Annotated in this window: 96 protein-coding genes, 1 tRNA gene, 1 riboswitch and 1 other annotated feature (2 of these 99 cut by a window edge); of the genes, 46 read left to right on the top strand and 51 right to left on the bottom strand. The window is 55.9% G+C overall.

Annotated elements, in window-relative coordinates; genetic code table 11:
- Nucleotides 1-31: the beginning of an elongation factor G gene (gene fusA, locus AC6I7J_RS07290; protein ID WP_498007049.1), read on the bottom strand. The gene continues 2,069 nt to the left of window position 1, outside the view; 31 of the gene's 2,100 nt are visible here — the first part of the coding sequence; its start codon is at nucleotides 29-31; its stop codon lies off the left edge, out of view.
- 211 nt (nucleotides 32-242) lie between these two features.
- Here fusA and AC6I7J_RS07285 point away from each other — a divergent pair, with 211 nt between their 5' ends.
- Entirely contained in the window at nucleotides 243-1,154 is a 912-nt protein-coding gene (locus AC6I7J_RS07285; RefSeq protein ID WP_288421905.1) for a ketopantoate reductase family protein, read from the top strand.
- Nucleotides 1,155-1,653: 499 nt separating this feature from the next.
- Here the strand turns inward: AC6I7J_RS07285 and AC6I7J_RS07280 are convergent, their stop codons facing one another.
- On the bottom strand, nucleotides 1,654-2,424 hold the full coding sequence (locus tag AC6I7J_RS07280) for a YdcF family protein (protein ID WP_152390679.1): 771 nt from the start codon (nucleotides 2,422-2,424) through the stop codon (nucleotides 1,654-1,656).
- 99 nt (nucleotides 2,425-2,523) lie between these two features.
- On the opposite strand from AC6I7J_RS07280, the gene AC6I7J_RS07275 reads away from it, so the two are divergent.
- Nucleotides 2,524-3,591 (top strand): LacI family DNA-binding transcriptional regulator, encoded by a 1,068-nt coding sequence (locus AC6I7J_RS07275; protein ID WP_021509370.1) that lies wholly within the window; start codon nucleotides 2,524-2,526, stop codon nucleotides 3,589-3,591.
- Nucleotides 3,592-3,634: 43 nt separating this feature from the next.
- Here AC6I7J_RS07275 and tmaR read toward each other — a convergent pair whose 3' ends face one another.
- The 3 genes from tmaR to dacD all read right to left on the bottom strand — a co-directional run bounded on the left by tmaR (nucleotide 3,635) and on the right by dacD (nucleotide 6,514).
- A complete protein-coding gene (tmaR, locus tag AC6I7J_RS07270; RefSeq protein ID WP_021509369.1) occupies nucleotides 3,635-3,955 on the bottom strand; it encodes a PTS system regulator TmaR in 321 nt (106 codons plus the stop codon).
- Nucleotides 3,956-4,126: 171 nt separating this feature from the next.
- Entirely contained in the window at nucleotides 4,127-5,185 is a 1,059-nt protein-coding gene (locus AC6I7J_RS07265) for an FUSC family protein (RefSeq protein WP_058757324.1), read from the bottom strand.
- Nucleotides 5,186-5,347: 162 nt separating this feature from the next.
- The gene (gene dacD, locus AC6I7J_RS07260) at nucleotides 5,348-6,514 is read right to left on the bottom strand and encodes a serine-type D-Ala-D-Ala carboxypeptidase DacD (RefSeq protein ID WP_031280074.1); all 1,167 of its coding nucleotides are present in this window, start codon (nucleotides 6,512-6,514) and stop codon (nucleotides 5,348-5,350) included.
- Nucleotides 6,515-6,716: 202 nt separating this feature from the next.
- Between dacD and sbcB the strand changes: the two genes are divergently transcribed.
- Entirely contained in the window at nucleotides 6,717-8,138 is a 1,422-nt protein-coding gene (gene sbcB, locus AC6I7J_RS07255; protein ID WP_058757323.1) for an exodeoxyribonuclease I, read from the top strand.
- 269 nt (nucleotides 8,139-8,407) lie between these two features.
- Here sbcB and AC6I7J_RS07250 read toward each other — a convergent pair whose 3' ends face one another.
- Entirely contained in the window at nucleotides 8,408-9,766 is a 1,359-nt protein-coding gene (locus AC6I7J_RS07250; protein ID WP_058757322.1) for an APC family permease, read from the bottom strand.
- Nucleotides 9,767-10,132: 366 nt separating this feature from the next.
- On the bottom strand, nucleotides 10,133-11,548 hold the full coding sequence (locus AC6I7J_RS07245) for a glutamine synthetase family protein (RefSeq protein WP_498007048.1): 1,416 nt from the start codon (nucleotides 11,546-11,548) through the stop codon (nucleotides 10,133-10,135).
- Between the two features lie 211 nt (nucleotides 11,549-11,759).
- On the opposite strand from AC6I7J_RS07245, the gene puuD reads away from it, so the two are divergent.
- Genes puuD through AC6I7J_RS07230 form a run of 3 tightly spaced genes read left to right on the top strand, consistent with a single transcriptional unit; the run spans nucleotide 11,760 to nucleotide 14,380 of the window.
- Nucleotides 11,760-12,524, top strand: a complete 765-nt coding sequence (puuD, locus tag AC6I7J_RS07240; protein WP_498007047.1) for a gamma-glutamyl-gamma-aminobutyrate hydrolase — start codon at nucleotides 11,760-11,762, stop codon at nucleotides 12,522-12,524.
- Nucleotides 12,521-13,078, top strand: coding sequence for an HTH-type transcriptional regulator PuuR (gene puuR / locus AC6I7J_RS07235; protein ID WP_031280073.1), 558 nt, complete (start codon nucleotides 12,521-12,523; stop codon nucleotides 13,076-13,078). The genes puuD and puuR overlap by 4 nt, the downstream gene beginning before the upstream one ends.
- Before the next feature lie 21 nt (nucleotides 13,079-13,099).
- Nucleotides 13,100-14,380, top strand: a complete 1,281-nt coding sequence (locus tag AC6I7J_RS07230) for an NAD(P)/FAD-dependent oxidoreductase (protein WP_058771096.1) — start codon at nucleotides 13,100-13,102, stop codon at nucleotides 14,378-14,380.
- A gap of 262 nt (nucleotides 14,381-14,642) precedes the next feature.
- Here the strand turns inward: AC6I7J_RS07230 and AC6I7J_RS07225 are convergent, their stop codons facing one another.
- Complete coding sequence (locus AC6I7J_RS07225; RefSeq protein ID WP_058757317.1) at nucleotides 14,643-15,470, bottom strand: SDR family oxidoreductase; 828 nt, start codon at nucleotides 15,468-15,470, stop codon at nucleotides 14,643-14,645.
- Nucleotides 15,471-15,650: 180 nt separating this feature from the next.
- On the opposite strand from AC6I7J_RS07225, the gene hisL reads away from it, so the two are divergent.
- From hisL to AC6I7J_RS07160, 13 genes are all read left to right on the top strand, one after another.
- Nucleotides 15,651-15,698: a his operon leader peptide gene (gene hisL / locus AC6I7J_RS07220; protein ID WP_100396937.1), complete on the top strand. Its 48-nt coding sequence runs from the start codon at nucleotides 15,651-15,653 to the stop codon at nucleotides 15,696-15,698.
- Nucleotides 15,674-15,795, top strand: a sequence feature (His leader region). (Overlaps the previous gene by 25 nt.)
- A gap of 54 nt (nucleotides 15,796-15,849) precedes the next feature.
- Nucleotides 15,850-16,749 carry an ATP phosphoribosyltransferase gene (gene hisG / locus AC6I7J_RS07215; protein WP_031280070.1) on the top strand — a complete coding sequence of 300 codons (900 nt, stop codon included), beginning with the start codon at nucleotides 15,850-15,852 and terminating at the stop codon, nucleotides 16,747-16,749.
- A 3-nt stretch (nucleotides 16,750-16,752) separates the two neighbouring features.
- Nucleotides 16,753-18,060, top strand: a complete 1,308-nt coding sequence (gene hisD, locus AC6I7J_RS07210) for a histidinol dehydrogenase (protein WP_498007046.1) — start codon at nucleotides 16,753-16,755, stop codon at nucleotides 18,058-18,060.
- Nucleotides 18,057-19,133: a histidinol-phosphate transaminase gene (gene hisC / locus AC6I7J_RS07205; protein ID WP_021509355.1), complete on the top strand. Its 1,077-nt coding sequence runs from the start codon at nucleotides 18,057-18,059 to the stop codon at nucleotides 19,131-19,133. The genes hisD and hisC overlap by 4 nt, the downstream gene beginning before the upstream one ends.
- On the top strand, nucleotides 19,130-20,197 hold the full coding sequence (gene hisB / locus AC6I7J_RS07200; RefSeq protein WP_021509354.1) for a bifunctional histidinol-phosphatase/imidazoleglycerol-phosphate dehydratase HisB: 1,068 nt from the start codon (nucleotides 19,130-19,132) through the stop codon (nucleotides 20,195-20,197). Before hisC ends, hisB begins: the two co-directional genes overlap by 4 nt.
- Nucleotides 20,197-20,787: an imidazole glycerol phosphate synthase subunit HisH gene (hisH, locus tag AC6I7J_RS07195; protein ID WP_010617671.1), complete on the top strand. Its 591-nt coding sequence runs from the start codon at nucleotides 20,197-20,199 to the stop codon at nucleotides 20,785-20,787. The genes hisB and hisH overlap by 1 nt, the downstream gene beginning before the upstream one ends.
- Complete coding sequence (hisA, locus tag AC6I7J_RS07190; protein WP_498007045.1) at nucleotides 20,787-21,524, top strand: 1-(5-phosphoribosyl)-5-[(5-phosphoribosylamino)methylideneamino]imidazole-4-carboxamide isomerase; 738 nt, start codon at nucleotides 20,787-20,789, stop codon at nucleotides 21,522-21,524. The genes hisH and hisA overlap by 1 nt, the downstream gene beginning before the upstream one ends.
- A complete protein-coding gene (hisF, locus tag AC6I7J_RS07185) occupies nucleotides 21,506-22,282 on the top strand; it encodes an imidazole glycerol phosphate synthase subunit HisF (protein ID WP_498007044.1) in 777 nt (258 codons plus the stop codon). The genes hisA and hisF overlap by 19 nt, the downstream gene beginning before the upstream one ends.
- Nucleotides 22,276-22,887, top strand: coding sequence for a bifunctional phosphoribosyl-AMP cyclohydrolase/phosphoribosyl-ATP diphosphatase HisIE (gene hisIE, locus AC6I7J_RS07180; protein WP_021509350.1), 612 nt, complete (start codon nucleotides 22,276-22,278; stop codon nucleotides 22,885-22,887). Before hisF ends, hisIE begins: the two co-directional genes overlap by 7 nt.
- Nucleotides 22,888-22,992: 105 nt before the next feature.
- Nucleotides 22,993-23,469: a YbaK/prolyl-tRNA synthetase associated domain-containing protein gene (locus tag AC6I7J_RS07175; protein WP_498007043.1), complete on the top strand. Its 477-nt coding sequence runs from the start codon at nucleotides 22,993-22,995 to the stop codon at nucleotides 23,467-23,469.
- Nucleotides 23,470-23,535: 66 nt separating this feature from the next.
- Entirely contained in the window at nucleotides 23,536-24,333 is a 798-nt protein-coding gene (locus AC6I7J_RS07170; RefSeq protein ID WP_278706875.1) for an ABC transporter substrate-binding protein, read from the top strand.
- Nucleotides 24,334-24,445: 112 nt separating this feature from the next.
- A complete protein-coding gene (locus AC6I7J_RS07165; RefSeq protein WP_498007042.1) occupies nucleotides 24,446-25,561 on the top strand; it encodes a succinylglutamate desuccinylase/aspartoacylase family protein in 1,116 nt (371 codons plus the stop codon).
- A gap of 82 nt (nucleotides 25,562-25,643) precedes the next feature.
- Complete coding sequence (locus AC6I7J_RS07160; RefSeq protein WP_136548348.1) at nucleotides 25,644-26,714, top strand: acyltransferase family protein; 1,071 nt, start codon at nucleotides 25,644-25,646, stop codon at nucleotides 26,712-26,714.
- A gap of 165 nt (nucleotides 26,715-26,879) precedes the next feature.
- On the opposite strand, the gene gnd is transcribed toward AC6I7J_RS07160, so the two are convergent.
- On the bottom strand, nucleotides 26,880-28,292 hold the full coding sequence (gene gnd / locus AC6I7J_RS07155; protein ID WP_136548346.1) for an NADP-dependent phosphogluconate dehydrogenase: 1,413 nt from the start codon (nucleotides 28,290-28,292) through the stop codon (nucleotides 26,880-26,882).
- 203 nt (nucleotides 28,293-28,495) lie between these two features.
- Here gnd and AC6I7J_RS07150 point away from each other — a divergent pair, with 203 nt between their 5' ends.
- Nucleotides 28,496-29,554: a polysaccharide pyruvyl transferase family protein gene (locus tag AC6I7J_RS07150; protein WP_498007041.1), complete on the top strand. Its 1,059-nt coding sequence runs from the start codon at nucleotides 28,496-28,498 to the stop codon at nucleotides 29,552-29,554.
- Nucleotides 29,555-29,569: 15 nt separating this feature from the next.
- Here AC6I7J_RS07150 and AC6I7J_RS07145 read toward each other — a convergent pair whose 3' ends face one another.
- The 21 genes from AC6I7J_RS07145 to wbaP all read right to left on the bottom strand — a co-directional run bounded on the left by AC6I7J_RS07145 (nucleotide 29,570) and on the right by wbaP (nucleotide 56,272).
- Nucleotides 29,570-30,475, bottom strand: coding sequence for a polysialyltransferase family glycosyltransferase (locus tag AC6I7J_RS07145; protein WP_498007040.1), 906 nt, complete (start codon nucleotides 30,473-30,475; stop codon nucleotides 29,570-29,572).
- A complete protein-coding gene (locus AC6I7J_RS07140; protein WP_498007039.1) occupies nucleotides 30,472-31,398 on the bottom strand; it encodes a glycosyltransferase family A protein in 927 nt (308 codons plus the stop codon). The genes AC6I7J_RS07145 and AC6I7J_RS07140 overlap by 4 nt, the downstream gene beginning before the upstream one ends.
- Nucleotides 31,399-31,431: 33 nt before the next feature.
- On the bottom strand, nucleotides 31,432-33,261 hold the full coding sequence (locus AC6I7J_RS07135; protein ID WP_136548138.1) for a DUF4422 domain-containing protein: 1,830 nt from the start codon (nucleotides 33,259-33,261) through the stop codon (nucleotides 31,432-31,434).
- A gap of 20 nt (nucleotides 33,262-33,281) precedes the next feature.
- Nucleotides 33,282-34,409 (bottom strand): glycosyltransferase family 4 protein, encoded by a 1,128-nt coding sequence (locus tag AC6I7J_RS07130; RefSeq protein WP_264240008.1) that lies wholly within the window; start codon nucleotides 34,407-34,409, stop codon nucleotides 33,282-33,284.
- Nucleotides 34,410-34,419: 10 nt separating this feature from the next.
- On the bottom strand, nucleotides 34,420-35,313 hold the full coding sequence (locus tag AC6I7J_RS07125; protein WP_136548134.1) for a glycosyltransferase: 894 nt from the start codon (nucleotides 35,311-35,313) through the stop codon (nucleotides 34,420-34,422).
- The gene (gene glf / locus AC6I7J_RS07120; protein WP_136548132.1) at nucleotides 35,310-36,464 is read right to left on the bottom strand and encodes a UDP-galactopyranose mutase; all 1,155 of its coding nucleotides are present in this window, start codon (nucleotides 36,462-36,464) and stop codon (nucleotides 35,310-35,312) included. Before glf ends, AC6I7J_RS07125 begins: the two co-directional genes overlap by 4 nt.
- 15 nt (nucleotides 36,465-36,479) lie before the next feature.
- Nucleotides 36,480-37,223, bottom strand: a complete 744-nt coding sequence (locus AC6I7J_RS07115) for an ABC transporter ATP-binding protein (protein ID WP_150360811.1) — start codon at nucleotides 37,221-37,223, stop codon at nucleotides 36,480-36,482.
- Nucleotides 37,223-37,990, bottom strand: a complete 768-nt coding sequence (locus tag AC6I7J_RS07110; RefSeq protein WP_150360810.1) for an ABC transporter permease — start codon at nucleotides 37,988-37,990, stop codon at nucleotides 37,223-37,225. The genes AC6I7J_RS07115 and AC6I7J_RS07110 overlap by 1 nt, the downstream gene beginning before the upstream one ends.
- 408 nt (nucleotides 37,991-38,398) lie before the next feature.
- Complete coding sequence (galE, locus tag AC6I7J_RS07105; RefSeq protein WP_058780359.1) at nucleotides 38,399-39,412, bottom strand: UDP-glucose 4-epimerase GalE; 1,014 nt, start codon at nucleotides 39,410-39,412, stop codon at nucleotides 38,399-38,401.
- 45 nt (nucleotides 39,413-39,457) lie between these two features.
- The gene (gene galF / locus AC6I7J_RS07100) at nucleotides 39,458-40,354 is read right to left on the bottom strand and encodes a UTP--glucose-1-phosphate uridylyltransferase GalF (RefSeq protein WP_021509335.1); all 897 of its coding nucleotides are present in this window, start codon (nucleotides 40,352-40,354) and stop codon (nucleotides 39,458-39,460) included.
- A gap of 660 nt (nucleotides 40,355-41,014) precedes the next feature.
- Nucleotides 41,015-42,355: an MOP flippase family protein gene (locus AC6I7J_RS07095; protein ID WP_021509334.1), complete on the bottom strand. Its 1,341-nt coding sequence runs from the start codon at nucleotides 42,353-42,355 to the stop codon at nucleotides 41,015-41,017.
- Complete coding sequence (locus AC6I7J_RS07090) at nucleotides 42,352-43,575, bottom strand: glycosyltransferase (RefSeq protein ID WP_222951852.1); 1,224 nt, start codon at nucleotides 43,573-43,575, stop codon at nucleotides 42,352-42,354. The genes AC6I7J_RS07095 and AC6I7J_RS07090 overlap by 4 nt, the downstream gene beginning before the upstream one ends.
- Before the next feature lie 3 nt (nucleotides 43,576-43,578).
- The gene (gene wcaK, locus AC6I7J_RS07085; RefSeq protein ID WP_498007038.1) at nucleotides 43,579-44,841 is read right to left on the bottom strand and encodes a colanic acid biosynthesis pyruvyl transferase WcaK; all 1,263 of its coding nucleotides are present in this window, start codon (nucleotides 44,839-44,841) and stop codon (nucleotides 43,579-43,581) included.
- A 314-nt stretch (nucleotides 44,842-45,155) separates the two neighbouring features.
- Nucleotides 45,156-47,366, bottom strand: coding sequence for a phage tailspike protein (locus AC6I7J_RS07080; protein ID WP_058780357.1), 2,211 nt, complete (start codon nucleotides 47,364-47,366; stop codon nucleotides 45,156-45,158).
- Nucleotides 47,367-47,435: 69 nt separating this feature from the next.
- Nucleotides 47,436-48,470 (bottom strand): glycosyltransferase, encoded by a 1,035-nt coding sequence (locus tag AC6I7J_RS07075; RefSeq protein ID WP_021509330.1) that lies wholly within the window; start codon nucleotides 48,468-48,470, stop codon nucleotides 47,436-47,438.
- A 155-nt stretch (nucleotides 48,471-48,625) separates the two neighbouring features.
- Nucleotides 48,626-49,378 (bottom strand): glycosyltransferase family 2 protein, encoded by a 753-nt coding sequence (locus AC6I7J_RS07070; protein ID WP_058757293.1) that lies wholly within the window; start codon nucleotides 49,376-49,378, stop codon nucleotides 48,626-48,628.
- A 70-nt stretch (nucleotides 49,379-49,448) separates the two neighbouring features.
- Complete coding sequence (locus AC6I7J_RS07065; RefSeq protein ID WP_058757292.1) at nucleotides 49,449-50,366, bottom strand: glycosyltransferase family 2 protein; 918 nt, start codon at nucleotides 50,364-50,366, stop codon at nucleotides 49,449-49,451.
- Nucleotides 50,367-50,773: 407 nt separating this feature from the next.
- Nucleotides 50,774-52,951, bottom strand: coding sequence for a tyrosine-protein kinase Wzc (gene wzc, locus AC6I7J_RS07060; protein WP_021509327.1), 2,178 nt, complete (start codon nucleotides 52,949-52,951; stop codon nucleotides 50,774-50,776).
- 12 nt (nucleotides 52,952-52,963) lie between these two features.
- Entirely contained in the window at nucleotides 52,964-53,398 is a 435-nt protein-coding gene (locus tag AC6I7J_RS07055) for an arsenate reductase/protein-tyrosine-phosphatase family protein (RefSeq protein ID WP_021509326.1), read from the bottom strand.
- Between the two features lie 9 nt (nucleotides 53,399-53,407).
- A complete protein-coding gene (locus AC6I7J_RS07050; protein ID WP_031280061.1) occupies nucleotides 53,408-54,538 on the bottom strand; it encodes a polysaccharide export protein in 1,131 nt (376 codons plus the stop codon).
- A gap of 300 nt (nucleotides 54,539-54,838) precedes the next feature.
- Nucleotides 54,839-56,272 carry an undecaprenyl-phosphate galactose phosphotransferase WbaP gene (gene wbaP / locus AC6I7J_RS07045; protein ID WP_058757291.1) on the bottom strand — a complete coding sequence of 478 codons (1,434 nt, stop codon included), beginning with the start codon at nucleotides 56,270-56,272 and terminating at the stop codon, nucleotides 54,839-54,841.
- Nucleotides 56,273-57,061: 789 nt separating this feature from the next.
- On the opposite strand from wbaP, the gene AC6I7J_RS07040 reads away from it, so the two are divergent.
- The gene (locus tag AC6I7J_RS07040; RefSeq protein WP_498007037.1) at nucleotides 57,062-58,630 is read left to right on the top strand and encodes a TerC family protein; all 1,569 of its coding nucleotides are present in this window, start codon (nucleotides 57,062-57,064) and stop codon (nucleotides 58,628-58,630) included.
- Between the two features lie 118 nt (nucleotides 58,631-58,748).
- On the opposite strand, the gene asmA is transcribed toward AC6I7J_RS07040, so the two are convergent.
- The 3 genes from asmA to udk form a co-directional block, all read right to left on the bottom strand.
- The gene (asmA, locus tag AC6I7J_RS07035) at nucleotides 58,749-60,548 is read right to left on the bottom strand and encodes an outer membrane assembly protein AsmA (RefSeq protein ID WP_058780353.1); all 1,800 of its coding nucleotides are present in this window, start codon (nucleotides 60,546-60,548) and stop codon (nucleotides 58,749-58,751) included.
- Between the two features lie 59 nt (nucleotides 60,549-60,607).
- Nucleotides 60,608-61,189 (bottom strand): dCTP deaminase, encoded by a 582-nt coding sequence (gene dcd, locus AC6I7J_RS07030; protein ID WP_021509321.1) that lies wholly within the window; start codon nucleotides 61,187-61,189, stop codon nucleotides 60,608-60,610.
- Nucleotides 61,190-61,309: 120 nt separating this feature from the next.
- Nucleotides 61,310-61,948, bottom strand: a complete 639-nt coding sequence (gene udk, locus AC6I7J_RS07025; protein WP_010615887.1) for a uridine kinase — start codon at nucleotides 61,946-61,948, stop codon at nucleotides 61,310-61,312.
- 229 nt (nucleotides 61,949-62,177) lie between these two features.
- On the opposite strand from udk, the gene AC6I7J_RS07020 reads away from it, so the two are divergent.
- From AC6I7J_RS07020 to yegD, 3 genes are all read left to right on the top strand, one after another.
- Nucleotides 62,178-62,789 (top strand): phosphatase PAP2 family protein, encoded by a 612-nt coding sequence (locus tag AC6I7J_RS07020; protein ID WP_498007036.1) that lies wholly within the window; start codon nucleotides 62,178-62,180, stop codon nucleotides 62,787-62,789.
- A 343-nt stretch (nucleotides 62,790-63,132) separates the two neighbouring features.
- The gene (locus tag AC6I7J_RS07015; RefSeq protein WP_394521590.1) at nucleotides 63,133-65,697 is read left to right on the top strand and encodes a diguanylate cyclase; all 2,565 of its coding nucleotides are present in this window, start codon (nucleotides 63,133-63,135) and stop codon (nucleotides 65,695-65,697) included.
- A gap of 75 nt (nucleotides 65,698-65,772) precedes the next feature.
- A complete protein-coding gene (gene yegD, locus AC6I7J_RS07010; protein WP_021509318.1) occupies nucleotides 65,773-67,125 on the top strand; it encodes a molecular chaperone in 1,353 nt (450 codons plus the stop codon).
- 115 nt (nucleotides 67,126-67,240) lie between these two features.
- Here the strand turns inward: yegD and AC6I7J_RS07005 are convergent, their stop codons facing one another.
- The gene (locus tag AC6I7J_RS07005; protein WP_338670964.1) at nucleotides 67,241-68,575 is read right to left on the bottom strand and encodes a carbohydrate porin; all 1,335 of its coding nucleotides are present in this window, start codon (nucleotides 68,573-68,575) and stop codon (nucleotides 67,241-67,243) included.
- Nucleotides 68,576-68,796: 221 nt separating this feature from the next.
- On the bottom strand, nucleotides 68,797-69,759 hold the full coding sequence (locus AC6I7J_RS07000) for an aldo/keto reductase (protein ID WP_021509316.1): 963 nt from the start codon (nucleotides 69,757-69,759) through the stop codon (nucleotides 68,797-68,799).
- A gap of 240 nt (nucleotides 69,760-69,999) precedes the next feature.
- On the opposite strand from AC6I7J_RS07000, the gene AC6I7J_RS06995 reads away from it, so the two are divergent.
- From AC6I7J_RS06995 to yegS, 8 genes are all read left to right on the top strand, one after another.
- Nucleotides 70,000-71,229, top strand: coding sequence for an MdtA/MuxA family multidrug efflux RND transporter periplasmic adaptor subunit (locus AC6I7J_RS06995; RefSeq protein ID WP_058780348.1), 1,230 nt, complete (start codon nucleotides 70,000-70,002; stop codon nucleotides 71,227-71,229).
- Nucleotides 71,229-74,351 carry an MdtB/MuxB family multidrug efflux RND transporter permease subunit gene (locus tag AC6I7J_RS06990; RefSeq protein ID WP_088516601.1) on the top strand — a complete coding sequence of 1,041 codons (3,123 nt, stop codon included), beginning with the start codon at nucleotides 71,229-71,231 and terminating at the stop codon, nucleotides 74,349-74,351. The genes AC6I7J_RS06995 and AC6I7J_RS06990 overlap by 1 nt, the downstream gene beginning before the upstream one ends.
- Nucleotides 74,348-77,422, top strand: a complete 3,075-nt coding sequence (gene mdtC, locus AC6I7J_RS06985; protein ID WP_498007035.1) for a multidrug efflux RND transporter permease subunit MdtC — start codon at nucleotides 74,348-74,350, stop codon at nucleotides 77,420-77,422. Before AC6I7J_RS06990 ends, mdtC begins: the two co-directional genes overlap by 4 nt.
- Before the next feature lie 98 nt (nucleotides 77,423-77,520).
- Nucleotides 77,521-78,927 (top strand): multidrug transporter subunit MdtD, encoded by a 1,407-nt coding sequence (mdtD, locus tag AC6I7J_RS06980; RefSeq protein ID WP_031280060.1) that lies wholly within the window; start codon nucleotides 77,521-77,523, stop codon nucleotides 78,925-78,927.
- Nucleotides 78,924-80,309: an envelope stress sensor histidine kinase BaeS gene (baeS, locus tag AC6I7J_RS06975; protein WP_058757282.1), complete on the top strand. Its 1,386-nt coding sequence runs from the start codon at nucleotides 78,924-78,926 to the stop codon at nucleotides 80,307-80,309. Before mdtD ends, baeS begins: the two co-directional genes overlap by 4 nt.
- Before the next feature lie 9 nt (nucleotides 80,310-80,318).
- Nucleotides 80,319-81,026, top strand: a complete 708-nt coding sequence (gene baeR / locus AC6I7J_RS06970) for an envelope stress response regulator BaeR (RefSeq protein ID WP_031280058.1) — start codon at nucleotides 80,319-80,321, stop codon at nucleotides 81,024-81,026.
- A gap of 139 nt (nucleotides 81,027-81,165) precedes the next feature.
- Complete coding sequence (gene trhP / locus AC6I7J_RS06965; RefSeq protein WP_260640525.1) at nucleotides 81,166-82,536, top strand: prephenate-dependent tRNA uridine(34) hydroxylase TrhP; 1,371 nt, start codon at nucleotides 81,166-81,168, stop codon at nucleotides 82,534-82,536.
- A 229-nt stretch (nucleotides 82,537-82,765) separates the two neighbouring features.
- Nucleotides 82,766-83,665, top strand: a complete 900-nt coding sequence (gene yegS / locus AC6I7J_RS06960; RefSeq protein WP_058757280.1) for a lipid kinase YegS — start codon at nucleotides 82,766-82,768, stop codon at nucleotides 83,663-83,665.
- A 132-nt stretch (nucleotides 83,666-83,797) separates the two neighbouring features.
- Here the strand turns inward: yegS and AC6I7J_RS06955 are convergent, their stop codons facing one another.
- Nucleotides 83,798-84,919: a Gfo/Idh/MocA family protein gene (locus tag AC6I7J_RS06955; protein WP_058757279.1), complete on the bottom strand. Its 1,122-nt coding sequence runs from the start codon at nucleotides 84,917-84,919 to the stop codon at nucleotides 83,798-83,800.
- A gap of 308 nt (nucleotides 84,920-85,227) precedes the next feature.
- Between AC6I7J_RS06955 and AC6I7J_RS06950 the strand changes: the two genes are divergently transcribed.
- A tRNA-Asn gene (locus AC6I7J_RS06950) sits at nucleotides 85,228-85,303 on the top strand.
- A gap of 55 nt (nucleotides 85,304-85,358) precedes the next feature.
- Here the strand turns inward: AC6I7J_RS06950 and AC6I7J_RS06945 are convergent.
- Genes AC6I7J_RS06945 through AC6I7J_RS06935 form a run of 3 tightly spaced genes read right to left on the bottom strand, consistent with a single transcriptional unit; the run spans nucleotide 85,359 to nucleotide 87,636 of the window.
- The gene (locus AC6I7J_RS06945; RefSeq protein WP_021509306.1) at nucleotides 85,359-86,132 is read right to left on the bottom strand and encodes a molybdopterin-binding protein; all 774 of its coding nucleotides are present in this window, start codon (nucleotides 86,130-86,132) and stop codon (nucleotides 85,359-85,361) included.
- Nucleotides 86,129-86,959 carry a cytochrome b/b6 domain-containing protein gene (locus tag AC6I7J_RS06940; protein ID WP_498007034.1) on the bottom strand — a complete coding sequence of 277 codons (831 nt, stop codon included), beginning with the start codon at nucleotides 86,957-86,959 and terminating at the stop codon, nucleotides 86,129-86,131. Before AC6I7J_RS06940 ends, AC6I7J_RS06945 begins: the two co-directional genes overlap by 4 nt.
- A 41-nt stretch (nucleotides 86,960-87,000) precedes the next feature.
- Nucleotides 87,001-87,636 carry a hypothetical protein gene (locus tag AC6I7J_RS06935; RefSeq protein WP_498007033.1) on the bottom strand — a complete coding sequence of 212 codons (636 nt, stop codon included), beginning with the start codon at nucleotides 87,634-87,636 and terminating at the stop codon, nucleotides 87,001-87,003.
- A gap of 230 nt (nucleotides 87,637-87,866) precedes the next feature.
- On the opposite strand from AC6I7J_RS06935, the gene AC6I7J_RS06930 reads away from it, so the two are divergent.
- The 5 genes from AC6I7J_RS06930 (at nucleotide 87,867) to AC6I7J_RS06910 (ending at nucleotide 93,454) form a co-directional block, all read left to right on the top strand.
- Nucleotides 87,867-88,412, top strand: coding sequence for a chorismate mutase (locus AC6I7J_RS06930; protein ID WP_058757275.1), 546 nt, complete (start codon nucleotides 87,867-87,869; stop codon nucleotides 88,410-88,412).
- Between the two features lie 297 nt (nucleotides 88,413-88,709).
- Nucleotides 88,710-89,720: a Zn-dependent oxidoreductase gene (locus tag AC6I7J_RS06925; protein WP_104188481.1), complete on the top strand. Its 1,011-nt coding sequence runs from the start codon at nucleotides 88,710-88,712 to the stop codon at nucleotides 89,718-89,720.
- A 151-nt stretch (nucleotides 89,721-89,871) separates the two neighbouring features.
- Complete coding sequence (locus AC6I7J_RS06920; protein ID WP_498007032.1) at nucleotides 89,872-91,155, top strand: MFS transporter; 1,284 nt, start codon at nucleotides 89,872-89,874, stop codon at nucleotides 91,153-91,155.
- A 52-nt stretch (nucleotides 91,156-91,207) separates the two neighbouring features.
- Nucleotides 91,208-92,668: a mannitol dehydrogenase family protein gene (locus tag AC6I7J_RS06915; protein WP_498007031.1), complete on the top strand. Its 1,461-nt coding sequence runs from the start codon at nucleotides 91,208-91,210 to the stop codon at nucleotides 92,666-92,668.
- Nucleotides 92,669-92,767: 99 nt separating this feature from the next.
- Entirely contained in the window at nucleotides 92,768-93,454 is a 687-nt protein-coding gene (locus AC6I7J_RS06910) for a GntR family transcriptional regulator (protein WP_021509299.1), read from the top strand.
- A 212-nt stretch (nucleotides 93,455-93,666) separates the two neighbouring features.
- Here AC6I7J_RS06910 and fbaB read toward each other — a convergent pair whose 3' ends face one another.
- From fbaB to thiM, 3 genes are all read right to left on the bottom strand, one after another.
- On the bottom strand, nucleotides 93,667-94,719 hold the full coding sequence (gene fbaB, locus AC6I7J_RS06905; protein ID WP_058757271.1) for a class I fructose-bisphosphate aldolase: 1,053 nt from the start codon (nucleotides 94,717-94,719) through the stop codon (nucleotides 93,667-93,669).
- 147 nt (nucleotides 94,720-94,866) lie between these two features.
- A complete protein-coding gene (thiD, locus tag AC6I7J_RS06900; RefSeq protein ID WP_238561798.1) occupies nucleotides 94,867-95,667 on the bottom strand; it encodes a bifunctional hydroxymethylpyrimidine kinase/phosphomethylpyrimidine kinase in 801 nt (266 codons plus the stop codon).
- The gene (thiM, locus tag AC6I7J_RS06895) at nucleotides 95,664-96,449 is read right to left on the bottom strand and encodes a hydroxyethylthiazole kinase (RefSeq protein WP_238561797.1); all 786 of its coding nucleotides are present in this window, start codon (nucleotides 96,447-96,449) and stop codon (nucleotides 95,664-95,666) included. The genes thiD and thiM overlap by 4 nt, the downstream gene beginning before the upstream one ends.
- A 33-nt stretch (nucleotides 96,450-96,482) precedes the next feature.
- A riboswitch (TPP riboswitch) is annotated at nucleotides 96,483-96,579 on the bottom strand.
- 345 nt (nucleotides 96,580-96,924) lie between these two features.
- Between thiM and AC6I7J_RS06890 the strand changes: the two genes are divergently transcribed.
- On the top strand, nucleotides 96,925-97,122 hold the full coding sequence (locus AC6I7J_RS06890; protein ID WP_021509295.1) for a hypothetical protein: 198 nt from the start codon (nucleotides 96,925-96,927) through the stop codon (nucleotides 97,120-97,122).
- A 52-nt stretch (nucleotides 97,123-97,174) separates the two neighbouring features.
- Here AC6I7J_RS06890 and ahpF read toward each other — a convergent pair whose 3' ends face one another.
- Together ahpF and ahpC are read right to left on the bottom strand one after the other, a co-directional pair.
- Complete coding sequence (ahpF, locus tag AC6I7J_RS06885; protein ID WP_058769944.1) at nucleotides 97,175-98,743, bottom strand: alkyl hydroperoxide reductase subunit F; 1,569 nt, start codon at nucleotides 98,741-98,743, stop codon at nucleotides 97,175-97,177.
- Between the two features lie 70 nt (nucleotides 98,744-98,813).
- A complete protein-coding gene (gene ahpC, locus AC6I7J_RS06880; protein WP_010617942.1) occupies nucleotides 98,814-99,377 on the bottom strand; it encodes an alkyl hydroperoxide reductase subunit C in 564 nt (187 codons plus the stop codon).
- Nucleotides 99,378-99,667: 290 nt separating this feature from the next.
- On the opposite strand from ahpC, the gene AC6I7J_RS06875 reads away from it, so the two are divergent.
- Nucleotides 99,668-100,111, top strand: coding sequence for a GNAT family N-acetyltransferase (locus tag AC6I7J_RS06875; protein WP_211727180.1), 444 nt, complete (start codon nucleotides 99,668-99,670; stop codon nucleotides 100,109-100,111).
- A 3-nt stretch (nucleotides 100,112-100,114) separates the two neighbouring features.
- Here the strand turns inward: AC6I7J_RS06875 and apbC are convergent, their stop codons facing one another.
- Nucleotides 100,115-101,227 carry an iron-sulfur cluster carrier protein ApbC gene (gene apbC / locus AC6I7J_RS06870; protein ID WP_058757266.1) on the bottom strand — a complete coding sequence of 371 codons (1,113 nt, stop codon included), beginning with the start codon at nucleotides 101,225-101,227 and terminating at the stop codon, nucleotides 100,115-100,117.
- Nucleotides 101,228-101,389: 162 nt separating this feature from the next.
- On the opposite strand from apbC, the gene metG reads away from it, so the two are divergent.
- Nucleotides 101,390-103,423: a methionine--tRNA ligase gene (gene metG / locus AC6I7J_RS06865; protein WP_211727181.1), complete on the top strand. Its 2,034-nt coding sequence runs from the start codon at nucleotides 101,390-101,392 to the stop codon at nucleotides 103,421-103,423.
- Nucleotides 103,424-103,688: 265 nt separating this feature from the next.
- On the opposite strand, the gene AC6I7J_RS06860 is transcribed toward metG, so the two are convergent.
- Nucleotides 103,689-104,036 (bottom strand): endonuclease domain-containing protein, encoded by a 348-nt coding sequence (locus AC6I7J_RS06860; RefSeq protein ID WP_498007030.1) that lies wholly within the window; start codon nucleotides 104,034-104,036, stop codon nucleotides 103,689-103,691.
- 151 nt (nucleotides 104,037-104,187) lie between these two features.
- Between AC6I7J_RS06860 and AC6I7J_RS06855 the strand changes: the two genes are divergently transcribed.
- The 5 genes from AC6I7J_RS06855 (at nucleotide 104,188) to sanA (ending at nucleotide 108,992) form a co-directional block, all read left to right on the top strand.
- Nucleotides 104,188-104,571, top strand: a complete 384-nt coding sequence (locus tag AC6I7J_RS06855; protein ID WP_021509289.1) for a CidA/LrgA family protein — start codon at nucleotides 104,188-104,190, stop codon at nucleotides 104,569-104,571.
- Nucleotides 104,564-105,256, top strand: a complete 693-nt coding sequence (locus AC6I7J_RS06850) for a CidB/LrgB family autolysis modulator (protein WP_021509288.1) — start codon at nucleotides 104,564-104,566, stop codon at nucleotides 105,254-105,256. Before AC6I7J_RS06855 ends, AC6I7J_RS06850 begins: the two co-directional genes overlap by 8 nt.
- A 124-nt stretch (nucleotides 105,257-105,380) precedes the next feature.
- Nucleotides 105,381-106,277: a cytidine deaminase gene (cdd, locus tag AC6I7J_RS06845; protein ID WP_159378522.1), complete on the top strand. Its 897-nt coding sequence runs from the start codon at nucleotides 105,381-105,383 to the stop codon at nucleotides 106,275-106,277.
- A gap of 158 nt (nucleotides 106,278-106,435) precedes the next feature.
- Nucleotides 106,436-108,133, top strand: coding sequence for an NAD-dependent malic enzyme (locus AC6I7J_RS06840; protein ID WP_021509286.1), 1,698 nt, complete (start codon nucleotides 106,436-106,438; stop codon nucleotides 108,131-108,133).
- 139 nt (nucleotides 108,134-108,272) lie between these two features.
- Entirely contained in the window at nucleotides 108,273-108,992 is a 720-nt protein-coding gene (sanA, locus tag AC6I7J_RS06835; protein WP_104093252.1) for an outer membrane permeability protein SanA, read from the top strand.
- 190 nt (nucleotides 108,993-109,182) lie between these two features.
- Here sanA and mglC read toward each other — a convergent pair whose 3' ends face one another.
- From mglC to yeiB, 5 genes are all read right to left on the bottom strand, one after another.
- Nucleotides 109,183-110,193, bottom strand: coding sequence for a galactose/methyl galactoside ABC transporter permease MglC (mglC, locus tag AC6I7J_RS06830; protein ID WP_021509284.1), 1,011 nt, complete (start codon nucleotides 110,191-110,193; stop codon nucleotides 109,183-109,185).
- A gap of 18 nt (nucleotides 110,194-110,211) precedes the next feature.
- Nucleotides 110,212-111,732, bottom strand: a complete 1,521-nt coding sequence (mglA, locus tag AC6I7J_RS06825) for a galactose/methyl galactoside ABC transporter ATP-binding protein MglA (protein ID WP_021509283.1) — start codon at nucleotides 111,730-111,732, stop codon at nucleotides 110,212-110,214.
- A gap of 71 nt (nucleotides 111,733-111,803) precedes the next feature.
- Nucleotides 111,804-112,799: a galactose/glucose ABC transporter substrate-binding protein MglB gene (mglB, locus tag AC6I7J_RS06820; RefSeq protein ID WP_021509282.1), complete on the bottom strand. Its 996-nt coding sequence runs from the start codon at nucleotides 112,797-112,799 to the stop codon at nucleotides 111,804-111,806.
- A gap of 309 nt (nucleotides 112,800-113,108) precedes the next feature.
- Nucleotides 113,109-114,149 (bottom strand): HTH-type transcriptional regulator GalS, encoded by a 1,041-nt coding sequence (gene galS / locus AC6I7J_RS06815; protein ID WP_498007029.1) that lies wholly within the window; start codon nucleotides 114,147-114,149, stop codon nucleotides 113,109-113,111.
- A 141-nt stretch (nucleotides 114,150-114,290) separates the two neighbouring features.
- Nucleotides 114,291-115,343: the 3' portion of a DUF418 domain-containing protein YeiB gene (yeiB, locus tag AC6I7J_RS06810; protein WP_136547342.1), read on the bottom strand. The gene runs 108 nt beyond the window's last position; only the last 1,053 of its 1,161 coding nucleotides appear in the window; its start codon lies beyond the right edge, outside the window; the stop codon is at nucleotides 114,291-114,293.

Genomic DNA, 115,343 nt, shown 5'->3' with positions numbered 1-115,343 from the left:
GATAACGTTCGATGGGGAGGGGTCGGGGCATGATGCGTCCTTAGTCTGTTGACGAAAAAAACCGGCAGGCACCATTGCCCGCCGCTGTGCCCCAGCATAAACCCATTGTACGAATGAATACGAACAGTTTGAGCTTTTTTTGCTCATCGCTGAGATTGTCACGGATTTCCGCATTTGCGGTGTGGCGCAGTGACGCGCAGCGCTTTAAGGTAAGGCTTTCATGCTTAACGGGAAAACAGTCCATGCGTATTCTGATTGTGGGAGCCGGTGCCACCGGCGGGTACTTTGGCGCGCGCCTGGCGCAGGCCGGCCGCGATGTGACCTTTCTGGTGCGCGAGCGCCGCCAGCAGCAGCTGCAACAGACCGGACTGGTGCTGCAAACGCCGGAAGGCAGCACGGTGCTGCAACCGCAGCTGGCGCTGGCCTCGACACTGACCGGTGATTACGATCTGATTATCCTGACGGTGAAAAGCTTTGCGCTGGAACAGGCGATTGAGGACATCGCCCCGGCGGTCGGGCCGCAGACGCTGATCATGCCGATCCTCAATGGTATGCGTCACATTGATACGCTGCGCGCACGTTTCGGTGACAAGGTGATTGGCGGGCTGTGTAAGATTCACGCCACGCTGGGCGAGCACGGCGAAGTGATGCAGTTGTCGCCGCTGCACGTGCTTTACTACGGCGCGCTGGACGGCAACAACGATGCCCGTCTGGCGCGCGTGGATGCCGCGCTGCGTGATGCGCAATTTGATAGCGTGTTCGCCGATAACATTATCAGTGAGCTGTGGGAGAAGTGGTTGCTGCTGAGCACGCTGGGTGCCGTGTGTTGTGTGGCGCGCGGCAATACGCAGCACATCCTGCGTTCAGCCGGTGGTGAAGCGCTGTTACAGGGCATTTTCGCCGAGGTGCTGGCGGTGATCACCGCCGATGGCTACCAACAGCGTCCGGCCGTCACGGCGAAGATTTATGAGACGCTGAACAATCCTGATGCGGCGATGACCTCATCCATGTACCGCGATTTAACCCAGGGCTACGATATCGAAGCCGATCAGATCATCGGCGATTTGCTGGTGCGCGGCGCGCGCCATGCGGTGGCGACGCCGTTGCTGAACGCAGTGTATGTAAATTTGCAGGTGTATTTGCAGACGCGGTGATCAGTCCGGTGCGTGGCATGCCAGGTGCGCATGAATGCGCCCCTACGGCCCGGTACGCGGGAATAACCTGGTGCGCATGAATGCGCACCCTACGGCCCCGTACGCGGTAATAACCTGGTGCGCATGAAAGCGCACCCTACGGCCCCGTACGCGGTAATAACCTGGTGCGCATGAATGCGCATCCTACGGCCCGGTACGCGGGAATAACCGGGTGCGCATGAATGCGCACCCTACGGCCCCGTACGCGGTAATAACCTGGTGCGCATGAAAGCGCACCCTACGGCCCCGTACGCGGTAATAACCTGGTGCGCATAAATGCGCACCCTACGGCCCCGTACACGGTAATAACCTGGTGCGCATAAATGCGCACCCTACGGCCCCGTACGCGGTAATAACCTGGTGCGCATGAAAGCGCACCCTACGATACTGTAGGGTCGCCATTCATGGCGACCGATATCACGCCGGAACCACCGGATTCACCCTAATCTCGGGAACGGGTTCAACCCAACCGCGACTGCACGCCGGGCAGCTGCATCAGGCGCTGCCAGGCTGCTTCGACCGCGTCGGGTACATCAACGTGTCCGAAGAACCCCTTGCCGTTCGGGCCGTAGCCGCTGGCGTCGTCACGCAGGCGCTGCACCTCGCCCATCAGCAGCGACAGAAAACGCTCCACTGACCACAACCCCTGCGGCGGCGCGCCAACGATGCGCAGCATGCCCGCATCCATCATCACCTGCGGCACAAATACCGGCCAGCTGATGAACTCCGGCGCGTTTTCGCGATCGCGCCACTGCCAGCGGAAGGTTTCCCAGCTGCGGCGCTGCATCAACGGATCCTGCACCAGCAGCACGCGCTGCGGCTGCCACTGCTGCTCATCCAGCAGGCGCTGGCTTAAGGCGGCGTTTTCGCCACAGTTGCGCGAGGCGGTTTCCAGCAGCAGCTGATCGTCAGGCAGCTCAGCAAATACGCGCGCCATCTCGCCCAGCAGCTGTGCTTCGCCCTTGCCGGCGGTGTCGATCTGACGATAGAGCGGATGGCTGGCAATCATCGCGGCCAGCAGCGCGGTTGAGTGACCGATGCCGCCGCTGATTAGCAACGGCAGCTGATATTTCTTCGCCAGCGCAATCACCGCTTCGACGTTCGGCAGCACCGCATGTCCGGCAAGTATGGCTAAATCGACCTCCAGCGTACCGTCCTTTGGCAGCTGATCGAGCGCCAGCCAGGCGGCAATGGTGTTGATATCCTGAATTTGATGGTCATTGAGCTGCATCACTTTCTCCTTGCGTTATCACTGGCAGTGTAACGCCTTAATACCGCGACGGCAGGGAAAAATTTGCTACACTCGCCGCATTCTCATCAGGAGGGATCAATGACAGCGCGTTCCGTAACGCTTGACGATGTCGCCCGGCTGGCTGGCGTCTCCTATCAAACGGTTTCCCGGGTGCTGAACCATTCCGCGCAGGTGTCACCCCGCACCCGCGCGCGGGTGGAAGCCGCGATGCAGCAGCTCAGCTACGTGCCAAACCGGGTCGCGCAGCAGCTGGCCGGCAAGGCCACGCGCACGCTCGGGCTGGCGACCAGCGATCTGGCGCTGATGGCGCCAGCGCAGATTGCTTCGGCGATTCAGCAGCGCGCGGCGGCGCAGGGCTATCATCTGGTGATCGCCATGGCCAATGCCACCAGCCACGCGCAGGACACGGTGCATGAATTGCTGGCGCAGCGCGTCGATGCTCTGCTGATCAATCTGCCGCTGGATGCCGCGCAGGCGGCGCAGATTCAGCAGCAGTGCGGCAGCAAACCGACGCTGTTTCTGGATGTGGAGCGCAGCGCGGCCGTGGCGCAGTGTCAGTACCGGAGCACCAGCGGTGCGCAGCAGGCGGTGGATCATCTGGTGGCGCTCGGCCACCGGCAGATTGGCGTGCTGAACGGGCCTGCCAGCTCCGCGTCAGCGCGGGCGCGATTTAGCGCCTGGCAACAGGCGCTGGCGCGTCATCAACTGGTGCCGGACTGCGTACTGAGCGGCGACTGGAGCGCAGCGTCCGGCTACCAGGCGCTACTGACACTGCTGCCCGACCAGCTGCCGCAGGCGCTGCTGGTGGCTAACGATCAAATGGCGCTGGGGGCGATGCGCGCGCTGCATCAGCATGGCGTACGAATTCCGGCGGAGATGTCGATCATCGGTTACGATGATACGGCGGAGAGCGCGTGGTATCAGCCACCGCTGACCACGGTACGCCAGGATTTACAGCAGTTAGGCACAGTGAGCGTCGATCGTCTGCTGGCGCAGCTGGAGGGAGAGATGCCGGACAGTCAGCCGCTGGAGACCGAGCTGGTCCTGCGCGCCACCACGGCGGCGCCGTTGCAGCAGCAGGTGGATGTGGCGGAGATTGCGCAGCAGTTACAGCAGCTGGCGCGGGCATTAAAAAGGTCGCCGTAAAGGGCGACCCTGGAACAAAACGCGGCTATCGAGCCCGTGAAGCTTACTGCCCTTTCGGTTCGCCCATCGCTTTGAGCTTTTTCGACAGCTCGCGGCGCTCTTTCGACAGATCGGCGTTTTTGATGATGTACTCATCTACGCGATCTTCATAATCCACGCGCATGCTGGCGATGATTTCCTGAATCGCTTCCACGCTCATACCAGGTTTGATGTACTCGCTCAGGTTGTCCAGCAGCAACACACGTTTCTGGTTATCACGGATTTTCTTTTCGTTGTCCGTAATTTCGCGCTGCAGTTTGTTTTTACGACGAAACATACGCACAAACTCCAGTACGTCCTGAAATGATTGCTTGGCATTTTCCATGTTGGCACCTTTCTTGTGGCCTGCCGCGGCAGGCAAAATAGTCATAAACCGGGAAGACATTTAGCTTAGCGGCTTATAAGCCGGGTTCGCAATTTTCACCGCTAAATTCGGACTGGCACTTATCTTAGCGCAAAGAAAGGGCAATTCGCACTAAGTCATTGCCTGAGAAAACTATTTGCGCAGCGCCAGACGCACCAGGTCTGTCATGCGCTCCAGCTGACGCGCCTGCTCCAGACTCAGCCAGACGTAACCGTAAATCGCGGTGGTCTCCAGCCGCGCGCTGCCGTTGGCGATCAGCGCTTCCAGCTCCTGGGTGATGGCTTCCAGCTCGTGGCTGTTGGCAATCACCTGTTCAGTCTCGCCTTTCACCATCAACGCTGACAGCGCGTTCAGGGTGTTCTCGGTCATCTGCTGCGTGCGGCGCAGCGTCGGCGCGTTCAGCAAAATCAGATGGCTCTCACGCGACGCCCACCAGGCTTCAATCTGCATCTGCATGGTGTTAACCATATTACGGTTAATGGTCTGAATGGCTTCAAACACCGATTTAGGGATGCGCGTCTCTTTGCTCGCCGGCTCCAGCAGCGCGCGCATTTTGATCACGCTGGTAAGCAGCTTCTGGAAGCGCGGATTGAGGCGCGGCTTCTCCACCAGGTTGGCGGAAAAGCCAGCGTGATGAATCTTCGCCATATTGATAAAGGCGTCCGACAGCTGAATGCGCCAGTGAGTATAGGCGCGCTGCGCCCAGATGGCGCTGAACAGTAAAGCCATCAGCGAGCCGAGGATCACATCCCCGCCGCGCCACAGCGCCACGGTGAAATCGCCGGCCGGCGCGCCGACCACCACGCCGAGCGTGATGCCGATCAGCAGTGCCATATACGGGTGTTTGCCCAGCGTCAGATAGCCGCAGACGATCATCACGATAAAGCACCACACCAGCATCAGCGGCAGTGACAGCAGCTCCAGCTTCAGCGCGATCAGCCCTGATATCAGCCCGGCAAAGGTACCGCTGATACGCTGCACCACGCGCGGCAAAACATTGCCCCAGGTGGAGATCGGTCCCATCACCACCACCAGCGTGATCAGCGGCCAGGTGCCTTCCGGAATATCGGTGAGACGGACAAACAGAAAACACAGCACAAAGGCGATAGCGATGCGTACGCCGTGCACGGCGCGGTAGTGGCGGTAAAACCAGAACTCAATCGGAGAGATGGGCTTGTCAGCGCGTAACATGGTGGTCCGGGTGCGATAAAAATTTGCGCGCTATGTTACCCTGGCGCAGCACGAACATTGAGGGGCTGGCGCAACTTTTTGCGCAATAATACAACTGCGCTACATCTTGTTTTCTCAGTGCACACAAGGATGTAACGCAGCGTTTGCTTATCGCCCGACGGCTTACAGTTTCTGTTTCACGTAATCGCTGATGCGCGTGATGATGCCTGCTTCATCGACCGACTGCAGCGCGTACAGCGGATAGCTGGCCAGCTGCTTGTCTTTATCCAGCACCTGAATTTCGCCCACCTGCTCGCCGGCTTTGAGTGGCGCTTCGAGGTCTTTACGATTGATCACATACTTCGCCATCACGTTCGACACTTCGCTGCGCGGCAGTGACAGATAGATATCTTCGGTGGTACCGACGTCCACTTTGTGCGGGTTGCCGTACCAGACGTTTTCGCTGCCGATCTTTTTCCCGGCGTGGAACAGCTGCACGGTGTCGAAGTTGTTCTGTCCCCACACCAGCAGTTTACGCGCCTGCTCTTCACGTCCCTTTGAACTTTTCCCGCCCATGATCACCGCAATCAGACGATGGCGACCGACGATGTTCGAGGCGACGATGTTAAACCCGGCGCTCTCGGTGTGGCCGGTTTTCATGCCGTCGACGTGCAGATTCTGGTCCCACAGCAGGCCGTTACGGTTGTTCTGGGTAATGCCATTGAAGCTGAGGGTTTTCTCGCTATACATGGCATAGAAATCCTGCTCACCGTTGATGATCGCGCGCGACAGCACCGCCAGATCGCGCGCGGTGGTGTGCTGCCCCGGCGCATCAAGACCGTGCACGGTTTCGAAGTGGGTGTGCGTCAGACCGAGCTTCTGCACGTAGCTGTTCATCATGTTGACGAAGCTCTCCTGACTGCCGGCCACATAGTCGGCCAGCGCCACGCAGGCGTCGTTGCCGGAATCGATGATCACGCCGCGCATCAGGTCGCGCACGGTGACTTTATCGCCCGGCTTAAGAAACATCAGCGACGAGCCTTTAAACACCGGATTGCCGGCGGCCCACGCATCTTTGCCTACCGTGACCACATCGTCTCGGGTGATTTTCTTCTGATCGACCGCGCGGTCGACGACATAACCAGTCATCAGTTTGGTCAGGCTGGCCGGGTTGCGCTCCGCATCCGGGTTGCCCGCGGTGAGGATCTGCCCGGTGGTGGCGTCCATCAGCACCCAGGACGCGGCATCAATGGCCGGCGGCGTCAGGGGAAACGGCATGCTGTCATCCGCGTGCGCCAGCGATGCCCAAACAATCATTCCAGATACAGTTACCAACAGACGCCTTTTCAACACTTCTTCCTCAACATCAAATAAATGAATTTACCGCCGCACGTTTTACGGCAAATAGCGCTTTGATATCTGAATAAATTGAAAAAAAGTATGAACCGCGGACAAATGCTGCGCGCCCGCTCGCAGCGATGGCGATCGAGGTTGTGCTGTACCGGGCTGACGACTATTCTGTGCGTTGATTTTCCATAGCCAGGATAACGCCGTGCCCGCCTCTGAGTTCACTTTTCTGTTCCACGATTATGAAACCTTCGGCAAAAGCCCGTCGCTGGATCGTCCGGCGCAATTTGCAGGCCTGCGCACCGACAAAGCCTTTAACGCCGTAGGCGAACCGCAGGTGTTTTACTGCCAGCTCGCGGACGATTACCTGCCGCAGCCGGAAGCGGTAATGATCACCGGTATCACGCCGCAGGTGGCCAACGCGCGCGGCGTGCCAGAAGTGGAGTTTGCTCAGCGCATTCACGCGCTGTTCAGCGAACCGCAGACCTGTGTGATCGGTTACAACAACGTGCGCTTCGATGATGAAGTGACGCGCAATATCTTCTACCGCAACTTTATCGACCCGTATGGCTGGAGCTGGCAGAACGGCAATTCGCGCTGGGATCTGCTCGACGTGATGCGCGCCTGCTATGCGCTGCGCCCGGAGGGCATCGTCTGGCCGGAGAACGACGACGGTTTTCCGAGCTTTAAGCTGGAGCATCTCACCCAGGCTAACGGCGTGGCACACGAACAGGCGCACGATGCGATGTCCGATGTGTACGCCACGCTGGCGATGGCAAAGCTGGTGCAGGAGAAGCAGCCGAAGCTGTTTGAGTTTCTGTTTACCCATCGCAACAAGCAGAAACTGATGACGCTGATTGATATTCCGCAGATGAAGCCGCTGGTGCACGTTTCCGGCATGTTCGGCGCGGCGCGCGGCAATACCAGCTGGATTGTGCCGCTGGCGTGGCATCCGGATAACAAAAACGCGCTGATCGTGGCCGATCTGGCCGGCGACATGACGCCGCTGCTGACGCTGTCGCCGGATGAGCTGCGCGAGCGGCTGTATACGCGACACAGCGATCTGGGCGATTTGCCGGCGGTGCCGATCAAGCTGGTGCACATCAATAAGTGCCCGGTCCTGGCCCCGGCCAATACATTACGCCCGGAAGATGCCGAACGGCTGGGTATCGATCGTCAGCACTGTCTGGCGAATCTGGCCCTGCTGCGCCAGCATGCCGAGGTGCGGGAAAATGTGGTGACGCTGTTTGCCGAAGCGGAGCCGTTCACGCCGTCGGAGGATGTTGATGCGCAGCTGTATGACGGCTTCTTCAGCGACGCCGATCGCGCCGGTATGAACATCCTGCGCCAGACGCCGCCGCAGAACCTGCCGGCGCTGGATTTGACCTTTGAGGATAAACGTATCGCGAAGCTGCTGTTCCGCTATCGCGCCCGCAACTTCCCCGGCACGCTGGATGACAAAGAGCAGCAGCGCTGGCTGCAGCATCGCCGCGAGCAGCTTAATGCGGAGCGGGTACAGGCGTTTTTGCTGGAGCTGGAGTCGCTGGCCAGTTTGCATGAGGGCGATGCAGAGAAGATGGCGCAGCTGAAAGCGCTGTATTTGTATGCGCAGGAGCTGGTGTCGTAGCAGGGTTTCGTGCGGGCTGATGCCCTCACCCCGGCCCTCTCCCACGGGGAGAGGGGGAGGTATGGTGCGGGCTGATGCCCTCACCCCGGCCCTCTCCCACAGGGAGAGGGAGAGGTCTAGTGCGTTCTGGTGCCTTCACCCCGGTACTCTCCCACGGGGAGAGGGAGAGGTATAGTGCGTTCTGGTACAGCTACTGGGCTGATACCTGACACACGCTCGGGCGGTTCCCTCTCCCGCGGGCGGGAGAGGGTTAGGGTGAGGGAAAAGCCTTACACCTCTTCGCTAAACTGCGGTACCGGATTGCGGAACGTGCGGGTCACAAACGCCAGGTAAACAATACCAATCGCCGCCCACACCAGGCCGAGCACCATCGAGGTCTCTTCCAGGTTGATCCACAGCGCACCCACCGTCAGCGCACCCATAATGGGCAGCACCAGATAGTTGAGGTGGTCTTTCAGCGTCTTGTTACGCTTCTCACGAATCCAGAACTGGGCAATCACCGACAGGTTCACAAAGGTGAACGCCACCAGCGCACCGAAGTTAATCAGCGCCGTTGCGGTGACCAGGTCGAAGTTGATCGCCAGCAGCGCTACCGCACCAACCAGCAGCACGTTCAGCGACGGCGTGCGGAATTTTGGATGCACGAAGCCAAAGAAACGCTGCGGGAATACGCCGTCACGGCCCATCACGTACATCAGACGCGAAACGCCGGCGTGTGCCGCCATGCCGCTGGCCAGCACCGTCACCACCGAGAAAATCAGAATGCCGATCTGCAGCGCTTTACCCGCCACGAACAGCATGATTTCCGGCTGTGAAGAGTCCGGATTCTGGAAACGCGAGATATCCGGGAAGTACAGCTGCAGGAAGTACGAGACGCCAATAAAGATCACCCCACCAATCAGCGCGGTCAGGAAAATCGCGCGTGGAATGGTGCGCTCGGCATCTTTGGTCTCTTCCGACAGCGAACTGATACCGTCAAAGCCAAGGAACGAGAAGCACAGAATGGTCGCACCGGTAATCATCGGCACCACCTGCGCATTTTCAGACCAGAACGGCTTCGTACTGGTCAGCGTACCGGCGCCAATACCGTGTGCCACACCATACACCACCATACCGGTGATCACTGCCATCACCACTACCTGCAGCACCACAATGACGCTGTTGAAGTTGGCCACGGTTTTGATCCCACGCAGGTTGGAGATGGTCATAAACGCCACCAGCAGCACCACGAAAATCCACGACGGAATGCCCGGCACCAGCGACTCAAAGTAGCTTTTCGCCAGCAGGATGTTGATCATCGGCATGAACAGATAGTCCAGCAGTGATGACCAGCCTACCATAAAGCCGACGTGCGGACTGATTGCCTTCTGAGCATAGGTGTAAGCGGAGCCCGCAGATGGGAAGCGGCGTACCAGCTTGCCGTAGCTCACGGCAGTAAACAGTATCGCGATCAGCGCGAAAGCATAAGCGGTGGCGACGTGACCGTCGGTGAGGCCTGACACGATGCCGAAGGTATCAAACAGGGTCATTGGCTGCATATACGCCAGGCCCATCATGACGACCGGGATCAAAGTCAGAGATTTTTTCAGATGTGCACGCTGTGGTGCGGCAGAGGTATTAAGCGACATTGTTCAGGCCCCCTACAGCAACAACTGAGTTCAGTTGTACCACAGGGATACTGCGCAATGTGCTGCAGTGAGAAGTGATATTAGTGTTTGCGATTGTCGCCGCGCCATAATCATCACGGAAGCGAGAACCAGCATGCGCTGGTGCAATTGTAAACAGTCCCATCTTTGTTCCTCAAATCTCACGCACAAGCGTGTTTCAGTGTCTATCTATCCGGATGCGTGTCCGGCCTCGTTCATGTAGTGAAAGCACCATGCAAAAAAATAACCGACGTAATAAGCGTCGGTTATGTTTTGTCTTTTGCAGGGCGCGTATTTTGCCCCAACTTAGGCCATCGACACAAGACGTTGGATCAATTCTTCTGTCGGTCAGGCGTTCTTCAGCATCCAGTCAATTTCCGTGGCGGTGATCAGCCGTTCAAACTCGCGCAATTCATACTGTTTGCAGCTGTGCCACACGCCGCTGAAGCGTTCGCCGAGCAGCTTTTGCAGCGGATAGCTGTTTTCAAACTCGTACAGCGCATCGCTCTGGCGAATCGGCAGTTCCAGCCCTTCCGCCTCGTGACCGTTGCCCTTCACCGGATGCGGTAAGGGTAGCTGATTATCCAGACCGTGCAAGATACCGGCAATAATTGCTGACACCACCAGATACGGATTGGCATCGGCGCCCGCCACACGGTACTCGACGCGATGGTTTTCTACATCGCCGCAGGGAATGCGCAGCGCCACCGTGCGGTTGTTGTGCCCCCATGACGCCTGCAGCGGCACAAACGCCTCCGGCAGGAAGCGACGAAACGCATTGACGTTGGGCGCCAGCAGCGCCATTGATGCCGGCATCAGATCGATCATGCCAGCCAGCGCCCGCTTCAGCAGCGGCGAATCGCTGCCATCATCCAGCGCAAAGGCGTTGTGGTCGGCGGCATCCAGCATACTGATGTGTACGTGCATGCCGCTGCCCGCATACTCCTCATACGGCTTGGCCATAAAGGTGGCGGTCATGCCGTGGTTTTCTGCCACCTGACGCACCAGCCGCTTCAGCAGAATGGCGTCGTCGCAGGCTTTGAGGATATCGCGCGTATGGTGCAGGTTGATTTCGAACTGGCCCGGCGAGGCCTCCGCCAGCGCGCCGTCGGCGGGGATATTTTGCAGTTTCGCCAGCGCGTCGATGTCGCGCAGTACGTCGGCGAAATGGTCGAGATTATCCAGCGAATACACCTGACTCTGTATGTTGCGCTCTTCACTACCCGGCGCACACGGCGGCTGAATATAGCCTTCGGCATCGCGCTTTTTGTCCACCAGATAGAACTCCAGCTCTACCGCTACCACCGGAAACAGACCGCGATTGCGCAGCTGTTGCCACAGCCGGTTCAGCACGTTTCGGGGTTCAACGTCAAAGGGAGTGCCATCTTGGTCGCACATGGTCAGCAGCAGCTGGGCGATGCGTTGCGGGTCAGAGGCGGAAGGAATTAAGGTCCCAGGGACCGGTATGCAGAGGTTATCAGGTTCGCCGAGCGCCTGTCCGAGGCCGGCTTCCTCGACGGTGTTGCCGAGAATGTCCATGGCGAAAACCGAGGCCGGAAAGTAACACCCTTTTTCCAGCTTGGCTAACGCGGAGACGGGAATGCGTTTACCGCGAAATACCCCGTTGAGATCGTTTAACAGAATATCGACATACTGCGTTTCCGGATGGCGTTCCAGCCAGGTTTTCACCTCCAGCTGGAACGCGCTGGTTCGTTTTTCTTCACTGTGTCGCGTGAAGTCTTCTACTTCCACGAGGTTCGTCATCTTCCCACCCGCCCTATACCGTTTAAGATGGTTTGCACATGCTCAAAATAACAGCCACACCTCTAACATAGCTCTAACGCAAATGGTGTGCAAATGTAACAATTCTGTTTGAAGAACAACCAGACGGTTGCTAGATTGACAATATATTGCACACTTTTTCTACTTAGCGCGCAAAACCGGCGAAAATATTGAACAGCAGCGTGGAGACGTAATGGGCATTATTTTTGACAAGCCATTGATTGGCGTAGTGATGTGCCAGAACCCCATCGGCAACCACCTTGGGCAGACCGTGCATAACAAATACCTCGACGCCGTGGTGCTCGCCGGTGGCGTGCCGCTGCCTTTGCCGCATCAGCTGATGCACGCGCCGCAGCTATTAGAAAACAGTATGACGCTGCTGGACGGCATTTTGCTCACCGGCAGTCCAAGCAATATTGAACCCTGGCATTATGGTGAAGAGGGCCATGAGGCGCATGCCGATCCGTCGCGTGACCGCTTGTCCTTTGCGCTTGTCACCCACGCCAGCGGGAAAAAAATGCCGATGCTGGGCATCTGCCGCGGTTTGCAGGAGCTGGTGGTCGCCAACGGCGGCGCGCTGCATCGCCAGCTGCATCAGACGCACCTGTTTCAGGAGCACCGCGAAGATGACAGTCAGCCGCTGGAGCAGCAGTACGCGCCGGCGCATCTGGTGCAGCCCGAACCCGACGGCCTGCTGAGCCAGCTGCTGGGCAGTGCTGCTGCGTTCGCGGTCAATTCGCTGCACGGCCAGGGCATCCGCGAGCCGGGTCCGCAGTTACGCATTGAAGCCCGCGCGCCGGATGGCCTGATCGAAGCCGTCAGCCTGCGCCAGCATCCGTTTGCGCTGGCGGTGCAATGGCATCCGGAGTGGCAATCCGATCGCGATCCGGTCTCGCGCCGTTTATTCGAGGCCTTTATCCACGCCGCAGCACGTTATCACAAGGAAAAGCAGCCATGAATGATGCCACTCTGGCGCCCGGACGACGCTTATCGCAAATCCGGCAGGAGTTGGGATTGTCTCAGCGTCGCGTCGCTGAGTTGTCAGGTTTAACACACAGCGCCATCAGTACCATTGAGCAGGATAAAGTCAGCCCGGCAGTCAGCACGTTACAAAAGCTACTCAAAGTGTATGGGCTGTCGCTGTCGGAGTTTTTCTCGGAGCCGAAAGTGAATGCCACGCCGCGCATCATCGTGCGCCCGGATGATTGCGTTGAGATCGGCAGCCTCGGTGTTTCTTTACAGCTGATTGATAACGGTGCAGCGAAGCGCGCGCTGGCGATGCTGCTGGAGCGCTACGAGCCGGGGGCCAGCACCGGTGAAAAGCTGCGCCATCCCGGTGAAGAGACCGGCACGGTGCTGGAGGGGGAAATCACTCTGGTGGTGAACGGTCAGAGTTATCACCTTAACCGCGGCGAAAGCTACGTGATTGATACCGGTTTGCCGCACAGTTTTACCAATACATCAGATCAGCCGTGTCGCATTGTCAGCGCGCATACGCCCGCCAATTTCTGAGTTCACGCGCTACAGGAGGTTATGATGCACCACGTGCAAAGTTATTACGCCGCGACCGCCAACGCGCACGCGCCGTGGCCGCAGCTGCAGGAGAGCATTCAGTGTGACGTCTGCATCATCGGCGGCGGGTTTACCGGGCTCTCTTCCGCGCTGTTTCTCACCGAAGCCGGTTACGATGTGGTGGTGCTGGAAGCGGCCCGCGTCGGCTTCGGTGCCAGCGGCCGCAACGGCGGCCAGGTGGTGAATTCCTACAGCCGCGATGTCGATGTGATTGAGCAGCGCTACGGCAAACAGACTGCGCAGATGCTGGGCAGCATGATGTTTGAAGGGGCGGAGATTATCCGCGACCGCATCGATCGTTACGCCATTGCCTGCGACTACCGTCCCGGCGGCATTTTTGCTGCGCTCAATCAGCGCCAGATGGGGCATCTGCGCAGCCAGCAGGCCAGCTGGGCGCGTTACGGCAACAGCGATCTGGAGCTGCTGGACGAGCGCGGTATCCGCCGTGAAGTGGCCACCGACCGTTACGTCGGCGGCCTGCTGGACCGGCGTGGCGGCCATCTGCACCCGCTCAATCTGGCGTTAGGTGAAGCCGAGGCGATTCGCCGGCACGGCGGCCGTATATATGAGCAGTCGGCGGCGCTGGCAGTGACCTACGGCGCACCCAACCGGGTCAAAACCGCGCAGGGTGAAGTCAGCGCCACCTTTGTGATTTTTGCCGGCAACGCCTATCTGCCGTCGCAACTGGAACCGCGACTGGGGCGCAAAAGCATGCCGTGCGGCTCGCAGATCGTCACCACCGAGCCGCTGAGCCGCGATCAGGCGCTGGGGCTGATGCCCAATAACCACTGTGTGGAAGATTGTAATTACCTGCTGGATTACTTCCGCCTGACCGCCGACAACCGCCTGCTGTACGGCGGCGGCGTGGTGTATGGGGCGCGCGAACCGGAAGACATCGAGGCGTTGATCCGGCCCAAGCTGCTGCGCACCTTTCCGCAGTTGCGCGACGTGAAGATTAGCCATCGCTGGAGCGGTAACTTCCTGCTCACGCTGTCGCGTATGCCGCAGTTTGGTCAGCTGGAGAAGAATGTGTTCTTCATGCAGGGCGATAGCGGACATGGCGTGACCTGCACGCACCTCTCCGGCAAGCTGATCGCCGAAGTGCTGCGCGGCCATGCAGAGCGGTTTGATGCATTTGCGAAGCTGCCGCACCTGCCGTTTCCCGGCGGAAGACGCTTTAAGGTGCCACTGACGGCGATGGGCGCGGCCTGGTATGCGTTAAGGGATCGGCTGGGGGTTTAAGGTGGGTGCGGTTTGCTGCCCTCACCCCGGCCCTCTCCCACGGGGAGAGGGAGAAAGACGGTGCGTTCATCTGTATGGAGAGGGAGAAGGATGGTGCGTTCATCTGCATGGAGAGGGAGAAGGATGGTGCGTTCATCTTCAGGGAGAGGGAGAAGGACGGTGCCTTTATTTAAGCCGGGAGCAGTACCAGGAATGCGCGCTCGGGCGGTTCCCTCTCCCGCGGGCGGGAGAGGGTTAGGGTGAGGGCAACCCCGCACCGCCCCTACTCCAGCGGCATCTTCATCGGGTCATCGTAGCTGTACTCAAACCCCAGCTCGTGACAAATCTTCGAACCGTCAATCACCTTGCCGCTGGCGCGCACTGGCTCGGCAACAAACGTCGGTGGCACCAGGCCTAACTGCTTCGACACGCTCGGGTAAAAGCTGTCGCGTGACGGATGTTTCGGGGCGCACAGGTTGTAAACGTGCCCGCCCTTAGGCGTTTGCAGCAGCAGCACAATCGCGTCGACCACATCATCAAGATGCACCAGGTTCACCGCGTGCGCGCCGTTTTCCAGGTTGGTTTTACCGGCGAGGAAACGCCCCGGATGGCGGTTCGGGCCGACCAGGCCGGCGAGACGCACGATATCTACGCTGGTGCCCGGCAGGTCATGCAGCCAGTTTTCCAGCTCTACCAGCGTTTTGCCTGCCACCGTCTCCGGCTGCAGCGCGCTGCTCTCTTTTCTCACGCCGTCGCCGCTGCCGTATACCGAGGTAGAGCTGGTAAAGATGATGCGCGGCACTTTATTCGCCAGCGCGGTATCGACCACGTTCTGCACCGCCTGCATGTAATCTTCGCCGCCCTGCACGGTGCGGCTGGCAGGCAGCGTCACCACCAGCGCATCCACCGCCATCAGTGCGGCCAAATCATCTGCTTCACACTCCAGCTCCGGTGACAGCACCAGCTGAAACGCATCAATACCACAGCGGCGCGCCGCATCGACGCCATCCGGTGAGGTTTTGCTGCCGGTCACCTGCCAGCCGCGCGCTGACAGCGCCATCGCCAGCGGCATTCCCAGCCATCCCAGACCTACAATCGCCACCTTTTTCATATCGACTCCTGCTCTCCCGCGCTAAGACACCCCATCTTAGTGCCAGCGCGTCAGCCAGACCAGCGCAAACTGTTGCCGAAGGTTGCGAAAACTGACGTTAAAAAAGGGTTGCCAAGCGCCGCCATCTTCGTTAGGTTAATCAGCACGCAAATGAATACTCATTCAGCAACGGAATTTTTTATGACACGCGTTCAGTTCAACCACCATCATCACCATCACCCTGACTAGTCTTTCAGGCGATGTGTGCTGGAAGACGTTTAGGATCTTCCAGTGGTGCGAGCGCAAAGAGAGCCCCCGGAAGATCATCTTCCGGGGGTTTTTTTATGGGCTAACGCAACCCGATACGCTTCAGACAGGATTGAATAAGAGGACAGGAACCATGTTAGATAACACCCGTTTACGCATAGCTATGCAGAAATCCGGCCGTTTAAGTGATGAATCACGCGAACTGCTGGCACGCTGCGGTATTAAAATTAACCTTCAGCAGCAGCGTCTGATTGCGTTTGCGGAGAACATGCCGATCGACATCCTGCGCGTGCGCGATGACGATATCCCTGGCCTGGTGATGGATGGCGTGGTCGACCTCGGTATCGTTGGCGAAAACGTGCTGGAAGAGGAGCTGCTGACACGCCGCGCGCAGGGCGAAGACCCGCGCTACTTTACGCTGCGCCGCCTCGATTTCGGCGGCTGCCGCCTGTCGCTGGCAATGCCAGTCGATGCCGAGTACACCGGTCCGCAATGCCTGAATAATGCCCGTATCGCCACCTCTTACCCGCACCTGCTGAAGAAATACCTCGATAAACAAGGCATCGCGTTTAAATCCTGCCTGCTGAACGGCTCCGTTGAAGTGGCACCGCGCGCCGGTCTGGCCGATGCCATTTGTGACCTGGTGTCCACCGGCGCCACGCTGGAAGCTAACGGCCTGCGTGAAGTTGAAGTGATCTACCGCTCTAAAGCGGTGCTGATCCAGCGCGATGGCGAACTGCCAGCGGCGAAACAGCAACTGGTGGATACGCTGATGACGCGTATCCAGGGCGTGATTAAAGCGCGTGAATCCAAATACATCATGCTGCACGCGCCGAGCGAGCGGCTGGAAGAGGTTATCGCCCTGCTGCCGGGTGCCGAGCGCCCTACCGTGCTGCCGCTGGCCGGTGAAGTGAGCCGCGTGGCGATGCACATGGTGAGCAGCGAAACGCTGTTCTGGGAAACCATGGAAAAACTAAAGGCGCTGGGCGCCAGTTCGATCCTCGTGCTGCCAATTGAAAAAATGCTGGAGTAACCGATGAGCGCAATCATGCAACCTATCGACTGGCAGGCGTGCAGTGCCGAACAGCAGCAGGCGCTGCTGCAGCGTCCGGCAATCTCGGCATCGGCCAGCATCAGCGCCACCGTGCAGGACGTGCTGGTGCAGGTAAAACAGCAGGGCGACGCGGCACTGCGGGCGTTCAGCGCGCGCTTCGACAAAGCCCAGGTGGAGAATCTGCGCGTGTCCGCCGCTGAGATGCAGGCGGCCGGCGAGCGACTGAGCGACAGCTTAAAGCAGGCGATGGCAGACGCCATGGCGAATATCGAAACCTTCCACAACGCGCAGATTCTGCCGCCGGTGGACGTGGAAACCCAGCCGGGCGTGCGCTGCCAGCAGATCACCCGTCCGGTGAAATCGGTCGGCCTGTATATTCCTGGCGGCTCGGCGCCGCTGTTCTCTACCGTGCTGATGCTGGCAACGCCGGCGCGCATCGCTGGCTGTGGCCGCGTGGTGCTGTGCTCGCCGCCGCCAATTGCCGATGAAATTCTGTATGCGGCGCAGCTGTGCGGCGTGCAGGAAGTGTTTCAGGTCGGCGGCGCGCAGGCGATTGCCGCCCTCGCCTTCGGCACAGAAAGCGTGCCGAAAGTGGACAAGATTTTTGGCCCGGGCAACGCGTACGTGACCGAAGCAAAACGCCAGGTCAGCCAGCGTCTCGACGGCGCAGCGATCGACATGCCTGCCGGTCCGTCTGAAGTGCTGGTGATTGCGGACGAAGGCGCGACGCCGGCTTTTGTCGCTTCAGATTTGCTGTCGCAGGCCGAACACGGTCCGGATTCCCAGGTGATCCTGCTGACGCCTTCACGGCAGCTGGCAGAAGGCGTGGCGCTGGCGGTTGAACAACAGCTGGCGCAGCTGCCGCGTGCCGCTACGGCCCGTCAGGCGCTGGAGAGCAGCCGCCTGATTGTGGCGCAGGATCTGGCGCAGTGCGTGGAAATCTCCAATCAGTACGGTCCGGAGCACCTGATTATTCAGACGCGCCAGCCGCGCGCGCTGGTTGAGGAGATCACCAGCGCCGGTTCGGTGTTCCTCGGCGACTGGTCGCCGGAATCCGCCGGTGATTATGCCTCCGGCACTAACCACGTGCTGCCGACCTATGGCTACACCGCGACCTCCTCCAGCCTTGGGCTGGCCGATTTCCAGAAACGCATGACGGTCCAGGAGCTGACGCCGCAGGGCTTCCTCAACCTCGCCGCCACCATTGAAACCCTCGCCGCCGCGGAACAGCTGGACGCGCACAAAAATGCCGTGACCCTGCGCGTCGCCGCCCTGAAGGAGCAAGCATGAGCAACAACGTTGAAGATTTAGCCCGCGCCAACGTGCGTGCGCTGACGCCCTATCAGTCTGCTCGTCGCCTCGGTGGCAACGGTGACGTATGGCTGAATGCGAACGAATTTCCGCTGCCGGTGCCGTTTGAGCTGTCGCAGCAGACGCTGAACCGCTATCCGGAGTGCCAGCCCAAATTAGTCATTTCGCGCTACGCCGCCTATGCCGGCGTTCAGCCGGAGCAGGTGCTGGTGAGCCGCGGGGCGGATGAAGGGATTGAGCTGCTGATGCGCGCCTTCTGCGAACCGGGCAAAGACGCCATCCTGTTCTGCCCGCCGACCTACGGCATGTACAGCGTCAGCGCCGAAACCATCGGTATTGAGTACCGCACCGTGCCGGCACTGGACAACTGGCAGCTCAACCTGCCCGCCATCGCGGACCAGCTGGACGGCGTGAAAGTGGTGTACATGTGCAGCCCGAACAACCCGACCGGCAATCTGATTAATCAGGATGACATCCGCCAGCTGCTGGCGATGACCGCCGGCAAAGCGCTGGTGGTCGCCGACGAAGCCTACATCGAGTTCTGCCCGCAAGCAACGCTGGCCGGCTGGCTGCAGGAGTTCCCGCACCTGGTGATTCTGCGCACGCTGTCAAAAGCCTTTGCGCTGGCTGGCCTGCGCTGCGGCTTTACGCTGGCCAACAAGCCGGTGATCGATCTGCTGCTGAAGGTGATTGCACCTTACCCGCTGGCGACGCCGGTGGCCGACGTGGCGGCGCAGGCGCTGAGCGAGCAAGGCATCGCGCTGATGCGTCAGCACGCGCAGCAGCTTAACGACAACCGCGCCTGGCTGTGCGAACAGCTGCCGCAGCTGAGCGTAGTGCAGCAGGTCTTCCCGAGTGAAACCAACTATATTCTGGCGCGCTTCACCGACTCGCCAAAAGTGTTTAAAACGCTGTGGGATCAGGGCATTATTCTGCGCGACCAAAACAAAAACCCTGGCCTGGCGGGATGTCTGCGCATCTCCATCGGCACCCGTGAAGAGTGCGAGCGCCTGATCGCCGCGCTGCAAGCCTTATCTGTGGAGCAAGCATGAGTCAGAAGATCCTTTTTATCGACCGCGATGGCACCCTCATCTCTGAGCCGCCGACGGATTTTCAGGTAGACCGTATGGAGAAGCTGGCGTTTGAGAAGAACGCCATCCCGGCCCTGCTGGCGCTGCAGGAAGCGGGTTATCAGCTGGTGATGATCACCAACCAGGACGGCCTCGGCACTGAACGTTTCCCGCAGGCCGATTTTGACGGCCCGCACAACCTGATGATGCAGATCCTGCGCTCACAGGGCGTGAACTTCAGCGACATCCTGATCTGCCCGCATCTGCCGGAAGAGAACTGCGACTGCCGCAAGCCAAAGACCAAAATGGTCGAAGCCTGGCTGGCCGACGGCGCGCTGGATACCGCCAACAGCTATGTGATTGGCGACCGTCTGACCGACATCCAGCTGGCGCAGAACATGGGCATTCAGGGCCTGCGCTACGGTGCGGAAGGCGAAGACTGGGACGCGATTCAGGCGCGCCTGACCAAACGCGATCGTCACGCGCTGGTGAACCGCAACACCAAAGAGACGCAGATTAAAGTGGAAGTGTGGCTGGATCGCGAAGGCGGCAGCAAAATCAACACCGGCGTCGGCTTCTTTGATCACATGCTGGATCAGATCGCCGTGCACGGCGGCTTCCGCATGAACATTGAGGTGAAAGGCGACCTGTATATTGACGATCACCACACGGTGGAAGATACCGGCCTGGCGCTGGGCGAAGCACTGCTGAAGGCGCTGGGCGACAAGCGCGGCATCGGCCGCTTCGGCTTCGTGTTGCCGATGGATGAGTGCCTGGCGCGCTGCGCGCTGGATATCTCCGGCCGTCCGCACCTCGAATACAAAGCCGAGTTCAGCTACCAGCGCGTTGGCGACCTGAGCACCGAAATGGTCGAGCACTTCTTCCGCTCGCTGTCGTACGCCATGATGAGCACGCTGCACCTGAAAACCAAAGGCCGCAACGATCATCACCGCGTGGAAAGCCTGTTCAAAGCCTTTGGCCGCACGCTGCGTCAGGCGATTCGCGTTGAGGGCAACACCCTGCCGAGCTCGAAAGGAGTGCTGTAATGAACGTGGTGATTCTTGATACCGGCTGCGCCAACCTCTCTTCGGTTAAGTGGGCGATTGAGCGCCTTGGCTACACGCCCGCGGTGAGCCGCGATCCGGACGTGGTGCTGCGCGCCGACAAACTGTTTCTGCCCGGCGTCGGTACTGCGCGGGCGGCGATGGACCAGCTGCAGGAGCGCGAGCTGATCGAGCTGGTGAAAGCCTGCACCCAGCCGGTGCTCGGCATCTGTCTCGGCATGCAGCTGCTCGGACGCGGCAGCGATGAGAACGGCGGCGTCAGCACGCTCGGCATCGTTGACGAGCCGGTATCGCTGATGGATACCCAGGGTTTACCGCTGCCGCACATGGGCTGGAACCAGATCACCGCGCAGGCCGGCAATCACCTGTTCCGCAACATTCCGGACGGCAGCTACTTCTACTTTGTGCACAGCTACGCCATGCCGGTGAATGCCGCCACCATCGCCCAGTGCGACTATGGCCTGCCGTTCACCGCCGCCCTGCAGAAAGATAACTTCTTCGGCGTGCAGTTCCACCCGGAGCGCTCGGGTAAAGCCGGCGCGCAGCTGCTGAAAAACTTCCTGGAGATGTGATGATTATCCCCGCATTAGATTTGATCGACGGCAAAGTGGTGCGCCTGCATCAGGGCGACTACGGCCAGCAGCGCGATTACGGTAACGATCCCCTGCCGCGCCTGCAGGATTATGAACGCCAGGGCGCGGAAGTGTTACATCTGGTGGATTTGACCGGGGCGAAAGATCCGGCAAAACGCCAGATCCCGCTGCTGACCACGCTTTTACGCGGCGTCAGCGTGCCGGTACAGGTTGGCGGCGGTATTCGTCATCGTGACGATGTGGCCGCCCTGCTGGCAGCCGGTGCCACGCGCGTGGTGGTTGGCTCCACCGCAGTCAAGCAGCCGGAAGCAGTGAAAGGCTGGTTTAGCGAATTCGGTGCCGACGCCATTGTGCTGGCGCTTGACGTGCGCATTGACGCCAGCAATCGCAAAGAAGTGGCGATCAGCGGCTGGCAGGAAGCGGCAGGCGTGACGCTGGAAGAGGTGATTGGCTGGTACCAGCCGGTGGGCCTGAAACATGTGTTGTGCACCGATATTTCGCGCGACGGCACGCTGAGCGGTTCCAACGTGGCGCTGTATCAGGAAGTATCCCAGGCGTTTCCGGACATCGCGTTCCAGTCTTCCGGCGGCATCGGTTCACTGGACGATATCGCTGCCCTGCGCGGCAGCGGTGCACAGGGTGTGATTGTCGGTCGCGCCCTGCTGGAAGATAAATTTACGGTAGCGGAGGCAATTGCATGCTGGCAAAACGGATAATCCCCTGTCTGGATGTGCGTGACGGGCAAGTAGTGAAAGGCGTGCAGTTCCGCAACCACGAAATCATTGGCGACATCGTCCCGCTGGCGCAGCGCTATGCCCAGGAAGGCGCTGACGAACTGGTGTTTTACGATATCACCGCCTCTTCCGACGGCCGCGTGGTGGATAAAAGCTGGGTATCGCGCGTGGCGGAAGTGATCGACATTCCGTTCTGCGTCGCCGGGGGCATTAAAACCCCGGAAGATGCGGCACGCATTCTGCAGTTTGGCGCAGATAAGATCTCCATCAACTCGCCCGCGCTGGCCGATCCGACGCTGATTACCCGGCTGGCGGACCGCTTCGGCGTGCAGTGCATCGTGGTGGGCATCGATACCTGGTTTGATGAAGCCAGCGGCAAGTATCACGTCAATCAGTATACCGGCGACGAAGCGCGCACCCGCGTTACCCAGTGGGAAACGCTGGAATGGGTAGAGGAAGTGCAGAAGCTGGGCGCCGGCGAGATCGTACTGAATATGATGAATCAGGACGGCGTGCGTAACGGCTACGACCTGGTGCAGCTGAAGAAGGTGCGTGACGTGTGTAAGGTGCCGCTGATCGCCTCTGGCGGCGCAGGGACCATGGCGCACTTCCTCGAAGCCTTTGAGCAGGCAAACGTCGACGGCGCGCTGGCGGCTTCGGTGTTTCACAAACAAATTATCAATATCGGCGAGTTGAAAAACTTCCTGATCGACAACGGTGTGGAGATTCGCGCGTGTTAACTGCAGAACAACTGGCCAGACTGGACTGGGCCAAAACCGCGGGCATGATGCCCGTCATCGTCCAGCACAACGTCTCCGGCGAAGTGCTGATGCACGGTTATATGAACGAGGACGCGCTGCACAAGACGCTGGCCGACGGCAACGTCACCTTCTTCTCCCGCACCAAAAACCGTTTATGGACCAAAGGCGAAACGTCGGGCCACTTCCTCAAAGTGGTCAGCATAACGCCGGATTGCGATAACGACACACTGCTGGTGCTGGCCAATCCGATTGGCCCCACCTGCCATCTCGGTACCTCAAGCTGCTTTTCGCCTGCTGCACCGGACTGGACGTTCCTGTATCAGCTGGAGCAACTGCTGGCCTCGCGTAAAAGCGCCGATCCGGCCAGCTCCTATACGGCGAAGCTGTACGCCAGCGGCACCAAGCGCATCGCACAGAAGGTGGGAGAAGAAGGTGTTGAGACCGCGCTGGCCGCTACCGTCAATGACCGCCATGAACTGACTAACGAAGCCTCCGACCTGCTGTACCATCTGCTGGTGCTGCTGCAGGATCAGGAACTGGATCTCAGCACCATCATCAACAACCTGCGCGCACGCCATAAGTAACGATTGTGCGCCATGCTGCTCAAAACGGGCTTTCTGGCTCGATTTTGAGCAGCATACTTCGCAAAAGAGTGCGATCAATTGCGCTTCATCAGAATGGAAACCTCCATGACCACGCATGAAAAACTGCTCGCCCTGCTCGATCAGCATAACGCCCGTTACCGACTCATGGAGCATGAAGCGATCGGAAAGTGTGAAGCCGTGGCCGCGATTCGTGGCACGGAAGTGGGACAAGGCGCCAAAGCGCTGGTGTGTCACGTCAAGGGCAACGGCATCAAACAGCATGTGCTGGCGGTGCTACCGGCCGACCAGCAGGCCGACCTGAGTAAAGTGGCAGCCGCCGTGGGTGGCCGTCGCGCCTCGCTGGCCTCGCCGGCTGAAGTGGATGCGCTGACCGGCTGCGTGTTTGGCGCGATTCCGCCGTTTAGCTTTCACGCGGATTTACAGCTGGTGGTCGACCCGCTGCTGTTCGAGCGCTACGACGAAATTGCCTTTAACGCAGGGCTGCTGGAGAAGTCGGTGATGCTTCAGGTAGAGGATTACCGCGCACTGCATAATGGTAACGTGATGAAAATAATACTCTAATTGCCATACACCACGCTGAGCGGTACTCTCGATGACTTATCATCACGACAAAAGAAGACCGCAACTATGGCAAGTTCCCGTTTTACCGCCCGTCTGCGCCATACGCTGGCACTGGCAGTGCTGGCAGGCTGCGCGTTCGGCGCTCAGGCAAAAATCGATCAGGTGCGTTTCGCCGTTGATCCTACCTATCCCCCTTTTGAATCCAAAACACCGCAGGGCAAGCTGGTCGGGTTTGACATCGACCTCGGCAATGCGCTGTGCGCGCAGATGCAGGCCAAATGCGTGTGGGTCGAGAGCCAGTTCGACGGCATGATCCCGGCGCTGAAGGCGCGTAAGTTTGACGCCATCCTGTCGGATATGGGTATCACCGAAGAGCGTCTGAAGCAGATCGACTTCACCGTGCCGCTTTATGACACCCACACTCAGCTGATTGCGCGTAAAGGCTCCGGCCTGCTGCCCACCGCGGAATCGCTGAAAGGCAAAACCGTGGGCGTTGAACAGGGCACCGTGCAGGAGCGCTACGCGCTGGCGAAATGGCAGCCGCACGGCGTGAACGTGGTGCCGTATGGCGATCAGGCACAGGTTGAGAGCGACCTGATTTCCGGACGTCTTGACGTGGTGTTCACCGATGCCGCACAGGCCGCAAACGGCTTCCTGAAACATCCGCAGGGCAAAGATTTCGAGCTGGCTGGCCCGATTGTGCAGGATCCGATTATCGGCCCCGGCACCGCCATCGGCCTGCGCAAAGGCGACACTGAATTAAAAACCGCGCTGGACAACGCCTTCGCGGAAATCAAAAAGAACGGTACCTTTGATACCTTGCAGAAGAAGTATTTTGCGACGGATATCTCTATTAAGCCGTGATCGATGGGGCGGCGCATTTGCCGCCCTTTTTCCAGCAGAACTATAATTCCCTTCATCAATTTCATGCGGCGCGGCCACGAGCGTGCCCCAGACACAGGACATCGACTGCGTTATGCAACAACAACATCATCCTTTGTTAAGCGCGACGCTGGGCACCCAGCGGGAAATTGTCAGCTTCCACTTCGGCACCGACTCACAGCAGCGGGTGTATATTCAGGCGGCGCTGCACGGCGATGAACTGCCGGGCATGGCGGTGGCGTGGTATCTCAAGCAGAAGCTGCTGGCGCTGGAGTCGGCGGGCAAGCTAAAAGCCAAAGTCACTTTGGTGCCGGTCGCGAATCCGCTCGCGCTGGGTCAGCACTGGCACGGCACTCATCTCGGACGTTTTCATACTCTTTCTGGTCAGGATTTTAACCGTCGCTTCCCGGCGCTGGGCGATACGCTGGCGGCTGAACTAGCGGGATCGCTGACACAGAGTGAATATGAAAACAAACGACTGATTCGCGACGCCATCGATCGTCACTACCGCGACCGCATCGCCAAAACCGAACTAGAGGCCCAGCGCTTTACCCTGATGCGCATGGCCAGCCAGGCAGACCTGATGATTGACCTGCACTGCGACTGGGATGCCTTGCCGCATCTTTACACCACACCGCACGCCTGGCCGGAGATTGAGCCGCTGGCGCGCTGGCTTGGCAGTGAAGTGCAGCTACTGGCGCAGATCTCCGGTGGAGAGCCCTTTGATGAGGCCTGCTGCGAACCCTGGCTGACGCTGGCTGAGCGTTTTGGCAAAGACTACCCAATGCCGCGCGGCCTGCTGCCGGTGACGCTGGAACTGCGCGGCGTAGCCGATGTGTCGCCGGAACAGGCGGAGAAAGATGCAGATGCGATTATCAATGCGCTGATTGAAGGGGGATATATTACCGGCGAAACCGGAGACTCCCCTGCCCTGATCCATGCACCAACGCAACTGGCGGGCTGTGAGTACATCCACGCGCCACACTCCGGACTGCTGCTGAACCGCAGAAAGTTAGGCGAGTGGATTAAAGCGGGCGAAGTGGTGGCGGAGATTGTCGACCCGATCAATGACTACGTGACACCGCTGGTCGCTGAGTTTGGCGGCGTGCTGTATGCACGAAACCTGACCAAGTTTGTCACGGCCGGGATGCTGGTGGTGAGACTGGCGGGGGAAAATGCGGGACGTAAGGGGGAGTTGTTAGTAAGTTAACAATTCTTCAAAAAAAAAGTATTAAAAAAATTTTTTTTTCGTAAAATGAGCTCTATTAAACAGGAGCTCATTTGGTAATTTTATGTTAAAAGATATACAGGCATTACGTTGTATCGCAATCTGCTTTGTCATATTTTTGCATCTTCCGGTAATCATTCCAAACAATCATTTTTATAATGAATTAAGAAGCTTTACAAATACGGATAGTGGCGTTGAACTTTTTTTTGTTATTGCAGGATTTTTCTTATCCTTAACCATTGAAAAATCAGCAAAAAACCTCAACTCCACAGCTGAAAAAATTAATTTCCTTTTCGAGATTTATATAAAAAAGATTAAAAGACTGTCGCCTCCAGTTTATTTTTGGGTTGCAGTTCCGCTTGCCTTCTCAATTTTAACGAAAAGAGCAGATATTTGGCTGTCATATGATTTAATGATAGAAAAGTTTTTCTCATCATTGATGTGGGTTAGGAATTTTGAAGAGATTGGTACAGAAGGTAACTTTGGTTATATGTGGGCATTATCTCTTGAAATGCAGTTTTTCATTATATATCCGATGCTTTACTCCTTATTAGGAAGAAAAAATACAATTTTACTTTCTATATTTATATGCGTAAGTATGATGTTCTATCGGTTGGGAGGTGGCGCCTCATGGATGTTTAGGTTTGACCCGATGCTTTATGGCACTCTCTTGTATTATGTCACGAGGTCTTTTGATTTCAATAAAATGGCCTTGAAACACTTAAATGTTAACCCAGTATCAAAATTCATAATCGCATTGATTTTAATACTTTCCTTAGCTGTAGTACCAAAGGCATTGATCCATCTTTGGAATTTTAGATTTAGCTGCGCCTCAATAATTTCAAGTATTTGCGTACTGTTAGCTGTTACAGATATGGGCTTTTTCACCACCTTACCAAAGTTCATTAATCAAGTGATCAGCTATGTTGGGAGTCGCTCTTTTTCTTTTTTTTGCTGCCATATACCAGTATGGTTTATGGTTTTCCAGTTCACTTCAGACCATGACATAGGTGTAGTGTCAAGAGTAATTTTACAGATATCAGCGGTATTGATTGCGAGTGAATTAACATATCGTATGCTTGAAAGAACTAACAAGAAGCAATTAAAAAATTCGTTTAGTTTAAAAGCGCAATAATATCTTCAACTGAAATAGAGTTTCAATAATATAGTCAGTTTGAAATCCAAGTGAATAGTTTATAAATTAACGATTAATATAAAAAAATAGCCCAACATGAACAATGTTGGGCTATTTTGACATCTTTAGGCTGAATTAATCAATTAATTACATTATTGAAATAATTTAGCGTGAAATCCATTCAGTATGAAAAACACCGTCTTTATCAATACGCTTATAAGTGTGCGCACCAAAGTAGTCGCGCTGCGCCTGAATCAGGTTGGCAGGCAGCACTTCTGAGCGATAGCTATCGTAGTATGCAATTGCCGCTGAGAAGGTTGGCGTTGGAATACCGTTCTGGATGGCATAAGAGACAACATCACGCAGCGCCTGCTGATATTCATCTGCGATGTTTTTGAAGTAGGGATCCAGCAACAGGTTAGCGATGCTAGCATTGGTCGCATAAGCATCAGTAATTTTCTGCAGGAACTGTGCACGGATGATGCAACCAGCACGGAAGATCTTCGCGATTTCACCGTAATGCAGATCCCAGTTGTTCTCTTCTGAAGCCGCACGCAGCTGAGAGAAGCCCTGAGCATAAGAAACGATCTTACCCAGATACAGTGCACGGCGCACTTTCTCAATGAACTCAGCTTTGTCACCGGTGAAGGCTTGCGCCTGAGGGCCAGTCAGCACTTTAGAAGCTGCAACACGCTGTGACTTGAGTGAAGAGAGGTAACGAGCGAATACTGACTCAGTGATCAGAGAAAGTGGCTCGCCAAGGTCCAGGGAGCTCTGGCTGGTCCATTTACCGGTACCTTTGTTGGCTGCCTCATCCAGAATCACATCAACCAGGTATTTACCGTCTTCATCTTTCTTGGTGAAGATATCTTTGGTGATGTCGATCAGGTAGCTACTCAGCTCACCGTTGTTCCAGTCAGTGAAGGTTTTAGCCAGCTCTTCGTTGTTCAGACCGAGTGCGCCTTTCAGTAAAGCGTATGCTTCTGCAATCAGCTGCATATCGCCATACTCGATACCGTTGTGCACCATCTTCACATAGTGACCAGCACCGTCCGGACCGATGTAAGTAACGCAGGCTTCACCGTCTTCTGCACGCGCAGCAATTTTATCCAGAATTGGCGCTACCAGTTCATACGCTTCTTTCTGACCGCCAGGCATGATCGACGGGCCTTTCAGTGCGCCCTCTTCACCGCCGGAGACACCGGTGCCGATGAAGTTGAAGCCCTGATCAGACAGTTCTTTATTACGACGGATAGTGTCTTTATAGAAGGTGTTACCACCATCAATCAGGATGTCGCCCTTATCAAGGTGTGGCGTCAGTGAAGCGATGGTTTTGTCTGTCGCTTCACCTGCCTGTACCATCAGTAGGATACGGCGTGGTTTCTCTAAAGATTCAACGAATTCTTCAACAGTGTAGTAAGGAGCGAGCTTTTTATCTTGGTTTTCAGCGATGACTTCATCGGTCTTTTCGCGAGAACGGTTGAAGATAGACACTGTGTAACCGCGGCTTTCAATGTTAAGAGCCAAGTTACGGCCCATGACTGCCATACCTACAACGCCGATCTGTTGCTTTGACATTTCATACTCCTGTCTGTGGTCACGCATAGTGTTACGGGTAACACCATAGTATAAGTGACCAATATGTTAACTCAACATGTGCTAAGAGAGGTAGAAAATGATGCTCTTAGTAATAATCAAATGTTAACCTTCAAAATCCTTATGAAATCGATTACATTACAAAGTGTAAAAAATATCCAAAAATCTATTCTAAGGAAGATCCGATGCCTCAACGCGCGTTACTTATCAATGATACCGAAGATGTTTACCATTGGGGCTGCTATGGTACATCGCATGCAGTAAAGGAAAAAATCAAGAAGAACGGAATGAAGTTAGTTGATACAATTCCAGTTTATGATGTTCATAATTTAAGATGGTTTCCTAATTATGCAAATGAATTTTCTGATAAGGCTAACTTTGTAGAAAAATTACCAGAAATCGCCATTAAAATTGATAATTGTGACGTTGTGATAATTAATGGGGAAGGCACTATCCACCATTTTTCAGGCTATCCAAAGGCTTTGCTTTTCCTCATATATTCTGCCAAGACATTCTTTAATAAAAAAGTGATACTGATTAACCATAGCTGTTTTCCAAGCACTGAAGACAGCGAAACCATCAATTTCTATAAAAAAGCCTATGCATGTTGTGATTATATAGCTGCAAGAGAAAAAAGAAGTGTGGCAACTATTACCAACGAGTTAAGAATGCCATGTACTTTAGCTTTTGACAGTTTACCACTAACAGCTAAATCTGTTGAAAATAAACTTTACAAACCGATTTCAGAAAAATATGTATGTATTTCGGGGGCAGTCAATTATAAACATGAACGTTCAGGAATGATTGCAAAAATAATTCAAAATCACTTCCCGAACCATAGATATATTTACCTAGCCGGTTCAAAAGAAGAAGGTATTCACCATGAAGAACCAATTGTCTATGAAAGTTTAAAAAAGCACATGCATAATATCGAAATGTATGAGGCTAAAACCTTTGAGGAGTGGCTATCAGTAATTAAAAATGCAAAAATTTTAATTTCGGGCAGATACCACTATACAATTGGTGCCATGTGTACAGGAACTCCAACAGTCTATTTTCCGTCAAACACCCCAAAAATCGATGCTATTGCAGAAGAATATGGCTTGCCAAAGCCTGTGGTGTCAGAGAATGATAAAAAGTTCAAGCTAAAATTTTATATGGCAATAGCGTGGGCTAAATTAAGAAGGTGGCATAATTTATGTGACAAATTATGCAAATCTGCTGAGAAAAATTACAACTGGTAAATCATAATTTCTTGCTCAGTTTAGCAAACGAGATTGGATTTTTTTCAAAGATTGTTGTCTTTCCGAAAGCGTTTCCGATTCAAAAGGTAACGCTTTAAAACCAAAAAATAGCACAGCATTGACCAGTAAAGTAGAATAAATGCCTGAAATAAATTTAATATTTTTAGCGTTTTTTAGTAAAAACAAATCTGAAATTGGAGAGTTATGTTCAATATATTGAAAATTAACATCATTAGACCTGTTTAATTTTTCTAACAAAACAGTGCTGACAGGAAATCTTGTATGACCCAAAAGGATCACATTGTACCCCTTCTTAGATAAATCCTGAACCACCTCAATATATTCATTATTAATTAATTCATTTTTATTCTCGTCAGGAAAGCCTCCATGGCCGATTACAATTACATTGTTATTACCTTTTAATATAGGCGTTTTATAGCATGTATCTATTCTAATTAGTTTTTCCAGGACTTTTGAAATATTAATAGGTAATGAAATAAGGTTTGATTTTTCATTAAACATATGAGGATGTAGACAAAAAAATTTTGCTCCATCATTATATTGATTATTTTCAAACTGCAGGTAACTTGTCAGGCCTTCCTCATAAAAAAAATAGTTGTTGGCTTTAAAAGCTGAAGCTACGGTTAAAAGCATTTCAGGAAAAGGTGAATAGACCTCATCAAAAAAATCAATTGTGTGTTCATAATTGATAGTTTCTGAATAATATTCTTCGTGAGAAACAAAACTTACACTTTCCCAAGCATGTAATCTGTTCGCCCAGAGCCTATTAGATGCGACGGGTTGTCTATCAATTGTAATCAAGATATGATCTTCGTAAGATGCACTGTGTAATTCGCTTGAAATTACTGACGCCATCAAAGTTGAGTAATAGCCTGTAGAGATAAATAATCTTTTTTTCATTTATTAGCGCCCAAATTTTTAAAGTTGCGTCTAAAAACTAAGAGAAATAATTTGAGTGATTTTCTAAATAGAGAGGTAAAAAATCGATTATAATTTTTTTCATAAAAATTAAAATAGCGTTTCTTTTCATCCAGAATAACTTCATTTCCTTTTAAAATAACTTCAGATGATAAATTTAGATCGTTAAGACCTTTTAGGATATTTATAAGCTCATATCTAAAATTAATATGTTTGTTGCCCTTACAGTTTATAATTCTTGGATGGATATTCTTATCAGAAATCACCATATCATAATAAACACTTTCTAATTTGTAAAAGCTTAAAATATAACTCAATCTGGCTAAATAGTCCCACAAAGGGAAATCACAATCTTCTTTCAAATAACCAATTTCAGTTAAGACTTCTCTGGGTAAACTAAATGGTAGAGAGCATATTGAAGGTCTCATCAATAGACTACATGTAGAGAGAAAATCATCATTAGAGGGATGTGCTTTACACCCTAACAAAAAGGGACGATTTAAAAACGTGGCATGATAATTAATAATCAAGTCGGCGTAATAGATTTTTTTTTGATAATTCCTTGATCCTTTATAGAGCATTTCAAAATATGATGAACTAATCTTGTCATGCTGATCAAGTATTAAAATATATTCACCTTCAGAACGCCTTAGCCCGATGTTTAATGCTGAGGCATAGCTGTCAATATTAATTGAACTTACAATCTTAATTTTACTAATATCATCCTCATGTAATTTCCTCATGAATGTTCGCAAATTTTCTTCATCACTATCCTTACATACGATTACCTGCTCCCAATTAGAAAACGATTGCGATCTAAGAGAATTAAATGTATCTTCAAATAAAAATAAATCTGTAGAGATAACAGTTATTACTGATACGAAGGGAGATATTGATTCAGCCATATAAACTCAAAACGGCGCAATGCGCCGTTTAATTTAAAAGTTAATTTTAAGGGTTCTTAATATCTTAGCAATAATCGACTTCTTAATCTTGAACGTCTTGCCAAATAATTTAACAAAAATAAATCCGCCACTTATCTTGTAAGTGATTTTACCTGCATATTTCTCAATGAATTTATCTTGCTTTGTCATAGGAGCATGCGGATTGCGCTTGCGATAAGTCCAATAAAAGTCTTTTAAAGGATGCACACAAGTGAGAGTCCAAGGTTTTCGACGATCAGTATAATGCAATATACCTATGTCTGATAATGTTTCAGACTCTTGCTGTAAGCTATATTTTCTTTCAAGATCATTAGCTGTGAACATTCTACTGTTGACATTCCACTTTAAAGGTAAAATTTTTGATTGATCTTTAAAAGTAATGTTTAAGATGTCCTGGTCTTGAAGACTTATTTCTCTGTTATTGATGTAAAAATTAATCATATAGTCAATAAATACATCAGGGTATTTTAGTCTTATCTCTTTTAAGTTGAAAACGATCATACCGGCGTTAAAATAATTATTATCAGCCCCAAGTAAAAGCCGTCTTGATTGAAGAATACCTCCCTCATCCAGAGATGCCCCTATACATTTACCATCAAGATTTTCCTGCCAAAGTTTAACAATATCGTCAAGACAAATCATGTCAGAGTCTAAATAAATAACTTTATCGATATCAGGAAGTACTTTGTGGATAACTAAACGATAATAAGTATTAAGCGAAATGTATGAACGATTGAGTGGTAAAGAGCTGAATAAATCGGGGTCTATTTCAACAAACTTGATTGTGACATTTGGTTTGAGGCCAAAGTGAAGAAGCTCTCTTTTATCACTTGTCAAATTATTGTCACATAGTATATGGAATACTAATTTTTGCTTATCATTCGCATTATCTATAATAGACTCAATTGTCGCCGAAGCATGAGGATAGTATTTATCATCGAATGACAAGCAAATATTTACTGGCTCATCAATTAATATTTTATTCTGTTTTTTCTTTGCTTGAATATTATTTAAGATATTATTGATGTCTAATTTTGGTGATTCAGCTAAATACATTAATCCAGCAGTACTAACTCGAATCCCATGATATTCTCTTCGTGCATAGAGTACATAGGCATTAACTAATCTTTCTGCGATAAACCCCCAAATTCTTGATTGATACGAATCGTATGAACTAATATCAATCTTTTCCTCTGCTTCGTTTAAAACGCCAAATAAGAACTCACAGTACTCATGATAGTATTCGCGCTTCATAATAGTTATGTTCGCAAAAAAACAAGAGGTCGAATATAAAGATTCTAAAAGCGCTAAGTAATATTTAGGATATTTTTCCTTGACGATTTCTACTACAATGTCCAAATCTTTTTTATAATGATCCAGACTATATTGATCATAGTTAGACATTATTTTCCAGGGAAGCCCTACTGGGTGGACGTTCCATACCGGACCTGTGATAATATCTTGTTCAGCACAGATGTTTTTTATGCTCTCAGAATCCAGTTTATGTTCTGTGATAATATCATCATCAAGCTTATTTATTACATTGTAATCGCCATGTGATTTAAATGATAGATATCTCCTGTAATGCATCAACCCATAGTAATCTGCCTCATCGTTTTTCCAGGCCCAATATATGGCAGTAAGTTCACACCAGGATTTATTCTTTACAGAAATATTATCACCAGTATCATCGCCTATACAATAATCAAGTGTTGTGTTTGATAAAGCTCTTCCAACCTGAATAGGGATGATACATTCATTTTTGATATACGGTGACTGCTTATGATGACAAACGTAAATTTTAACATTAGGATTTGTTGACACGTAAACCTCAAATTCAAATATCAAATAACATTAAGATAGAGAGTCTTAGTCTTTTCATAAACTGTCTCAAGACTAAAACGTTCCTCAACAATTTTTCGCCCACGCAAGCCCATTTGTAAGCGCACTTCTGGATTTGCGAGTAAACTCAAAAGTTTCGCTTTAAACTCGTCCTTGTCACCCCTGCTAGCCACATACCCATTGACACCATCATTAATGATACTACTACAGCCACCGCTATCATAAACTATACAGGCTCTACCAATTGCTGAACTTTCGATGATTATCCTTGGAATACCCTCAAAATAAACAGATGGTAAGGCAACAATATTACATTCCCCAATCAATTTAGGAATATCATTTCGCTTGCCAAGCCAATTAATTAAACCGTCATTGTGCCATTTCATAATATCTTCTTTGGCAATCGCATCCGTATCATCTTCTATCTCAATCCCTGCGACGTTAAGAACGAAAGATTTACCTTGAGCTTTTAGTTCTCTATTTATATTGACTAACACTTCCAGGCCTTTTGACTTCAACATCCTTGCAGCGAACAACACAACCAGAGGTTCATTATCAATCTCCTTCTGATATTTAAAGTCACGCAGATTGACACCGACCCCATCAATAACCATGCATTGCTTATCAGACACCTTAATCAATTTTGTAAGGAAAATTAAGTCATTGACATGTTCAAAAGTCAAACGACTTTTTTCATTCTTGAAAATAAATTCATAAAGTTTTCTGACGCCATAGTTCAACAGTTTGTAAGTTAAGTTTTGATTCATGAATACCCTACCCAAACCTACAAAACTTGATATGAATGCCGTCTGTGTAAATCTTGCGTATAAACCACCAATAAGTATTGGTTTAATAGTTATAGAATGAAGTATATCTGGTTTAATTATATTCAGTATTTTAAAAGACAAGATTGAATCTTTTATTACCGACAATAGATTAAGTGTTCTCTCATTCATGCGCGAGTTATGGCAGATAAATCCCTGAGCAGACAAGTTAGAAATTTCAACATTGCTAAAGTGCGCTATTATATGAACTTCACATCCATCGTTTTGGAATAGCTTTGCTCTTTCTAACCAGTGAAGCTCGAAATACCAGCCAGAGTTAATAAAAAAACAAATCTTTTTTTTCATTTTAACACCATTAGTGGTTGTACCCACTAATCCCTTGCATTCCGTGAAGAATCCCTTTAAATAAATAACCATAATATTTTTTTTTGCTTTTACAGTTAAGACCGTTCAAAAAATATTTGGTTATCCTGAAAAACTTAGCAACTCGGGAGAAAAAATCGATTCCATCATACAAGGATTGACTAAGAAATAAGTTCCTTGCCAGATAATAAATTTTCCACTCCTGGGAATCCCAACCTGTGTTCATTTTAACATCATGAAAAAATTCGAGATCGGTATTAAAATTTATTTTATGACCCAATTTTTTTAAATAGAAAGAGTAATAAACATCATCATAATAGATGAAAAGTTCCGGTTTGATGTAACCATAAGTCTTGATTAAAATTTTCGCGGGAATAAGTACACCAACGAATGAAAATGAAATCACTTCTGAAGATAACTCTGGATTTGCGACATAATCCGATGGTTGTTTTAGGTAACGTATATTGTCTAAGAATGAGTGAGTATTTAGTTTCCATGGAAGATTCATCTTACAAATCTCACCCAATCTGTTTTTCACAACAGCACAATAGATCTCATCAGATTTTGGCTTTAAATTTTTAAATCGTTTCAAAAATTCTGTGTGTGGATAAGCATCATCATCGTAAAATAGGATCCAATCAGTTTGAATATTTTTCGATATATATTCTGCACCATAACGAAAGCCACCTGCACCTCCGTTATTATCCACTTTATGAAGCACAACAATTCTGGGGTCGTCAACACAGTTAAGCCATTCTGTTGTGCCATCTGTTGAAGCGTTGTTAACAATAATAATATGTTGGAATGGCAACTTCCTTGTTGCCATTACTGTGTATTCGAGTTTGTCTAATCTATTGAATGTTACAATTAAAGCGCTTACATTCATCTGACTGAAACCGTAAATGCAGGCATCTGATTCTCGTTTTTGATGGTATCCAGATAGACACGAGCTGTATTCAATGCTTCGGCAATCGTAACATCCATATCTAAATAACGATATGTTCCTAATCGTCCAATAAAAGTAATTTTTTGCTCCTGCTCAGCTAACTCTAAGTATTTTTCAAGCATTTGCATTTCACCAACCTGCCTGATCGGGTAGTAAGGAATATCATTTTCCTCACAGGCACGGCTATATTCTTTATAACATACTGAACCAGCGTGCTTTTCCCAGGGAGCAAAGTATTTATGTTCAGTAATTCGAGTATAGGGTACTTTTTGTTCACAGTAATTCATTACTGCACACCCCTGGTAATCTCCTTCATGATAGAACTTCTCAAAATCAAGGGTTCTATAACCTAAGCGGCCGAATTGATGTTCATAAAAGCCATCAAGAGCACCGCTATAGAAGACATGATCAAATTCATTGATTCTATTTTTATCAAATTCAGTATTTAGCTGAACTTCAATGTTTTCATGAGTGAGAATTTTTTCAACAATGACTGTATAGCCGTCTCTAGGCATTCCCTGGAATTTATGATTAAAGTAATTATCATCATAGTTGAATCTAACAGGAAGCCTTTTGAGTATCGAAGCGGGCAGTTGTGAGGGTTGCATTCCCCATTGTTTGATGGTGTACCCTTTGAAGAAAGCTTCGTATAACTCACGACCTACAAAGCGTAGGGCCTGTTCTTCAAAGGTTTGTGGGTTAATAATGGAAGACTCACCTTTCTCTTCTATATATTTTTTCGCTTCGTCTGGAGAAAGCGTTGTGCCAAAAAATTGGTTTATAGTATGTAAATTTATCGGCAAAGAAAAAACTTTTCCATCTACTGTTGCTTTGACACGATTTACATATGGCATCATCTCAGTATAAAGGTTCAGATAATTCCAGACTTCTTCATTATCGGTATGGAAAATATGAGGCCCATATGTATGAACCGTAACGCCGGTTGTTTCATCAATTTCGCTGTAGCAATTTCCAGCAACATGTTTGCGAACATCGATAACTTTTACTTTGTGACCTTGCTCAGCTAATTCTCGCGCAATAACTGCACCTGAAAAACCAGCACCTACAATTAAAATATTTTTCTTCATCACTTATTCCTTACAAGATTATTGCTGCATAAATTCTTTATATTCAGCAATAACACTCTTGCTGTCGCCAATCTTTCTGACTTTATGATTCTCAATCCAGATAACTTTATTACATACTTTTTCGATATCACTCATACTGTGACTTACAAAAAGAATTGTGACACCCTTACTCTTGAAGTCATTTATGGTATTAATACATTTCCTCTGAAAACTTATATCACCAACTGCTAGGACTTCATCGATTATAAGAATATCAGGATCAACCTGAGTTATTACCGAAAAGCCCAATTTGGCGAGCATTCCACTTGAGTAAACCCGGATCGGCTCATCAATGAATTCACCTAATTCAGAAAATTCAATTATTTTATCTATTCTTTTATTAAGTTCTTTTCTTCGTAATCCCAAAAGCGTCGCATTAAGCCGAATATTTTCCCGACCGGTCAACTCAGGATGAAAACCGCCACCAAGCTCAAGCATTGATGCAACTCGGCCGCTTACTTCCACGCTGCCACTCGTGGGCTTAATAACACCAGCGACGAGCGATAATGAGGTACTTTTCCCCGCACCATTTCGTCCAATCAATGCTACCGATTCACCCTTATTAACCTGAAAACATATGTCTTCAATGGCCAGATACGAACGTCCAGAAAGCATTGATAACGCTCTCTTGGGATTAAAAATTAGCTCCTTAATTCCTGAGCCGATATGATGATATAGAGGATAGCGTTTAGTTACGTTTTTAAATTCAATTGCTACTGTCATTACAAAATCTCAGCGAAACGGAATTTCAATTTATTGAATACCCAAACACCAACGACCATCATTACGAGCGCTGATAAATAAATATGCGAAAGAGTAGTGTAATTTATCGTACCATGCATAAAAAGATCACGCCATGAAACAATCATTAGCGATAAAGGGTTAGTCCCTATAATCCATCTATAAGCTTCAGGAATTAAATCAACTGAATAAAGAATAGGGGTACAATAAAACATCAGCATAATCCCCAGACTTACAAACCTTTCCAAGTCTCGAAAGAAAAGATTCAGTGTCGACAACATTAATGCCAGGCCATAAGTCAGCATCATTTGTCCAAATCCTATCAATGGAATTCCCCATAGCCAGGAAATGGATGGGCTCATATCGTAAATATAAAGAAAAACAACGATAACTGGAATTGTACAAAGAAAATGCAAAAACTCCATTAACACATTACTAAAAGGAATAACTGACCTTGGAAAAACAGTTTTCTTTATGATTTGAGCGTTGGCGATAAATGAAAAAAGTGAATTATTAGCTGAGCTTGCAAACCATTGCCACGGAAATAATCCGGTAATAAGAAAAACTGTATAATTTGGTATTTGAACTCTCATTACCAACTTAAAAATAAAATAATAAATCATTGCAAAAAGTAAAGGATTTGCAATTGACCATAGATAACCTAGAAAACTGCTTTTATATCGTACCTTTAACTCTTTCTCTGTGATTACTGCAATAAGATCAATGAGATAGCCAAAATTATACTTCATATATATTGCTCAAATATGCCTTGTTGATAAGCGCTTCGCTTAATGTTGCAACTCTATGCTGGACTTCTCAGCAAAAGATGAATGCTACCGCCCCTGGCTCACAGCTACCAGTGCACATAAGGTTTGAATCTAACCAATCTGTACTAAAAATTAGGTTCACCTTCGAAAGTCGTTTACAAATCATAGATTAATAGCGAAACATGCAGGACTGAATCTTATGAGAGCGAATCTTTAGCCATCAAAATACGTACCAAACATGCCACTAATTTAAACAGCACAAATCCTAGCATTTTCATAATCTTTAAGAAAGTGACAGCTAATCAATGGTGCTCAAAGATTAGACTAATCCGATGAAATGCAAAAAGCCTGTCTATGACAGGCTTTTAACTTAACTGGTGTTACGACTAGTCACTCAAACCCATTCGGGTTCTTCGACTGCCAGTTCCAGGTATCGCGCATCATCGCATCGATACCGCGCGTGACGCGCCAGTCGAGTTCTTTGTTGGCCAGGCTGGCATCCGCCCAGAACGCCGGCAGATCGCCGTCGCGACGCGGTTTGAACTCGAACGGAATCTGTTTACCGGACGCCTGCTCAAATGCCTTGATCATCTCCAGTACTGAGAAGCCTTTGCCGCCGCCGAGGTTGTAAGCTTTGTAGCCTTCAACTTTTGGCAGGTGATCCAGCGCTTTCAGGTGCCCTTCCGCCAGGTCGACGACGTGAATGTAGTCGCGCTGGCAGGTACCATCTGGCGTCGCGTAGTCATCGCCAAACACGCCCAGCTTGTCCAGACGCCCAATCGCCACCTGCGCAATGTACGGCAGCAGGTTGTTCGGAATACCGGTTGGGTCTTCGCCAATCTCACCGGATTCGTGCGCGCCGACCGGGTTGAAGTAGCGCAGCGCGATGGCTTTGAAGTTCGGCTCGGCTTTGGCGAAGTCGCGCATCACGAACTCAATCATCAGCTTGGAGGTGCCGTACGGACTGGTGGTGCCACCAATCGGCGTCGTTTCGACGTACGGAACCGGTGCGTCAGCGCCATACACGGTGGCGGATGAGCTGAAGATAAAGTTCCACACGCCAGCGGCGCGCATCTCTTCCAGCAGCACCACGGTCCCGGCGACATTGTTTTCGTAATATTCCAGCGGCATGCGCGTGGATTCGCCTACCGCTTTCAGCGCGGCGAAGTGGATGACGGCTGAGATGTCATTGCTGGCAAACAGATCGCGCAGGCAGGCGCGGTCGCGGATGTCGCCTTCAACGAAGACCGCTTTCTTACCGGCCAGCTTCTCAACGCGATTGATTGCTTCGCGCGAGGCATTGCAAAGGTTATCCAGGACTACAACGTCGTCGCCGCGCTCTAACAGCGCCAGCACCGTATGGGAGCCGATGTACCCTGCTCCGCCCGTTACCAAAATAGCCATGTGTACTCCTTTAAAACCGCGCAACCTGCGCGGCGGGGAAAGAGATTATTTTGCCAGAATTTTTTGGATTGCTTCGCGGAAATCGCGGCCCTGGGTGTTGTTGCGCAGACCGTACGAGACGAAGGCCTGCATGTAGCCGAGTTTACGACCGCAGTCGAAGCTGGTGCCGGTCAGCAGCTGAGCATCAACCGGTTTTTTCTGGCTCAGAGAGGCGATGGCATCGGTCAGCTGGATACGGCCCCAGGCACCTGGCTCAGTGCGCTCCAGTTCACCCCAGATATCCGCAGAAAGCACGTAACGGCCCACGGCGGTCAGGTCTGAGTTCAGCTCGGACGGATGCTCAGGTTTTTCTACGAAGTTGGTGATGGTGCTGATATCGCCCGGGTTATCCAGCGGCTGCTCGGTGGTCAGCACGCCATACTCAGACAGGTCTTCGCCCGGCATGTGTTTCGCCAGAACCTGGCTGCGGCCGGTCTCTTCGAAGCGTGCCACCATCGCGGCAAGGTTGTAACGCAGGTGGTCAGCGGTAGAGTCATCCAGCAGCACGTCTGGCAGGACCACCACAAATGGGTTGTCGCCAATCATCGGACGGGCACACAGTACCGAGTGGCCAAGACCCAGCGGGTTCGCCTGACGCACGTTCATGATAGTCACGCCCGGCGGGCAGATTGACTGCACTTCGCTCAGCAGCTGGCGTTTCACGCGCGCTTCTAGCAACGCTTCCAGCTCGTAGGTGGTATCGAAGTGGTTTTCCACTGCATTTTTGGAAGCATGGGTGACCAGCACAATCTCCTTGATGCCCGCCGCCACGCACTCGTCGACAATGTACTGAATCATTGGTTTATCGACGATAGGCAGCATCTCTTTCGGAATGGCTTTAGTCGCAGGGAGCATATGCATACCGAGACCCGCAACCGGGATTACTGCTTTAAGCTTGGTCATATTTATTCCATTTCATGAAGTGAATACGTGGGGTCGATTATGCAGGATCGGCCGGTTAAGCAAGTATAATCTTTATCTGAAAAACCGGCACTAACTCTCTGTCAACACATAAAAAATCGTCAAAGAGTCCATCTGCCACCCGGTAATCAGGCGGGAAAAAAAAGCGGCTAAATGGCTGAAAAACAGTGGAAGGCAGAGTGATGAGCGATGACCGGTGAGGCCAGTGATTGTTGAGCGTTCAGACCGGCGTTGCGCAAACATCATTGGGGCGAAGATGGAAGCGTATTTTTGAAAGGTCGCCATGAATGGCGCCCCTACAGGATCACAGCAGGTTTTTGTAGGGTGCGCATTTGATGCGCACCGGCAGCTGCACTTCAGTCACCGATCACATCTGATTTTGAAAGGTCGCCATGAATGGCGCCCCTACGGGATCACAGCAGGTTTTTGTAGGGTGCGCATTTGATGCGCACCGGCAGCTGCACGTCATTCACCGTCCACATCTGATTTTGAAAGGTCGCCATGAATGGCGCCCCTACAGGATCACGGCAGGTTTTTGTAGGGTGCGCATTGATGCGCACCGGCAGCTGCACGTCAGTCACCGATCACATCTGATGATGCCGGGCGGTCGCCGTTGCCGACGACCACTCCCGTCATCACCGCTTACAGCCAGCCCTCAAACCACTCGGGCATCACGAACAGGTTGAAATGATTCACCAGCAGCATCAGGCCGACAAACACCACCGACACCGACACCCACTGGCGCGCATACGGCATAAAGCGGATGCCAATCACCGGTTTGATGAAGAACGGATGCGCGAAGGCGGAGATCAGCACCTGTGAAATCGACAGCGTCAGCGCCACGTAAATCACGTTCGGCCAGATCCACGTAGTGGCCAGCACCACCACCACCACCAGGCTGGCGACGATATTCCAGTAGAACTCGACGTTGGTGCGTCCGTTCGCCTGGGAGATCGCGCCGGTCAGGCCGCCCATCGGGCGCAGCATACCGAACAGCAGCATCAGTGGGATCAGGTGATACACCTGCTCGTGCGAGGCGCCATACAGCACACGCACAATCACCGGAGAGAGAATACCAATCGCCAGGTACATCGCACTGCTGAACAGCATGATGACGAAGGTGCCCTTGAGGAACAGTTTTTTCAGCTGCTCGGGATCGTGCTGCTTCTCGGCAAAGCGCGGCAGCGCCAGGCGGTTAATCACCGGCGACACCAGTTTCAGCGGCTGCAGAATCAGCTCTTTCGCCAGTGAGTAAATCCCCAGCATTTCGGCACCCATCACTTTACCGACGATCAGCGCATCGGCCTGAGTACGCAGCTGGTTAATGGTCTGCGAACCCAACTGATAGATACCGTAACGCACCGCGCTGACAAAGGTTTTGCCGTCGAACTCCCAGGTTGGCCGCCACGACTTCTCGCCAAAGTAGATCATGCAGAGAATGCGCGTGAAGGCGTTGATGAACAGCCCGAGAATCGCCGCCGCCACCGTCAGCGAGGTGAAATAGAGCATCGCCACCGTACACAGGAAGGCAAACAGCTTAGTGCCCATCTCAATCTTCGCCAGCGTCACCATGCGTTTGGTTTTCACATAGTGCGCCTGATACTGCGACAGGTGACCGAGCACGAGGAAGTTGAGGCTGGTGAGCATAATCAGCGCCGTCAGCTCCGGCAGATGGTAGAACCACGCCACCGGCCAGGCGATGGCCAGCATGATTAAACCGGTACAGAAGCTCAGCGAGACGTTAACCCAGTAAATAGTGCTCTGCTCACGACGTGTAATCTCCTGACGATGCACGATGTAGCTGCTCATGCCCATGTCCTGCAGCACGGTAGCCACCGCCAGAATGGCGTTGATGATCGCCAGCAAACCCAGCTCGTGCGCTTCAAGCTTGCGCGCCAGCACCGCCAGCTGCAGCACCTGCAGCAGCGCGGCAAAGCAGGTGCTGCCAAACAGCCACACCGCCTGTTTTTTTAATCCACTCACACCATGCGCTCCAGAATTTTCGCCAGCTCACCGTAAGCGATGTGCTGATTGAACTCGGTTTCCACTTTATGGCGCGCTGCGGCCACCACCGGTGCAACGTCAACGTCGCCGCGCGACAGGCGCAGCAGCGTGTCCGCCAGCTCGTCGGCATCATTTTCCGATACCAGCCAGCCGCTGACGTTATTCTGAATCAGCTCCGGGATGCCGCTGTGGTAGGTGGACACCACCGGTAAACCAACCGCCATCGCTTCCATCAGCGCCACCGGAATGCCTTCCATATCGCCATCGGCGGCGGTTTTCGACGGCAGCAGGAAGATGTCGGCCTCGCTAAGCGCCTGACGAATCTCCTCCTGCGGCTTGAAGCCCGGCATGGTCACCATGTCTTCCAGGCCAGCACGCGTGATGTGCTCGCGCATCATGCCGTCCTGCTCGCCGTTACCAATGATGGTGAACTGGAACTGACCGCCGTTATCGCGCAGGATTTCACTGGCTTTGACCGCCACGTCCAGCCCTTTTTTCTCGGTCAGGCGCGCCACCGAAACGATGCGCAGCGGTTTGTGGAACGCGTCGCGTGGCTGGAAATTAAACTTCTCCGGCTCGATGCCCATACGCGTGACGTGCACTTTCTCTCGCGGACAGCCCATCTCAATCAGCTTGTTCTCCCACAGATGGCTGATCGGCAGCATCAGTTCGCTCTGTCTGAACAGGTTGATGTAATCCTGTTTGTGCTCTTCAAGAATGTGGCGACGCGAGATGTCAGCGCCGTGGAACACCGTCGCCTGCTTGCCCTTCAGTACCCCCAGCTCGCGCAGTTTATTCGCCAGCGCACCGGCATAGCCGAAGTGCACCAGGAACACATCGGCGGTAAAGGTCTGCCGGGCGTTTGCCACAATGGCTGGCAGCAGCAGCTTTTTCGCCTGCGCACCGTAGCGGCCAACGTTAAGCGACTTCAGCAGCGCCGGTTTGGCGATTTTCGGCAGCATCAGCCCGATGCGCTGGGTCAGTTTGTCGAGGTTTGATACCTTCTCTTCCGGCAGCAGATAGTGGGTTTTCGCCGCCAGATTGTACTCATCGAACGCGGCATGACGGTTGATCATGTCGCCCGGAAACACCGAGATGATCTCGACGTCATAGCCGGCATCGATGAAATGCGTCACCTGATTGAGGACAAACGTCTCAGAGGCAACCGGAAAACGCATGGTGAAAAAGGTTAGCTTCATCACTTACCCCAGGACGTTGAGAATTTCTTCGGTGATGCGGTTGCCGATTTCACGCTCCTGCGCCACCGCGGTGTTCACTTTTTGCTTCACGTTGTCATAGTCCGCCAGCACCGTTTGCACTTTGTCGATCAGCGAGCCATCCATCAGGCTCTGCACATCGGTGGCCATCTGCGGCAGACCCAGCTGGTTCATCACGCCGAGTGATTTGTGCTCGTAGTTGATGGCCACGGCTGGCGTGCCGAAGTTCATGGAAATGATTGCCGAGTGCAGGCGCGTGCCGATGGTGAGATGGCAGTGGCTGAGCAGGATGCCGAGTTCCAGGTCGTTGAACTCGTCCATGATCACATGGTAGTGCTCCGGCTGCTCAACGTGGTCGCGCAGCGTCAGCGCCACCATACGGTCATCTTTGGCATAGCTGTCGATGCCGGTACAGGTGGAGAACGCCACCACCTGATAACCTTCGGCGATCATGGCGTTGATCACCCGGCCAAACGCGGCTTCATACTCTTTCTGCGTAACGCCAAGACGTTTGTCGAACGGTGCCAGCTCACGCACGGTGATAGCGATGGTTTTGCGCGACTGAATGATGTTCTGCCAGTGGAGCAGGTTGTGGCTCGGATTTTCCACCTCGCGCGCCTGCACCAGAAATGCGGTGTCCACGCCCTTCTTCACCCGGCTGGTGGTCACGCCATCCTGCTTCAGGCGATCGAGGCTGACCTCTTCGCGCAGCACCAGGCTGTCGACGCGGTCAAAAACAAAGTTTGCCAGCGCATTGACGCGCGGGTTTTCGAACGGGCCCACCGAGTGACCGATCATGTGCAGCGGCTTCTTCGCCATCAGCGCGCACAGCGCGTGATCAAACTGGGTAACACCGTACAGATCGACGAAGAACGAGCCACCGACCTGAATGATGGCGTCATATTTCGCCAGCCTGCGGGTGAATTCCGCCAGATGCGGCGGCACCGAGAAGGATTTATACACGCCACCTTTGCCAAGGTGCGCCATCATGATGTCCGGCATCAGACGGTTGGCGACTTTGCGCTTCAGGCTGCTGACCAGCCCTTTTGGCGCCTTACTGTTGTGCAGAAACAGCGAATCCTGCTGGATGTGCTGCTGCAGTAAATATCCGGAGCTGGTTGGATAGCGGCTGATGACATCGATATCCAGATCCCCACGCGCGGCCTGTAATGAATCAATCAGTCCACGTAAAATCGCGCCATCCCCACGATTTCCACAGGTATGGTTACCCACCAATAAAATCTTCATAAAAACTCCAGATAAATTTTTGTAATTTTTTACAAGCCGCCAGTTCCATACTGGCTAAGTGAACTCTGTAAGAAAAAACTGCTAATGGGCCAGCGGCCCGAAATTAACGACTGCCTGTTGTGACGTAAATGCGTTACCTGTTTGGCGGTGCGCATAAATGCGCACCCTACATATCTGGCGCTGCGCTGGGTATCAATCCGCGCCCTGCTTCGCCGGTATACGGTGCGCATAAATGCGCACCCTACAAGTCCTGTGCGCGATGATGAGAAGTGCACAGACGTAGGGTCGCCATTCATGGCGACCGCCGCTCACCCTCACGACTTCAGCGCAAAATACGGCAGCGCCACCTGCTCGCCGTTGATCACCACTGAAACAAACCCCTTCGGCTGGCGCGTATCTACCTCTTCGGGCTTGAGCGCGCGCGACGCCAGCAGCAAATCGCCCTGCTCGTTGCCGCCGATGCCGGCTTTACCGTTGTGCAGGCTAAACCGTTGCGGGGCCGGCTGGCTGCCGCTGGTCGGACTGCCCTGCGCCATGGTGGCATCAACGCGCGCGCAGCGGCCGGTGAGGAACCGGTCTTTGGCGGTGCTCTTAATCAGCACCACCGCCGTCGGCGTCCAGCCCGCCAGTTTGACGAACACTTTGCTATCGGTATCGCTGCGCGCATCGACGCGCACCTCCAGCACCGGCGAACTGCCTTCCGCAGACCAGCTGGCTTCCGCCTTGCTGGTTTTGCGCTGCAGATGAATCACTGCGCGACCGCCGGTCTGTTTACCGCCCATCACGTCGAGCAGCGGCTGTTTGTCGCTGCCGTTGCTGAACTGCGACTGACCAAACAACTCGATCTCCCAGCTGTCACCCACGGTGGGCGAGTAAAAATTCCCCAGCTCGAACCAGGTGGCCTGATTGGTGTTGTTGGTCAGACGGAAACGCGACGTGATGTAGTTGTATTTCAGGCTGCCGTCGATGGCCACGCCGTAAGACTCCACCCGCGTTGAGCCCATCTCCCAGATATTCAACCAGCGCTCGCCTTCCAGCGAGTTATCGATCCAGCTGCCAGACTGCAGATTGGTCTGGCGCATGTTGAGGCGGGAATTGCGCGCGTTCAGCGGGTTTTTGCAATCTTCCAGGCTCAGCGCATCAATGATCCACTGACCGTTCGAGATATCGCCGGGGTGCTCGCTGTGCTCAATCCAGCCGTTATGAATGATCGACTGGCTGCAGCGCGGCAGGTTGAGCACCATGCCGCCGGTACAGCGCTGGGCGTTGAAGTTCGACAGCTCAATCGCCGTACTGTGGTCCCACGCACCCTGTTTCTGTCCGGACCAGCTGGCTTTGATCACGTCACCGGTACAGGTGTCGGCGTACCACTGGTCGATTTTGCAGTCCAGCGTATCCAGCAGGCTGATCGAGGTGCCGCCGACGCGGTTGAAGCGCAGGCAGGCACCGCGGAAGAACTGGCCGCCCGGACAGGTGTTGCGGAACAGCCCCTGTTTGTTTGGCCGCTTGTCGTTCTGACCGTTGAAGATCAGGTTGGAGATTTCGGTCCAGCGCGCATTCACCTGGAACAGGAATTCGGAACGACCGTCAGATACCAGCGTGGTCGCCGGGAAATAGCCGAAGTTAACCATCGCGCCGGAAATGCGGAAGAAGCGTTGCTGCTGATCGCCAAAGTCACAGCCGGTCACGAAGAAGGTGCCTGCCGGAAACTGCACGCAGATCTGCTGGTTAGCCTTAAGCGACCACTGATACATGGCTTTGATCGCCGGTGCCGTATCGGTTTTGCCATCGGCGATGGCGCCGAAGTCAAACAGCGTCAGGCGGTTGAAATCCTCCACCACGCGGCGCCAGTAGAACCCGCTGCCGCTGAAAATCACGCCGCCATCATCTTCGCCTTCGCCATACACGCCGACGAACTCGCCGCCGCCCACTTCCAGCCCTTCGTGCCAGCTTTTCAGCTTGATTTTCGCCCCGGCAAACAGCGGTCGGGTTTTACGCAGCTCTTCCACCGACGGAATTTCGCCGATCAGCTGATAGCCGTTCGGCTGCGCCAGACGCTGGCTGAAGTTGCTGGCGTTCGGGCGCGACACGTCGCTGATGGAAAACAGCGTATTGCCCTGGTTATCTTCCACCACCATCGAGTGCGCAGGATTGGCGATTAACGCGGCGTTATCGTGAATGAACTGGGCAAAGTTGCCTTTATTGAGCGCAATTGGCTGGCTCACCTGGGAAACCTTGCCGCTGGCGTCACGCAGATACACCGGAATCTGGTTGCCGGCCTGGCTGGCATCTTTGCCTGCTGCGCCAATCCACAGTTTGCCCTCAAAGTTCTGCCAGAACTGCGGTGGCATGGTATAGACGTTTTCCGGCGTCAGAATCGGCACATCGCCCGGCGGGACGCTGGAGGCATCAACCGCTTTCAGCGCCGGCTGACCACTTTTAGCGGCGTAACTGGAAAACGCGCTCACCGACAGCGCGGCAACAATGGAGGAGGCTGCAGTTTGCAAGACTTCTCTTCTTTTCATGCTAACAATCCCGTGGTCATGGGGCCGCATGGCGGCCGAAAAGGTATCCCCGAGGCACGATAAAAGTGATTACACCAGCGCCAGCCAGCTCTGTTTGATCTGATTACCGTCAAACTTCAGCGCCGTCTCTTTGGTCTTTTCGCTCATAGCAAAGAACAGGCGATCGTCGCTGGCCAGCTGCTCCATGCGCGCCAGGAAAGTGGCTTTGTCGTTCATTGGCACCAGGAAACCATCTTCGCCGTGGTTGATGATCTCCTGCGGTCCGGTCGGACAGTCATAGGCCACCACCGGCAGCGACCAGGATTTGGCTTCCAGCAGTACCAGCGGCAGTCCTTCATAACGTGAAGTCATCAGCGCCATGTCGCTGTCGCGGTAGTAATCATTGATATTGCTGACTTTGCCGACAAAGTTAACGCTGCCGGTGATGCCCAGCGCCGCGGCCTGATCGTGCAGCTGCTGGCGCAGTTCGCCGTCACCGGCGATCACCAGCTTCCACTCCGGGTGTTTTTTGCTGAAGTCGGCCCAGATATCCAGCAGCAGGTCGAAGCCCTTCTGGTTATCGAGGCGGCCTACCGCCAGCGCCTGACGGCTGCGCGTCTCGCGCTGCCAGGATTTGTACACCACCGGGTTAGGAATTTGCTGGCTGGGGATATGCCAGCGGGTGAAGACCTGATGGTCTTTGTCAGTCAGCACGATCACCTGGTCGTAGTAGCGCAGCAGCAGCCACTTCAGCAGTTTGATCGGCTTGCTGAACGAGTTAATAGCGATGTGCTCGCAGGCGTAGGCTTTGAAGGTTTTTTTCTTCATTGCCATCAGGTTCCAGAAGGCAAACATCACGCTCAGGCGCCCCATACTGATCAGGAATACGCTGTCGAAGCCCTCCTGATGGATGCGCGCCACGGCACTTTTAATCGGGTTGCTGTGGCCTTCGAAGCTGACAATCTCTTTCACCCGCTCAAACGGGTAAAAGGTTTTGCCGTGCCCTTCCAGCGAGTAAATGGTGACGGCATGCTCTTCACCGAGGCACTCCGACATGAAGTTGCAGATGTTCTCCGTGCCTGCGTAGGAGTAGGCATCCTTAATAACCAAAACAATCTTTTTCATCTGATACTTTTCACCTCAAATTGCTCAAATCCAGACCCAAGTCATTTGCGTTGCCGCAAGGCGGCAAGTGCGTTCATTCCCGGGAGCTTACTCAAGTAAGTGACCGGGATGGACGTGCGCAGCCAACGTAGCGGCAGCGCGAAGGACACAGGGTCTTAGCGATGTTTAAGGGTGAAAAGAACCCCATTCACCATATACCAGCCGTAATAGTAATAGATTTTTAAAGGATTGTTTTTATAGATAATTCTTAATAATTCGAGGTGCCATTTCGCCGCTTTATTTTTGTTACGCGACAGCGAATCGCCCAGCTCGTAGTAGTTGACCAGCGTCTTCTGGATCACCCGGGCTTGTTTGTAGCGGAGGAACAGCTCATAGAGGAACAGGAAGTCTTCATGGCCTTTACGCTGGAAGAAGATGCCCTGTGGCGGACGTCGGAAACACACCGAGGAGAAGCAGACGCGATACTGCTTCTTCACGAAGTTTTCCTGCTGCAGATAAGGTTTGTGGTAGTTGATGTCGTGATCGGCGGTTTTGGTTTTGTAGTGATAATGGGTGATGACGAAGTCGTCACCGGCGGCCAGCGCCGCGGCCTGCTCGGCCAGTTTCTCCGCGTGCCATTCGTCATCGCTGTCGAGAAACGCAATGATCTCCTCTTTGGCCGCGCGCAGGCCCACGTTGCGCGTTTCCGCCGCGCCGAGGTTGACCTCGTTGCTGAGGATAGTGATGCGCGCGTCCTGGCAGTGCTCGCGCACAAAAGCGAGTGAATCATCGGTGGATTTATCATTGACCAGGTAGAGATGCCAGTCGCTGTAGGTCTGATTCACGATCGACTCAACCGCACGCAGCACGGTGTTGCGCGCGTTGTACATCGGCATCACGATACCGATGGTGCCAACATGATTTGTCATTTGTATACCCGGAGTGTCAGGAACCGAAAAAATGCTCCCGCTGCGGGAGCAAGTGAAAGTCATAAATCGATCAGGAAACCGCTCTTCGCCCCGTGAAGCGCGACTTCAGCTTATCGACCAGGCGATTGATGAAGTAGGCGCGGTTATCACGGTTGGTGAGGAAGAAGTAGCGCGCAAAACTGACGCTGGCCAGCAGCGAATTGCCATCCATTTTGTAGCGCAGCGGCAGCTTGAACGCTTTGTAGGTATGGATATCGCGCGCCGTCAGGTGCGGCTTCATGGTGTCGAGCCAGAAGAAGGAGTACTTCACCGACTCGCCTTTGTGTTTGGAACCAAATTTGGTCACCAGATGGTAGGTCGCCAGCGGTTTGGCGATCATCACAAATTCATAGCCCATGCGGTCGGCGCGGATGCAGAAGTCATAATCCTGATGGCGAATATAGCGCGCATCAAACTGGATTCTGGCGGCATCTTCGCGTTTCAGCACGATGGTACTGGTCTGGATAAAGCCGTAACAGCCAAACAGGTACTCCGCCACGGTCTCGTTCTTACCCGGCGGCTGCATCGGCATCACTTTGAGGAAGCTGCCGTCCTGATGAATATTGACCTGGCTGAAGATGACATAGCGCGATTTACCCTGCGCTTCCAGCTTGCGGATGGTATCGCAAACTTCCAGTAGCTTGTCCGCGTGCCACTCGTCGTCGGCGTCGAGGAAGCTGATGAAGTCGCCCTGCGCCAGTTCAATACCTTTGTTGCGCGCGCCGGCGCCGTTGAGTTTGACCTCAGACAGCTCCAGTTTGATGTCCAGATCCTGATAGCGCTCGCCGCGCACCACCTGCGCCAGTTCCGCGGCATCGGCGGATTTGTCATCCACGATGATGACTTCAAAGTTGCGATAGGTTTGCGCTTTGACGCAATCCAGCGTCGTGACAATCGATTTCGACGCGTTATAAGCGGGAATTACAATTGAGAAGCGGATGTCCTGCATTGCCAGCACCTCTTAAACAGCTGTTCCAGATTCAACGGTAACGCGAGCGGCCTGTAGAAAGGAATCGGCTTTGTTCTGAAAAATCATGCCGTTAGTATTCTTTTTCAAAAAGACTTTTCGTACCGTCACGGAAATACCTAAGATTGTGCTGTGTGTATGTTGGATGGTGCAAAACGCACCGAAAAATTTAGTCGCCATGCATGGCGTTATGTTCGAGAAAGCGGTTTGCCGGTCGCCATGAATGGCGACCCTACAGCCTCGGGCACGGTTCTGACCGTCAGTGCATTTATGCGCACCAGCAAAGAGGTCAATTCTCCTGCACCGTCCACGTAGGGTGCGCATTTATGCGCACCTCGCTAACGCATTTTAGTCATAAAAAGGGGCGGAAAATCCGCCCCCGATAGTGCTTAGCTTTTGCTCTCTTTGCCGTATTCGTAGTTGTAATAGTCGTAGCCATAACCATAGGCATTCGACGCTTTACGGACCACGGCGTTGAGGATGACGCCTTTAATCTCGATACCGTTCTGGGCGAAGCGCTTGTAGCTAACATCCAGCTCTTTGGTGGTGTTGGTTTCGAAACGCGCCACCATCAGCGAAGTACCGGCCAGCTTACCGATGATGGAAGCGTCGGTCACAGCCAGAATCGGCGGCGTATCGATCAGCACCAGGTCATAGTTCTTGCTCGCCCAGTCCAGCAGCTCCTGCATGCGACGATGCATCAGCAGTTCAGACGGGTTCGGTGGCACCTGACCGCGCGGCAGGAAGTCAAAACCGTACACGCCCTTCTGAATCATCGCCGGCGAGAACTCGCTCTTGCCTGACAGTACGTTAGACAGGCCGGTCTTGTTATCCGCACCCAGCAGCTCGTGGGTATAGCCGCGGCGCATATCACCATCGATGAACAGTACGCGCTGACCTGCTTTGGATACCAGCGTCGCCAGGTTGGCACAGATAAAGGTTTTACCAATACCCGGGCTGGCACCGGTGATCATCAGGATATTGTTTTTCGCTTCCATCATGGCGAAGTGCAGGCTGGTGCGCAGGCTACGAATCGCTTCAATGGAGAGGTCAGTCGGGTTACCCAGCGCCAGCAGGGTGTTGTGCGGATCCGACTTCTCTTTGCTGCCGCGTCGCGCCAGCGCTTCGGTGTCTTTCTTACGCTGCCACTCGGAGAGCGGTACGCTGGCATAGACGTTCATGCCCAGCTCTTCCAGCTGCTCCGGATTGTCGATACCGTGGTGGAACAGTGCTTTCAGCAGCACCAGACCAACCGACAGCATCAGACCAACAATCAGGCCCGCGACAATAATCAGCAGTTTCTTTGGTGCCACCGGGCTGGTGCTGGTTTCAGCACGGTCGATGATGCGCACATCACCCACGGTGCTGGCCTTGCTAATGCCCAGTTCCTGCTGACGGTTCAGCAGCTGCATGTAGATTTCCTGACCGGCCTGCACGTCACGCGTCAGACGCAGAATCTCCTGCTGGGTCTGCGGCATGGCCGAGATTTTCTTGTTCAGCTGTGCCTGTTCCGCTTCCAGCGTTTTGCGTTTTTCCAGCAGCGCGCGGTACGTTGGGTGGTCTTTGGTGAACAGCTGGGAAACTTCGGCTTCACGGAAGGTCAGCTCGTTCAGCTGGCTCTGGACGCTAACGGAAGAGTCGAGCGCCGATTTGGCTTCCAGCGACATGTCGACCGACTCGTTCTGACGACGGAAGGTGTTCAGCTTGTCTTCCGCATCATCCAGTTTGGCACGCACGTTAGGCAGCTGGGTGCGCAGGAATTCGAGGCTCTTTTCCGCCTGCTCAGACTTACGCTCAACGTTCTGCAGCAGATAGTTGTTGACGATCTGGTTCAGCACGCGGCTCGCCTGCTCCTGATCTTCATCCTGGAACTCCAGGCCCAGCACGCCGGTGGTTTTGCCTTTATCGGCGACGGTCAGCGCGCCCAGCACGGTTTTAATCGCCTGCAGGTCGCTCAGCTTGGTGACGCTGAAGCTGGTGCCTTCGTCAGCCTGAATGCCGCTAACCAGCATGGTGACGTCGCCGTGCTGCTCCAGCTGACCCACGCGGCCTTTGAACAGCTCGTCGCCGTCTTTGCTCACGGTATAGGTCTGCGGACCGGTGACTTCCAGCTCAACGGTACGTTTGTCAATGCTGCGCGGAATTTCCAGGCGTGAAATGGCAATCTGCGCCGGCTTGTTTCCCATCAGGCGCGACAGACCTTTACCGATCACCGGGAAGTAGTTTTGCTGAATGACCGTGTCCAGACCGAGGTCGTTAACGGTTTTACCAATCACCATGCGGGATTCGATGATCTGAATCTCGGTGTCTGATGCTGGCGTGGTCGGAATCACATCCTGTAATTCGTTCAGCACCGAGGCGGTGTTTTTCTGCTCCACCTGCACCATAGCGTCCGCGCTATAGATTGGCGTAGCAAACAGTGTGTAGAGCGTTGCCATCAGCATAAAGAAAGCGGTGACCGCCACGATGATCCAGCGATGATCGATCAGCTGTCCCACAAGATGCGCCAGATCCCATCCATTCGAATCTTCTTTTGGCGCAGTCATAACCTTGTTTTTGATATTCATGGATATTCCCAACTATCGGCTTAGTACGTTAACCCATTTCTGGGTAGCGTTTTCCAGTAACCCGTAAACCTCTTCAAAGGCCTCACGGCTTTTTTTGTACGGATCCGCAATTTCCTGTTGGTTAAGCCAGTGGCCCAGCAGCATGGTCTTCCCCCGCGCGGCCGGATCGATGCGATTCACCTGCTCAACGTGGCGCTTCTCCATTACCAGAATCAGGTCAAAGTCACGGCACATGCTGGCCGTTAACTGCTGAGCCTCATGACCGTCCAGCGAGACGCCATGTTCAGCGGCGACGGCGCTGGCCGTCTTATCCGCCGGATGGCCCTTCAGGGCGCCAAGACCGGCAGAAGCGATACGGGTATGCGGAAGTGCGCGTTTAAACAGACGCTCCCCGGTGGGGGAGCGGCAAATGTTGCCGACGCAGACGACTAACACTGACTTAATCATGGTAAAACCTTAGTCCGACCAGTTGCGGAAACGCAGCGCTGCGGAGCTTGCATCGTCGATACCCACGATGGTCGGCAGCAGTCCGGAAATCACGCGGTTCCAGCGGGTGATTGGTGTTGCGGTGACGTAGACAATGTCGTACGGCTCCAGTTGGAATTCGGTGCCCATCACCATCGACGCCGCATCTTTGGTGTTCAGCTGATAGATGTTGGCGATCTTGGTGCGGTTAGCACCGCGAATCGGACGAATGACGAATACGCCGGTGGCGTCAGAGGTGGTTTGATCCATGCCCTGTGCGTTACCCAGTGCTTCAGCCAGCGTCATGCCGCTGCGGTCCATCTTCAGCGTGGTCTGCTGTTTCACTTCGCCCATTACGAAGATCTTCAGATCGTCGTTACGCGGTACGTAAAGGATATCGCCCGGATAGAGCAGATGGTTCTGGCTCAGGTCGCCGTTTTGCATCAGCGCCTGCAGCGAAATGCGCTGCTCGCGGCCGTTGTGCGTCAGCACCACGTTGCGCCAGTCGGCGTCAGCGGCAAGGCCACCCGCGGCGTTCACCGCATCCAGCACGGTCAGCGGCACGTTGGTGATCGGCTGCTGGCCGGAGGTGGTGACCGAACCGGTCACGTAGGCTTTCTGCGAACGGAACGCGGCCACATTGACATCCACCTGCGGACTTTCAATGAACTGCGCCAGACGACGCGCGATTTCACTGCGGATTTCCGTCACGGTGCGGCCTGCAACGCGCACTTTACCGATGTACGGATAGAAGATGGTACCGTCTGCCTGCACCCAGTTACCGGTGTCGCTGGCGCTACGGTACTGACCGGCCGGCGTGGTCAGCTCAGGGTGATCCCATACGGTGACGTTCAGTACGTCGCCGATGCCAACGCGGTATTGATAGCTCTGAATCTCGTTCTGCAGCAGCGGGTTAGCCTGAGCAACCAGCGGCTTCGGACGCATCTGTTCAACCAGACGCGGCGTCAGAGGGAAGACGTTAACGTATTTGTCGATGTCAAAATTGCTATCCTGTTGCTCAATGACATCTTTTCCGCTAGTGGAAAGGTGCGAACCTGGTTCGATGGTGCACCCGGAGAGGAAAGTCGCGGATACCAGTAACGGTATCAATTTAGTTTTCATTATCATCTGGTTCTTCGCTATCAGTTAATGATTGATAGAGGCGAAAACGCCGCTGTGTAAGCGTCTAACAAAAATTAAAGGCAAGGAATTAAACACTGAAACTGAGGTTCATTATCATTAGCTCCCTGGTTTATGTTGTCATCCTGATTGCAGACGACTTCAATTAAAGTGGGTTATCGTTAAGCGGCTTAATAACCCGCTCTGTTCGGGCTCGATAATGGCAGTTATCAGTTACAGACACTCCCAGCACCGGCAGTTATCAGGCGGGAACGTTATTTCGTCCCCTGCCCTTGCTGTCTATCAATAAGCGCCGTCGCGTTTGAGTACCACGCCGACCGTCTTAAACAGAATCGCGATGTCATTCCACAGCGACCAGTTTTTGACATACCACGAATCGAAATAGACGCGCGTCTCATAGTCAACGTCGTTACGACCGCTGACCTGCCACAATCCCGTCATGCCTGGCTTTGCCATCAGGTAATAATCAACATCACCGGCATAACGGCAGAGTTCATCTTCAATCACCGGGCGCGGGCCAACGAGGCTCATGTCACCGCGCACGACGTTCCACAGCTGCGGTAGCTCATCCAGGCTGGTTTTACGGATGAAATGACCGACTTTGGTAATACGTGGATCGTTTTTCAGTTTGAAATCTTTGTCCCACTCGGCGCGGGCTACCGGGTCGGTGCGCAGCACCTCCTCCAGCACCTCTTTCGAGTTAATTACCATCGAGCGGAACTTCAGGCACTTGAACTTGCGGCCATTGAGACCCACACGTTCGTGACCGTAAATCGGTGGTCCGCCATCACGGCCAACCATGAAGCCGAGTACCAGCAGCGCAGGTGACAGCGCGATGATGATGCTGAGCGCGCCGACGATATCGAATGCCCGCTTCAGGACACGCGAGGTGCGTTTCGCCAGGTTGTTATTGACACGCAGAATCATCACTTCATGGCTGAAGATATAAGCCATATCGGTGCCGTACAGCGGTACGCCGCGCAACGTCGGGATAACCGAGACCGAGCGACAGTTATGCATCGCCAGCATTTTCAGCCAGCGGTCGCGGTGCTGACTCTGCTCAAACTCAACCGCAACGATAAACTGGGTTTCGCTGTTGGTCAGCTGCCATAGCTCCTGCTCGTTATGCAGCACCGGTACACCGGAGATGCTGGCCTGCGGGCAACTGCCATCGACGTCGAAGAAGGCGATCACATCAAAGCCCATCACCTCTTCGCTCTGCAGCGCCTGCCAGGCTTCCTGCGCGTTACGGTTGCTGCCAATAATAATGGTTTGCTTTTTCCACATACCGAAATGATTCAGTACGCGTTTGGAAATAGCGCGCGCCAGCGGAATCAACACCAGCGCTAAAATCCACGTTAATACCCAGACAAAACGGGACATCTGCCATTGTGATAATGCTGAAATTGACAAATCGATGACAGAGAAAATGAGAATGGTACGAAAGATCTCTTTCAGCTCAAACCAGAAGGGTTTGCGATAGGTATAATGACGCAGGCGAACCCAGAACCAGCCTGTACAAATTAAGGACAGACAGACATGGGTGGCGATTTTTAAGTTGAGGTCTTTTTCAGAAATATCTGCCAGTGGAGAATCGGCGAACGAATTAATCAGCGCGAGTGCAATAAACAATGCCGCGTTGAAACAAATTAAATCCGAGCACGCCAGTAAAATTTTTGTCAGAAGACTTTTATATGTAAATTCATTATCGCGCATATTTGACTCTTTTATTTTATTTCCCTTAATCCCTAACGCCTAAGCCTGAGTAATTAATGAGCGATGCACTAACTAAACCAGCGAGACAAACTGCGGCGAACTCCCCGGCATTTAGGCCAATTCTCTTTCCAGTTAAGCAAGAAAATTGTGATAAATACCAACAGATTAGTCTGACTTCCTTTTGCCGCAAGGCCAGACAATTCTTAACCTGTGAAAACCACGTCAGGCACGCTACCGCCCTTGGCTGTCGCTGCCAATACCGCTTACAACACCCTATTTTTTGTCCGCGCTTTGTCGCCACGCCGGGAAATACCCGCCTTAACCCGTGCACGATCACAATTCACAACATTAAGAAGCTAAACAGCGCGCTATTAACAACATTGGCGCAGACATTTACTAACACGTTGCTATACTAGTTATTACTGGCTTGTTTACAAGTAGGCCCCGTCTTCCCTGCACTATTTTAGGAAAAAGACTACCAGCCATAAGTATTGATGCCAGCCCCGCCAGGCAATTTCACGCCAAAATTCAGAATAATTCGATACCCGCCTTCAGATTAGTCGCATTAAAAACGTACGCTTTTGCCGCTGGATAAGAATAAATAGTGGTCTTCATCCACACAGGATGTTTATCCATACTTTTCACTTATCGCCCGGCTGAACAAGGTAAGATTAATCCTAATAAGCCGCCAGCCCGCGACATCCGCGCGGCCGGGGCGTATTTGTACCCTGTCTGACGATTAACTATCATCAGACTAAGCTCATTTTTAGACATTATGGTGATGAAAGTATGTGGGAGTGGATCATCGATCCGTCGCTCTGGGCAGGATTAGTCACGCTAATCGTTCTTGAGCTGGTGCTGGGTATTGATAACCTGGTTTTCATCGCCATCCTGGTGGAGAAGCTGCCGCCGACGCTGCGCGACCGCGCGCGGGTGTTCGGCCTGCTGCTGGCGCTGGTATCACGGCTGGTGCTGCTGGCGTCGCTGTCGTGGCTGGTTACGCTGACCCAACCGCTGTTCACCCTCTTCCAGCACAGCTTCAGCGCACGCGACCTGCTGCTGCTGGGCGGCGGTATCTTCCTGTTGTTTAAAGCCACCACTGAACTGAACGCCCGGCTGGAGGGCAGCGACGAGGAATCGGGTCAAAATAACAGCGGTGCTAAATTCTGGCCGGTGGTGGCGCAAATCGTGGTGCTGGACGCCATCTTTTCACTTGATGCCGTCATTACCGCCGTCGGCATGGTCAACGACCTGCCGGTGATGATGATCGCCGTGACCATCGCCATCCTGTTAATGCTGCTGGCCAGCAAGCCGCTGACGCGCTTCGTTAACGGCCATCCGACCATTGTGATTCTCTGCCTGAGCTTTCTGCTAATGATCGGCTTTAGTCTGGTGGCAGAGGGTTTCGGCTTCGTCATCCCGAAAGGCTATCTGTACGCGGCCATTGGCTTCTCGATTGTGATTGAGATCTTTAACCAGCTGGCGCTGTTTAATCGCCGCCGTTTTCTTACCGCCGGACGACCGCTGCGCCAGCGCACCGCCGAAGCCGTGCTGCGCATTCTGCGCGGTGAAGCGCAGCGCGCCGATCTGGATGCCGACACGGCATCGCTGTTGAGCGATAACCAGGGCGCAGCGCTGTTTAACCGTCAGGAGCGGCGCATGATCATGCGCGTGCTGGGTCTGGGTCAGCGCCAAATCAACAGCATCATGACGTCACGCCATGACGTCGAGCATATTGATCTGAGCGAAGACCCGCAGTCGATCATGGATAAACTCGACCGCAACCAGCATACGCGCCTGCTAATCACCGAACAGGGACGCGAGCCGCTGGGCGTGGTGCATGTGATCGATCTGCTGCATCAGTCGCTGCACAGTAAATCGCTGGATTTGCGTGCGCTTATTCGCCAGCCGCTGGTGTTTCCCGAGCGCGTCACCCTGCTGCAGGCGCTGGAGCAGTTTCGCCATGCGCGCACCCATTTTGCCTTTGTGGTGGATGAGTTTGGTTCGGTGGAAGGCGTGGTGACGTTGAGCGACGTGATGGAGACCATCGCCGGCAACCTGCCAAATGAAGGGGAAGAGATTGATGCCCGTTACGACATTCAGCCTGCGGAACATGGCGGCTGGATCGCCAACGGCCATATGCCGCTGGAAGATTTAGCGCTGTATGTGGCACTGCCGCTCGACGAGAGGCGCAATTACCATACGCTGGCGGGATTGCTGATGGATAGCCTGCAGCACGTGCCGGCCGAAGGTGAGGAGTTGCGCGTCGGGGATTATCTGCTGCGCACCCTGAAGGTGGAGAACCATCGGGTGCAAAAAGTCGAGATTGTGCCGGTCGCGCCCGCACCGTTTATTTAACCCGCCGCCGGGGCATGATTTATCGAGTGTTGCTTAGCTGGTCGCCATAAATGGCGACCCTACACGGAAAGCATCGGTTTTTTGTAGGGTGCGCATTCATGCGCACCGGCATCGGGTTTTATTGCCGCGGTGCAGACTTCTGGCTATCCAGCCACTGATTGAGGCGCGTTTTGGCTTCGCCCTGCAACTGCTGGCGCACCACGTCGTCCACTGGCAGTGAATACTGCAGATTGCCCCAGCTGCCGTACATGCGCAGCGGAATCGGCTGGCCGTTGAGTACTTTTGCCAGCCGGTCGTCGCCCTGCCAGCCGCGCAGAATCATATTAATGGTGACATCCAGCTGCTGCTTGACCACATCCACGTTGCCGTGGGTTTGCAGCGCCAGCCGGCTGCTGCCGCCCTGCAGATCCGGTAGCGTGACGTTGCCCTGCTTCAGGCTGATGCGCCCGCTTAACTGTTCAATTCCCTGATCATCCGGCTGATCGTTACTGACGCGATTGCTGACGCGCGCCACGGCGCGGCGCACCATCTGCTGCAGATTCAGCTGCGCCAGCTGCAGATTAGTGGCTTCCAGTTCTGCATTGCCCTGCCAGTTCTGTTTCGCCTCTGCCACGCTCAGCCCGGCACCGCTGATGTCGCCCTTGAGCGAGACCGTGCCCTGCAGCGAAGCTGGCAGTTCCAGCGCTTTAAGCAGCGGCGCAATGGCAATGCTGCTCAGCTCCGGCTGAAACGCCACCTGCGTGACCGGCTGACGGATATCCACCGAGCCGGGAATGGAAAAGTGGCCGTCACCAAATTTGCCCTGCAGCTTGTTGAGCGTCAGCAGCCCGCGCTGATTGCGGGCGTCAATTTGCAGATTGCTGAGCGTCAGACCGCGCCACACGCTGCTGTCAGCGTCGAGCGTCAGCTGTAAATCCATGCTGTTGAGCGGCGAGTCGGCATTATTGTGCGCGCGCGGCTCAGCGATCACCGGCGTGCGCATCACGTTAGCCTGCTGCGTGGTGCTGTTATCGCTGGCGGGCGCGCTGGCCATCAGGTTATCCAGATTGAGCGAGGTCGCATGCAGCGCGAGGTTGAGCTGCTGTGGCAGGGCCAGCCGGCCCTCAGCGCTGCCGTCGAGGGCGCTGTCGTTCGCGGTTAACTGCAGCTTGTTGAGCGCAAACTGCTGCTGGTCGCCATCCCACTGCGCCTGCCCGCTCAGAGTCCCTTTAATGCCCTGCGGCGGCAGGTTCGCGCCGTCCAGCGTGTACTCCAGCTCATCCAGCTGGCCGCTGATACGGTGCGGATAGTGCGCCACGTCCATCTGCCCTTTCAGGTTCAGGCTGAGATTGCGCTGATTGCGCGACACGCGTGTCGCCAGCTCAACGCTGGCCTGCCGGTTATCGTCCTGATTCAGATTGAGGTTGAGATCGCGGAAGTTGTACTCATCACCGCCCGGCTGCTGCCAGATGAGCAGACTATCGGCAATGCGCAGTTTACTGATGTTAAAGGTCCAGCCGTTGCTGGCGGCGATGGCCGGTTCACTGTCGCCCGGCTCAATCGGCGCGCCCTGCGGTTTCTGCACCGCGCTGTCCGGCGTAGCGCGAATAATCGCGTTTTTCAGCATCACCTGACTGACGCTCAGCTGATGCGACAGCAGCGGCCACAGATTGACGTCCAGACGCATATTATCGGCGGTCACCATCGGCTGGCTGGCGCCGGGCGCGGTCAGGCTCATGCGGCCCGCCAGAATGCTGAGCTGCGGCCAGACGTGCCAGCGCAGGTCGCCGCTCACTTCAAGCTGATAACCACTGCGCTGTTTTACCTGCTGTACCATATAGGTACGAAAGTCGTTGGGATTGACCAGCAACACCAGTGCCGTCATGCCCGCTACGACCACCACTAACAGGATGGCCAGCGTGGTTATCAGTCTTCTCATTGCATCCTCATCACCGTCAGATTTCAGGCCGCTGGCGCGAAATCACTCCAGGAGAAACGTTAGTCTTTATCAATACGGCTGGCGTCAGCGCCCTGCTGCCCGCGATATTTGGCGTCTTCGCGGCGATTGTAAGGACGCGCCGCCGGTCCGGACAGCGGTTCAAAGCTCAGTGCGCCAATCAGCATGCCGGGACGCAGCGCCAGCGGCAGCTTACCGGAGTTGTAAAACTCCAGCACGATACGGCCCTGCCAGCCCGGATCGATACGGTGCGCGGTAACGTGCACCATCAGCCCGAGGCGCGCCAGTGACGAGCGGCCATCCAGCCAGCCCACCAGATCGTCGGGAATGGTGACGGATTCCAGCGTCACCGCCAGCGCCAGTTCACCCGGATGCAGAAAGAACGCTTCGCCTTCCGGCAGCACAATCTCATCGCTCATCACGCGATCCAGCGCCGCGCTCACTTCATGCTTTGGACCACTCAAATCTATAAACGGTGCGGTGTGGCCGCTAAAGGTTCGGAACTGGTTACCGAGGCGCACATCCACGGTAGCACCGTTGATGCGCTCAACCGGCGGACGGGGATCGATGGCCAGCTTGCCGCTGTCCAGCCAGCTTTCAATATCGCGATCGCATAATCTCATCGCAGAAACTCCATGATTTAAGTGTAGCGAAAGGTGGTCAGGTTGTGACAAACCGTTCGCGTCACGTCCATCCGGACGCACGGTGTCCCGTTCCGGTCCCGCTGAACCGGACGGGCGTCGTCAAAGATACTGGTTAATTTTGGCCTTGAGGATATCAATGGCGATGCGGTTTTTACCACCGCGCGGCACAATGATGTCGGCATACTGCTTGGAAGGCTCAATAAACTGCAGGAACATCGGGCGCACGGTCTTTTGGTACTGGCTCATCACCGAGTCCATTGAGCGCCCGCGCTCGTTGACGTCGCGCTTCATACGGCGCATCAGGCAGATATCCAGCGGGGTATCAACGAAGATCGAGAAGTTAAGCTCCTGGCGCAGCCGTGCATCGGTCAGCAGCAGAATCCCTTCCAGAATAATCACTTTCTTCGGCTTCAGATGAATACACTCATCGGTGCGGGTGTGCTCAACGTAGCTGTAAACCGGCAGGTCGATATCTTCGCCGGCCTTCAGTGCGCGCAGATGTTGCAGCAGCAAATCGTGGTCCATCGCACTCGGATGGTCGTAGTTGGTTTTCACCCTCTCTTCCATGGTGAGGTGGCTTTGATCTTTATAGTAGGCATCTTCGGGGATCACACCGATATGCTCGTCACCGACCTGGTCACGGATTTCACGATAGAGCGTGCTGGCAATAAGACTTTTTCCGGATGCGGATGCACCTGCAATGCCAACGATCACGCACTGATGAGACTTGTCAGTCATACTTTTTTAAGACCTGATAACTGGAGCCGGTTTCTGTCTGCACAAAAACAGGCCGATTGAGAGGGTTAGTTGGCGGCAATTATAGGGATTTCACCGGGTTGATGCCAGTGAAAACCGGCGCGCCGCCTTTTCAGACTATCCCGTTTTGCAGCCAGCAGCTTAATCGATACACTGTTTCTCTGCCCGCCGTGTGACTGGCGGGAGCCCGATAGTCGTTGCAAGGAAAAGTATGAGCTGGAGAACCCTGACCTATTTCGGCGACAGTATGTTGCTGATCCCCACTGCGGTGATCATCGCACTGGTGCTGCCGTGGAAAAGCGACAACCGTCGCACCGTCTGGTACTGGCTGCTGGCGTTTGGCCTGGCGGGCCTGCTGGTCAGCATCTCGAAGATTATGTTTCTCGGCTTCGGCATTGGCAGCGCGCGCTACAACTTTACCGGTTTCAGCGGCCATAGCGCGATGTCAGCGACGCTGTGGCCGGTGATGATGTGGCTGATTTCCGGCCGCTGGCCCACGTTCTGGCGTGCCCTGACCATCGGTATCGGCTATTCGATTCCGCTGATGGTGGGATTATCGCGCCTGGTGATCCATGCGCACTCGGTAAGTGAAGTGCTGGCCGGACTGATGCTGGGCTTTACCCTGAGCAGCGCGTTCCTGCTGAGCCAGCGCCGCACCGCGCTGAAGGGGTTTAGCGTGGTGCAGGTGGCGGTGGCATTTCTGATTCCGCTGTTGCTGATGGGCCACGGCCGCGTCGCCACCACCCAGCAGTTCCTCGAGCGTTTTTCCGCTGACCTCGCCGGGCTGGAAAAGCCCTTCACCCGCGCCGATTTGTTTCGCTGAGTGCGTTGCGCGGTAAAGGGTGTAAGGTCTGTCCATTACGTTTTGAACACGTTTCATAAATGATTGCACATACGGTAGCGGCGCAATTTATTGCGCGATAAATCGCGCCGCTACAAAATTGTGCAATTTGTCGTGTCCTTACCTGAATCGCTGCAGATCCAGCAGGCGCCATACTGCCAGCAGATTTCACCGTTTTTGTCGGGTGCGCATTCATGCGCACCTGGATGCAGGCCGCAAAAAAACATTTCCGCACAAAGATATCTGACAGATGTGCTAGCATGGATTAAGAGATTGACTGGCGCATTTTTCTTCGAGTAATCAATGCGCGCTGCTGGATTCGTGCATGACTCTTGAGATAGTAACCTCGCAGGATAATCCGCAAAAAAAGTGGCTCAGCGCCCTGCTGCTTTGCGCGCTGGCATTTTTACTGACGCTGTTCTGTCTGGAACTGATTGTCGTCAGCGGCCGCATTTCCCCGCTCTGGTACTCCACCGCGTTAATGACCGTCGTGGTGTTCCGCGCGCCCTCGCGACAGGTACCGCTGCTGCTGGCCAGCTGCGTGCTCGGCACGGCGCTGGCCAATCTGCTGGTGATCGGCCCGGCCCTGAGCAATGTCAAATTCGCCATCCTTAATATGGTGCAGGCCATCCTCGGCGGGCTGATGCTGCGCGCGCTGCTCGACCGCAAAGCCCCGCTCAACTCACTGGCCGACTGGATACGCTTTGCGCTGGCTGCGGGCCTGATCGCGCCGCTGCTGGGCGGCGTGGTGGCGCTATGGATGCTGCACGTCGACGGCCACGCCTCGCTGCCGTTTTTCTCCACCTGGGTGATCTCTGAAGTGATTGGCGTGCTGGCCTTCGGTCCGGTGCTGCTGCTGTGGCCTGATAAACCGCTGCGCCAGCTGATCACGCCGGAACGTCAGCTGGAGACGCTGCTCACGCTAATCGTCACGCTGCTGGCCAGCTATCTGGCGCTGCGTTTCCTGCCGTGGCCGTTTACCTTCATCGTGGTGATTCTGTTCTGGTGCGCGGTGCGCCTGCCCAAATTCGAAGCCTTTCTGCTGTTTTTCCTCAACGCCAGCTTTATCTCGCTGCTGCTGGCGCTCGACTGGGTCAACCTGGCGCGCAACGATCTGCTGCTCGGCCAGGTCAGCACCTGGCTGCCGTTTCTGCTGGTGCTGCTGCCGAGCCACGTGATGTCGCTGGTGATGGATGCTTTCCAGCGTGAAAAGCACCACATCAGCGAAAGCGAAACCCGCTTCCGCAACGCCATGGAGTATTCCGCCATCGGCATGGCGCTGGTATCGCCGGAAGGCGGCTGGCAACAGGTCAACCAGTCGCTGTGCCGCACGCTGGGCTTCGCGGCGGAGGAGCTGAAAAAACTCACCTTCCAGCAGATCACCCATCCGGACGATCTCAACAGCGACCTGCAGCAGCTGGAGCGGCTGATCGCCGGTGAGATCCTGACCTATACCCTGGAGAAGCGCTATTTCCGCAAAGATGGCGAGATCGTCTGGGCGCGCCTCACGGTCTCAATGGTGCGTGATGCGCGGCTGCAACCGCTCTACTTTATCGCGCAGATTGTGGATATCTCCGAGCTGAAGCAGAGCGAGCAGGTCAACCAGCGGCTGATGGAGCGCATCACGCTGGCCAACGAAGCGGGCGGCATCGGCGTGTGGGAGTGGAACCTGCTAAACGGCGAGATGTTATGGGACAAGCGCATGTACGAGTTATTTGCGCTGGAGCCGCACCGGGTGCCGAGCTACGACCTGTGGCTGCATCTGGTCGATGTTCAGGAACGTGAAGCGGCCGCGCTCACCATTCAGCAGGCGATTGAACGCCGCAGCGCCTTCCAGCTGGAGTACCGCATCAATCTGCCGCAGGGCGTGCGCTACGTGCGCTCCGAGGCCAATAGCATCATCAGCAAGGATGGGCAGATCGAACGCATGCTGGGCATTTGTCAGGACATCACCTCGCTGCGCACGCTAAATGAAGCGCTGTTCCAGGAGAAGGAACGCATGGCGATCACCCTCGACTCGATCGGTGAAGCGGTGATTTGTACTGACGATGAGATGCGGGTGACCTTCATGAATCCGGTGGCCGAGACGCTGAGCGGCTGGCCGCAGGCGAAAGCGGCTGGCGTGGCGCTGAGCGAACTGCTAACGATTACGCGTGGTGCGCAGGGGCCGCGCGTGGAGAATCTGTTGCTGTGCAGCCTGCCCGCCAGCAAAACCACACCGGACCTCGAAGAAGAGCTGGTGTTGCATACCCCGGATGGTGCCCAGGTCGAGATTCACTACAGCATCACGCCGCTGAAAACCCTGACCGGCAGCGACATTGGTGCCGTAATGGTCATTCATGACGTCAGCGAGTCGCGCCGCATGATGAAACGCCTGAGCTACAGCGCCTCCCACGATATGCTGACGCGCCTGCCGAACCGTCACAGCTTTGAACAGCAGCTGAAGCGACTGGTGAATGACGCCGCCGCGCATCACAGCGAGCACGTGCTGGTGTTTATCGATCTGGATAAGTTTAAAGCGGTCAACGATACCGCCGGCCATGCCGCTGGCGATGCGTTGCTGCGCGCACTGGCCGATCTCATGCAGCAGCACCTGCGCAATAGCGATGTGCTGGCGCGCCTCGGCGGTGACGAATTTGGCCTGCTGCTGCCCTACAGCAATGTTGACCAGGTGCGCGAGGTGGTGCAGGGCATCGTCAGCGCGGTGCATGACTTTACCTTTATCTGGCAGGACCGGCCGTATCACGTCGGCGCCAGCGCCGGTATCACGCAAATCGATCAGCATAACTGCATCAGCAATGTGGTGATGTCGCAGGCCGATGTCGCCTGTTACAGCGCCAAACACGCCGGGCGCGGCCAGTATCAGGTTTACCAGGAAGTTCAGGGATAAACTGCGGCGCTGCCCATTGCCAGCCCGCGTTGGCTGCGCTAAAGTCGCCCCCTTTTTTCTGGCATGGGGGATACAATGTTTATCGGATTCGACTACGGCACGGCTAACTGTTCCATCGCGGTAACGGATAGCGGCACACCGCGGTTACTGACACTGGAAAACGGTCAGCGCCTGCTTCCCTCCATGATTTGCGCGCCCACGCGCGAAGCCATCAGTGAATGGCTGCACCGCCACCATCAGGTCCCCACGCCAGACAGCGAAAGCACCGCGCTGCTGCAGCGCGCGCTGCGTTATAACCGCGAAGAGGATATCGAGGTAACGCCTGCCAGCGTACAGTTTGGTCTGACCGCGCTGCAGCACTATATGGTTGATCCGGAAGAGGTGTGGTTCGTCAAATCGCCGAAGTCGTTCCTCGGCGCCAGCGGCCTGAAACCCCAGCAGATCGCCTTCTTTGAAGATTTGGTGTGCGCCATGATGCTGCACATTCGCCAGCAGGGTGAAACCCAGCTCGACCAACCGATTGATCAGGCCGTGATTGGCCGGCCAATCAACTTCCAGGGGCTGGGCGGTGAAGATGCCAACCAGCAGGCGCAGGGCATTCTGCTGCGTGCCGCACAGCGTGCCGGGTTCCGCGACGTCGAGTTTCAGTTCGAGCCGGTTGCCGCCGGTCTGGAGTTTGAAGCCACGCTGCAGCAGGAGACACGCGTGCTGGTGGTGGATATCGGTGGCGGAACCACCGACTGCTCCATGCTGCTGATGGGTCCGCAGTGGCGTAATCAGTCCGATCGCCGTGCCAGCCTGCTTGGCCACAGCGGCTGCCGCGTCGGCGGTAACGACCTCGATATCATGCTGGCGTTCAAAACGCTGATGCCGCTGCTGGGTCTGGGCGGTAACACGCTGAAGGGCACTGCCCTGCCCGCCCTGCCGTGGTGGAACGCGGTGGCGATTAACGATGTGCCGGCACAAAGCGACTTCTACTCGGCCGCCAGCGGCAAGCTGCTGCGCGATCTGGTGCGTGATGCCGAACAGGGCGATAAAGTCGCGCATCTGCTGAAAGTATGGCAGCAGAAGCTGAGCTACCGGCTGGTGCGCGCGGCGGAAGAGAGCAAGATTGCGCTCTCCGATCAGCGCGAGACTGCGGCCTCGCTGGCGTTTATTGCGCAAACGCTGCAGGCGGAGATCAGCGCCGCGCAGCTGGAAGAGGCGATCAATCAGCCGCTGGCGCGCATTCTTGAGCAGGTGCAGCTGGCGCTGGCCAGTTGTGACACCCGTCCGGAGGTGATTTACCTCACCGGCGGCAGCGCCCGTTCGCCGATCCTGCGCGCCGCGCTGCAGCAGGCGCTGCCCGATACACCCATCGCCAGCGGCGATGATTTCGGCTCGGTCACCGCCGGCCTGGCGCGCTGGGCCGAAGTGATGTTCAGATAATTCCCTCTCCCGCTTGCGGGAGAGGGTTAGGGTGAGGGCCAGACAGCTCTGTGCGATTTTCCCCTCACCCTGCCCTCTCCCAAAGGGAGAGGGAAAAGTCACACATTCTGCCAGATTAGAAATTCACGTTCGCACTGATCCCACCCACAAACGCATCTTTCACTTCGCTCACCGCACCCGGTGCCACCACGTATTGCAGGTTTGGACGCAGCTGCAGCCATTTGGTCAGCTGCGCATTGTAATAAACCTCGTAGTTGTACTCGGAACCATCCTGAATCGGCAGATAGGTTGGGCTGTCGAAATCAGTTTCGCCGTTGGCATCATTCTGCTGACGCAGCGAACGGGTATACGCGCTGTTGACGTGAATACGCGCCGCGCCGACGCCAATCTCATCCTGCGGACGCGCATCAAACGGCCCTTTCCAGGTAAAGCTGATCGACTGATAGTTGTCGGTTTTCGAGGTTTTGTGATCGTTCATCACTGCCTGCACCGTCACGCCGAGGCCACGGCTGGCATCGCCGCCCTGTGCGGTCAGCTGCTGCTGTAACAGCACGTAGCCGCCGTAGGCGTGGTCCTTGCTCTGATAAGCGCCATCGCGCCAGCTGCCGTAGTTATCGCCGTTGGCCGACGAGTAGTAGTAACCAATGCGGTAGTTACCCGGCAGGTTGGCCGGGCCGAAGGTCGGTTTCCAGCCCAGTTCCACCGGCACCAGGTTGCCTTCGGAGTTGCTGGTATCCAGACGGAAACCGTCACCGCGATCGTAGTTGGCACTGTTCTGGTTGTAGAAGCCCACCTGGAAGAACACTTCCGGCGTAAAGTTAACCTTCACGCGGCCGCCCCACTGGGAAACCGGCCAGTTAAACCAGCGGTCGCCGCGCCAGTTACCCGCCTGGCCGCTGCCGAATGCGAGGTTCTGGAACTTGCTGTCGAAGTTGTCGAAATCTTCCCCGACGGTGACGCGACCGGCTTTCAGGTTGACGGTGTTATCAAACAGCCCTTTGCTGAGCCAGAACTGCGTCAGACGCCAGGTCTGGCCACGTCCGTACACTTCCTGCACCGATGACAGCATGCCGGTACGGCGGTCTGCCACCTGATCGGAGATATTGCGACCGTTACGGTCGGTAATGGTCATCTGGAACTGCGCATCCTGCCAGTCGAGCAGTTTTTGCAGGTCAAGATTCAGGCCAAACGCCCACTGATCGCTGTAGCGCATCGAGGTGTTGGTATCGGCACCGCCGCCCAGGTTCGAGGCACTCTCCATGGTGTAGTTAACGTCGAACTTCACGCCGTCGTTTTCCAGCTGCGTTCGGTTACCGCCCCAGTCGCCAAACATATAGGGGGAATCGTAGCTGAACGCATCGGCTGCCAACGCCGACGCACTCAACATGGCAAACATCAGGGTGCCCGCTGCCAGGCGAGGCATATGCTGCACTGCTTTTTTTCTGTTCATGATGATTATTCTTCTGTGAATTTCCGGAGAGGAACGGGCAGAGAATAATGCTGAGGTTATGTCAATTTTTGCAAATCTGTGCGCAGTGAGTGCAAAGGTGACAGTGACTTAACGCAATTGTGACAGCGATCGATGAATGGATATGTTCTGGAGGAAAAAGGCATTTTTTGCGTGGCGAAAAAATTATTACGTGACGGGACGCCGCAGCGTCCCGCTTCGCGTTACGGCTTGCTGGCGCTGGCCAGCTCTTCAATCTCCTGCTTGCTGAGCTCCAGCTCGGTGGCTTTCACCAGCTCATCCAGCTGCTGCAGCGAGGTGGCACTGACAATCGGTGCCGTGATGCTCGGTCGCGCAATCTGCCACGCCAGCGCCACCTGAGTAGCAGAGGCGTCGTGCGAGGCCGCGACATCTTCCAGCGCTTCAATGATGCGCTTACCGCGATCGTTGAGGTATTTTTCTACAATGCCCTGGCCGCGCGCGCTTTTACTGGCGTCTTCCGGCTTCTTGTATTTCCCGCTCAGGAAACCGCTGGCCAGCGAGTAGTAGTTAATCACGCCGAGACCGTTTTTCACCGCCACCTGCTCCAGTCCGCTTTCATACTCCTGGCGATCGTACAGGTTGTACTCCGGCTGCAGGGTTTCATAGCGCGCCAGTCCCTCCTGCTTACTGATGTCCAGCGCTTCCTGCAGGCGCTGCGCGCTGTAGTTGGACGCACCGATTGCCCGCACTTTGCCCTCTTTGATCAGCGAGTCGAAGGCTTTCAGCGTCTCCACCAGCGGCGTGCTGTCGTCATCACGGTGCGCCTGGTAGAGATCGATGACATCCGTCTGCAGGCGGCGCAGCGAATCTTCCACGGCCTGGCGGATATAGGCCGGTTTCAGCCCGGTTTTCTCCGGCGTCAGCTCCATGCCTACCTTGGTGGCGAGCACGATACTGTCGCGCTTACCGCTTTTTTTCAGCCACTTACCGATGATGGTTTCCGATTCACCGCCGGCGTTGCCCGGCGCCCAGCGAGAGTAGACGTCTGCGGTATCAATGAAGAACAGCCCCTTTTCCACCAGCGCGTCGAGCAGTGAAAACGAGGTTTTTTCATCGACCGTCCAGCCAAAAACGTTGCCGCCAAACGTCAGCAGCGGCACGCTGATACCGCTGTCGCCCAGCTGACGGGTTTTGTGTTGACGCATGTGATCCTCCTTAGTGAAACGAGACTGGTCTGTCATTCAGCTTAGCAAAGGAAAAAGTCACGCTTATGCGTATTGCTGCCAAAATATTTACTGAATATGAATACTTAGCGTGCCCGGGGCGATATTCTTAATTCCTTCAATTTTTGCCCGACCCGGGCGACTACAATCATTTCGTTTGCGCCGCGGTTCGTTTGCGCGCGCATGTGGGGAAAACGAAACCGCCGGAGAGCACACAGAGCAATGAATAAACGATTAAAAACAGGCCTGATTAGCGTGGTGGTGCTGGCTGCGCTGGCGGGCGCTTACTACTGGTGGCAGCATCCGGCCGAGCCTGCACAGGCTACCCAGGCTGATGGCCAGCCGCATCACGGACGCGGTGGCAACAATAGCGGCGGACGCCGTCCGCTGGCACCGGTGCAGGCCGCAACGGCGACCACCGAAAGCGTGCCCTATTACCTCAGCGGACTCGGCACCGTCACCGCGGCCAACACCGTTACGGTGCGCAGCCGGGTCGACGGCCAGCTGATGGCGCTGCACTTCACGGAAGGTCAGCAGGTGGAGGCCGGCGCGCTGCTGGCAGAAATCGATCCCCGCCCATGGCAGGTAGCGCTCACCCAGGCGCAGGGCCAGCTGGCCAAAGATCAGGCGACTCTGGCTAACGCGCGCCGCGACCTCAGCCGTTATGAAAAGCTGGCGAAAACCTCGCTGGTGTCGCAGCAGGAGCTGGATACGCAGCGCTCGCTGGTCAGTGAAACCCTTGGCACCATCAAAGCCGACGAAGGCAATGTTGCCAGCGCGCAGCTCAATCTGACCTACAGCCGCATCACCGCGCCGATTGCCGGACGCGTCGGGCTGAAGCAGGTGGATGTCGGCAACTACATTACCGCCGGCGATACCAATGGTCTGGTGGTGATCACCCAGACGCACCCGATTGACGTGGTGTTCAGCGTTGCCGAGAACAACATCAGCCAGATCCTGAAAGCCCAGAAAAGCGGTCAGCCGCTGCCGGTTGAAGCCTGGGATCGCAGCAATAAAACCCTGCTGACCACGGGTGCGCTGCTGAGCATTGATAACCAGATCGATGTCACCACCGGCACCATTAAACTCAAGGCGCGCTTCAGCAATCAGGACGACGCCCTGTTTCCCAATCAGTTTGTTAATGCCCGGCTGAAGGTGGATACGCTGCAAAACGCAGTGGTGATTCCGACCGCCGCGCTGCAGATGAGCAACGACGGCCACTTTGTCTGGGTGGTGAACAGCGATAACAAAGTGAGTAAGAAACGCGTCACCGCCGGGCTGCAGGATAGCCAGAAAGTGGTGATTGATGCCGGGCTGCAGGCCGGTCAGCGCGTGGTCACCGACGGTCTCGACCGCCTGACCGAAGGCGCCACGGTGGAAATTGTCGCCGCACAGAGTACCGCCACGCACAGCACGCGCGCGGCGCAACCGGCTCGCGGAGAACGTCAATAATGCAGGTGATGCCTCCCGACGCCAGCGGCGGCCCGTCACGCCAGTTTATTCTGCGCCCGGTGGCCACCACGCTGCTGATGATCGCGATTTTGCTGGCCGGCGTGCTGGGCTATCGCTTCCTGCCAGTTTCCGCGCTGCCGGAAGTCGATTACCCGACCATCCAGGTCGTCACGCTCTATCCCGGCGCCAGCCCGGATGTGGTGACCTCGTCGATTACCGCGCCGCTCGAGCGCCAGTTCGGGCAGATGTCCGGCCTGAAGCAAATGGCGTCGCAAAGCTCCGGCGGTGCCTCGGTGATTACGCTGCAGTTCCAGCTGACGCTGGCGCTCGACGTTGCCGAACAGGAAGTGCAGGCGGCGATCAACTCTGCCACTAACCTGCTGCCTGGCGATCTGCCTAATCCGCCGGTGTACAGCAAAGTCAATCCGGCCGATCCGCCAATCATGACGCTGGCCGTTACCACCACCAGTATGCCGCTGACGCAGGTGCAGGATATGGTGGAGACGCGGGTGGCGCAGAAGATTTCCCAGGTCTCCGGCGTCGGTCTGGTCACGCTCTCCGGCGGCCAGCGTCCGGCGGTGCGGGTGAAGATGAACGCACAGGCGCTGGCGGCCCTCGGCCTCACCAGCGAGACGGTGCGTACCGCCATCAGCAACGCCAACGTCAACTCGGCGAAAGGCAGTCTTGATGGCCCAACGCGCTCCATCACGCTGTCGGCCAATGACCAGATGACCTCCGCGGAGGATTACCGCAAGCTGATCGTCAGCTACAGCAACGGCGCGCCGGTGCGGCTGGGCGACGTCGCCACGGTTGAACAGGGCGCAGAAAACAGCTGGCTGGGCGCCTGGGCCAACCGTCAGCCGGCGATTGTGCTGAACGTGCAGCGCCAGCCGGGCGCCAATATTATCGCTACCGCTGACAGCATCCGCGCGCTGCTGCCGTCGCTGACCGCCACGCTGCCGAAGTCGGTTGACGTCAAACTGCTCACCGATCGCACTACCAACATTCGCGCCTCAGTAGCGGATACCCAGCATGAGCTGATGCTGGCCATCGGGCTGGTGGTGATGATCATCTATCTGTTTCTGCGCAACGTCCCGGCCACCATTATTCCGGCGGTCGCGGTGCCGCTGTCGCTGGTCGGCACCTTTGCCGCCATGTATTTCCTTGGCTTTTCGATCAATAACCTGACGCTGATGGCGCTGACCATCGCCACCGGCTTTGTGGTCGATGACGCCATCGTGGTAATCGAGAACATCTCGCGCTACATCGAAAAAGGCGAAAAGCCGATGACCGCCGCGCTGAAAGGTGCCGGTGAGATTGGCTTCACCATTATCTCCCTCACCTTCTCGCTGATCGCGGTGCTGATTCCGCTGCTGTTCATGGGCGATGTGATTGGCCGTTTGTTCCGCGAGTTCGCCGTGACGCTGGCGGTAGCGATTCTGATCTCGGCGGTGGTCTCGCTGACGCTGACGCCGATGATGTGCGCGCGCATGCTGAGCGCCGAATCGCTGCGCAGGCAGAACCGTTTCTCCCGCGCCAGCGAGGCGATGTTCGATAAGGTGATTGCCGGCTATGGCCGCTGGCTGACGCGCGTGCTGCGCCATCCGTGGCTGACGCTGTCGGTGGCGCTTGGCACGCTGCTGCTGACGGTGCTGCTGTGGGTGGTGATTCCGAAGGGCTTCTTCCCGCAGCAGGACAACGGCATCATTCAGGGCACGCTGCAGGCGCCGCAGTCGGTCTCTTACGCCAGTATGGCGCAGCGCACCCGCGACGTGGCATCGATCATTATGAAAGATCCGGCGGTGCAGAGCCTGACCTCGTTCGTCGGCGTGGATGGCACCAACGCGGCGCTCAACAGCGCGCGGCTGCAAATCAACCTGAAACCGCTGGACCAGCGTGACGATCGTATTCCGGCAGTGCAGCAGCGGCTGCAGCAGGCGATCGATCGCCTGCCCGGCGTGTCGCTGTGGCTGCAGCCGGTACAGGACCTGACCATTGATACCCAGGCGAGCCGCACGCCGTACCAGTTTACTCTGCAGTCGGGTTCGCTGGAGTCGCTGGGCAGTTGGGTGCCGAAACTGCTGGCACAGCTCAACACCTTGCCACAGCTGCGCAATGTCAGCAGCGACTGGCAGGATCAGGGGCTGGAAGCCTTTGTACGCGTCGATCGCGACAGCGCCAGCCGGCTCGGCATCAGCATGGCCGACATTGATAACGCGCTGTACAACGCCTTTGGTCAGCGCCTGATCTCAACGATTTACACTCAGGCCAATCAGTATCGCGTGGTGCTGGAGCAGGACAACACGCAAACCCCCGGTCTCGCCAGCCTCGACGCGATTCGCCTGAACAGCAGCGACGGCGGCAGCGTGCCGCTCAGCGCCATCGCGCAAGTCGAAGAGCGCCACGCTGCGCTGAGCATTAATCATCTCGACCAGTTCCCGTCGGCCACCTTCTCGTTTGACGTGGCGCACGGCTACTCGCTCGGCGATGCGCTGCAGGCGATCACCACGGCGGAAGATCAGGTCGGCATGCCGGCAGAGATGATGACGCAGTTCCAGGGCAGCACGCTGGCGTTTGAAGCGGCGCTGACCAGCACCATCTGGCTGATCGTCGCGGCGGTAGTGGCGATGTATATCGTGCTCGGCGTGCTGTATGAGAGCTTCATCCACCCGATTACCATTCTGTCGACGCTGCCCACCGCCGGCGTTGGCGCGCTGCTGGCGCTGATGCTGAGCGGCAACGAGCTGGATATCATCGCCATCATCGGCATCATTTTGCTGATCGGTATCGTGAAGAAGAACGCCATCATGATGATCGACTTCGCGCTGGCCGCCGAGCGTGAACAGGGCATGGCGCCGCGTGAGGCGATCTATCAGGCCTGTCTGCTGCGCTTCCGGCCGATTCTGATGACCACGCTGGCGGCGCTGCTTGGCGCGCTGCCGCTGATGCTCAGCACCGGCGTCGGCGCGGAGCTGCGTCGTCCGCTCGGCATCGCCATGGTCGGTGGCCTGGTGCTGAGCCAGGTGCTGACGCTGTTTACCACCCCGGTGATCTATCTGCTGTTTGATCGCCTTGCTCATGCCACGCGCCGGCGTCTGAAAGGCACGGAGGCGCAGTCGTGAAGTTTTTCGCCCTGTTTATCCATCGGCCGGTTGCCACCACGCTGCTGACGCTGGCGATTGCGCTGGCGGGCATCCTTGGCTTCCGTCTGCTGCCGGTAGCGCCGCTGCCGCAGCTGGATTTCCCGGTGATTCTGATCTCGGCCTCGCTGCCCGGCGCGTCGCCGGAAACCATGGCAGCCTCGGTCGCCACGCCGCTGGAGCGCTCACTGGGGCGCATTGCCGGCGTCAGTGAAATGACCTCCACCAGCTCGCTGGGCAGCACGCGCATCATCCTGGTGTTTGATTTCGACCGCGACATCAACGGCGCGGCGCGCGACGTGCAGGCGGCGATCAATGCCGCCCAGAGCCTGCTGCCGACCGGCATGCCCAATCGTCCAACCTACCGCAAAGCCAACCCGTCCGATGCGCCGATCATGATCCTCACCATGACCTCGGACATTTATAATCCCGGTCAGCTGTATGATTACGCGTCGACGCAACTGGCACAGAAGCTGTCGCAGATTGATGGCGTTGGCGATGTCACGGTGGGCGGCAGTTCGCTGCCGGCGGTGCGCGTCGACCTCAATCCGCAGGCGCTGTTTAATCAGGGCGTGTCGCTGGATGCGGTGCGCACCGCCATCAGCAACGCCAACCAGCGCCGTCCGCAGGGCGCCATCGACGATACCCAGCAGCGCTGGCAGGTACGGACCAACGATGAGCTGCAAACCGCCAGCGTCTATCAGCCGCTGGTGGTGCACTACAACAACGGCGCGGCGGTACGGCTGAGCGATGTGGCGAACGTGCAGGATTCGGTACAGGACGTGCGCAACGCCGGGATGACCAACGGTAAACCAGCGGTGCTGCTGGTGGTGCGCAAGTCGCCGGACGCCAACATTATTGATACCGTCGACCGCATCCGGGCGGAAATGCCGGAGCTGCATGAGGTGATCCCGGCAGCTATCGACCTGCAAATCGCCCAGGACCGTTCGCCCACCATCCGCGCCTCGCTGCATGAAGTGGAGCAGTCGCTGGTGATCGCCGTGGCGCTGGTGATTCTGGTGGTGTTTTTCTTCCTGCGCGACGGCCGCGCCACGCTGATTCCGGCGGCGGCGGTACCGGTATCGCTGATTGGTACCTTCGCCGCCATGTACCTGTGCGGTTTCAGCCTGAATAACCTGTCGCTGATGGCGCTGACCATCGCCACCGGCTTTGTAGTGGATGACGCCATCGTGGTGCTGGAGAACATCGCGCGCCACGTCGAAGCCGGCATGAAGCCGCTGCAGGCGGCACTCACCGGCGTGCGCGAGGTGGGCTTTACCGTGCTGTCGATGAGCCTGTCGCTGATTGCGGTGTTCCTGCCGCTGCTGATGATTGGCGGTATTATTGGCCGCTTCTTCTCGGAGTTTGCCATCACGCTGTCGGTGGCGATTCTCATCTCGCTGTTTATCTCCATTACCCTGACGCCGATGATGTGCGCGTATCTGCTGAAACCGCAGGCGAAGCGCAGCCAGCCGCGCACGCGCGGATTTGGCCGCGTGCTGCTGGCGGTGCAGCAGGGCTATGCGCGCTCGCTAAGCTGGGTGCTGAACCACGCAATCTGGGTGCTGTTGCTGCTGCTCGGCACCGTCGGGCTGACCATCTGGCTGTTTATCACCATCCCGAAAACCTTTATGCCCGAGCAGGACACCGGCCGTCTCAACGGTTTTATCTCCGCCGATCAGAGCATTTCGTTTCAGGCGATGCGCGGCAAGCTGCAGGATTTCATGAACATCATCAAGGCTGACCCGGCGGTCGATAACGTCACCGGCTTCACCGGCGGCTCGCGCACCAACAGCGGCTCGATGTTTGTGTCACTCAAGCCGCTGTCAGAACGCAGCGAAAGCGCGCAGGAAGTGATCGCCCGCCTGCGCGTGAAGCTGGCGAAAGAACCGGGTGCCAACCTCTACCTTAATGCGGTGCAGGATATTCGCGTCGGCGGACGCGAATCGAACGCCAGCTACCAGTACAGCCTGCTGTCGGATAACCTCGCCGATTTACGGGAGTGGGAGCCGAAAATCCGCCAGGCGTTCGCCGCGCTGCCAGAACTGGCCGATGTGAACTCGGATCAGCAGGACAACGGCAGCGAAATGGCGCTGACTTACGATCGCGAAAGCATGGCGCGCCTCGGCATCGACGTGTCGGCGGCCAATGCGCTGCTGAATAACGCCTTCGGCCAGCGGCAAATCTCTACCATCTACCAGCCGCTGAATCAGTACAAAGTGGTGATGGAGGTGGATCCGCGCTATACCCAGGATGTCAGCGCGCTGGATCAGATGTTCGTGATCAACAGTGACGGCAAAGCGATTCCGCTGAGCTGGTTTGCCAAATGGCAGCCAGCCAACGCGCCGCTGTCGGTCAACCATCAGGGGCTGTCGGCGGCCTCGACCATCTCGTTTAACCTGCCAGAAGGGGTCTCGCTGTCGCAGGCATCGGAGGCCATCGACCGCACCATCACGGCGATTGGCGTGCCGTCCAGCGTGCGCGGCAGCTTTGCCGGCACCGCGCAGGTATTTCAGGATTCGCAGTCGAACCAGCTGTGGCTGATGCTGGCGGCGATTGCTGCGGTGTATATCGTGCTCGGCATTCTGTATGAGAGCTACGTGCATCCCCTGACGATTCTCTCTACCCTGCCCTCGGCGGGCGTCGGCGCGCTGCTGGCGCTGCAGCTGTTTAATACGCCGTTCAGCCTGATTGCGCTGATCGGCATCCTGCTGCTGATCGGTATCGTGAAAAAGAACGCCATCATGATGGTGGATTTCGCGCTGGAGGCGGAGCGCAACGGCAATCTGTCGGCGCGCGACGCCATTTTCCAGGCGTGCCAGCTGCGTTTCCGCCCGATTCTGATGACCACGCTGGCGGCGCTGTTTGGTGCGCTGCCGCTGGTGCTGACCAGCGGGGACGGCGCGGAGCTGCGCCAGCCGCTGGGCATCACCATTGCCGGTGGGCTGGTGATGAGCCAGCTGCTGACGCTGTACACCACACCGGTGGTGTACCTGATGATGGATAAACTGCGCCGTCGGAAAAAGCAGCCGCGGTTGATAACGGAGCCATAACGTCATACCTGCACTAAGCGTAGCGGCGCAATTCAACGCGCGATAAATCGCGCCGCTACGCGACCTGCGGTTGATGAAACTGTTAACACGGGATGAGCATGAACGCACAAACCGCCACTGTCCGCTGGCAACTGTGGATTGTGGCCTTCGGCTTTTTTATGCAGACGCTGGATACCACGATCGTGAACACCGCGATACCGGCGATGGCCCACGATCTCAACGTCAGCCCGCTGCATATGCACTCGGTGATTGTCTCCTACGTGCTCACCGTGGCGGTCACGCTGCCGCTCAGCGGCTGGCTGGCGGACCGCTTTGGCGTGCGCAACATCTTCTTCTGCGCCATCGTGCTGTTCAGCCTCGGTTCGCTGCTGTGTGCCTTCGCCACCTCACTCGACCAGCTGGTGATGGCGCGCGTGGTCCAGGGCATTGGCGGCGCGATGATGGTGCCGGTCGGCCGGCTGACGGTGATGAAGATCGTGCCGCGTGAGCAGTACATGTCGGCCATGACCTTTGTCACCCTGCCCGGCCAGATTGGCCCGCTGCTCGGCCCGGCGCTGGGCGGCATTCTGGTGGAGTATGCCAGCTGGCACTGGATCTTCCTGATTAACATTCCGGTCGGCATCATCGGTGCCATTGCCACGCTGCTGCTGATGCCGAACTACACCATGCAGACGCGACGCTTTGACTTCCTCGGTTTTGTGCTGCTGGCGGTGGGCATGGCTACGCTGACGCTGGCGCTCGACGGCCAGCGCAGCGCCGGCGGCTCGCCGCTGCTGCTGTGTCTGCTGATTTTGCTGGGGGTGTTTTCCCTGCTGTTCTACCTGATGCACGGCCGCAACAACGATAACGCGCTGTTTAGCCTGAAGCTGTTTGATAACCGCATTTACGCCATCGGCCTGCTCGGCAGCTTCACCGGCCGCATCGGCAGCGGCATGCTGCCGTTTATGACGCCGATTTTTCTGCAGGTGGGTCTCGGCTTTAGCCCGTTCCACGCGGGTCTGATGATGATCCCGATGGTGCTGGGCAACATGGGCATCAAACGCGTGGTGGTGCGCATCGTGAACCTGTTTGGCTATCGTAACGCGCTGGTGGGCGGCACGCTGGCGCTGGCACTGGTGGTGCTGCTGTTTCCCGTGGTGGCGCTGCTCGGCTGGATCTGGCTGCTGCCCGTGGTGCTGCTGTTGCAGGGCATGGTCAATGCCATCCGCTTTTCGTCCATGAATACCCTGACGCTGAAAGAGCTGCCGGACGAGCTGGCCTCGAGCGGCAACAGCCTGCTGTCGATGATCATGCAGCTGTCGATGAGTATCGGCGTCACCGTGGCCGGTCTGCTGCTCGGCGCTTTCGGCCATGGCGCGGTGAGCGACAGCGCCGCGACCCATCAAACCTTTATGTACACCTATTTGTGCATGGCGCTGGTGATTGCGCTGCCGGCACTGGTGTTCTGGCGCGTACCCGCCGATGTGAGTAAAAACGTGGACCTGAGAGGCAGGAGAAAAGGATGAAGCAGCCGGTAAAACTCGGCATCAGCGCCAAACTGTTCATGGCGATTTTTTCCACCTGCATGCTGGTGATCATCACCATGCACTGGGGCGTGCGCCTCAGCTTTGAGCATGGCTTTGTCGATTACATCAAAAAGGGCAACGAGCAGCGCCTGACGCTGCTGAGCGATGCGCTGGCCGATCAATACGAACAGCACGGTAGCTGGGATTTTTTGCGTAACAACGACCGGCTGATTTTCACCATTCTGCGCTCGCTGGAACAGAATCCCGGCAGCGGCACGCAGCTGCCGCCGCACGGCTGGCGCACCCAGTTCTGGATTATCGATCAGCAGTACAAAATATTGTCCGGCCCGCGCTCGCCGGTGCCGCCGGAAGGCTCGCGCCGCAATATCACCACCAGTAACGGCAAGATTGTTGGCTGGGTGATTGCCTCGCCCGCCGAGCGGCTGACGCGCAGCACCGACATCAACTTTGATCATCAGCAGCGCCAGACCAGCTGGCTGATTGTCGGCCTCACCACGCTGCTGGCCGCGCTGGTCACCTGGCTGCTGGCGCGCGGCCTGCTGGCGCCGGTGAAACGGCTGGTGGACGGCACCCATCAGCTGGCGGCGGGCAAATTTACCACCCGGGTGGAGGTCGGCAGCAGCGACGAAATTGGTCAGCTGGCGCGCGACTTCAACCAGCTGGCGCGCTCGCTGGAGAAAAACGAAAGCAACCGGCGCGCCTTTATGGCCGATATTTCCCATGAGCTGCGTACGCCGCTGGCGATTTTGCGCGGTGAGCTGGAGGCGATGCAGGATGGCGTACGCAAGCTGACGCCCGACGCCATCAGTTCGCTGCAGAGCGAAGTCGCGCTGCTGACCCAGCTGGTGGAAGACCTGCACCAGCTGTCGCTCTCCGACGCGGGCGCCCTCGCCTACCGCAAACAGCCGGTGGATCTGGTCAGTCTGCTGGAGGTGGTGGCGGGCAGTTTTGGCGAACGCTATCGCAGCCGGGGGTTGACGCTCAGCCTGATGCTGCCGGCACAGGCCAGCAGCTTTGGCGATCCGGACCGGTTGATGCAGCTGTTCACTAACCTGCTGGAAAACAGCCTGCGCTACACCGATGCCGGTGGCACGGTGCAGCTCAGTATGCAGCTCAGCGGCGAGCAGTGGCAGCTGCAGTTTGCCGACAGCGCACCGGGCGTCGAGCGCCAGCAGCAGGCACAGCTGTTTGAGCGCTTCTTCCGCGCCGAAAGCTCGCGCAATCGCGCCAGCGGCGGCTCCGGGCTCGGTCTGGCGATCTGCAAGAATATTGTTGAGGCGCATGACGGCAGCATTAATGCGGCCGACTCTGATTTAGGTGGGCTGAAAATCACGCTAAACTTGCCGTATGTTCCTCACTAGACACCCTTTATGAGCACGGAAAATAGCGATCCCCTGATTCTTGTTGTGGAAGACGAACCCAAACTGGCGCAGCTGATGATTGATTATCTGCAGGCGTCAAACTACCGCACGCATCACCTCGCCGATGGCAACGCGGTACTGAGTTACGTGCAGCAAACGCCGCCGGACCTGATGCTGCTGGATTTGATGCTGCCGGGCCGTGACGGCCTGACGCTGTGTCGGGAAATTCGCCGCTTCTCCGAGCTGCCGATTATCATGGTGACCGCACGCACGGAAGAGATCGATCGCCTGCTCGGGCTGGAGATTGGCGCTGACGACTACATCTGCAAACCCTTCAGCCCGCGTGAAGTGGTGGCGCGGGTGAAAACCATTCTGCGCCGGGTGAAACGTTCGCCAGAAGAGGCGCAGCTGGCCTCGCATCTGCTGATCGACGAAGGGCGTTTCCAGGCCAGCTGGCGCGAACAGCCGCTGGAGCTGACGCCCGCTGAGTTCCGCCTGCTGAAAACCCTGGCGCTGGAGCCGGGCAAAGTGTTTTCGCGCGAGCAACTGCTGAACCATCTGTATGACGACTATCGCGTGGTCACCGATCGCACCATTGACAGCCACATCAAGAACCTGCGGCGCAAGCTGGAGAACCTTGATGCCGAACAGCCGTTTATTCGCGCCGTGTACGGCATGGGATATCGCTGGGAAGCGGATGTTGGCCGCCTGCTGTAACCGCTTAGATTGATCCAGGTCAATTTACATCGGGAGTCGCCCTGCCTACAATTCCCCACCTTTTGCAGGGCCGCCTGACGCGGCCGCTGCACGTGCCATCCGTGATGACATGCTGACCTGACATCAGTGAGAACTTCCCATGCTTAAACCCGAACTGCTTTCGCCGGCAGGCACGCTGAAAAATATGCGTTATGCCTTTGCCTACGGCGCCGACGCGGTATATGCCGGCCAGCCGCGCTACAGCCTGCGCGTGCGCAACAACGAATTCACCCATGAAAACCTCGCCAAAGGCATCAGCGAGGCGCACGCGCTCGGTAAGAAGTTTTACGTGGTGGTGAACATTGCCCCGCACAACGCCAAGCTGAAAACCTTTATCCGCGATCTGACGCCGGTGGTTGAGATGCAGCCGGATGCGCTGATCATGTCCGATCCCGGCCTGATCATGCTGGTGCGCGACGCCTTCCCGCAGATGCCGATTCACCTGTCGGTGCAGGCTAACGCGGTGAACTGGGCCACGGTGAAGTTCTGGCAGCAGATGGGGCTGACGCGCGTGATTCTGTCACGCGAGCTGTCGCTGGAGGAGATCGCCGAAATTCGCCAGCAGGTGCCGGAGATGGAGATTGAAATCTTTGTCCACGGCGCGCTGTGCATGGCCTACTCCGGCCGCTGCCTGCTCTCTGGCTATCTGAATAAGCGCGATCCCAATCAGGGCACCTGTACCAACGCCTGCCGCTGGGAATATAACGTGGCCGAAGGCCAGCAGGATGAGGTCGGCAACATTGTTGGCTTTCATCAGCCGGTTGCGGTGCAGCCCGCGACGCTCGGCGTCGGTCAGCCCACCGACCGGGTATTCCTGCTGGAAGAGAAGATGAAGCCAGGCGAGGTGATGAGCGCGTTCGAAGATGAGCACGGCACCTACATCATGAACTCGAAAGATCTGCGCGCGGTGGCGCACGTCGAACGCCTGAGCCAGATGGGCGTGCATTCGCTGAAAATTGAGGGCCGCACCAAATCGTTCTACTACTGCGCGCGCACCGCGCAGGTGTACCGCCGCGCAATCGACGATGCGGCCGCCGGTAAACCTTTCGACCCGGCACTGCTGGAGACGCTGGAAGGGCTGGCGCACCGCGGCTATACCGAAGGTTTTTTGCGTCGCCACACCCATGACAGCTATCAAAACTACGAGCAGGGTTTTTCCATTTCGGAGCGTCAGCAGTTTGTTGGTGAATTTACCGGTGAACGGCGCGGTACGTGGGCGCAGGTGGCAGTGAAGAACAAGTTCATGCTGGGCGATAGCGTAGAGATCATGACGCCGGATGGCAATCTCAACTGCACGCTGCAGGCGATGCAGAATGACAAGGGTGCTGCGGTTGAAGTCGCTCCGGGAGATGGTCATCGCGTCTGGATCAGCGTGCCGGAGGGGGTCGATCTGGCCTATGCGCTGCTGCTGCGCAATTTTACCGACGGTAACAGCACTTACGATCCGCACGGTAAAAATCGCACTAAATGAAAAGAAAACGGCGAAGTTAGAACAGGATCACAGACCGCCGCTTCGCCGCGCTTTAGAATCGCGCCTGCTGCTAACGAGTAACAACAAACAGCAGGTAGTACCAGGAACCACCTCATTCACCCGCCCGGCTCCCCCGTGCGGGTTTTCTTTTTTTCATCGTTCGCCGATAAAGTTCCCGCCGCAGCTATGCTATAACCACAGCTCTGTCTTACTCATCAGGGAAGCGATAATGCAAAATAAACCCCTCACTTTGCTGATTCTGAATGGAAAAGGCGCAGGCAATGAAGAGTTGCGTGCCGCCGTGAATACCCTGCGCGACGAGGGCTTTAACCTGGCGGTGCGCGTGACCTGGGAAAAAGGCGACGGTGACCGCTACGTGCAGGAAGCGCTGCAGCTGCAGGCGGAAACCGTGGTGGCTGGCGGCGGCGATGGCACCATCAATGAGATTGCCACCGCGCTGGCCGCCCTGCCGCCAGCGCAGCGGCCGGTGCTGGGGATTTTACCGCTTGGCACTGCCAACGATTTTGCTACCAGCGCCGGTATCCCGGCAGAAATGGAAGCGGCACTGCGGCTGGCGGTACTGGGCAAAGCCACGGCCATCGATCTGGCGCGGGTGAACGGCGACCGTTACTTCATCAACATGGCGACCGGCGGTTTTGGCACACGCATCACTACGGAAACGCCGGAGAAACTGAAATCGGCGCTGGGCGGCGTCTCCTATTTTATTCATGGCCTGATGCGCGTTGATGCCCTGAAGCCGGACAGCTGCGAAATCAGCGGACCGGGCTTTCACTGGCAGGGTGACGCGCTGGTGATTGGCATTGGCAATGGCCGTCAGGCCGGTGGCGGACAGCGGTTATGTCCGGAAGCGCTGATCAACGACGGACAGCTCAATCTCAGCATCGTAACCGCCCAGGAGCTGCTGCCAACGCTGCTGCACTCGCTGACGCGCGACGATGAAAACCCGAACATTGTCGCGGCACAGCTGACGTCACTGACCATCCGTTCACCGCATGAGATGACCTTTAACCTCGACGGCGAGCCGTTGTCCGGCAGCGAGTTTGTAATTGAGGTGCAGCCCGGCGCGTTGAGCTGCCGCCTGCCGCCGCAGTGTGCGTTGCTGGCGTAATCATTGGAAAATTCCTGCATTATCCCGGTGCGCATAAATGCGCACCCTGTGAGGCTCGCCATCCCTGCACGCACCGTGTAGGGTCGCCATTGATGGCGACCGGTCACGTGCGTCTGCGGCTGACGCTCTGCATCACACCTTCATCCAGCGGCGCTCCACGGCGGAAATCGCCACCGCTTCCAGCACCTTCTGCACCTGCAGCCCTTCGGCAAAATCCGGCCACATGCGATCGCCGGCGGCAATGCCGTTGATCAGATCGCGAATCTCGACCGTTTTCTGATCGTTAAAACCGATGCCGTGGCCGGCCGAGACGCAGAAGCTGGCGTAATCGGGGTGCGCCGGACCGGTGAGAATGGTTTTAAAGCCCTGGCGACCGGCCGGATCGTCGTGCAGATACAGTTCCAGCTCAGCCATGCGCTCCTGCGTGTAGCGCAGCGTGCCTTTGGTGCCGGTCACCACATAAGTCAGCCCCATCTTGCTGCCGCAGGCGATACGCGAGGTTTCAATCACGCCGTGCGCACCATTTTTAAAGCGCAGCAGCGCGCTGGCCTGATCTTCGTTTTCCACCGGCAGCAGACGTGACGGCGCCTTTGGATCTGGTCGCTGTTTGATCACCGTCATCATGTCACCGCTCACTTCATCAATATCACCGACCAGATAGTGCGCCATGTTGACGATATGCGCCGCCAGATCGCCAAGCGCGCCGAGACCGGCCAGCGCTTTCTGGCAGTGCCAGTCGAGCGGCGTCTCCGCGCGCGCCAGATAATCTTCGTTATGGGTGCCGTAAAAGTGCACCACTTCGCCGATCTCACCGCGCGCGATAATCTCCCGTGCCAGCTGGCTGGTGGGGTTTTTCATGTAGTTGAAGCCTACCAGGGTTTTCACTCCCGCCTGCTCTGCCGCCTGCACCATCTCTTCGGCATCCGCCACCGAGAGCGACAGTGGCTTTTCGGAGTAGACGTGCTTGCCGTGGCGAATCGCCTCCAGCGCCATCTCTTTGTGCAGGAAATTGGGCGCGCAGATATCGACCACGTCGATGTGCGGATCGCGCACCAGCTCGCGCCAGTCGCCCGTCGAACGGGCAAAGCCAAACGTCGCCGCCTGCTGCGCCGCCAGCGCCGGATTCACCTCTGCCAGCATCTCGCGCACAATCTCACCCTTCAGGGCGAACACCGTGGGTGCCTGCGCATAGGCAATCGCGTGACAACGCCCAATATATCCACTGCCAATCATACCGATTCTGACTTTGTTCATGCTGCACCTGCGGTTCACGGGGATGAGTTTCCCGGAATATATGTTTCGTTTTGGGCGGCGACAACGGAAAAATGAAATATCTGTGATCATACATGCGAGGTATCTGACAGACGCGACAAATCAGAATGTAATTTTGCATAGCATTGGTGACATCTCTCACAATCAGGCGCAGTGCTGGCGCTAATTCGCGCCATCGCGCGGGCCCGCGTCGGGCAATTGACGCTTTATTCAGCAGTCAGAAAAAATTGTGAAAAAGAGCTTTGACAAGCCACAGCCTGCCCGATAATATGCGCCCCGTTCCAAACGATTCCTCTGTAGTTCAGTCGGTAGAACGGCGGACTGTTAATCCGTATGTCACTGGTTCGAGTCCAGTCAGAGGAGCCAGATTTAGAAAAGCCTGCTTTTAAAGCAGGCTTTTTGCTTTTCTGCGTTCTGACGGTTAGATACCGCCATACCACTCGTAACCGCGATCTTCCCAGTAGCCGCCGCGTCCGCCCCACAGCTGGGCAAACGAATCCACCACTTTAATTTCCATCAGATACTTGGCGTGCTTGTAACCGAGCTGGCGCTCGACCCTGAGACGCAGCGGCGCACCGTGCGCGACCGGCAGCGGCTGATCGTTCATACGGTAGGCCAGCAGCGTTTGCGGATGCCACGCATCCTGCAGATCGATACTTTCGTAGTAGCGCCCGCTGCCGTCCAGCGTCTGCTCCAGCTCGTCGGCACACAGGAACACTACGTAGCGGGCACCTGGCCGCAGGCGCGCCGCATCCAGCACCAGTCCGAGCGGTACGCCCTGCCATTTGCCAATCGCGCTCCAGCCCTCCACGCAGTCGTGCCGGGTAATCTGTGTGCGACTGGGGAACCGCTGCAGATCGCTGAGCGATAAACTCAGCGGCTGTTGCACCAGCCCGGTGACGCGCAGCCGCCAGTCGGCAAACCCGTTCGCCAGCAAACGCGCATATTCGTCGGAGTCGGGCATTTGCGTGCCGTTGGCGCGGAACAGCGGCGAAATATCGGCCTCGCTGAACTCCGGTGCCAGCCGCTGGCCGCCCAGCAGGCGCTGGCTGGCACGCGTCAGCCGCTCGGTCTGATTGAGCCAGCCGCTGACCGTGTCGTTTTGCGTCAGTTGATCGCAACCGCTCAGCAGCGCCGCGCCGGCGCCGGACAGCGCGCCCAGCAGCAGGCGGCGACGCGACAGCTCGATTTTCATGATGGGGTATCCTCTTTGTCGATCGCGTAACGGCCGGTGATCATCGAACGCAGGTTATTGAACACGCCTGACACCAGCACCATCACTACATGCACCAGCACAAACAGCACCAGCAGCGTTGCGGTGATAAAGTGCACCGTGCGCGCCGTGGGACGGCCGCCAAACAGATCGGGTAAAAACGGCAGTGCCGCATCCAGCGCTGGCGACAGGGTTAATCCACTGAGCAGCATCAGCGGCAACAGTATGAAGATCACCAGCAGATAGCTGAGTTTCTGCAACGCGTTATAGCGCCGCGCCGCTTCACCGCGGGCGAAGCGCAGCCGGGCGTGGTCGCAAATCTCCTGCCACAAATGACGCGCGCCCAGCTGCTGACGGTCGGGCAACAGATCGCGGCGAAAGTGCCGGTGCCAGAAACCGTGCAGCAGATAAATCACGCCGTTGAACAGCAGCAGCCAGGCAAAAAAGAAGTGCCAGTGGCGACCGGCTCCCAAATCCTGCCACGACGGCAGCGTCAGCCAGCCGGGGAACGCGCGCGCCGTCAGCGTGCCCTCCAGCTTCGAGACACCGAGCACGCCGGTGGTATTCAGTTGCAGCGAGCCGAGCCGGACAAATCCCTGCTGCTGACGATTGCCGATTTCAAACACCGGCTGCTCATGGTCCGCACCATACAGGCCGACATACAGACGCGGATGCGCATTAAAGATTTGCAATCCGCTCATCAGCAGTACGGCAAAACACAGGGCGTTGACCCAGTGCGTCACGCGCACCAGCAGCGAATGACGACGGATTAGCCTTTTACTGCGGGAAGGTGAAGGCTGTTGCATCATCGAGCCCCTTACCAGCCAGGCGAGGCCTGGCTGGAACCGGATTACATCGGCGGCACTACGCCGTTTTTGCCGACAATGATATTGCCTGCGGTGAGCTTACCGTCGGCGCCTTTCTCGGCAGGAACAAACACCGTGGTGCCGGGTTTCAGGTCATCCGGGGTGGCCGCCGCCAGCGTCACCACCGGCGTACCGGCCGGAATAGCAATTTTTTTCTGATGGCCGTGATAGCTCACCGTCACTTCGCTGTTGTCCACCGAGGTGACGCTATTGGCGACTGTGGCGTTGGTCATTGAGCTGCCCGGCTTCAGATCCCAGCTGAAGTTGCCTTCGCCTGCACCTTTCAGCTGCGCCGGGAAAATCAGCACTTCGAGCGCGCCATCTCCGCCGCCCGCTTTCGGCAGCGAGGCAATGCCCACGTAATCGCCCTTTTTAATGTCGCTGATGCTGGCCTTCGCCACCGCAGAAACCATCGCGCCTGGCTTCATGGCCACGCTGACCTCCGATCCTTCGCGTGACTTGATAGTGAGCTGCTGCCCGTTTACCGATTCAACAACGCCACGTACCTGCACTTTTTGCCCTGCCATCTCTGCCGCCATCGCCGGCGACAGCGTGACGCCGGCCAGCAGTGAACCGGCAATCAGCAGTGAAAGGCGTTTGTAATGTGATAAGACCGTCATGGAGTGTTCCTTTTGATGATAAGCGCTGCCTCAGCGGCAGCCCTGTGCCTGAAATCATTCAACCTGAAGCGCAATAACATTGCGGCAAAAGGCGCTGGAAAACAAACCTACTAGTTGGTAGATTAAAAAACAAGATAATTTTTCACCCCGTACTTTGTCATGTCATTATTTTGTCTTAGCCTGAGCCTCGCGCAGATCCAGCGCCTGGGTTGAACATTGGGAGCATCAGTATGGAAATGCAGTTACGATCGGCCACGTTAGCGCTGCTGATTTGCAGCTGTTCCGCCGCCGCGGCAGAACTCAGCAGTCCTTCGCCGGGCCAGCTTATTAACACGCGTTTGTCTTACATGAAGGATGTGGCGGGTTATAAAGCGCAGCATCATCAGCCGATTGAAGATTTGGGTCAGGAGCGCAAGGTGCTGGACAAAGCCCTGGCGGAAGCGCGTGAGCTGGGTCTGGACGATGCCACTGTGCAGCCGTTTATTCAGGCACAGATGGACGTGGCGAAAGCGGTGCAGTATCGCTATCGCGCCGACTGGCTGGCGACGCCGGAGCCGCACTGGCAGCCGCGTCCGCTGGATGAGGTGCGCAAAAGCATTGGTCATTACAGCGACGCGATTCTGACGCAGCTTGCCGCGCAGTTGAAACAGGGCGCGACGCTGCAGGCACCGCAGAAGGCCGAATTTATGCGCGACATTCAGCAGCGCAACGTGTCATCGCAGGATAAAGAGCTATTGTGGCGCACGCTCAGCGCGGTAACGTTACGGCAGCCGTAATGTTGCGCGGCGAGCGTGCCGTCGATCGCAGCAGGCCTGTCATTTTGCTGCGTTTTTCCCGGTTGCCATAAATGGCGAGCCTGCAAACTGGCTAATGACCTTACAGGGTGCGCAGTGATGCGCACCGAAACGCCATTCTGAAACTTCTCTTTCCAACTGCCCCATCCGCTCTGTGATTGCGTTCACAACTCTGCAACAGCAACTTGTATGGTAGTATTATTGCGCGTATTTTTTCATCATTACTGTCGCGTTATTGCTGGTGCGCCGCGCCTTCAGACCACCAGCCAGGAGTAAATGATGAAAAGTGTGGTGATTGAACAACCGGGTAAACTGCTGCTGGCCGAGCGCGCGCTGCCACAGCCCGCCGCTGATGAAGTACGGGTAAAAGTGAGATTTGCCAGCATCTGTGGCTCTGACGTGCACATCTGGCACGGTCACAATCCATTTGCCCGCTATCCGCGCGTCATCGGCCATGAGTTCTTTGGCGTGATTGACGCGGTCGGACAGGACGTTGATGCCAGCCGGCTGGGCGAGCGCGTGGCGGTCGATCCGGTGGTGAGCTGCGGCCACTGCTATCCCTGCTCCGTTGGCCGTCCCAATGTCTGTCAGTCGTTGCAGGTGATTGGCGTCCACCGCGACGGCGGCTTCAGCGAGTATGCGGTGGCGCCAGCCCAAAATGCCCATCGCCTGCCGGCGAGCATTCCCGACCAACTCGCCAGCCTGGTTGAGCCCTTCACCATTGCCGCGAATATCACGGCGTTCCTCAAACCGCAGCCACAGGATGTGGCGCTGATTTACGGTGCCGGTCCGATGGGGCTGACCGCCATTCAGGTGCTGAAAGGCGTGTACGGCGTACAGCAGGTGCTGGTGGTCGACCGCCTGCCGGAGCGGCTGGCGCTGGCGCAGCAAAACGGTGCCGATCGCCTGTTCAACAACAGCGAGATCCCGCTGGCGGCGCAGCTGGAAGGCGTTCAGCCGACGCTGATTATCGACGCCGCCTGCCATCCGGCGATCCTCGCTGAAGCGGCTGCGCTGGCCTCGCCGGCGGCGCGCATCGGCCTGCTCGGGTTTTCTGCTGAGCCGTGTAGCCTGACGCAGCAGGCGTTGACCAGTAAAGAGTTGTCGCTGTTTACCTCGCGCCTGAACAGCAACCGCTTCCCGCAGGTGATTGCGTGGCTGGAACAGGGACTGATCCAGCCGGAGAAACTGGTTACCCACTATTTCCCGCTGGCGCAGATCGAGCGCGCCATGACGCTGTTTGAACAAGACCCGCGCACCTGCTGCAAAGTGATCCTGCAAATGGATTGAATGATGCGCCACACCAGATGTCCCTGATGCCGGTGCGTACCCGCCGGCCACAACAATAATCCCCTGCATAAATCAGGCGCAGCGCCGCGGTCATCAAGGTCATCTCCCCGTGACGCTGCAGCCTGAAGAAGAACAGGGAAACGGAGTTTCTATGCTGAAGAATCTACGCTGGACCCTCGTACTGCTGCTGTTCCTGGTTTATATGATCAACTACCTCGATCGTATTGCCCTGTCGCTCACCGTGCCGCTGGTGGAAAAAGATCTGATGATCAATGCCGAGCAGTTCGGCCTGATCTTCGGCAGCTTCTTCTTCGGCTATGCGCTGTTCAATTTTATTGGCGGTTTAGCCACCGATAAATTCGGCCCGACGATTGTGCTCGGCACCGCCGTCGGCATGTGGTCGCTGTTCTGCGGCATGACCGCACTGGCGACCGGTTTCTGGTCGATGATGATTCTGCGCGTACTGTTCGGCATTGCGGAAGGTCCGATTTGCGCCTCGGCCAACAAAGCCATCAATGGCTGGTTTCCGAAAAAGCAGGCCGCCACCGCCATGGGCCTGCTGAGTGCCGGTTCCCCGCTCGGCGGCGCGGTCGCCGGGCCGATTGTCGGCTACCTGGCGCTCTCCTTCGGCTGGCGTCCGGCGTTTGTGGTGATCTGCCTGATTGGTCTGGTGTGGATGGCGCTGTGGTTCTTCTTCGCCGCCGACAATCCGGCGCGCAGTAAGCGCGTCTCTGCGCAGGAGCGCGCGCTGGTAGAGAAACTGAAAGCGGAAGAGCCGGCAGATATCATCGACGCGGACGGCAAAGCGCACGGCATGGGCTACTATCTGCGTCAGCCGATTATCCTCGTCACCGCGTTCGCCTTCTTCTGCTACAACTACATTCTGTTCTTCTTCCTGAGCTGGTTCCCGGCCTATCTGGTGCAGGCGCACGGGCTGGATATCAAAGCCATGAGCATCACGACCATGATCCCGTGGATTGTCGGCTTCATTGGCCTGGCGCTGGGCGGCTGGATTTCCGATAAAATCTTTAATATCACCGGTAAGCTGCTGCTATCGCGCAAGATTGTGCTGGTAGTGTCGCTGCTGGCGGCAGCGATATGTGTGGCGCTGGCGGGCACCATCAAAGAGGTGAATTCGGCAGTGATCATGATGTCGATCTCCATCTTCTTCCTCTACATCACCGGTGCCATTTACTGGGCGATTATTCAGGATGTGGTGCACAAGAGCCGCGTCGGCAGCATCAGCGGCTTTATTCACCTGATTGGCAGCCTGTCCGGCATTATCGGCCCGATCGTTACCGGCTTCATCGTGCAGCACACCGGCAAATTTGACAGCGCCTTTGTGCTGGCGGGTGTGGTGGCGGCCCTTGGTGCGCTGCTGGTGCTGTTTGTGATTCGCAGCCCGAAAGCCAGCGACAAACCGGTTTCCGTTTAATCGAATGACTCTGCCGGGGCGCCGCGCGCCCCGTTTGCCACAAGGATTATGCATGTTACAACCCGATCGCCTTCCCGCTGACGTACAGCGCCCCCGTTACGACCGCAGCCAGCTGAAAACCCGTATGGTGCACATCGGTTTTGGTGCCTTTCACCGCGCGCATCAGGCGCTGGCCACTGACCAACTGGCGCAGCACGGCAGCGACTGGGGCTACTGCGAAGTGAATCTCAACAGCGGCGCGCTGATCGCCGCTCTGCGCCAGCAGGATTTGCTGTACAGCGTGACCGAAATGGCCGACGACAGCCTGCACACGCGCATTGTTGGCGTAATTACCCAGGCGCTGCACGCGAAAAGTGACGGTATAGAGGCGGTGATTGAAGCGATGAGCCAGCCAGAAATCGCCATCGTGTCGATGACGGTCACGGAAAAAGGCTACTGTTCGCTGCCGTCAAGCGGCCAGCTCGACCTGACGCATCCGGACATCGTGCACGATGTGGCGCATCCTGACGCGCCGCGCTCGCTGCCCGGCGTGATCCTGGCGGCGATTGAACGCCGTCGCCAGCGCGATCTGCCGCCTTTCAGCGTGATGTCGTGTGACAACATGCCGGAGAACGGCCACGTTACGCGCAATGTGATTACCCAGCTGGCGCAGCGCCGCAGCCCGGCGCTGGCGGATTACATTCAGACCCACCTCACCTTTCCCTCAACCATGGTGGATCGCATCGTACCGGCGATGACCGATGAAGCTTTCGCGACGCTGGAAGCGCGGCTGGGCAGTCGCGATCCGGTGGCGGTGGAAGCCGAACCTTTTTTCCAGTGGGTGATTGAAGATAACTTCGTCAGCGGCCGCCCGGCGTGGGAACAGGCCGGTGCAGAGCTGGTGCGTGATGTGCTGCCGTACGAAGAGATGAAGCTGCGCATGCTCAACGGCAGCCACTCGTTCCTGGCTTATCTCGGCTACCTGGCCGGGTATCAGCACATCAGCGATTGCATGGCCGATGCCAATTTTCGTCAGGCTGCGCGCGCGCTGATGCTGCAGGATCAGGCACCCACGCTGCGCACGCAGGATGTCGATTTGGTCGCCTATGCCGACTCGCTGATCGCCCGTTACGAAAACCGGGCGATTAAACATCGCACTTATCAAATCGCCACCGACGGCACGCAGAAGCTGCCACAGCGCCTGCTGGATAGCGTGCGCTGGCATCTGCGTAACGGGACGGCCTGTGATTATCTGCTGCTGGGCGTAGCAAGCTGGATGCGCTATATCAGCGGCGTCGATGAGCAGGGCGCGGCGATTGAGATTCGCGATCCGCTCAGCGCGCAGCTGGCCAGCATTGTTGCCAATAGCGAGGATGGCCCGCAGCGCGTTGAAGCCTTACTGCGCCTGCAGGCGGTGTTCGGCGACGACTTACGTTATCACACGGTGTTTGTTACGCGGCTTACTGAGCTGTATCAGCAGCTGCGGCTTACCGGTGCACGCGCCACAGTGCAGGCGCTGGTCACAGAAGGCTAAGCCGCCTGCACAAATGTGTAGCGCAGACGCAGCGTGCTGATTAGACTGACGCTTTCTCATCGGGCTGGCGGCGGCCAGCCGTAATACGGATATTGCTGCATGTCGATTGCCTATACCATAACCACCAGCGAACCGGTAAATCAGCAGATTTATCGCTATCTGCGGAAGGATATCGTGACCTGCGTGATCCATCCGGGCTCGCTGCTGTCGGAGAAAGAAGTGTCGGCGCGCTTCAACGTGTCGCGGCAGCCGGTGCGGGAAGCCTTCATCAAACTGGCGGAAGCCGGCCTGGTGCAGGTCCTGCCGCAGCGCGGCACCTTCGTGCGCAAAATCTCCGCCCAGCGCGTGGCCGATGGCCGTTTCATTCGTGAAGCGGTGGAGATCGCCGTGGTTCGCCGCGCCGCGCTAGAGATCGCTGCCACCGGACTGATGGCGCTGGAACACAATCTGCAGCTGCAGCGTCTGGCAGCGGAACGCCACGACAGCCAGGCGTTTCTGGCGCTCGACGATGAGTTTCACCGGTTGATTGCCGAAGGCATTGACTGTCTGCTGGCGTGGGAAACGGTGGAGAACATTAAAGCGACGATGGACCGCGTGCGCTTTCTGACGCTGAGCGAAGTGTCGCCACCGGAGAGCCTGATTCAGCAGCACGAAGAGATATTTGCCGCGCTGAAAGCGCAAGATGCCGATGCGGCGGAGAAGGCGATGCGGCGACATCTGCAGGAGATGATTCTGACCATTACGCCGATTGCCGAGCGCAACAGCGAATGGTTTGAAGGGCCGTAGTGCTGTGGGGTGAGCTTGCGGTGGGGTGCGGTGCGGTGCGGTTTGATACGGTGCGGTGTGATGCCCTCACCCCGGCCCTCTCCCACCGGGAGAGGGAGCTGTTCCAGTAAGCTGTCAGAGAATTAACGCATTAAAAAATCGCACAAAACAGTCCCCTCTCCCGCCTGCGGGAGAGGGTTAGGGTGAGGGTGAAAAAAACGCACCTCACACCATCAGGCAATCGTCACATCCTTCGCCAGATACACATCCTGCACCGCATTAATCAGCGCCACGCCCTCTTTCAGCGACTTCTTAAACGCCTTGCGTCCGAGAATCAGCCCCATGCCGCCGGCGCGTTTATTGATCACCGCCGTACGCACCGACTCCGCCACATCGGTCGCACCGGCTGAAGCACCGCCGGAGTTAATCAGCCCGGCGCGGCCCATATAGCAGTTGGCCAGCTGGTAGCGCACCAGATCGATCGGATTCTCACTGGTCAGCTTGCTGTACACGCGCTCATCGGTGTGGCCAAACTTCACCGCGTTATAACCGCCGTTATTCTCCGCCATTTTCTGCTTCACAATGTCGGCACCAATGGTGGCCGCCAGATGGTTAGCCTGACCGGTCAAATCGGCGCTGGCGTGATAATCCACCCCATCCTTCTTGAAATCGTTGTTGCGCAGATAAGCCCACAGCACCGTCACCATGCCCAGCTCGTGCGCGCGCTCGAAGGCCGCTGCAATTTCCTCGATCTGCCGGCGTGACTGCTCAGAACCAAAATAGATGGTGGCGCCGACCGCAACCGCGCCCATGTTGAACGCCTGTTCAACGCTGGCGTACAGCGTCTGGTCATACTGCGTGGGATAGCTCAGGGTTTCGTTATGGTTCAGCTTGACCATAAACGGGATACGGTGTGCGTAGCGACGTGACACGGAGGCCAGCACGCCATAGGTCGACGCCACACAGTTACAGCCGGCTTCAATCGCCAGCTCGACGATATTCTTCGGGTCGAAATAGGCCGGATTGGCGGCGAACGAGGCGCCGGCAGAGTGTTCCACGCCCTGATCCACCGGCAGAATCGACAGATAGCCGGTACCCGCCAGACGGCCGGTGTTGTAGAGCGTCTGCATATTGCGCAGTACCGCAGGAGAACGATTGTTATCAATCATCACGCGATCGACATAATCCGCGCCCGGCAAATAAAGGCTGTCCGCTGGAATGGTCATGCAGCGATGTTGAAGAAGCGTATCCGCCTCTTTACCCAATAACTGTACGATGTCCGTCATGTTCGCTCCTGATAAATGGCTGGAAAAGAACCGGCACCTGCCGATTCGCCCCCCACAGCCTGGACCGAAACGCGCCAGGCTGGCAAATTGCTGACTCCATTTTTCAGACGGATACGCAGTGAAAAAACGGCAATCTGGCGTTACGCCCTACCACCACTGATGGAAATGATGCACCGGCCCAATGCCGTGGCCGACCTCCAGCGAATCGGCGTGCAGCAGTGCCTGCTGCAGCCAGGCCTTGGCCTCCGCTACGGTGCCCGCCCAGTCCGCATGGCGCGGTCGCAATGCCGCCAGCGCCGCCGACAGCGTGCAGCCGGTGCCGTGCGTATGACGGGTGTTAACGCGCGGTGCGGTAAAGCGCTGGCGGCCGGCACGGGTGATCAGCCAGTCCGGGCTTTCCGCATCGCTGAGATGACCGCCCTTCATCAGCACTGCTTCGCAGCCCAGTTCCAGCAGCCCATCGCCCTGCTGCAGCATACTCGCCTCGTCCTGCGCCATGCGGCAACCCAGCAGCGCCGCGGCTTCCGGCAGGTTGGGCGTGATCAGTGATACCTGCGGCAACAGACATTCACGAATGCTGGCTACCGCATCGGGCGACAGCAGCGCATCGCCGCTTTTGGCAATCATCACCGTATCCAGCACCACAAACGGCAGGCTGGCGCGTTTCAGCTTCTCTGCCACCACCTCGACGATCGCCGTCTCCGCCAGCATACCGATTTTGGCGGCGTCAATGCGCACGTCGTCCAGCACCGAGTCGAGCTGCGCCGCGACAAATGCCGGTTCGATGCGATACACCGACTGCACGCCGCGGGTGTTCTGTGCCACCAGTGCGGTAATCACGCTGGTGCCGTACGCGCCGAGCGCGGAAAACGCTTTCAGATCGGCCTGGATACCTGCGCCGCCGCTGGGGTCGGTGCCGGCAATGGTCAATGCATTGATACGTTTCATGCCGCCACCTCCAGCGTCCACAGCGCATCGAGAAAAGCGGCGACGAAGCTGCCCGGCCCTGCCACGCTGCGCGCGGCCTGCTCTCCCGCCAGTGACATTACGCGGCAGGCCGCTGCCACGTGCTGGATGCGCTCGCCCGGCAGGCTGCTGCACGCCGCGACGACGGCGGATAGCGCACAACCGGTGCCGACCACGCGCGTCATCAGCGGGCTGCCGCCGGGAATTGCCAGCGTCTGGCGGCCATCGGTGACGTAATCGACTTCGCCGGTTACCGCGACGATAGTCGTGCAGCGTTGCGCCAGCTGCTGCGCGGCGTTCAGTGCGGCATCGGCCTGATGTACGCTATCTACGCCGCGTCCGCCCGTGGCCTGGTGGGCTAAGGCGAGAATCTCTGAAGCGTTGCCGCGAATGGCCGCCGGTCGCAGGTTCAGCAACTGCTGACAGAATTCCGTACGCAGGGTTAGCGCGCCTACCGCCACCGGATCGAGCGTCCACGGTGTGCCGGCCTGGTTAGCGGCCTGTACCGCCGCCAGCATCGCATCGCGGCGCTCGCGGGTTAAGGTGCCAACGTTAATCAGCAGCGCATCGGCGAAACCGGCAAACTGCGCCGCTTCATCGCCATCAATCACCATCGCGGGCGAAGCCTGCAGTGCCAGCAGCACGTTGGCGGTAAAAGTTTGCACCACGTCGTTGGTCATACAGTGCACCAGCGGTGCCTGCTGCCGCAGCAGTTGCAGAGAGTGCGCGAGTTGCGCCGGGGAAAGAGGGTCAGGCTGTGTCATAAGGCTCCCAACCGGCAATCAGGAAGGCGAATGCGGTCAGGCATCTGACTTCCCTACGCTGGCATTATCCAGATCAGGTATTACGGGTATTTCTCAGCCTTCACAAAGAAGGGCACCCCGAGTCATGCACGTCCGTGTCAGACGTGCCTTCACAGCATAAAGGGTCAGCTTAAAGTTGTAAATCCTGCGGCAGGAGCACTTTTTTTGCCGGACAACGATAAGCAAAAATACGTGCGCCATCAATTTTCATAATTTTTTGATCATCAGGAAAATATAAACAATTCGACGGAGATCAATTTTCCTAAAAGCCCTAAAATTCATCAGGATAGTTAATTTAATCTGCCGGGGCAGTATGCGGGAAATAAACAGGAGAAAGCGCGCAACTTGATTAATATCAAACCGGCCGGCGGCATAACGCGGCCTAATTCCCTTCCGGATTTGAAGACCGCTGTTTCACCTTCACCCGGAATCGCTAATGACTTTATTCAGTTTTCTTCCGCACGCGCACCACTGGCACAATATCACCATTTCCCGTCAAGGCGCCGTTGCCCCCGGCGGCCGTTACCGGTACTCCACGTACCTCGAAGCCGAATGCAAACGCTGCGGCGAGCGCATCCATAAAATTTATTATCGCGATATCAGCGATGAACAGGCGCGTCGCTGGCTGGGATAAAAAAAAGCCCCGCAACACAGGTTGCAGGGCGCTTGCGTGGCTATCGCAAAACTTATTCAGCCGGTTTGGTGCGGATCAGGTAATCAAACGCGCTCAGTGACGCTTTGGCCCCTTCCCCGCTGGCAATGATGATCTGCTTGTACGGCACCGTGGTGCAGTCGCCGGCGGCAAATACGCCTTTCAGGCTGGTTTCGCCTTTGGCGTCGATCAGGATCTCGCCCATGCGGTTGCGCTCTACCGCGCCTTCCAGCCAGTTGGTGTTAGGCAGCAAACCAATCTGTACGAATATACCGCTCAGCGCCAGTTCGTGGCTGGTCTGGTTATTGCGGTCGATGTAGGTCAGACCGGTAACTTTACTGCCGTCGCCTTTTACTTCGGTGGTCTGCGCGTTGAGGATCACATCGACGTTTTTCAGGCTGCGCAGTTTATCCTGCAGCACTTTATCGGCGCGCATTTCGCTGGCGAACTCCAGCAGCGTAACGTGCTCGACAATACCGGCCAGGTCGATGGCCGCTTCAACGCCGGAGTTACCGCCGCCGATCACCGCCGTGCGTTTGCCTTTAAACAACGGGCCGTCACAGTGCGGGCAGTAGGTCACACCTTTGGTGCGATACTGCTCTTCGCCTGGAACGCCCATGTTGCGCCAGCGTGCGCCGGTAGCAATGATGATGCTGCGTGATTTCAGCACTGCGCCGGAAGCGGTTTCGATGGCGTGCAGGCCGCCCTCTTTCGCTGCCGGAATCAGCTTGATGGCGCTCTGGGTATCAATCACGTCAACGTCATAGTCATCAACGTGCGCACGCAGAGAACCGGCGAGCTTGGCCCCTTCGGTTTTCGGCACGGAGATGTAGTTTTCAATGTCAACGGTATCCAGCACCTGGCCGCCAAAGCGCTCGCCCATCAGGCCGGTACGAATACCTTTACGCGCTGAGTAGATGGCCGCCGCAGCGCCCGCCGGGCCGCTGCCGACGATCAGCACTTCATAGGCGTCACGCTTGTTCAGCTCTTCAGCCGCACGCTTATCCGCGTTGGTGTCTACCTTACCGACGATTTCTGCCAGGCTCATGCGACCCTGACCGAACTCTTTACCGTTGAGGTAAACCGCCGGCACGCCCATGACGTTGCGTTCGGTGATCTCGTTCTGGAACATGCCACCGTCGATGGCGGTATGACGGATGCGCGGATTGAGCACCGCCATCAGGTTCAGTGCCTGTACCACGTCGGGACAGTTGTGGCACGACAGAGAGTAATAGGTTTCGAAATGCAGGTCGCTGTCCAGCGCAACAACCTGATCCAGCAGGCTCTGCGCCTCTTTCGACGGATGTCCACCGGTCTGCAGCAGTGCCAGCACCAGTGAGGTAAATTCGTGGCCCATTGGCGAACCGGCAAAGCGCGGACCGCTGTGGCTGCCAGGGTTAGTAATCAGGAATGATGGCTTACGTACCGGTTGATCGTTCTCTTCACGGAAGCTGACTTTATCAGACAGACTCGCGATATCGGTCAGCAGAGTACGGATCTCTGCGGATTTTGCGCCATCGTCCAGTGTGGCAATCAACTCAACCGGTTTCGTTAGTTTCTCAAGGTAGGCCTTGAGCTGGGTTTTTAAATTGGTGTCGAGCATAGTGAGTTCCTGTGAAGAAAATCGGGTGCCGCAGCACCCGATGGAAGAAAGATCAAAGGGCGTAGGTGACTTAGATTTTGCCAACCAGGTCCAGTGATGGAGCCAGCGTTGCGTCGCCTTCTTTCCATTTAGCCGGGCAAACTTCACCTGGGTGAGAAGCCACGTACTGAGCCGCTTTCACTTTACGCAGCAGGTCAGATGCGTCACGGCCGATGCCTTCTGCAGTGATTTCGATGGCCTGGATGATGCCTTCCGGGTCAACGATGAAGGTACCGCGGTCAGCCAGACCTTCTGCTTCACGCATGATTTCGAAGTTACGGGTCAGAGCACCGGTCGGGTCGCCGATCATCGCATACTGAATTTTCGCGATGGTGTCTGAAGAACCGTGCCAGGCTTTGTGGGTAAAGTGCGTGTCAGTTGAAACGGAGTAGATGTCTACGCCCAGTTTCTGGAACTCTTCGTAGTGGTCTGCCACGTCACCCAGTTCAGTCGGGCATACAAAGGTGAAGTCAGCCGGGTAGAAGAAGAAAACACTCCATTTACCTTCAACGTCTTTCTCGGTTACGTCGATGAATTCGCCATTTTTGAATGCAGCGTTTTTGAACGGTTTGATTTTGGTATTGATGATAGACATGGGTGACCTCCGTTAAAAAGATGTGATGCAGGCTACATAATTTTCGGGCCAACTTCTAATATGCAGACGTTATCAATCAGATAATCAAAAGCTATCAAAGTGCCGACGCCAGATTTGATGCGGCTTGCCGCGGCATTCTACACAGAAAAGCCGCAGAGTTAACAGGCTTTATCTTTGCGCACGGCAACTGCTATTTTTTTATAAACATTCAATCATCTTTGCTGCACGATTTTACTGCGTGCACAACGCCGCTACAAAACGTGCCCGCTTACTCGTTATGGAGTCTGGAAGTGAAAATTCGTCTTTTTGAAGAAGCCGACCGCCCTTTTCTACGCACGCTGTATCTCGCGGCGCGCCGTCATAACTGGACATGGCTGGCCGGCGACGACTGGCAGCTGGAAGATTTCGACGCGATTATTCCCGGTGAAACGGTACTGGTGGCGGAGCTCGACGGCCACCGCGCAGGCTTTGCCGGCGTGATGGATAACGATAATTTTTTGCACAGTTTGTATGTCGATCCGGCCTTTCAGGGCCAGGGCGTCGGCAGTGCGCTGCTGAACGCGGTGCAGCAGCGTTTTACCTCCACCGGCGCGCTGAAATGTCTGCTTCAGAACGAAGCGGCGCTGCAGTTTTATCAGCAGCACGGCTGGCAGCGTGAAGCGCTGGGAGAGAGCGAACAGGGCCAATACGTGTTGATGCACCTGCCGCTGGCGTCGCGCACCAGCGGCAGCTAAGGCTTAAACCGCGCGGAAGGCGATGTCGCCCGGAATCACCTCACCCTGCCAGTAAAGCTGGGCGGCAACCCGGCCCGCAAGTTCACGATACAGCGCGGTGAATTCACTCTCAGGACGGCGAATCACGGTCGGTTCACCATCGTCGAGATCTTCGCGCAGATTAATGTGCAGCGGCAGCTGAGCCAGCAGGCGGGTGTGATAATCCTCAGCCAGCTTCTGCGCACCGCCAGTACCAAAAATCGGCTCGTGATGGCCGCATTCGCTGCAGATGTGCATGCTCATGTTTTCCACCACACCCAGCACCGGCACGCTGACTTTTTCGAACATCACCATGCCCTTGCGCGCATCAATCAGCGCAATGTCCTGCGGCGTGGTCACCACCAGCGCGCCGGTCACCGGCACGTTCTGCGCCAGCGTCAGCTGAATGTCACCGGTGCCCGGCGGCATATCCAGAATCAGGTAATCGAGATCCGGCCACAGCGTTTCGTTCAGCAGCTGCATCAGCGCCTTGCTGGCCATCGGTCCGCGCCACACCATGGCGTTATCGTCGGTCACCAGATAGCCGATAGAGTTAGTTGCCAGACCGTGCGCCATGATCGGCGCCATGTGCGTGCCATCCGGCGAGGTGGGACGCTGCTTTTCGGTGCCGAGCATGTCCGGGATCGACGGACCGTAAATATCCGCATCAAGAATACCGACGCGCGCGCCTTCGGCCGCCAGCGCCAGCGCCATATTCACGGCGGTGCTGGATTTGCCCACGCCACCTTTACCGGAGCTGACGGCGACGATGTTTTTCACCCCGTTGACGCCCGGCTGATTTTTCACGCGTTTCAGGGTGGCGATGTCATGACGCAGCCGCCAGTCGATGGCGCGCGTGTTGGTCAGGCGCAGCAATTCCGCGCTGGTCTGGGCTTTCAGCGCCTCAAACGCGCTGGCCCAGGCAAATGGCATCACCAGTTCAATGTGCAGCTTGTCGTCGAGCAGCGCCACATGGCGCAGCGCTTTGAGGGTAGTCAGATTGTGTTGCAGCGTCGGATGCTCAAACTCGCTCAGCACGCCGATAACCACGGCGCGCAACGCTTCAGGTGAATGATGGTCCCGGGATTGTGCGGTCATCCCAACTCCTTATTTAGTCATGACGCCAGACGATGGCGGTGTGCCATCAATCATATCAGATAGGCGCTAAAAGTGACGTGGCCGAGCTGCTGTGTTTACGCCAGAGGGTGCTTCGGTTAACATCTAAGCCCGATTTTTTATTCACGGAATGCTACGCAAATTATGACTCAAGTCGCTAAAAAACTACTGGTAACGTGCGCCCTGCCGTACGCAAACGGCTCTATCCACTTAGGTCACATGCTTGAACACATTCAGGCTGACGTGTGGGTCCGTTACCAGCGAATGCGTGGCAATCAGGTGTTCTTCATCTGTGCGGACGACGCCCACGGCACGCCGATCATGCTGAAAGCCCAGCAGTTGGGTATCGCGCCGGAGCAGATGATTGCGGAAATGAAGCAGGAGCATGAGACCGATTTCGCAGGTTTCAACATCAGCTATGACAATTATCACTCCACGCACGGCGACGAAAACCGCCAGCTGTCTGAGCTGATTTACACGCGCCTGAAAGAGAACGGTTTCATTAAAAACCGCACCATTTCGCAGCTGTACGATCCGGAAAAAGGCATGTTCCTGCCTGACCGCTTCGTCAAAGGCACCTGTCCGAAATGTAAATCGCCCGATCAGTACGGCGATAACTGCGAAGTGTGCGGCGCGACCTACAGCCCGACCGAGCTGATTGAGCCGAAATCGGTGGTGTCAGGTGCGACGCCGGTGATGCGCGATTCTGAACACTTCTTCTTCGATCTGCCGTCCTTCAGCGCGATGCTGCAGGCGTGGACGCGCTCCGGCGCGCTGCAGGAGCAGGTGGCGAACAAGATGCAGGAGTGGTTTGAAGCCGGTCTGCAACAGTGGGATATCTCCCGCGATGCGCCGTACTTCGGCTTCGAAATCCCTGGTGCGCCGGGCAAATATTTTTACGTCTGGCTGGATGCGCCCATCGGCTACATGGGGTCGTTCAAGAATCTGTGCGACAAACGCGGCGACATCGATTTCGACGAGTTCTGGAAGAAAGATTCCAGCACCGAGCTGTATCACTTCATCGGCAAAGACATCGTCTATTTCCACAGCCTGTTCTGGCCAGCGATGCTGGAAGGCAGCAATTTCCGCAAGCCGACCAACCTGTTTGTGCATGGTTATGTCACGGTGAACGGCGCGAAGATGTCGAAATCGCGCGGTACCTTCATCAAAGCCAGCACCTGGCTGCAGCACCTTGATGCCGACAGCCTGCGCTACTACTACGCGGCCAAGCTCTCTTCGCGCATCGACGATATTGACCTCAATCTGGAAGATTTCGTCCAGCGCGTGAACGCTGACATCGTTAATAAGGTGGTGAACCTCGCCTCGCGCAACGCCGGCTTTATCACCAAACGCTTTAACGGCCAGCTGGCAAGCGAACTGGCAGATCCGGCGCTGTATCAGACCTTTGTTGATGCGTCAGAGAAAATCGGTGAAGCCTGGGCCAGCCGCGAATACAACCGTGCGATCCGCGAGATCATGGCGCTGGCCGACCTGGCCAACCGCTACGTTGACGAGCAGGCACCGTGGGTGGTGGCGAAACAGGAAGGCCGCGATGCCGACCTGCAGGCGATTTGCTCGATGGGTATCAACCTGTTCCGCGTGCTGATGACCTGGCTGAAGCCGGTGCTGCCGTCGCTGAGCGAACGCACAGAAGCCTTCCTGCAAAGCGAACTGAGCTGGGATGGCATTGCGCAGCCGCTGCTCAACCACAGCGTAGCGCCGTTTAAAGCGCTGTATGGTCGTATTGAGATGGCAAAAGTGGAGGCGCTGATTGCGGCTTCGAAAGAGGACGCAGCAGCGGCGAACAAGCCGGCGGCAAGCGGTCCGCTGGCCGATGCACCGATTGGCGAGACCATCACCATTGATGACTTCGCCAAAGTCGACATGCGCGTGGCGCTGATCGAGCAGGCTGAGCTGGTAGAAGGTTCCGATAAGCTACTGCGTCTGCAGCTGGATCTGGGTGGCGAGAAGCGCCAGATTTTCTCCGGCATTCGCGCCGCTTATCCGGATCCGTCGGTGCTGGTGGGCAAGATGACTATCATCGTCGCCAACCTGGCGCCACGCAAAATGCGTTTTGGCGTGTCAGAAGGCATGGTGCTGTCTGCCGGCCCTGGCGGCAAAGATCTGTTTGTGCTGTCAGTGGATAGCGGTGCCCAGCCGGGTATGCCGGTGAAGTAAGGGTTGGTGCGCGCTGGCCCTCACCCTAACCCTCTCCCGCTTACGGGAGAGGGAACTGCTGAGTGCGGGATTTGGGTTCAGAGCCAGGCCTGTACATAGCAAAACACTGCACAAGTCTACCCCCTCTCCCGCTTACGGGAGAGGGAACCGTTAAGTGCGGGGTTTGGGTTCAGAGCCAGGCCTGCACATAGCAAAACCCCGCACAAGACTACCCCCTCTCCCTCCTGCGGGAGAAGGCCGGGGTGAGGGGAAAACCGCACCGCGCTTATCGCGCCAACATCAGACAGCGATAAATCTCCGCCATCACCGCCTCAAACTCATTAAACACCTGATGATTCCAGAAGCGAATTACGCGCCAGCCGCAGCGCTGTAAATACGCCGTGCGCCGGGCATCGTAAGCCTGCTCTTCAGGCGCATTGTGCTGTCCACCATCCAGTTCCACGATCAGCGATCGCTCAACGCAGGCAAAATCAACGATATACCCTCCAACAGGATGCTGGCGGCGAAACTTCGCGCCACACACATTTCGGTTGCGTAAATAGCGCCATAGTTTTTGCTCCGCTTGCGGCATCGCCTTTCGCAGCGCGCGCTGCGGTTGCACGGTGTGGTTCATCGCTGCTCCTTCGCTCTGCCCACCAGCTTACGCCGCTTTGCGCAGCTTCAAAGCAAAGGTGTTGAAATCCTGAATCTGCATTCCAGTGTGATCGCTAGCACGCTAAGCGCTTAATGCGTATGATGAAGCGCCACGAAAACAGGAGCCTGACATGCCCACCGTGCTATCTGCCTGCTGGCGCTATCTGCGCGCCTTTGCCATCGTCTATGCCGCGCTTTACGCCGGCAACGGCCTTGCCGCCCTGCTGCCATTTACCATTCCTGGCAGCATCCTTGGCATGCTGTTGCTGTTTGCCCTGCTGGCGCTGCAGATTATCCCGGTAACGTGGGTGAAACCCGGCTGTCAGCTGTTGATCCGCTACATGGCGCTGCTGTTTGTACCGATCAGCGTTGGCGTGATGGGCTACACCGATATCCTCAGCGCACAGTTTGGCCCGATTGTCGTCTCCTGTATGGTCAGCACCCTGCTGGTGTTGCTGATTGTCGGCCTGAGCGCCGAGCGCCTGCAGCGTCCGAAGGAGTCCGGCCATGAGTGACGCCTGGTGGTCACTGCCGCTTACCGTGGTGGCGTATCTGCTGGCACGCCGTCTGGCAGCCAGAATCAACCTCTCCATCGTCAATCCGCTGCTGGTGGCCATGGCGATCATTATTCCACTGCTGCTGCTGACGCACCTGCCCTACGCGCGCTATTTTGCCGGCAGCGCGCTGCTTAATCAGCTGCTGCAGCCCGCCGTGGTGGCGCTGGCGCTGCCGCTGTATGAGCAGATGCACCAGATTCGCGCGCGCTGGAAAACCATCATTAGCGTCTGCTTTATCGGCAGCATTACCGCCATGGTGTCCGGCACGGCGATCGCGCTGTGGATGGGGGCGACTCCGGAAATCGCAGCCACCATCCTGCCGAAGTCGGTGACCACGCCCATCGCCATGGCAGTGTCGGGCTCGCTACACGGTATTCCCGCCATCAGCGCCATTTGTGTATTGATTGCTGGCGTGCTGGGCGCGGTGTTTGGTCACATGCTGCTGAATCTGTTTAAAGTGCGCAGCAAGTCCTCACGCGGGCTGGCGATTGGCAACGCGTCTCATGCGCTCGGCACCGCGCGCGCCGCGGAGATTGACTATCAGGAAGGCGCCTTCAGTTCACTGGCGCTGGTAATCTGCGGCATCATCACCTCGTTACTGGCGCCTTTCATTTTTCCTTTGCTGATGCGCTTACTGGGGTAAAACTTGCGAGAGATCTCGCAAAGTTGAAACAAGCCAATCAGCTTGCATTGTCATAGCGACATGGATCACATATAAACCTTGAGGCGGCGCTTCGCCGCTGACGAGTTAATGAGGCCATAACATCATGCATGCACGATTCACTTCCGCTTTCTCTGCCCTGCCCGCTGCGCTGCAGAGCGCGCTTCAGCCGCTGCTGGACGCCGCTGATTTTCACGGCGTGCTGCGACCGCAGGAGGTGACTCAGCTGCAACAGGCAACCGGTCTGGATGATGATGCGCTGGCACTCGCACTGCTGCCGATTGCCGCCTGTTGTGCCGTGGCACCGGTTTCGCACTTTAACGTGGGCGCTATTGCGCGCGGCATCAGTGGCCACTGGTACTTCGGTGCCAACATGGAGTTTTTACATGCGCCGCTGCAGCAAACGGTCCACGCCGAGCAGAGCGCAGTCACGCATGCCTGGCTGCGGGGCGAAGCGCAGCTGGCGACCATTACCGTCAACTACACGCCGTGCGGGCACTGCCGCCAGTTTATGAATGAACTCAATAGCGGTACGGCGATTCGCATCAGCCTGCCGGGCCGCGCGGTCAGCACGCTGGCCGACTATTTACCGGACGCCTTTGGCCCGGCCGATCTGAATATCAGCGAACGGCTGCTGACGCCAGTCGACCACGGTTTCCTGCCGCAGGGCGATGCGCTGCAGCAGGCCGCGATTGATGCCGCCAGCCGCAGCCATGCACCTTACAGCCAGAGTTATAGCGGCGTGGCGTTGCAGAGCCGCAGCGGCCAGATTTACACCGGGCGCTATGCCGAAAATGCCGCTTTCAACCCGAGCCTGCCGCCATTACAGGCCGCGTTGATTCTGATGAATATGCACAACGAAGCGCTGGAGGAGATTCAGCAGGCAGTGCTGGCAGAAAGCGCCGACGCCACGCTGAGCCAGTTTGATGCCACGCGCACCACCCTCGCCGCGCTCGGCTGCAGCAATTTCTCAGTTACTTTAGTTTCGAAACCAACAGTTTAGTGATCCTTTTACCGCTTTTGTGACCTTCTATTAACAAAAGCTGTACATCTGCAGGAATTTTCATAGGATCGGGCGCCAGAACTTCACAATAAACGGGTCTGGCGTTACCTTCTTGCTGGCGACACGTCAGAAAACACTGCAACCGGAGCAAACACTGCATGGAACTCGAGTACGAAAGTAAACGTCCGCTGTATATTCCTTACGCGGGTCCGATCCTGCTGGAATTTCCGCTGTTGAACAAAGGCAGCGCCTTCTCGCTGGAAGAACGTAACGAATTTAACCTCAATGGCCTGCTGCCAGACGCCGTAGAAACCATCGAAGAGCAGGCCGAGCGCGCCTGGCGTCAGTTCCTGGACTTCAAAAACAATAACGACAAGCACGTCTACCTGCGCAACATCCAGGACACCAACGAAACGCTATTCTATCGCCTGCTGGACAACCACCTGGAAGAGATGATGCCAATCATCTACACCCCAACGGTTGGCGCGGCCTGCGAACACTTCTCAGAAATTTACCGTCGCGCGCGCGGGGTGTTTATCTCCTACAACAACCGCGACCGCATTGAAGACATGCTACAAAACGCCACCAAGCAGAATGTCAAAGTCATCGTAGTCACCGATGGCGAGCGTATTCTCGGCCTCGGCGACCTGGGCATTGGCGGCATGGGCATTCCTATCGGTAAGCTGTCGCTGTACACCGCGTGTGGTGGCATCAGCCCGGCCTACACCCTGCCGGTGGTGCTGGATGTCGGCACCAATAATCAGCAACTGCTCAACGATCCGCTCTACATGGGCTGGCGTCATCCGCGCATCACTGGCGAAGAGTACGAAGCCTTCGTTGATGAATTCATTCAGGCGGTGAAGCGCCGCTGGCCAAACGTGCTGCTGCAGTTTGAAGATTTCGCGCAGAAAAACGCCATGCCGCTGCTGGAGCGTTACCGCGATGAGATCTGCTGCTTCAATGATGATATTCAGGGCACGGCCGCTGTCACGGTGGGCACGCTGATCGCCGCCAGCCGCGCTGCAGGCAGCCGTCTGTGCGAGCAGAAAGTGGTGTTCCTCGGTGCCGGTTCCGCCGGCTGCGGTATTGCCGAGCAGATCGTCGCACAGATGAAATCCGAAGGCCTGAGCGATGATGAAGCGCGCGCGCGCGTGATGATGGTAGACCGTTTCGGCCTGCTCACTGACAAATTGCCTAACCTGCTCGATTTCCAGAGCAAGCTGGTGCAGAAGAGCGACAATCTGAAAGACTGGGATGTCACCAGCGATTCGATTTCACTGCTCGACGTGGTGCGCAATGCCCGGCCGGATATCCTGATCGGCGTTTCCGGCCAGCCGGGACTGTTCACCGAAGAGATCATTCGCGAGATGCACAAGCACTGCAAACGCCCGATCGTGATGCCGCTCTCGAACCCGACCTCACGCGTGGAAGCAACGCCGGCTGATATCATCGCCTGGACCGACGGTGACGCGCTGGTCGCCACCGGCAGCCCGTTTGCACCGGTCACCTGGAAAGGCAAAACCTACCCGATTGCCCAGTGCAACAACTCCTATATCTTCCCGGGTATCGGTCTCGGCGTGATCGCTGCCGGCGCCACCCGCGTAACGGATTCGATGCTGATGACCGCCAGCCGCGCGCTGGCTGACTGCTCACCGCTGGTTAACGACGGTGAAGGTCCGGTGCTGCCAGAGATTAAGGACATCCAGGGCGTCTCCAAAGTGATCGCCATGGAAGTGGGCAAAGCGGCGCAGCTGGCGGGCGTGGCGGTTGTCACCTCCGAGGACGTGCTGTCGAAAGCCATCAACAACAACTTCTGGCTGCCGCAGTATCGTCACTACCGCCGTACCTCGATTTAATTGCAGACCGACGCTGCCGCACGCTTCAGGTGCGGCAGCGCTTAAAAAAACGTCAGCCGACCGGCGCGAACTTGCTTAGCCGTGCCGCCTCAAGTAGCCTTGACCCATCTGAATTTTCGTCAACCGAGTGCCCGTGCGCATACTTAAACGCGTTTTCTTTGGTCTGTTTATCATCATCTTACTGGTGATGGCGACCGCGCTCGGCCTCGATCGCTGGATTAGCTGGCGAACCGCGCCGTTTATTTATGAAGATGTCGCTTCGCTGCCGCATCGCCAGGTCGGCGTGGTGTTGGGCACCGCCAAGTATTACCGCACCGGCGTCATCAATCAGTATTACCTGTATCGCATTCAGGGCGCGCTCAACGCTTACAACAGCGGCAAGGTGAATTATCTGCTGCTGAGCGGCGATAATGCGCTGCAGAGCTACAACGAGCCGATGACCATGCGACGCGATTTAATTAAAGCCGGCGTCGATCCCTCAGACATCGTGCTGGATTATGCCGGTTTCCGTACGCTGGATTCGATTGTGCGCACGCGTAAAGTCTTCGACACCAACGACTTTATCATTATTACCCAGCGCTTCCACTGTGAACGCGCGCTGTATATCGCCCAGCATCTGGGCATTCAGGCGCAGTGCTACGCCGTGCCGTCGCCCAAGAATATGCTGTCGGTGCGGTTCCGCGAGGTGGGTGCGCGCCTCGGTGCGCTGGCGGATCTCTATCTGATGAAGCGCGAGCCGCGTTTCCTTGGCCCGCTGGTGCCGATTCCGGCGGTGCATGAAGTGCCGGAAGATGCGCAGAGCTACCCGGCGGTCACACCGGAACAGTTGCTTGAGCTGGAAGAGAAGCTGCGGAAATAATCGGCGAGAGGCCAGCAGCCGGATCTGACGTTGGCGAGTTAAGCAGGATCGCGGCGATGCTGCCGGTGCGCATCAATGCGCACCCTACAAAATAGCGGCCATCCCTGCAAGTCTCACCGCTATCCTTATTGTGCAATAAAAACAAAAAGGGCCGCGTTGCCGCAGCCCTGATGGTTGACCTTGTTCTCTGCTATTTCTTACGCGCGTATTTCAGCGAATCAAGCGCCACGGCGAAGATGATGATGCCGCCCTTGATGATGTACTGCCAGTACGGGTTCACGCCGATGTAGGTCAGACCGTAGTTGATGACGGTGAAGATGATCACACCGGTCACCACACCCGCGACGGTACCTACCCCGCCAGCGAACGACACGCCGCCCACCACGCAGGCCGCAATCGCATCCAGCTCATACATAAAGCCGAGGTTGTTAGTGGCACTGCCGATACGGCCCGCTTCCAGCATCCCGCCGAAGGCATAGAACACGCCGGACAGCGCATACACCAGGATCAGGTTAAGCGGAACGTTAACGCCAGAGACTTTCGCCGCTTCCGGGTTACCGCCAATAGCAAAAATGTTTTTGCCGAAGCGGGTTTTATTCCACAGGATCCAGACGAACACGATGGCGATAATCGCGTAGAAGGTGATAAACGACAGCTTGAAGTCGCCGAAGCGCAGGAAGCCCTGGGCAAACTTCGAGAAGCCAGCGTCAAAACCGGCAATCGGTGAAGCGCCCACGAAGTCGTAGTACAGCGAGTTGATGCCGTAAACGATGATCATGGTGCCCAGCGTGGTGATAAACGGCGTCACCTTCAGGTAAGCGATGATCACGCCGTTAACCAGACCAATCACGCCACCGATGATGCACACGGTCAGAATCACCAGCGGAATCGGCACGGTTTCCAGATGCGGGAACACCTTGTTGGCGTTATCCATCGACTGCAGCAGCGTTGCCGCCACCACCGCCGCCAGACCCACCTGGCGCCCCGCCGACAGGTCGGTGCCCTGGGTCACGATCAGACCGGCTACGCCGAGGGCGATAATAATACGGACCGATGACTGAGTCAGAATGTTACTCAGGTTCATCAGGCTTAAAAAGGTCGGATCCTGGAAAATAATAATCGCCAGCAGTACCAACAGGACAACATAAATGCCGCCCTCTTTTAACCAGGTTAGCGCATTCTTTTTAGTAGTCGCTTTCATGTTAAAGCCCTTGCTTCATTAAAGGTGTAATGACGCTAAACGCAGGATTTCATTCTGCGAGGTCGTTTTAGTATCGACAATGCCCGCTACCTGACCATTACTCATTACCAAAATACGGTCGGTAATGCCCAGCAGCTCTGGCATTTCAGAAGAGATAATAATGATGCCCTTTTCTTTTTTCGCCAGCTCCGAGATCAGCTGATAAATCTCGAATTTAGCGCCAACGTCAATACCGCGCGTCGGTTCATCAAGCATCAGTATTTCCGGCTGCGTCAATAACCAGCGACCAATAATGACTTTTTGCTGGTTACCGCCGGAGAGCGATCCAATTTGGGTATGATGGCCGGGCGTTTTCACCCGCATGGCATCAATGACCCACTGGGTATCGCTTTTCATGCGTTTATTATCCAGCAGACCCATACTGGATTTATATTTCTTGATATTAGAAATGAGCGAGTTAAAACCAATATCCAGGTAGGCATAAATCCCGGTGGAACGCCGCTCTTCCGTTACCAGCGCAAAACCATGGTTGATGGCTTCGTTGGCGCTGTGGTTATTAATCGCTTTACCGTGCAGTTTAATGGTGCCGCCCGACTTCTCACGGATACCAAATAAGGTTTCCACAATGTCAGTACGCTTGGCGCCCACCAGGCCGGCAATCCCGAGAATCTCGCCTTTATGCAGATCAAACGAGATATCACGGATCGATGGCTGGCGCAGCGAGGTCAGATTGCGCACCTCCAGAATCACTTCACCCGGCACGTTAGTTTTGTCCGGGAAGCGCTGGTTGAGCGAACGGCCGACCATCATGGCGATGATCTTGTCCATGTCCAGCCCTTCCAGCGGCTGAGTGGCAATCCACTGGCCGTCACGCAGAATGGTGATCTCATCGCACAGCTGGAAAATCTCTTCCATTTTATGCGAAATATAAACAATACCGCAGCCGCGATCTTTCAGCTTACGGATAATGGTGAACAGATGGTTAACTTCTTTTTCGGTCAGCGATGACGTGGGCTCATCCATAATGACGATTTTCGCGTCATAGGAAAACGCCTTGGCGATTTCAATCATCTGCATTTGCGATACCGAAAGCGTCGCGACTTTATCGCGCGGATCGATATCAATATCTAATTCATCAAAGATCGCTTTGGTATCACGATACATTTTATCCTGATCGACAAACGGACCTTTGCGCGGATAGCGCCCCAGCCACATGTTGTCCATCACGTTGCGCTGCAGCACCAGGTTTAATTCCTGATGCACCATTGAAACGCCATTTTCCAGCGCCTCTTTGGAGGATTTGTAATCTATTTCCTCACCCTGAAATAGGATGCTCCCCGTATCCTTTTTATAAATCCCAAACAGGCATTTTAATAAAGTGGATTTTCCGGCGCCGTTTTCACCCATTAAGGCATGGACGGAGTGCGGCCGCACTTTTAAATTCACATTATCTAAGGCTTTCACCCCTGGAAATGATTTCGAGACATTCGTCATCTCCAGCAGATATTCTCGCTGTGTGGTCGGATTCTCACTGGCCATAATTTACCTGGCTAAAAAAAGCGTTGGTCAGATGCAATAAGGCGCGGCAGAAAAGCCGCGCCCGGGACGAATTACTTCACAAACTGCGACAGGTTTTCTTTATCAACCGGTACGTACGGTACGCGCACTACTTTGCCGTCCATCTTGAAGTTGGTACCTGCGGTTGGCTCTTTGCCATTAGCCAGGTTGTTAGCAATGTCCAGCGTGGCTTTCGCCTGGTTTTCCGCATCGTTCAGCACGGTACCGGCCATCGCACCGGATTTCACCAGCGCCAGCGCTTCTGGCAGGGCGTCTACACCAAATACCGGAATGCTGGTTTTGTTGTGCGCCTTCAGCGCTTCAACCGCACCCATCGCCATCGCATCGTTGTTCGCGATGATCACTTCAATTTTGTTGGCGTTCGGGCCAGACAGCCAGGCGTCAACTTTGTCTTTCGCCTGCGCGGTATCCCACATTGCGGTATCCATCGCCAGCTGCTGGGTTTTGATGCCGTCTTTGTTCAGGGTTTCGATGACGTATTTGGTACGCGCTTCAGCGTCCGGATGGCCCGGTTCACCTTTCAGCAGCACGAACTGAATCTGACCATCTTTGTTCAGATCCCAGGCTGGCGTGGCTTTCCAGTGTTTCTCGATCAGCTCACCCTGCTTGATGCCGGACTCTTTGGAGTCGGTACCGACATAGTAAGCTTTGTCGTAGCTGGCCAGCACTTTCGCGTTAGGCTCTTTGTTGAAGAACACCACCGGCACGTCGTTCGAGCGCGCTTTGTCGATCACCACTGCCGCAGCAGCCGGATCCACCAGGTTGATAGCCAGCGCTTTCACGCCTTTCGCCATCAGCACGTCAATCTGGTCGTTCTGTTTGGATTGGTCGTTCTGTGAGTCGTTCATCAGCAGCTGAATGCCGCCAACGGCTTTCGCCTCTTTTTCGATGTCTTTGCGCACCATCGACATGAAGTTGTCGTCATATTTATAAATTGTCACGCCAATGCGGGTATCGGCGGCGTGCGCAGTTGCACCAAACATCATGCTGGCAACCAGTGCTGTGAGCGTGAAAACCTTCTTATTCATGGTATCTCCGGTTTTTTTATGCAGGGTATTTCATCGCGCCGTATTGCCTGCGGGCAGACAGCGCAGTCGGTTGAAACGCTATTTTTTTATGGGGCAGGCGCTGCTACCAAGCCGGACCACCATCGCTATCCTGACTTCCCTGTAGGTAAACGCTTCCTGAAGTGTGTTGTGAACCATTTCAATCGGCTACTGAAACCAGACCGGGGAAGGAAAGCCCGGCGTTACATAATGTTTCAGTCCGGTAAGACGCTGCCATCATAGTGAGCGCCATGTTAATTAACTGTGAATACAATCACAGATTGGAAACGGTTACACGGCGCTATCGCCTGAATTAGTGACCGACTCCACAATTTGCCGCTGCGCCACTGAATGGCGCCGCACCAGCGTAGGCATGAAGCAGTGCGCGGCGTGCGGATCGAGCGTGCCTGCTGCGCCCTGCAGGGCCAGCTCAGTCGCCAGTTTCGCCATAGAAACAATGGGATAGCGTACCGTGGTCAATTGCGGGTCGGTGTAGCGGGAAATGGGGATATCATCGAAGCCGATGACAGAGAAATGCTGCGGCACCTGAATACCGTTATCTTTCAGCGCAGTGAGCGCACCGGCCGCCATGCCATCGTTATAGGAGAACACCGCAGTGAGGTGCAGATTGCGCCCCAGCAGTTCCACCATCGCGGCTTCACCGCCCTGCATGTCCGGTTCGGCATGTGCAATCCAGCCCTCCGGCGGGCGGATGCCCTGCTCCGCCAGCGCCTGCAGCCAGCCGTCGCGGCGCTGCGCCACGTCCTCAATCGGATGGCTGGAGCTGAGGTATCCAATGCGCTGATGGCCCTGCTGTAACAGCATACGCGTCGCTATCTGCGCCCCGGTGACATTATCGAGGCAGACGCAGCGGTGCTCGTAACCGGGAATAGTACGATTAATCAGGACCATACCGGGGACCTGATCCATAAACCGGGCCAGCTCCGCGTCTGTAAGCGTTTTCGCGTGCACCACCAGCGCGTTGCAGCGCTGGCGGATCAGCACCTCAATGGCATGGCGTTCTTTCTCTTCCTGATGCCACGAATTGCTGATGAGCACATGCTTGTGCATGCGCTGCGCCACGGTATCCACCGCTTTAACCAGCGCACCAAAGAAGGGATCGGAAACGTCCATGACCACCACGCCGATGGTATCGCTCACCTGGGTCGCCAGCGCCTGCGCGTTGGCATTCGGCCGGTAGCCGAGCGATTCAACCGCCTGCAGCACGGCTTCGCGGGTATCAGAGGTGACTGCACTGCTGTTATTAAGCACCCGCGACACGGTGGCAACGGAAACCCCGGCCTGACGGGCGACATCACGAATCGTTATCATGCAGTTGTTCCACAGAGGAGAAAATGCGCGACTGGCGCGTAACGGCGCTATTCTGTCAGGGCATCGGAAACAGCTGCGTGAATTACGTCACACGGATGAAAACGGTTACATACAATTATGCAACCTTTGTGATGAACATCATTATCTGCCGGCGGACGCGTTATCCGCTTTTCCGGCGGCGAGCTGCGTCAGCCGGCGCCAGAGCCACTCCATCGGTCCCTGCGGGAAGACGCGCAGCCACAGCACGGAGAACAGAATATTGACCAGCCAGATAGCTGGTACAAAGGCCAGTAGTTGCAGGCGGTCAAATTTGAGGAACAGATCGAAGCGGTAGAACAGCGTGGTGCAGATTAGCGTCTGCAGCAGATAATTGCTCAGCGCCATGCGGCCGACGCACTGAATGGCGTAACTGAACCGCGTGGCGGCGATGGCCGGCCAGTAACCGAGACAGAGCGCAGCGTAGCCAAGGCTGATAAACGGACTGGCGAGATCGCGTGGCACCTGCAGGAAAAAGCCGCTCCAGCGAAATTCCCACTGTAGCAGCCACTGTGCCATCACGCCGGGTATGGCAATCAGCCAGCCGATGGTCAGTAACAGCGCCGCCGCGCGTCGGTAGTGTTGCAGACTAAACTGGCCGCTGAGCCAGCCGCTGCGCATCAGCGCGGCACCGATCAGCATCAGCCCGGCCAGCTGCCAGCCATACTGCGAAGCCAGCGCCATCAGGCCGGATGACAGGTGCTCGAGGCGATTCTGCACCGCTTCCCAGCCGCCGACCAGTTTCCAGTAGCTCTCATACTCCAAGTCTGCCGCGCCCGGCAGCCATGAGCGCGTCGGCTGCGGACTGGAGATGATGCCAAACACCAGCAGCACGGCACAGCCCACCAGATAGAGCAGCACCCCGGTATGTAATAGCGCCCGCTCCGATGGCACGTCACGCAGCATGCGCCAGACAATCAACCCAATCAGGCCATAATCCAGCAGGATGTCGCCTTCCCACAGGAACACCGCGTGGATGAACCCGATGAAGACCAGCAGCGTTAAGCGCGAGGAGATCCAGCGGCTGCCGCGCGGCACCTGCAGTGCCAGCCCGGCACCAAACAGCAGCGCAAACAGCGTCAGGAATTTTAGCTGCGCCAGGCCATCCATGATTGCCCAGGTCCAGGCATCAGAAACGGAGGCTTCACCCTGCCAGGC

The organism is Type-C symbiont of Plautia stali, from assembly GCF_059730935.1.
This window is presented reverse-complemented; position numbering and strand designations above follow the sequence as displayed.

What these genes read in the sequence shown, in the direction of transcription:
- asmA (WP_058780353.1), bottom strand. Translation starts at nt 60,548, where the DNA reads ATGAGAAGACTGATAACCACGCTGGCCATCCTGTTAGTGGTGGTCGTA.
- mglA (WP_021509283.1), bottom strand. Translation starts at nt 111,732, where the DNA reads ATGGCCAGTGAGAATCCGACCACACAGCGAGAATATCTGCTGGAGATG.
- AC6I7J_RS06930 (WP_058757275.1), top strand. Translation starts at nt 87,867, where the DNA reads ATGGAAATGCAGTTACGATCGGCCACGTTAGCGCTGCTGATTTGCAGC.
- AC6I7J_RS07090 (WP_222951852.1), bottom strand. Translation starts at nt 43,575, where the DNA reads ATGAAGCTAACCTTTTTCACCATGCGTTTTCCGGTTGCCTCTGAGACG.
- udk (WP_010615887.1), bottom strand. Translation starts at nt 61,948, where the DNA reads ATGACTGACAAGTCTCATCAGTGCGTGATCGTTGGCATTGCAGGTGCA.
- AC6I7J_RS06955 (WP_058757279.1), bottom strand. Translation starts at nt 84,919, where the DNA reads ATGAACAAAGTCAGAATCGGTATGATTGGCAGTGGATATATTGGGCGT.
- AC6I7J_RS07245 (WP_498007048.1), bottom strand. Translation starts at nt 11,548, where the DNA reads ATGACGAACCTCGTGGAAGTAGAAGACTTCACGCGACACAGTGAAGAA.
- AC6I7J_RS07280 (WP_152390679.1), bottom strand. Translation starts at nt 2,424, where the DNA reads ATGCAGCTCAATGACCATCAAATTCAGGATATCAACACCATTGCCGCC.
- AC6I7J_RS07160 (WP_136548348.1), top strand. Translation starts at nt 25,644, where the DNA reads ATGTTAAAAGATATACAGGCATTACGTTGTATCGCAATCTGCTTTGTC.
- AC6I7J_RS06940 (WP_498007034.1), bottom strand. Translation starts at nt 86,959, where the DNA reads ATGATGCAACAGCCTTCACCTTCCCGCAGTAAAAGGCTAATCCGTCGT.
- hisC (WP_021509355.1), top strand. Translation starts at nt 18,057, where the DNA reads ATGAGCAACAACGTTGAAGATTTAGCCCGCGCCAACGTGCGTGCGCTG.
- hisG (WP_031280070.1), top strand. Translation starts at nt 15,850, where the DNA reads ATGTTAGATAACACCCGTTTACGCATAGCTATGCAGAAATCCGGCCGT.
- cdd (WP_159378522.1), top strand. Translation starts at nt 105,381, where the DNA reads ATGCATGCACGATTCACTTCCGCTTTCTCTGCCCTGCCCGCTGCGCTG.
- baeR (WP_031280058.1), top strand. Translation starts at nt 80,319, where the DNA reads ATGAGCACGGAAAATAGCGATCCCCTGATTCTTGTTGTGGAAGACGAA.
- AC6I7J_RS07080 (WP_058780357.1), bottom strand. Translation starts at nt 47,366, where the DNA reads ATGAAAAGAAGAGAAGTCTTGCAAACTGCAGCCTCCTCCATTGTTGCC.
- hisA (WP_498007045.1), top strand. Translation starts at nt 20,787, where the DNA reads ATGATTATCCCCGCATTAGATTTGATCGACGGCAAAGTGGTGCGCCTG.
- AC6I7J_RS07145 (WP_498007040.1), bottom strand. Translation starts at nt 30,475, where the DNA reads ATGAAAAAAAGATTATTTATCTCTACAGGCTATTACTCAACTTTGATG.
- AC6I7J_RS07285 (WP_288421905.1), top strand. Translation starts at nt 243, where the DNA reads ATGCGTATTCTGATTGTGGGAGCCGGTGCCACCGGCGGGTACTTTGGC.
- AC6I7J_RS07110 (WP_150360810.1), bottom strand. Translation starts at nt 37,990, where the DNA reads ATGAAGTATAATTTTGGCTATCTCATTGATCTTATTGCAGTAATCACA.
- mdtD (WP_031280060.1), top strand. Translation starts at nt 77,521, where the DNA reads ATGAACGCACAAACCGCCACTGTCCGCTGGCAACTGTGGATTGTGGCC.
- AC6I7J_RS07230 (WP_058771096.1), top strand. Translation starts at nt 13,100, where the DNA reads ATGATGCACCACGTGCAAAGTTATTACGCCGCGACCGCCAACGCGCAC.
- yegS (WP_058757280.1), top strand. Translation starts at nt 82,766, where the DNA reads ATGCAAAATAAACCCCTCACTTTGCTGATTCTGAATGGAAAAGGCGCA.
- hisD (WP_498007046.1), top strand. Translation starts at nt 16,753, where the DNA reads ATGAGCGCAATCATGCAACCTATCGACTGGCAGGCGTGCAGTGCCGAA.
- galE (WP_058780359.1), bottom strand. Translation starts at nt 39,412, where the DNA reads ATGGCTATTTTGGTAACGGGCGGAGCAGGGTACATCGGCTCCCATACG.
- AC6I7J_RS07170 (WP_278706875.1), top strand. Translation starts at nt 23,536, where the DNA reads ATGGCAAGTTCCCGTTTTACCGCCCGTCTGCGCCATACGCTGGCACTG.
- ahpC (WP_010617942.1), bottom strand. Translation starts at nt 99,377, where the DNA reads ATGTCTATCATCAATACCAAAATCAAACCGTTCAAAAACGCTGCATTC.
- mglC (WP_021509284.1), bottom strand. Translation starts at nt 110,193, where the DNA reads ATGAAAGCGACTACTAAAAAGAATGCGCTAACCTGGTTAAAAGAGGGC.
- AC6I7J_RS06910 (WP_021509299.1), top strand. Translation starts at nt 92,768, where the DNA reads ATGTCGATTGCCTATACCATAACCACCAGCGAACCGGTAAATCAGCAG.
- yegD (WP_021509318.1), top strand. Translation starts at nt 65,773, where the DNA reads ATGTTTATCGGATTCGACTACGGCACGGCTAACTGTTCCATCGCGGTA.
- apbC (WP_058757266.1), bottom strand. Translation starts at nt 101,227, where the DNA reads ATGACCGCACAATCCCGGGACCATCATTCACCTGAAGCGTTGCGCGCC.
- hisB (WP_021509354.1), top strand. Translation starts at nt 19,130, where the DNA reads ATGAGTCAGAAGATCCTTTTTATCGACCGCGATGGCACCCTCATCTCT.
- AC6I7J_RS07165 (WP_498007042.1), top strand. Translation starts at nt 24,446, where the DNA reads ATGCAACAACAACATCATCCTTTGTTAAGCGCGACGCTGGGCACCCAG.
- AC6I7J_RS07150 (WP_498007041.1), top strand. Translation starts at nt 28,496, where the DNA reads ATGCCTCAACGCGCGTTACTTATCAATGATACCGAAGATGTTTACCAT.
- AC6I7J_RS07265 (WP_058757324.1), bottom strand. Translation starts at nt 5,185, where the DNA reads ATGTTACGCGCTGACAAGCCCATCTCTCCGATTGAGTTCTGGTTTTAC.
- AC6I7J_RS07020 (WP_498007036.1), top strand. Translation starts at nt 62,178, where the DNA reads ATGAGCTGGAGAACCCTGACCTATTTCGGCGACAGTATGTTGCTGATC.
- AC6I7J_RS06890 (WP_021509295.1), top strand. Translation starts at nt 96,925, where the DNA reads ATGACTTTATTCAGTTTTCTTCCGCACGCGCACCACTGGCACAATATC.
- AC6I7J_RS07140 (WP_498007039.1), bottom strand. Translation starts at nt 31,398, where the DNA reads ATGGCTGAATCAATATCTCCCTTCGTATCAGTAATAACTGTTATCTCT.
- AC6I7J_RS07005 (WP_338670964.1), bottom strand. Translation starts at nt 68,575, where the DNA reads ATGAACAGAAAAAAAGCAGTGCAGCATATGCCTCGCCTGGCAGCGGGC.
- AC6I7J_RS06935 (WP_498007033.1), bottom strand. Translation starts at nt 87,636, where the DNA reads ATGACGGTCTTATCACATTACAAACGCCTTTCACTGCTGATTGCCGGT.
- AC6I7J_RS07225 (WP_058757317.1), bottom strand. Translation starts at nt 15,470, where the DNA reads ATGAAAAAGGTGGCGATTGTAGGTCTGGGATGGCTGGGAATGCCGCTG.
- puuR (WP_031280073.1), top strand. Translation starts at nt 12,521, where the DNA reads ATGAATGATGCCACTCTGGCGCCCGGACGACGCTTATCGCAAATCCGG.
- AC6I7J_RS07065 (WP_058757292.1), bottom strand. Translation starts at nt 50,366, where the DNA reads ATGCAGGACATCCGCTTCTCAATTGTAATTCCCGCTTATAACGCGTCG.
- AC6I7J_RS06855 (WP_021509289.1), top strand. Translation starts at nt 104,188, where the DNA reads ATGCCCACCGTGCTATCTGCCTGCTGGCGCTATCTGCGCGCCTTTGCC.
- thiM (WP_238561797.1), bottom strand. Translation starts at nt 96,449, where the DNA reads ATGACACAGCCTGACCCTCTTTCCCCGGCGCAACTCGCGCACTCTCTG.
- AC6I7J_RS07040 (WP_498007037.1), top strand. Translation starts at nt 57,062, where the DNA reads ATGTGGGAGTGGATCATCGATCCGTCGCTCTGGGCAGGATTAGTCACG.
- AC6I7J_RS07175 (WP_498007043.1), top strand. Translation starts at nt 22,993, where the DNA reads ATGACCACGCATGAAAAACTGCTCGCCCTGCTCGATCAGCATAACGCC.
- thiD (WP_238561798.1), bottom strand. Translation starts at nt 95,667, where the DNA reads ATGAAACGTATCAATGCATTGACCATTGCCGGCACCGACCCCAGCGGC.
- AC6I7J_RS07125 (WP_136548134.1), bottom strand. Translation starts at nt 35,313, where the DNA reads ATGAATGTAAGCGCTTTAATTGTAACATTCAATAGATTAGACAAACTC.
- AC6I7J_RS06840 (WP_021509286.1), top strand. Translation starts at nt 106,436, where the DNA reads ATGGAACTCGAGTACGAAAGTAAACGTCCGCTGTATATTCCTTACGCG.
- AC6I7J_RS06915 (WP_498007031.1), top strand. Translation starts at nt 91,208, where the DNA reads ATGTTACAACCCGATCGCCTTCCCGCTGACGTACAGCGCCCCCGTTAC.
- AC6I7J_RS06860 (WP_498007030.1), bottom strand. Translation starts at nt 104,036, where the DNA reads ATGAACCACACCGTGCAACCGCAGCGCGCGCTGCGAAAGGCGATGCCG.
- AC6I7J_RS07070 (WP_058757293.1), bottom strand. Translation starts at nt 49,378, where the DNA reads ATGACAAATCATGTTGGCACCATCGGTATCGTGATGCCGATGTACAAC.
- hisF (WP_498007044.1), top strand. Translation starts at nt 21,506, where the DNA reads ATGCTGGCAAAACGGATAATCCCCTGTCTGGATGTGCGTGACGGGCAA.
- AC6I7J_RS07275 (WP_021509370.1), top strand. Translation starts at nt 2,524, where the DNA reads ATGACAGCGCGTTCCGTAACGCTTGACGATGTCGCCCGGCTGGCTGGC.
- AC6I7J_RS07250 (WP_058757322.1), bottom strand. Translation starts at nt 9,766, where the DNA reads ATGTCGCTTAATACCTCTGCCGCACCACAGCGTGCACATCTGAAAAAA.
- AC6I7J_RS07000 (WP_021509316.1), bottom strand. Translation starts at nt 69,759, where the DNA reads ATGCGTCAACACAAAACCCGTCAGCTGGGCGACAGCGGTATCAGCGTG.
- ahpF (WP_058769944.1), bottom strand. Translation starts at nt 98,743, where the DNA reads ATGCTCGACACCAATTTAAAAACCCAGCTCAAGGCCTACCTTGAGAAA.
- galF (WP_021509335.1), bottom strand. Translation starts at nt 40,354, where the DNA reads ATGACCAAGCTTAAAGCAGTAATCCCGGTTGCGGGTCTCGGTATGCAT.
- AC6I7J_RS07050 (WP_031280061.1), bottom strand. Translation starts at nt 54,538, where the DNA reads ATGAAAACTAAATTGATACCGTTACTGGTATCCGCGACTTTCCTCTCC.
- AC6I7J_RS06920 (WP_498007032.1), top strand. Translation starts at nt 89,872, where the DNA reads ATGCTGAAGAATCTACGCTGGACCCTCGTACTGCTGCTGTTCCTGGTT.
- dcd (WP_021509321.1), bottom strand. Translation starts at nt 61,189, where the DNA reads ATGAGATTATGCGATCGCGATATTGAAAGCTGGCTGGACAGCGGCAAG.
- AC6I7J_RS06850 (WP_021509288.1), top strand. Translation starts at nt 104,564, where the DNA reads ATGAGTGACGCCTGGTGGTCACTGCCGCTTACCGTGGTGGCGTATCTG.
- AC6I7J_RS06945 (WP_021509306.1), bottom strand. Translation starts at nt 86,132, where the DNA reads ATGAAAATCGAGCTGTCGCGTCGCCGCCTGCTGCTGGGCGCGCTGTCC.
- trhP (WP_260640525.1), top strand. Translation starts at nt 81,166, where the DNA reads ATGCTTAAACCCGAACTGCTTTCGCCGGCAGGCACGCTGAAAAATATG.
- wzc (WP_021509327.1), bottom strand. Translation starts at nt 52,951, where the DNA reads ATGAATATCAAAAACAAGGTTATGACTGCGCCAAAAGAAGATTCGAAT.
- fbaB (WP_058757271.1), bottom strand. Translation starts at nt 94,719, where the DNA reads ATGACGGACATCGTACAGTTATTGGGTAAAGAGGCGGATACGCTTCTT.
- hisH (WP_010617671.1), top strand. Translation starts at nt 20,197, where the DNA reads ATGAACGTGGTGATTCTTGATACCGGCTGCGCCAACCTCTCTTCGGTT.
- galS (WP_498007029.1), bottom strand. Translation starts at nt 114,149, where the DNA reads ATGATAACGATTCGTGATGTCGCCCGTCAGGCCGGGGTTTCCGTTGCC.
- puuD (WP_498007047.1), top strand. Translation starts at nt 11,760, where the DNA reads ATGGGCATTATTTTTGACAAGCCATTGATTGGCGTAGTGATGTGCCAG.
- AC6I7J_RS07015 (WP_394521590.1), top strand. Translation starts at nt 63,133, where the DNA reads ATGACTCTTGAGATAGTAACCTCGCAGGATAATCCGCAAAAAAAGTGG.
- wcaK (WP_498007038.1), bottom strand. Translation starts at nt 44,841, where the DNA reads ATGAAGATTTTATTGGTGGGTAACCATACCTGTGGAAATCGTGGGGAT.
- AC6I7J_RS07055 (WP_021509326.1), bottom strand. Translation starts at nt 53,398, where the DNA reads ATGATTAAGTCAGTGTTAGTCGTCTGCGTCGGCAACATTTGCCGCTCC.
- wbaP (WP_058757291.1), bottom strand. Translation starts at nt 56,272, where the DNA reads ATGCGCGATAATGAATTTACATATAAAAGTCTTCTGACAAAAATTTTA.
- tmaR (WP_021509369.1), bottom strand. Translation starts at nt 3,955, where the DNA reads ATGGAAAATGCCAAGCAATCATTTCAGGACGTACTGGAGTTTGTGCGT.
- baeS (WP_058757282.1), top strand. Translation starts at nt 78,924, where the DNA reads ATGAAGCAGCCGGTAAAACTCGGCATCAGCGCCAAACTGTTCATGGCG.
- AC6I7J_RS06925 (WP_104188481.1), top strand. Translation starts at nt 88,710, where the DNA reads ATGAAAAGTGTGGTGATTGAACAACCGGGTAAACTGCTGCTGGCCGAG.
- AC6I7J_RS06995 (WP_058780348.1), top strand. Translation starts at nt 70,000, where the DNA reads ATGAATAAACGATTAAAAACAGGCCTGATTAGCGTGGTGGTGCTGGCT.
- gnd (WP_136548346.1), bottom strand. Translation starts at nt 28,292, where the DNA reads ATGTCAAAGCAACAGATCGGCGTTGTAGGTATGGCAGTCATGGGCCGT.
- metG (WP_211727181.1), top strand. Translation starts at nt 101,390, where the DNA reads ATGACTCAAGTCGCTAAAAAACTACTGGTAACGTGCGCCCTGCCGTAC.
- mglB (WP_021509282.1), bottom strand. Translation starts at nt 112,799, where the DNA reads ATGAATAAGAAGGTTTTCACGCTCACAGCACTGGTTGCCAGCATGATG.
- AC6I7J_RS07130 (WP_264240008.1), bottom strand. Translation starts at nt 34,409, where the DNA reads ATGAAAAAAAAGATTTGTTTTTTTATTAACTCTGGCTGGTATTTCGAG.
- AC6I7J_RS07115 (WP_150360811.1), bottom strand. Translation starts at nt 37,223, where the DNA reads ATGACAGTAGCAATTGAATTTAAAAACGTAACTAAACGCTATCCTCTA.
- AC6I7J_RS06990 (WP_088516601.1), top strand. Translation starts at nt 71,229, where the DNA reads ATGCAGGTGATGCCTCCCGACGCCAGCGGCGGCCCGTCACGCCAGTTT.
- AC6I7J_RS07075 (WP_021509330.1), bottom strand. Translation starts at nt 48,470, where the DNA reads ATGAAAAAGATTGTTTTGGTTATTAAGGATGCCTACTCCTACGCAGGC.